This window comes from Achromobacter xylosoxidans A8, from assembly GCF_000165835.1.
In the GTDB taxonomy this organism is placed as follows: domain Bacteria; phylum Pseudomonadota; class Gammaproteobacteria; order Burkholderiales; family Burkholderiaceae_B; genus Achromobacter; species Achromobacter xylosoxidans_B.
On sequence record NC_014640.1, the window covers coordinates 3486013 to 3599171 of the forward strand.

Genomic DNA, 113159 nt, shown 5'->3' on the forward strand with positions numbered 1-113159 from the left:
TGCCCGGCCTGATCTCCAAGCTGGACTACATCTCCAGCCTGGGGGTCAACACGATCTGGCTACTGCCCTTCTATCCCTCGCCCCGCCGCGACGACGGCTATGACATTGCCGACTACCGCGGCGTGCATCCGGACTACGGCACCGTGGCCGACGTCAGGAAGCTGATCCGCGCGGCGCACGCCCGCGGCCTGCGCGTCATCACCGAGCTGGTGGTCAATCACACCTCGGACCAGCACCCCTGGTTCCGCCGCGCCCGCGCGGCCAGGCCGGGGTCGGCCGCGCGCAATTTCTATGTCTGGTCGGACAACGACAAGGCTTACGCCGGCACGCGCGTCATTTTCTGCGATACCGAGAAATCCAACTGGACCTGGGACCCCGAGGCCGGCGCCTACTTCTGGCACCGTTTCTATTCCCACCAGCCCGACCTGAACTACGACAACCCGCAGGTGCTCAAGGAAGTGCTGGCCGTGATGCGCTACTGGCTGGACATGGGCGTGGACGGCCTGCGGCTGGACGCGGTGCCGTATCTGGTGGAGCGCGAAGGCACCAATAACGAGAACCTGCCCGAGACGCACGATGTGCTCAAGCGCATCCGCTTCGTGATCGACGCGGAATATCCCAACCGACTGCTGCTGGCCGAGGCCAACCAATGGCCGGAGGACGCGCAGGAATACTTCGGCGCCGGGGACGAATGCCATATGTCGTTTCATTTCCCGCTGATGCCGCGCATGTACATGGCGATCGCGCAGGAGGACCGCTTCCCCATCATCGACATCATGCGCCAGACGCCGGACATTCCCGCCACCTGCCAATGGGCCATTTTCCTGCGCAACCACGATGAACTGACGCTGGAAATGGTCACCAGCCGCGAACGCGACTATCTCTGGAACGTGTACGCGGCGGATCCTCGCGCCCGCATCAACCTGGGCATCCGGCGCCGCCTGGCGCCGCTGCTGGAGCGCGACCGGCGCCGGGTGGAACTGATGAACAGCCTGCTGCTGTCCATGCCGGGCACGCCGGTACTGTACTACGGCGACGAGCTGGGCATGGGCGACAACGTGCACCTGGGCGACCGCGACGGTGTGCGCACCCCGATGCAGTGGTCGCCGGACCGCAACGGCGGCTTCTCGCGCGCCGATCCCGAGCAACTACCGCTGCCCGTGCTCATGGGACCGTTGTATGGCTATGAAGCGGTCAACGTCGAAGCGCAGCAGCGCGATCCGCACTCATTGCTCAACTGGACCCGGCGCCTGCTGGCGCAGCGCCGGCAGAGCCATGCGTTCGGGCGCGGCGCGCTGCGCTTCATCTTCGCCGGCAACCGGAAGATCCTGGCCTACCTGCGGCAGTGGCAGGACACCACCATCCTGTGCGTCGCCAACCTGTCCAACGCCGCGCAGCCGGTCGAGCTGCAACTGCAGGAGTTCAACGGCCGAGTCCCGGTCGAAATGCTGGGCGGAACGCCGTTCCCGGCGGTGGGCGAACTGCCCTACCTCCTGACCCTGCCGCCCTATGCGTTCTATTGGCTGGATTTGAGCAACCAGGCTGCCCCGCCTGACTGGCACGCCAGCACGCCCGAGCAGATGCCGGAGCTGACCACGCTGGTATTGCGCGCGCACGGCGGCGCGGCCTTGACGGACTCGTCCCGCGCCACGCTGGAGCGCGAAGTACTGCCGCAGTACCTGGCGCGCCAGCGCTGGTATCCGGGCAAGCAGCCGCCCGCCCGCGCGCGCCTGGCCTACGCCACGCCCTTCACCTCGGCCGCTGGCGAATACTACTGGGCCGAGGTCGAGCCCGAGGATGGCGTCACCGGCTTGCGCGCTCAGGCGCCTTTCGTGCTGGTATGGGATGAGACCGCCGCCGTGCAGTATGCGATTGCGCGGGTCCGCCGCGGCGCCGAGGTCGGCGTGCTGGCGGACGCATTCCTGCAAGACGGTTTCGTGCGCGGGGTGGTCCAAGCCTTGCTGGAGGGCCGCGAGCTGGACGGCCGCAGCGGCGGCAAGCCTGGCGACAAGCCCGGGGTGATCCGCTTCATGGCCGAGGACGGTCTGGCCGCCATGGACCTGGCCGAGGACGGCGAACTGCAGTGGCTGACCGGCGAACAATCCAACAGCTCGGTCATCGTTGACGGCAAGCTCATCCTGAAGCTGATCCGCGCGGTCCAGGCCGGCGCATCGCCCGAGGTGGAAATGACCCGCTACCTGACGCGGGCGGGCTATGCGAACATGCCCGCGCTGCTGGGCGAAGTGCAGCGCGAGGATGCCGACGGGGTGGTCCATACGCTGGCCGTTGCGCATCGCTACGTCGCCAACGAGGGCGACGCCTGGAGCTGGACGCTGGATCTCCTGAAACGCACGCTGGACAATGCGCTGCTGGTAAACCAAAACCCCGACGAATTCGCGCAAGACCTGCAAGGCTACGCCGCCATGGCCGCTACCATGGGCGAACGCCTGGCGCAGATGCACAACCTGCTGGCGCAACCCAGTGACGACCCCGCTTTCCAGCCGCGCCAGGCCAGCCAGGCCGACGCCGACGCACGCGCGCGGCATATCCAGGGCCTGCTCGAAAGCGCGGAAAAGGATCTGCGCGCACAATTCGGCAAGCTCGAAGCCCCTTCCCGCGCTTGCGCCGAATGGTATTTCGAACACCGCGCCCGCCTGGCCGCGCGCGTGGCGGCGATGGCACAGGCCGAAGCCGGAACCCTGTGCCTGCGGGTGCACGGCGACTTCCACCTGGGGCAGGTACTGGTGGCGCAGGCGGACGCCTATCTCATTGATTTCGAGGGCGAACCGGTCAGCAGTGTGCAGGCGCGCCGTGCGCTGGCCTCGCCCTACAAGGATGTCGCGGGCATGCTGCGTTCGTTCGACTATGCCGCGGCCTCGATCGCCCGCACCGACATCATCGGCGGCGCGCCGACCGACGCCAATGCCGGCGCGGGCGAGACGCCCGGCACGCCGGTTACCCCTACCGAACTACGCGACGCGTTGCTGTCGCGTTTCCGCCAGACCGCCACCCAGGCGTTCCTGCAAGGCTACCGCGATGCCCGCGCCTCGGCGCTGATCCCGCCTGCGGACGAGGACGCGCTGCTGACCCTGGCCGAACTGGAGAAAGCCGCCTATGAGGTGAGCTACGAAGCGGCGCATCGCCCCGACTGGATCTCGATACCGCTGTGCGCGCTGACCGAGCTGGCGCGCAGCCTGCTGCTATCGGCGGCGGTGGACGATGAGGACACGCCATCATGAACCAGGACATGCGCGCCGGAGCCGTCACCGCCGATCCCGCCGAACTGGCCGCGCTGGCTTGCGGCCTGCACAACGATCCCTATGCCTTCCTGGGGCCGCACGATGGCGAGCTGCGCGTGTATGCCCCGGGCGCGCAGCGGGTCGACGCGCTGGATGCGGGAGGCGCCAGGACCGCCCTGCGAGAACAGGGCCAGGGACTGTTCCTTGGACGCGTGGCGCACGCCCGGACAGGCGACGCGAGTTCGTACCGCCTGGCTATCCAATGGCCCGGCGCCGAGCAGGTCACCGCCGATCCCTATGCGTTCGGCCCCTTGCTGAATGAAGAGACGCTGGAGCAACTGGCGCAAGGTTCATGGCGCGACGCCGGGACTGCGCTCGGCGCGCGACTGATGGCGGTCGATGGCGTGGCCGGCCTGCGCTGCGCGGTGTGGGCGCCGAATGCGCAACGCGTCGCCGTGGTGGGCGATTTCAACGCCTGGGACAGCCGCCGGCACGGCATGCGGCTGCGGCACCGCGCGGGCGTCTGGGAGATCTTCATCCCGGGCGTGCGCGCTGGCGAGCGCTACAAGTTCGCCATCACCGACCGCGCCGGCAATCAGCGTCTCAAGGCCGATCCGCTGGCGCGGCGCAGTGAAGCGCCGCCAGCCACTGCTTCGGTGGTGGAGGATCCAGCAGACTATTCGTGGGAAGACCAGGCCTGGATGGCGGACCGGCAGGCGCGCCAATCTCCGGAAGCGCCGCTGTCCATCTATGAAGTGCACGCCGGTTCCTGGCTGCCCGACGACGCCGGATCCAACGCCTGCATCTGGGACCGCCTGGCCGACAAGCTGCCGGCCTACGCCCGCGCCATGGGTTTCAGCCACGTGGAGCTGCTGCCCGTCATGGAGCACCCCTTCGGCGGATCCTGGGGCTACCAGCCCCTGGGCATGTTCGCACCCGCCGCCCGTTACGGGCCGCCGGAGGCGTTCGCCCGCTTCGTCGACCGCTGCCACCACGCCGGCATCGGCGTCATCCTGGATTGGGTGCCCGCGCACTTTCCCGACGATGCGCACGGCCTGGCCCGCTTCGACGGCAGCGCGTTGTACGAGTACGAGGATCCGCGCGAAGGCTACCACCCAGACTGGCACACCATGGTCTACAACCTGGGACGCACGGAGGTGCAGGCCTTTATGATCGCCAGCGCGCTGCACTGGCTGCAGCGCTTCCACATCGATGGACTGAGGGTCGACGCGGTGGCGTCGATGCTGTACCGCGACTACAGCCGCCAACCGGGACAATGGATCCCCAACCGCTACGGCGGCCGCGAAAACCTGGAGGCGATGCAGTTCCTGCAGGCGCTGAACGGCACCGTGCGGCAGGAAGTCCCGGACGCCATCATGGTGGCCGAGGAATCCACCGCCTGGCCGGGCGTGACCGCGCCGGTCGCCGAGGGCGGCCTGGGCTTTCACTACAAGTGGAACATGGGCTGGATGCACGACACCTTGCGCTATCTGTCCCAGGACCCGGTGCACCGCAAGCATCACCACCACGACATCACCTTCAGCATGGTTTACGCGTACAGCGAGCGTTTCATCCTGCCGCTGTCGCACGACGAAGTGGTGCACGGCAAAGGCTCGCTGCTGGCCAAGATGCCGGGCGATGCGGCCGCCAGGCTCGCCAACCTGCGCGCCTATCTGGGCTTCATGTGGGCCCATCCGGGCAAGAAGCTGCTGTTCATGGGCGGCGAGATGGCCCAGCCGCGGGAGTGGAACCATGACGAGCCGCTTGATTGGGAATTGCTGGACCGTCCCGGCCACCTGGGCATGCAGCGACTGGTCGCCGACCTGAACGGCCTGTACCGCGCGCTGCCAGCGCTGCATGCGCAGGATGCCGACCCAGCCGGCTTCGCCTGGACCATCCTGGACGACCGCGATAACAGCGTGGTCGCGTTCGTCCGCAGCGACGGCACGCACCATGTGCTCGCGGTCGCAAATTTCACGCCCGTGGCGCGCCATGACTACCGCATAGGCGTGCCGCGCGCCGGCCGCTGGACGGAAAGGCTGAACACCGATGCCACGCACTACGGCGGCTCGGGCCAGGGCAACCAGGGCGGCGCCAGCACCGGAGAAGGCGCGTCCCACGGCCAGCCCCAGGCCTTGTCGCTCACCTTGCCGCCTCTGGCCACCCTCTTTTTGCTCTACGAAGGCTGAACGGATATGGACCCTACCCAATTCACGCGGCTCGCCAGCGGACAGCCTCATCCCCTTGGTGCGGTAAGCGATGGCCTGGGCGTGAACTTCGCGGTGTTCTCGGCCAATGCCACGCGCATCGAGCTGTGCCTGTTCGATGCCAAGGGCCGCAAGGAGCTGCGCCGCTTCGACCTGCCGGAATGCACCGACGAGATCTGGCACGGCTACCTGCCGGACGCGCATCCGGGCTTGGTATACGGCTACCGCGCCCACGGCCCGCATGATCCGCGCAATGGACACCGCTTCAATCCCCACAAGCTGCTGCTGGATCCGTACGCCAAGCAACTGACCGGTCCGCTGCACTGGAGCGACGCGCTGTTCGGCTACCGCATGAACCATGCGCGCGCCGACCTCAGCATCGACCGGCGCGACAGCGCGCCCGCCATGCCCAAGGCCATCGTGGCCGAGGAAATGCCATTCACCTGGGGCAACAGCCGACCACCAGCCACGGCGTGGAATGATTCCATCATCTACGAGGTCCACGTGCGCGGCGCCTCCATGCTGCGCGAAGACCTGCGCCAGCCCTTGCGGGGCACCTGCTCCGCCCTGGCCGACCCGCGCTTCATCGAGCATCTGCAGCGGCTGGGCGTCACGGCCGTGGAACTGTTGCCGGTGCAGGCGTTCCTGCAGGACCGCTTCCTGACCGAACGCGGTCTGCGCAACTACTGGGGCTACAGCACGCTGTCGTACTTTGCGCCGGAACCGTTCTATCTTCAGCACAATCCGAACGAACTGCGCCAGGCCATACGCAGGCTGCACGCCGCCGGCATCGAAGTCATCCTGGACGTGGTCTACAACCACACATGCGAAGGCAGCGAACTGGGGCCCACGCTGTCCTGGCGCGGCCTGGACAATGCCAGCTACTACCGGCTGGTACCGGGCGATGAACGCTATTACATCAACGACACCGGCTGCGGCAACACCGTCAACCTGTCGCATCCGCGCGTGCTGCAGATGGTCACGGATTCGCTGCGCTATTGGGCCCAGTCCTATGGCGTCGACGGCTTCCGCTTCGACCTGGGCGTCACGCTGGGCCGCGAAGGCACCGGCTACGACCCCGGCTCGGGTTTTTTCGACGCCGTGCTGCAGGATCCCGTGCTTGCCCGCCTGAAGCTGATTTCCGAGCCCTGGGACGTCGGGCCGGACGGTTATCAGCTGGGCAACCATCCGCCCGGCTTCGCGGAGTGGAACGACAAGTTCCGCGATGCCACCCGGCGCTATTGGCGCGGCGACCCCTCCATGCGCGGCGAGATGGCGGCGCGCCTGTGCGGGTCGCGCGACCTGTTCGACCGCCGCCATCGCCGCCCCTCGAGCAGCATCAACTACGTCGCTTCGCACGACGGCTTCACGCTGGCTGACGTCGTCAGCTACGACGCCAGCCACAACGAGGCCAACGGCGAAGGCGGCAACGACGGCCATGGCGAGAACTACAGCCACAACTGGGGCGCGGAAGGCGCAACCGACGACGCGGCAATCCTGCAGACCCGCAAGCTCGTGCAGCGGGCTCAGCTTGCCTGCGTGTTCCTGTCCGATGGCACGCCCATGCTGCTGGCCGGCGACGAATTCAGCAACAGCCAGGAAGGCAACAACAACGCGTACTGCCAGGACAACGCCCTCTCGTGGCTGGACTGGACGCAGGCGCAGGCCGACGACGGCCGTGAACTCAGCCGCTATGCGGCGCGCCTGATCGCCTTGCGCCGCGCTCACCCCAGCACGCGGGGCGCGCGCTACGGCGATGCCGGGCAGGAGCTCGTGCCGGGCGTCAAGGCAATCTCCTGGTTCGATCCGACGGGCGCGGAGCTGGACGCGGCAGCCTGGGAATCGGAGCAAGACAATGCCATGGCCCTGCGCCGCGCCGCCTGCCGCGAGGACGGCAGTGTCGACGTGACGCTGCTGATGCTGAACCCGGGCGCGGAGGACCTCGTGTTCCAGCTGCCGCCGCCCGCGCTGGCCTGGATCCGCGAGTTGGATTCCGCCACGCAGGCGCCCGCCGCGCCCCTGGCCGACGCCGCCATCACGGTGGCCGCGCGCAGCGTGGTGCTGCTGGCGGCAACCCATGTGCCGGGAGACCCTCCATGACGCATGCCTACGCATCCGGCGCCACGCCGTTGGAGAGCGGCGTTACACGCTTTCGCCTGTGGGCGCCGTCTGCACCCGCAGGCCTGGCGCTCGAGGTCGAGGGCCATCCACCCATCGCCTTGCGCCCCGATCCGGACGGCTACGTGCAAGCGGACGTGGACTGCCCCATAGGCGCCCGCTACCACTACCGCCTGAACGCCGACACCGTCGCGCCCGATCCCGCCTCGCGCCTGCAGCACGGCGACGTGCATGGCGACAGCGTGGTGGTCGCGCCGGATTCCTATCCATGGCGCTACGCGACCTGGCGGGGACGCCCCTGGGAAGAATCCGTCCTGTATGAGACCCATGCCGGCCTGGAAGGCGGCTACGCGGGCCTGCTCGCGCGCCTGCCCGAGCTGGCGGCGCTGGGCGTCACGCTGCTGGAGCTCATGCCCATCGCCGACTTCCCCGGCCCGCGCAACTGGGGTTATGACGGCGTGCTGCCCTATGCGCCCGACACCGCCTACGGCACGCCGGACGAACTCAAGCGCCTGATCGACGAGGCCCACGGCCTGGAGATGGGCGTCATGCTGGACGTGGTCTACAACCATTTCGGCCCCGACGGCAATTACCTGCCGCGTTACGCCGCGCCATTCTTCAGGAAAGACGTGGCCACCCCCTGGGGCGACGCGATCGATTTCCGCCAACCTGCGGTCAGCCAGTTCTTCAAGGACAACGCGCTGTACTGGCTCACGGAATATCGCTTCGACGGACTGCGCCTGGATGCCGTGCACGCGATTGCCGGCCATGAATGGCTGCATGAGCTCGCTCAATACCTGCGCCAACACATTCCTGGCGAGCGCTACGTGCATCTGGTGCTGGAAAACGACGACAACCGGGCCAGCCTGCTGCAGGGAGATTTCGATGCGCAATGGAACGATGACGCCCATCATGCCCTGCATTGCCTGCTGACCGGCGAGAGCCATGGCTACTACTCGGACTACAGCGCGCAGCCGGCCCAAGCCTTGGCGCGCTGCCTGGCCGAGGGCTGGCTGTATCAAGGGCAGCGTTCGCCATACCGTGGCGGGCAGGCGCGCGGCGAGCCCAGCGCGGCGCTTGCGCCCACCGCCTTCGTGCTGTTCCTGCAGAATCACGACCAGATCGGAAACCGGGCAGGCGGCGAACGCCTGGCCAGCCTGGTGGACAACCCTGCCCGGCTGCGGGCCGCAGTCGCCCTGCAGTTGCTGGCGCCGCAGATTCCGCTGATTTTCATGGGCGAGGAACGCGGTTCACGCACGCCGTTCCACTACTTCACCAGCCATGCCGACCCGGCCCTGGCGCAAGCGGTGCGCGAAGGCCGGCGGCGCGAGTTCTCGCGCTTTCCCGAATTCCAGGGCGCGGCCGCGCTGGCCGATCCGAACGACCCCGATACGTATCTCGCTAGCAAACCGCGGGCCAGCGCCGCGGACGCGCACGCCTGGATGCGAGACTACGCGGTGCTGCTGCATCTGCGTGCCCGCCTGATTGCGCCGCGACTGCCCGGCGCAACCAGCCTGGGCGCAGCCGCGATCGGCGAACGCGGCGTGTTCGCGCGCTGGGAGCTGGCCGGCGGCGCGCGGCTGACGGTCTATGCAAACTTCGGCCCCGACCGCCTGGCCTTGCCCGAGCCCTTGCAGGCCGGCCCCGAATCCCATGCCACGCTGCTTTTCGAATCGGTGGCGGGCGCGCGCGACGCGCTGGTCCAGCGCGAAGTGTGTGGCGACAGCACGGTATGGCTGCTTGAGGAGCCGGCATGAGCGCGGCGCCTGCTGGCGATGTCGCCCTGTCCGCGCTGGCCGCCCGGGCCGGTATCGCCGAGCATTGGACCGACGCGCGCCAGCGCCCGCAACGTGTGTCGCCAGACACCCTGCGCCTGCTGCTGGCGGGCATGGGCCTGCCCGCCAGCAGCGCAGAGGACATCCGCGAGAGCGACCATCGTCTCGGCGCAGAAAACGTAGGCCTGCTGCCGCCCCTGCTGGTGACGCGCAGCGGCATGGCCACGCCCTTGCCCCCTGCCGCGCGTGGCCGCTATCGCATCGTGTGCGAATCCGGCGCGACCTGCGAGGGCAACATCACGGAAGACGGCCGCCTGACGGCGCCGGACGAGCCCGGCTATCACGCGCTGTATGCGGGTGCGGACCGGACCGTGCTTGCCGTCGCACCCATGCAGGCGCCAGGCCTGGAGCTGTTGACGGCAGCCGCCCGCCCGCGCGCCTGGGGACTTTGCGCGCAGGTCTACAGCCTGAGACGCGATGGGCCCGAAAACGTGGCCGGTGACGGCGGCTACGGCGACTTTGCCGCCCTGCGCGAACTGGCGGCTGCCGCCGCATCTGAAGGCGCCGACGCGCTTGCCATCAGCCCGGTGCATGCCATGTTCGCCGCCCAGCCGCAGCGCTGCAGCCCCTATGCGCCCTCCAGCCGCCTGTTCCTGAATACCCTGTATGCGGACCCTGCGGCAGTACTGGGCGTCGAAGCCCTGCGCCGCGCATCCGCGGATGTCGGCGCCGCGCCGCCCGCAACGCATCTGATCGATTGGCCGGCAGCAGGCGCGCGGCGGCAGCGCCTGCTGCGCACACTGCATCGGCAGTTCCGCGCCACCGGCCCGGAGGATTGCCGCCTGCGTTACGACGCCTACTGCGCGCTGCGCGGCAAGGCGTTGCGCGACCATGCCGTGTTCGAAGCCCTGCATGCCGCCCAGGTGGCGCGCAACGCCGCCTCCCTGCCCTGGACGCAGTGGGCGGCAGGCCTGCGCGATCCGGACTCGGCCGAGGTCGAGCGCTACGCGCAGCAGCATCCTGAAGAAGTCGACTTCCATCGGTTCGCCCAATGGCTGGCAGCCGAGAGCCTGGCCGGCGCGCAAGACGCGGCGCGCCAGGCCGGCATGCGCGTGGGCTTGATCGCGGACCTGGCCGTCGGCGACAGTCCGGATGGCAGCCACGCCTGGAGCCGGCAGACCGACCTGATGTCGGGACTGTCCATCGGCGCGCCGCCCGACATCCACAACCCTCAAGGGCAGTACTGGAACCTGACCGCGTTCTCGCCCCGCGCGATGCATGCCCAGGGGTTTGCGGCCTTCATCGATATGCTGCGCGCGTCCCTGGCCCATGCCGGCGGGCTGCGCATCGACCACATCCTGGGCATGGCACGGCTGTGGCTGGTGCCCGACGGCCTTGCCGCTGGCGCCGGCGCCTACCTGCGCTATCCGCTGCGCGAACTGCTGGCGCTGACGGCGCTCGAGGCCTGGCGCCATCGGGCCCTGGCCATCGGCGAGAACCTGGGCACCGTGCCGGACGGCTTCAACCGCGACCTGGCGGATCACGGCATTCTGGGCATGAATGTGCTGTGGTTCATGCGGCGGGAGGCGGACGTTGCGGCTGAGCAAACCATGCCGGACGCGCCGGAACCCTTTCTAGCCCCCGAAGCCTGGCCCGCCGAGGCCGTGGCCATGACCAGCACCCACGATCTGCCTACCTTGCGCGGCTGGTGGGCCGAGCGCGACATCGATGTGCGCGCCAAACTGAACTTGCTGGGCGCGGAGGATGACGAAACGTCGCTGCGGCGCTGCCGGCGGATGGACCGCAGCTTGCTGGCGCAGGCCATGGGCTGTCCCGCCGAACCCGCGCAGGCGCCATTGGCGGACATGCTGCGCTTCGTATCTTCCAGCCCCTGCCCGCTGCTGCTGGTTCCCATGGAGGATCTGGCGGGCGAGTTGGAACAGCCAAACCTGCCCGGCACCATCAACGAGCACCCCAATTGGCGTCAGCGCCTGCCGGCGGGCAGCCAGGCTTGTCTTGCCGACGCCGCGGTGCAGTCGCGGTTGCAAGCCATGCGCTGCGGGCGGGGCCGGCCATGAGCCTGCCGCGCGCCACCGCCCGGCTGCAGCTGCATGCCGGCTACACCTTGCACGACGCCCGCGCCTGCGTCGACTATTACGCCGACCTTGGCGTGACCCATCTGTACCTGTCACCGATCACCCGCGCCCGCACCGGCTCCACCCACGGCTACGACGTGGTCGACCACGCCATGGTCAATCCGGAGCTGGGCGGCGAGCCCGCGCTCCGGGACCTCGCCCAGGCCGCGCGTCGGCGCGGATTGGGCCTCATCGCAGACATCGTCCCCAATCACATGGCGGCCCATCCCGACAATGCCTGGTGGCGCGATGTGCTGGAGCATGGCGCGGCAAGCGCGCACGCGCGCTGCTTCGACATCAGTTGGGATGGCCCGGACCCGGCGCTGCGCGGCAAGGTCCTGCTGCCCATCCTGCCCGAGCCCTATGGCGTGGCGTTGGCCCAAGGCGTCATGCGGCTGCGGCACGACGCCGACAGCGGACGGATCGAACTGGAGGTGGCGGGCCTGCGCTATCCGGTGGCGCCGGAGTCGATTCCACGCAGGCTGGAGCCGCAAACCCTGCTGCGCCGATATGATCCCGCCCGCGCAGCTGGCCGCGAACGCCTGCACCGCTTGCTGGAATGCCAGCATTACCGGCTGGCCTGGTGGCGCAGCGCCGCCGACCAGATCAACTGGCGGCGCTTCTTCGAGATCAGCGAACTCGTGGGCGTGCGGATCGAAGACGAAGCCGTATTCGATGCCGTGCATGCGCTGGCGCTGCGTCTGTATGCGCAGGGCGTGCTGGACGGGCTGCGCATCGACCACATCGATGGTCTGGCCGCGCCGGGCGCCTACCTGCGCCGCCTGAACCAGCGCCTGGGCGCAGCGGGCGCCAGCCGTCCGCCTTCCTGCGCGCAAGCGCAAGCCTATCTGGTGGCGGAGAAAATCCTGGCGCCGGACGAATCGCCCGATCCGCGCTGGCCGCTGCACGGCACCACCGGCTATGACTTCATGGACCAGGTCAGCGCGTTGTTGCACGACCCTGACGCCGAGGCGCCGCTGCGCGCGTTCTGGCAACTGCTGACGGGCGACCTGCGCACGCCGCAGCTGCAGCTGGAGGCCGCTCGCACGCGCATGCTGGAGCGGCATTTTCCGGCCGAACGGTTGGCGCTGGTCCGCAGCCTGGAACGGATGGCGCGGCAACGCCGCCAGACCCGCGACTGGAGCGCGGTATCGATAGACCGCGCGCTGTCCGCGTGGCTCACCGCCTTCCCCGTGTACCGGACCTACGCCGAGGACGGCGGGCGCAGCGGCGCGGATCGTCGTTGTTGCGATAGCGCCGGTCAGCGGGCGGCGGCACTGTTGAACGCCCTGCCCGGCTCGGCGGACGCAGCCCTGCTGGCGCAGTTGGACCGCTGGCTGGACGGCGGCGCTGCCAGGCATGCGACACCGGAACACCGGAATGGGTCACCTCGGCACGCCGAAACCGAGGCGGCCGAAGCCTTGCGGCGGTTCCAGCAACTGACGCCGCCGCTGGCCGCCAAGGCGCTCGAAGACACCCTGTTCTACCGCTACGGCCCGCTGCTGTCGCGCAATGAAGTCGGCGCATCGCCCGCGCGATTCGCGTTGCCGCCCGAGGCCTTTCTTGGCCTGGTCCAGGCCCGCGCGGACGACTTCCCCCATGCCATGCTGGCCACCGCGACGCATGACCACAAGCGCGGCGAAGACACGAGGGCCCGGCTGGCCGTGCTGTCGGAAATGCCGGAACAATGGCGCAAGACCGCTTACCGTTGGATCCAGGCCCTGCCGGACGACGGCCGCCTTTCTTTGGCGGATCGCTACATGCTCGTGCAGACGCTGGTGGGCGCATGGCCGGCGGATTGGACCGCAGACGCGATTGAATGCAAGGCCGAGGTCGTGGCCGGCTGGATCGAACGCGTGGCGCAGTGGCAGCTCAAGGCTCTGCGCGAAGCGAAAATCCACACCAGCTGGACCGATCCGGATCCCGCATATGAAAACGCGGCGCGCGCCGCGCTTGCTTTCCTGCGGGATTCGGGACCAGGACGCCGCCTGTTGGCGGAAATGGCTGCCTATGCCTTGCAGTTGGCTCCGGCGGGCATGATCAACAGCCTCGCGCAGACGCTCTTGCGCAACACGCTGCCCGGCGTGCCGGACTTGTACCAGGGAACGGAGCTATGGGACTACAGCCTGGTCGACCCCGACAACCGGCGCGCCGTGGACTATCCGAGGCGAATCGCCATGCTCGCCGAGGCCCAGGCTCTGGCCGCGGAAGGCGGAATTTGCACGCGGGAATCGGATTGGCGCAGCGGCGCGGTCAAGCAGGCGCTGATCCAGCGACTGCTGGCGGCGCGCCAGCGTCATCCCGCATTATCCAGTCATGGAGGATGCGTCGCGCTGACGGTGGCGGGGCCGAACGCGCGGCATCTGCTCGCCTGGCTGCGGCGTCATGAAGATGGGACTGCGCTGATCGTTGCCCCGCGGCTATGCGCGAGCCGGCTGTCCGGCTACGCGAGCGGCGAGCCTGCGGCAGCGCGCGGGTTCTGGGCGGGCACGGTCATCCAGTTGCCTGACGCCATCAGGAACGGAGCCTGGCGCGATGCCGTGAGCGGCGTCCCGGTGCAGCCCGGTCCGGATGGCGCGCTGCATCTGCATGACCTGCTGCGCGAGCTGCCGGTAGCTTTATGCCTGTCCCTCCATCCTTGAGGAGGAAGTCCCGCGTAAATGCCGTCCATGAATAAACGGCCTTGTCCGCCCACAGCGGGACAAGGCCGTCTTGCTACCGCGATACCCGCCCGACTATGGGGCCCGGAACACGCGGTCTACGAGTCAGCGCGGCATCTTGCTTTGCTGCCCGGGGTTCTGGCCAGGCTGTTGCCGGTCTTTATCGGCATGCTGGCCGGATTGGCCGGGCTGCTGCTGCCCAGGCTGATTGCGGTCCTTGGGGTTTTCCTGGGCCTGTTGCTTCTGCTGCTGCTTTTGCTGGTCGGGCTGGTTCTGATTGGGCATTGCAAGTCTCCTGGAAGACGGAAAAAACTCCGCCACCTTCCATACAGCAACCCGCGTGCCCAAACCCCGGTGACCCAGCCCTCGCACCGGGCGAGCATGGGGGGGACGCAAGGCCCGAGGGTAAAGTCCGGTCCAGCAGGTAAAAATTGCGCTTGGTGGCCCGCGCTATTGCGTGGCCACGTGCCGTTTGCCGCGCGCGGACTGCGCCTCCTGGGAGGCATCGTAGGTATCGAGCCAGGACGAGGTATAGGCGGCGGGCGCGGCCAGCGGCTCGCCCTGATCGCGCTGCGTGCGCAGGCGGACCATCAATTCGTCCAGCGGCATGGGACGGCCCAGCGCGAAGCCCTGCCCGTAACGGCAGCCGGCGGCGCGCAAGGCGGGAATGTCCGCCACGTTTTCGACGCCTTCGGCCACTACGCGGCGGCCCAGCCGGTTGGCCAGTTCGGCGGCGGTGCGCAGCACTTCGAACGCGACAGCGCTGCGGCGCATGCGCGTGACGAAATACTGGTCGATCTTGACTTCCGATAGCGGCAGCGCCGACAGCAGCTTCAACGACGCATGGCCGGTGCCGAAATCGTCCAGACTGACTTCACAGCCCGCGTTTTCGAGCTTCAGCAGCGTCGCGCGCAGCACGTCGAGTTCACGGATGGGCTGGTCTTCGGTCAGTTCCACCCGCACCAGCGACGCCGGCAGTTCCGCCGCGTAGATGCGGTCCAGCAGGAAGTCGACGGCGGCCTCGTCCGACAAGGTGGAGGCAGGCGCATTGATGGCCACGGGAATCGCGATGCCGGCGCGCCGCATGGTCAGCAGCATGTCTATCACCCGCAGGCAGACGCGCTCGAACAGCATCTTATCCAGCCCCAGGCGGTTGACCGCAGGGATGAATTCGGACGGCATGATGATGCCCAGCCGCCGATGCCGCCAGCGCGCCAGCGCTTCGGCGGATACGATCCTGCCCGTCAGCAAGTCCACCTGCGGCTGCAACAACATGCGCAGGCCATCCTTGCCGGTGATCATGGCGGCGATCTCGTCGTCGCTCGCCACCGAGTCTGTGGAAGCCTCGTGATTCGACGTCATGTCGACACTCCTTGCGCGCCCCTGGGCGTTAACCTGCGCTGTCCGGGCGCAGAAAGAGGCACATTGGACTGAGTATTCCCAGCTACAGCGCTTTTTGTATGCCATTTCCAGACTTTGTTCCAGGCAATTCTGCGCTCCTGCGGCGGCAAAGTCACATATATGTATCCAGACGTATTAAGCTGCTCGGATTCATGAACAAGGCCGCAATCTCCGGCGCCCCGGCCGCCCCTCGCCGAAATGCCTTGTCGACATGGTAGGGTTGGCGTCCTTCGCCCTGCCGGGCCCACCTCCGCTGCTGTACTCCTAGCGTGAAGAACCTGTTTTCCCGTTGCCGCGCCTCCTTGCGCAACGTCCTGTGGCTGGACGCCCTGCAAGCTGCGGCCATCAGCGCCGCGCCCGTCATCCTGGCTGTGCTGGCGCATGAACCGCGCCTGGGCTGGAGCGCCATCGCGGCGTTCTGGGCCTGCTTCGGCGACCCGGGCGGCCCGCTGCGGCAGCGCGCCGGCGCGATGCTGGCGCTGGGGCTGATCGGCGCGCTGTTTTGCTTCCTGGCCAGCGTCAGCGCCGCCCACCTGTGGCTGCTGCTGCCATTGACCTTTGCGTGCTGTACCTTCGGCGGCCTGTTGCGCGTGTTGGGACCGGCTGCGGCCATCGTCGGCACCCTGCTGTCGGCCGGCTTCGTGGTGGCAGCCGAACTGCCCGCGCCGACCTGGTCGGAGAGTCTGTCGTACACGCTGTTCTTCCTCGCCGGGGCGGCCTGGGCCATCCTGATGACCGCGCTGGTATGGCGCAGGCGGCCCTGGAAGGATGCCACCCATGCCGTCGCGCATTGCTATCGCGGTCTGGCGGATTTCGCCGATGCGCTGGCCCGCATGTATTCCGGACTGACGCCGGCGGCCAGCCCCCAGGCCTGGAGCGCCGTCACGCGTCCGCAGCGCAGCGCCCAGCGCGCCGCCCTCGAAGCCGCCCGGACGCGCATCCGCGAAGTGCAGGACGCGCGGCCCTCGCGCCGCGCCCGCGCGCAGCAGTTGCTGTACCTGCTGGACACCGCCGAGGACAGCTTCATCGCGCTGGTGGCCGCGGCCGACCTGCTGGAATCGAATGCGCCGCAATGGCTGGGCCGCGGCGCCGGCGCCCATCTTTCCCACGCGCTGCATCGTTATGCCAGCCTGTGCAATGCCATCGCCAGCACCTCGGACCTCAACGACGCCAAGCAGGCACAGTGCCTGCGGGATCGGCTGGACCACTACGGTTCCGGTCTGCACGAACTGCGCGGCGGCGCCATGGCCCGTGCGCCCGAACTGGCTACCATGGTGCCGGTGCTGGACCGCTTGCTGCACACCGCGCAGGCCGTGACGCAGTCGCTGTTCGACCAGGGCGATGCGCCCGTGGCGCCAGCGCGCGACCGCCGCGCTACCAGCCGCACGCAAGACGCTTGGCGCGCATTGCGCCAGAATCTGAGTTTCGAATCCGACGCCCTGCGACACGCACTGCGCGTAGGCGTGGGCGCCACCATCGCGGTGGCCCTGTCCAAATCCTTTGCCGTCAACCACGGCTACTGGATGTCGCTGACGCTGGTCTTCATTCTGCAGCCCTACTTTGCCACCACCTGGCAGCGCACGTTGGAACGCGTGGCCGGCAGCGTGGCGGGCGCCATTGGCGCCTCTCTGCTCGGGCTGTTCCTCAGCACCCCCCTGTCCGTGGCCCTGGCGGTGTTGCCCATCGCGCTGGGCACGTTCGCCGCGCGCACCATCCATTACGCGCTGTTCACGTTCTTCCTGACGTCGCAGTTCGTGCTGGTCACCCATATCCAGCAGCCGGATATTCAGGAGCCCATGCTCGCCGCCCTGCGCGCCTTCAACAGCGTGCTGGGCGGGATCCTGGCGCTACTGGTGGGCTTTCTGGTCTGGCCTGAAAAAGAGCCGCGCCAACTGGCGGGCGCGCTCAGCCTGGCGCTGGAACGCCATGCCGCCTACGTGCGTGCCCTGGTCCGTGAAAAAAGCGGCGATGCCCGCGCGGGGCACGACATCGTGGCGCGCCGTCGCATGGCCTGCCTGTCGGCCGACAACGCGCAGGCCTCCTTGCAGCGCCTGCAACAGAACCCGGTCCATCGCGACCGCAACGTAGGCACGGCGGAAAACCTGCTGAACGCAATGCGCCGCGTCACGGCCGCCGGCACCGTGCTGGAGATACAAGCCGCTTTGCCCGCCGCCTCACCCGCGGCCCAGGCGCTAGCCGAGTATGGCGCGGTGCTGGCGCACGCGCTGCATCCGCAGGAGTCCGCGCCGGAGTCGGGGGGCCGGCAATTGGCCGTGCCCGCCGCAGTCGCTGCCGGCTATCCGGAACTCGCGGGGCCACTGGAACGCATCGCGCAGCAAGCGCGCCAGTTGCGCCAGCTGCGCGAACGCGTGGAACGGGCACAGCCCTCGGCCTAGCCGGCCCGTTTGCGCTGGCCCCGGCGAACTGCCGCGGGCTTGACGCGCATCAAGGGCGAAATGGCCGAAAAGCGTAACCATAGACACATGGCACGCTTAAACAAGGAGGCCTCCATGTATCGCCGCATTTCCGTCCACCTCGATCACGGATTCGACTGCAAACGCCGCATTGAAGCTGCCCTGGCCCTGGCCAAGCGCCACAAGGCCGAGCTGGTCGGCATCTACGCCAACGCCGCCCCGCCGCAGTACTACTACGGCGAATCCGTGCTCATGTCGCGTTCGCTGGGCATCATCAAGGAACTGCACGCGCAAAACCGCGATGCGGTAGAAGCTGCCTTTCTCGAGGCTGCCGCCGAGGCGGATGTACCCGCCTTCATGCGCGCTGGCACCTCCTCGCCCAGCGAGACCGTGGCGCTGCTCGGCCGCACCACCGACCTGATCGTGGTCAGCCAGGAAAACCGCGAAGACGTCGAAGCCGCGCACGAAATCGAATTCGTGGAGCAGACGCTATTGACGGCCGGCCGCCCGGTGCTGGCGATTCCGTCCAGCGGCGAATTCCCGGTCATCGGCGACCGCGTGCTGTGCTGCTGGGACGGCAGCCGCGAAGCCGCCCGCGCGCTGGCCGATGCCGCGCCGATCCTGCGCCTGGCTACGCATATGACCGTGCTGACCATGAACGAAGGCGCCGCCAGCCCCAAGCATGAAGCGCCGTTCGAGGACCTGGCGACCTACTGCGTCGCGCAAGGCATGCCGGCGCCCGAGCACGTGCGCCGCGACATCAAGGGCGTCGGCGTGGGCAGCACCATCCTGAATGCCGCTGCCGACCATAGCGCGGACCTGATCGTCATGGGCGCCTACGGCCATAGCAAGCTGCGCCAGTGGGCGCTGGGCGGCGCCACCGCGTCCATCCTGAAGAGCATGACCGTGCCGATCGTGTTCTCCCACTAGCGTCAGGCTGCTAGCCCCCGCGCACGGGGGTCAGTACCGGCCTGCCGGCGAAGTGCGCCGTGGCATTGTCCAGGAACAGCGCCACGGTGGCATGCACCGCCTCCGGTGAGCGGCCCGCACTATGCGGCGTCAACACCACGTTGTCGAGCTCGATGAGCGCCTTGGGCACGTCGGGCTCGCCGTCCACCACGTCCAGGCCCGCGCCCGCAATGCGGCGCCCGGCCAGGGCCGCGATCAGCGCCTGCGTGTCGACCACGCTGCCGCGCGCGATGTTCACCAGATACCCTTCGGGTCCCAGCGCTTCCAACACCTGGGCATCCACCAGATGGCGCGTGCCCGCCCCGCCCGGCGTCGCCACCACCAGGAAGTCCGACGCCGCTGCCAGCGCGCGCGGGCTATCGAAATAGGCATAGCCGGATTCCGGGCGGACGCTGCGGCTGTAATAACCCACGCTCATGCCGAAGCCCAGGGCGCCGCGCCGGGCGATTTCCAGGCCGATGGTGCCCAGACCCAGGATGCCCAGGCGCTTGCCCGAGACCTGCGGCCCCATGAAGCCGCTCCAATGGCCTTGACGCACCGACGCATCGGCCTGCGGCAAGCGCCGCGCCGCGCCCAGCAGCAGCGCCATGGCATGGTCCGCCACCGACACTGCGTTGGCGCCCGGACCGTTGGTCACGACGATGCCGCGCGCGGCCGCCGCGGCCAGATCGATGTTCTCATGGCCCACGCCCAGGGAGCAGGCGATCTCCAGCTTGGGCATCGCCGCCATTTCCGCCGCGTGCAAGCCGGTTGCGCCGCGCGTGAGCACGATGCGGATCTCATGGCCATGGTCGCGGATCGCCTGGGCGCGCGACGCGTCGGTAGGCGCAAAAATCGCGCGAAAGCCGCGCGCTTCGATTTCGGGCAGATAGTCCTGCACGCTTTCAATCAGGACAAGCAAGGGGATGGTCATGTCGGGAATGCCGCGCATCGCGGGGGCTGCATAAAAACCCGGCGATGTTACGCCTGGGCCGTGACGCGCGCCAGCCGCCGTCCGTCAGGCGGCCGCTTGGCGGCAGGACCGGCGCGCGAGCCGCCCGACACGGCTCGCGCTATTGTGGACCGGCCCCGCTACAGCCGTCCGGTCAGCAGCATCACGATCAGGACGATCAGCAATATGCCCAGTATGCCGCTGGGGTAATAGCCCCAGCCACGGCTATGGGGCCAGGCCGGCACGGCGCCGACCAGCAAAAGGATCAGGATAATCAGCAGGATGGTCGACATGGCGACTCCTCGGTTCTTGTTGGGGTCTGTGGAATCCCGTTGCCCGCGTCAGGGGCTGGGCGGCGTGATTTCCTTGCCCGGCGGCGACAAGGGCGGCAGGTCGACGTCCGGCTCGTCGGTATCCGGATCCACCGGCAGGTCCCCGGGAGGCGAACCCGGCGGTATCGGATCTGGTTTGGGCGGAACGTGCAGGTAATACGAGTACGCAATGTGCATGGCTGTCTCCGGGGAAAATCCATTCTTCCCTCAGCAAGCCGCGTGCCCGGGCCGGCCCGCGTGACCGGCACGGGCACGCCGCATGCTGATGCCAGCGCCCATGTCCCCCTTGGCTGGCGCCGACGACATGAACTCAAGCTCCCAAGCGCCCCGCAGGTCCGGCGGCGCGGCACTGGTCTATTACGACGACAGCCGGGCAGGCTATACGCGAGCCCGCATCAACGGCCACGCCTTCCACTACCTGGACGCGCGCGGCAAGCGGATACGCAGTGCGCGGGAGATCAAGCGCATCGATGCCCTGGCGATACCTCCGGCCTATGAGCAGGTATGGATCTGCCCGTCTCCGCTTGGGCACCTGCAGGCCACCGGGCGCGACGCGCGCGGCCGCAAGCAGTACCGCTACCACCCGGACTGGACCGCGGTGCGCGACGCGAGCAAGTACCAAAGCCTTGCAGATTTTGCGCAGACGCTGCCGCGCATCCGGCGCCAGGTCGAACGTGATCTGCGCACCCCCGGCTTATCCCAGAACAAGGTGATAGCCGTACTGGTGCGGCTGCTGGAGGCAACCCTGGTGCGCATCGGCGCGCGCGAATACGCCCGGGCCAACAAGTCCTATGGCCTGACCACCCTCAAGCGCCGCCACGCCAGCGTCAGCGGCGACCGCTTCCGTTTCCGCTTCCAGGGCAAGAGCGGCGTAAGCCACGACGTCAGCGCCGCGGACCGGCGCGTGGCGCGCGTCATCAAGCGCTGCCTGGACATCCCCGGCCAGCAGCTTTTCCAGTACCTGGACGAGGATGGCGGCAGCCATCCGGTGGACTCTGGCGCGGTCAATGCCTATCTGCGCGCGGCGGGCCGGGGCGACTTCACGGCGAAGCACTACCGGACCTGGGCAGGTTCCGTCATGGCCTACGCGGCGTTGCAGAGCTGTCCCGCCGACGACGCCGCCCAGGCGCAGAAGAACGTGGTGGAAGTGGTCAAACAGGTGGCGCGGCGGCTCGCCAATACGCCTGCCGTGTGCCGGGCCTGCTATGTGCACCCAGCCATTCTGGCCGCCTATCTGGAGGGCGCGTTGCCACCAGCCGCGGCCGCGCCACAAGCGCCCCGCGGCCTGCACCCGGACGAACGCCGCCTGCTGGCCTTTTTGCGGGCGCAGGCCGCTGCGGCGGCGCCGGCCGCTCAGGAATCAAAGGATCGATGAGCGCGCATTCTTGGCCTGTGGCTGCGGCGCGGAACCGTCAGCCCAGTTCGACTCGGTGCGCGTATCGGCCACGACTCGCTTGTCGCGCGCGGCCTCGTCCGGGGTCGAGGCGTCTGGTTTATCCGGTCTGCGCGGAACATCGACGGCAGAACGCGGCGGCAGTATCTTAGCGTTGTCTTCCGGCTGCTTGCCGGCACGCGCCGGCTTCGCGGATCCCGGTACGGATGCTGGTTTCATGCGTGGCTCCTGGGGTTGCTCCTCGAGGGGAACTGTCTCCCCATGCTACGGCGGCAGGCCGCAAGGGTCATCGCCGGCAGGCTTCAAATTGCAAGCGGATGTGGCCTTCGGGCCAGGCATGCCGGTTGTGGCGCGTACCGGGCATCACAAGGAGATGCAATGCGAGATCCAAATTTCGAGCAATGTGTGCAAGCCTGCTACGAATGCGCGGTCGCCTGCGATATATGCGCCTCCGCCTGCTTGCAGGAGAGCCCCGCGCAGATGCAGCGTTGCATCGCGCTGTGCACGGATTGCGCTGCGGTGTGCCGGCTATGTGCGGCCATGCTGGCGCGCGATGGCGAGTTCGCCACTGCCCAGTGCACCTTGTGCGCACTGATGTGCGACGCCTGCGCGCGCGAGTGTTCGTCGCACGAGGCCGAGCATTGCCAGGTTTGCGCAGGCGCATGCCTGGGCTGCACGCTGGCCTGCCGCGACATGCTGGAGGCCTGAAGCCTTCCGACCCGCCGCGCGGCCGTCCGGGCCGGCCGCGCCGGCGCACTTTCCGCCCGACTGCCAGGAGCTACCGATGGCCTCTACCCACACCCCCCTGCCCTCCGATTTTCCGGAGAACGGACCGGACAACCGCGGCGCGCACCGACGCTCACGGCACCCTGAAGCCTGGATCGACGATCTGGAAGCGACGCTCAGCGACACCGCCGCAACCGACATGGAAGCACTCAAGGCGCGCCTGTCCGAGCAGTTGCGCGCCACGCGGCGCAGCCTGCGCGACGCTTCCGACAACGCCAGCGACCTGATGCGCGAAACCATAGACTGCACCGAGGAATACATCCACGCCCGGCCCTGGCAGGCGATCGGCCTGGTGGCGGGCGCGGCTTTCCTGTTTGGCGTGGTGGTGGGACGGCAGTAGTCCAGATCGCGGACCGCCCGGGCATGCCATTTGCTTGGACATGGGCAAGGCGCGTGCCGCGCCTGCCCGCCAGGAGAACCCCATGAGCAAGCCTGATCAAGCCGACACCGGCGCCCGTCCGCATCCCACACCACCCATGCCGGCCCAGCATCTGGACAAGCCGGGCCAGGAAGCTGACATGGTGCTCAAGCCCCAGTACCAGGCGCCGCAGTACAAGGGCAGCGGCAAGCTCGATGGCATGGTGGCCCTGGTGACGGGCGGCGATTCCGGCATAGGCCGCGCCGTTTGTCTGCTGTATGCGCGCGAAGGCGCCGACGTGGCGGTGGTCTATCTTAATGAACAGGAAGACGCCGAAGACACCCGGCGCGCCGTGGAGAGCGAAGGCAGGCGCTGCGAGCTGATCCCCGGCGACGTGCAGGATCCGGCGTTCTGCGAGCAGGCGGTGGAACAGACGATACGCGCGTACGGCAAACTCGATGTGCTGGTGAACAACGCCGCCTATCAGCAGCACACGGACACCCTGCCCGAGATCAGCGACGAAAAGTGGGATAAGACGCTGCGCACCAACATCACCGGCTATTTCCAGATGGCCCGCGCGGCGCTGCCGCACCTGCACGCCGGCGCGTCCATCATCAATACGGGATCGGTCACGGGCCTGCGCGGCAGCGCCAAGCTGCTGGACTACTCCACCACCAAGGGCGCGATCCATGCATTCACCCGATCGCTGGCCGCCAATCTTGCCGGCAAAGGGGTGCGCGTGAACGCAGTGGCTCCAGGACCCGTATGGACTCCCTTGAATCCCGCCGACCAAAGTCCTGAAAAGATCAAGGAATTTGGCAAGCACACCGACTTCGGACGCCCGGCGCAACCCGAGGAAATTTCCCCGGCCTACGTCTTCCTGGCCTCGCCCGCATGCGCCAGCTATATCACCGGCATCGTGCTTCCCATTACCGGCAGCGCCGGCGACTGAGGCCAGTCCGGCGCCGCGCGGTCCTTACTTCGGCGGCGCTATCGACGCAGGCGCTTCGCGCGACGCGGGCGAGACCGCCGGTGCCTCTCCCTTGACGGCGGGCTGGATCTTGTCGGGGTCGGCCGGCGCAGTGCCCTGCAGCTTGCGGGCCATGGCCAGATGCTGGGCCAGCATGGGCAGCGAGCGCGCAGCGAACTCTCGCACCTGCGGGTCCTTGGACTCGCGCGCAGCAGTCTCGAACAGACGGTTGGCCATCGTGTGCGCGTCCATGGCCGCCTTTTCGATGTAAAGCGCATCGAAGTCCGCTCCGGTCCTGTTGCTCAGTTGTTCCAACGTGCCGCGATCGGGCTCAGAGGGTTCGGTCGGCAGCTTCACCTGTTTGCTCGCCGCCAGGGTCTTGAGTTCGGCATTCATGGCGCGATGCTGCTCCAGCATCTTCGCAGCGAACGCCTTGACGTCGCCGTCGCCGGCGCGCTTTTTCGCCAGTTCCGCAGCCTCCGCCTCGAACATCCCCGAACCCGCCGCGGCCTGCAGGAAGCGCGCCTCCGGCTCCGCCAATTCCTGCGCCCGCACACCGCCCAGCACGCCTGGCGCGATCAGCAGGCAAATCGCGACGATGCCGCACAGCCAAGTCGTCTTCTTCATGTCCGCCTCCCATATCGATAGTCCGTTCCTACTGCGCCGTCGTCGGCGCTTCCACGTGCCGGGGCGGCGTCAGCGGATCGAAGTCTTCCCACTTCCCGTTCAACCAGCGGCCATGGGCGCGTTCGATATCCCTGCCGCCCGCTTCTTTCAGTACCGTCCTGGCCAACGCGTCACGGTCCGGCAACACATGCAGCGCCAACATCACCCCGGCCTGGCGCACAGCGGGATGGGAGTCAGTAGCGACAGGCGCGGCGGGATGTCTACGGCGGCCCCGCCCGACCACCCACAGCGCGCCGGCCAAAGCGCCCAGGTAGGCGCCCACGCCAGCGCCTGCTATGACCATCAGCACCGACGCGCCAACGCGGGCAGCGATCAGCCCGCCCAGCAGCGCGAACACGAGGCCCAGCGCGGAGGCGCCCGCCACCGCCCCAAGATGGCCGCCCTTGGCATCCGGATCTGCCACGCGGTCACCGCCTATCGGATAGCGCGCATGCTCGCCGGCGGTATTGATGTAGAAAGTATGGATATCGTCTTCGGTGAATCCTGCCGCGCACAGCTTGCGCGCCGCTTCAGCCGCGTGGTCGAAAGTGTCGAATCGGGCTGCAACGATCAAGGACATGGTGCTCTCCAGCGCTGGGGATCATTGCCTCATGGACAGCAACTGCCATGCCCGCGCCGGGCACGGTGCTTGCTGCGGGCGTGGCAAGCGGCCTGGCCCAGCCGGCAAAGGCAGTCCGCCCGCAGTTCCGCCCCACCCGCATCCTGCGCAAAGGACATCCCCATGGACATGCCCGGCAACAATGAAGATTTCTCCGAGCTGGAAGACGAATCGGCGCCACCGCCGATGCCGCCCGAAACCCGCGGCCTGTCCATCCTGGACTGGTCGGCATTGATCGCAGTGGTGGCAGGCGGCCTGAATACCGGCCTGATCGCCGCGGTCGATCTGGACGTGTTCGCCAAGATACTGCCCTCGGCCGCTGCCACCCGCAGTGTCTATGGCTTGATCGGTCTGGCCGCGCTATACAGCGTGGTGCTGCTTTTCAGGCTGGGCGAACAACCGGAATGAGCACACCGGAAGACGGTCACGCCGTGCCGGGACGCTTGCCCGGATACTGCCCGCCTTCCTCGTACTCGGCGCCCTTGTCATTGGGTTTCTTGTCCGATTCGCGCTTGGGCGCGGCGGGCGGCTTGCCGAAACCGGGCTTGTCCGTGCCGAACTGGCCGCTGCGATGGGCGGCTTCGGTTTCCGTGCGCGGCGCATTGGCCTTGGCATGCTCCGGATCCGCTTTCGCGTTGTCTGTCCGCTTGGTTTCCATATTCGTATCCCCGTCTCGTTCAATGGATGCCGCGGGCGCCGCGCATCTGCATCGCCCGCCGTCAGCCCCCCGAGCAAGCGGCGTGCCCGGCCCGCCCGGGCACGCCGCTTGCTTGCGCATGAGGCCAGGCCCGGACGATGCCGGGCCCCATCCAAGGAGTCAGCCATGAATCTGTCCCGAGTCGTTCTCCCCGCCGTCGCCCTGAGTCTCTCGGCCCTGGCCTTTCAGGCCCCGGCGCAAACCATGCAAGGCGGCGCCACTGCGGTTCGCAGCAACGAGCAGATCGACGACCAGTACAAGCTGGACAAGAAGCGCTGCGACGGCATGAAGGGCAATCAGAAGGACGTCTGCCAGCAGCAAGCCGAAGCCACGCGCGACAAGGCCCGGGCCGATGCCAAGGCCGGCAAGGAAAAGGCCGAGGCCTCGCATGACGCGGCCAAGGTGCGCAACGACGCCGACTACAAGGTCGGCAAGGAGAAATGCGACGGCATGTCCGGCAACGCCAAGGACGCCTGCATGGCGGACCTGAAAACGCGGTACGGAAAATGAAGTCAGGACCGGTCCTGTTTCCTGGCAGACGCCGCGGCGGGCGCATCCGCGTCCGCCGCGGCGTACTCTTCCAGCCGGTTGTACAGCGTCTTGGGGCTGATGCCGAGCACGGCGGCAGCCTGCTTTTTCACGCCGTTGCACCGCTCCAGCGTCGCCAGGATCAGGCGCCGGTCCGCTTCCGCCAGCGTTTCTCCCACCGGCACGCTCACCTGGCCAGCCGCGCCGTCGCCGGCCGGCGACACCCGTGGCGTCAGCATGTCCGCCTCCAGTGCGTCGCCTTCCGCCATGATGAACGCGCGCCGCACGTAGTTCTTGAGTTCCCGCACATTGCCGGGCCACCCGTACTGCTGCAGCGCCGCCACCGCCCGCTGCGAGAAATGCTTGTTCTTGCCCGCCTCCTGGTTCAACCCTTGCAGGAAACGATTGGCGAGGAACAGGATGTCGTCGCCGCGTTCGCGCAGCGCGGGCAGCTTGATGGGAAAGACGCTGAGCCGGTAGTAAAGATCTTCACGCAGCTTGCCTTCCTTGACCGCCTGCTCGGGATCGCGGTTGGTGGCGGCGACGATCCGGATATCGCAGGCGATCTCCCGGTTGGTCCCCACCCGCATGAACTGCCCGGTTTCCAGCACGCGCAGCAGCTTCACCTGCAGATCCAGCGGCATCTCGGTCACTTCATCCAGGAACAAGGTGCCGCCGTCGGCACGCTCGAAATAGCCCTTGTGCTGGCGGTCGGCGCCGGTGAAGCTGCCGCGTTCATGCCCGAACATTTCGCTTTCGATCAGGTTGGGCGAGATTGCGCCGCAGTTCACCGCGATCAGCGGACGCTGGCGGCGCGCGCTGAGTTCATGGACGGCATGCGCGGCCAATTCCTTGCCCGTGCCGCTCTCGCCGATCAGCAAGATCGTAACGTTGGTGGGCGCCACGCGGCCGATCTGGCGGTAGACGTCCTGCATGCCGGCGGATGCGCCATACATCCTGCCGTAGCGGCCGGGTTCCTCGAACGGCGCGCCGGCAGGATCGCTGCCCGAGTTCGCGCTCACGCGGGCGAAGATGCCGTTCAGGCGCTCCATGCAGATGGGCTTGACGAGATAGTCGGTAGCCCCCAAACGCAGGGCCTGGACGGCGTTGTCCACGGTGCCGTGGCCGGTCATCACCACCACCTCGGCGCTGGCCGCGGCCTCATTCTTGAAGATGTCCATGCCGCTGCCTTCGGGCAGGCGGATGTCGGTCAGCACCAGGTCGGGCGCGTGTCGTTCCAGCTGGATCAGCGCGTCCTTGACGCTCGCAGCCAGCGCCACGGAAAACCCGTTCTCGCGGCCGATCTCGGCCAGGGTTTCGCGTATCGTGGGGTCGTCGTCAACGATCAGCAGATGGGGCATGCCTACTCCGTATCGCGAATGTTGCGCTCAGTTATCCAGCATAGCGACTACGGCCGAAGGCAGGGTAAATGTTCGATACTTTCCATCAACGTTTTCGTATGCTTGCAAATCGTCGCATCCCGGACCGCTGCGTCCCTCTAGCATGATCGGATGCGCATGGCCCCAAGGCCGGGCCAAGGAATCAGCATGGCGAATCGCACCCCCAACGCCGCGCGCGAGACGGCGTCCGCGTCTACGGGCGTACTCACGGATGTATCCGGCCTGTCCCCCGTGATGCAGAAGCTGGGCGCGCAACTACAGCTGGCGGCGGCCACCGACGCCAGCGTTTTCATCGTGGGCGAAAGCGGAACCGGCAAGGAAATCGTCGCGCGCGCCATCCACGACGCGAGCGAGCGCCGCGCGCAGCCCTTTGTCGCCGTGAACTGCGGGGCCATCAGCGGCAGCCTGGCGCACGCTGAGCTATTCGGCCATGAAAAAGGCAGCTTCACCGGCGCCGTGGCCCAGAACGCGGGCTACTTCGAATACGCCAGCGGCGGGACGCTGTTCCTGGACGAAGTGACCGAAATGCCGCCTGACCTGCAGGTCAATTTCCTGCGCGTGCTCGAGGCGGGCACCTACCAGCGCGTGGGCGGCTCCGATCTGCTGCGCGCCAATGTCCGCATCATCTGCGCCAGTAACCGCGATCCCCACGCGTCGGTCGCCGAAGGCCGCCTGCGTCAGGACTTCCTGCACCGTCTGCTGGTGATCCCGCTGCGCGTGCCGCCCCTGCGCGAGCGCGGCGACGACGCGATGGTGCTGGCGCACTGGTTCCTCAATACCCTGAACACGGCGCACGGCACGCGGAAAGCCTTCAGCCCACGCATGCTGGAAGCGATCTCCACGCACGATTGGCCCGGCAACGTGCGTGAATTGCGCAATGCGGTGCAACGCGCGTACATCCTGGCGGACGACGAGCTCGCCGCCGACCTGCTGCCCCGCGCCCGCGACGAGCAGCGCGCCACCGTGCGGGATGGCGCACTGACCCTTCCCGTGGGCATGCCGCTGGATGAGGCGCAGCGCGCCTTCATTCTCGCTACCCTCGCGCATCATTCAGGCGACAAGCGCATTACCGCCGAGACGCTGGGACTCAGCCTGAAGACGCTCTACAACCGTCTGGACGGGTACGAGAAGGACGGCACCGGCCTCTGATTTCCACGTGCCGGCGGCATTTCTTACCGGCGCCTTGTAATACTGAGGCAGCAAGCGGACACGATTTCCGCACCCTGCCCGCTGCGGGACCTGGCACGGACCTTGCTTAAGTTTCTGGATGGGCTGCCCGTCGGCAGCCGCTGTCCAGGAGACTCGATTGGTCTACCCCACGCAAGAATTGCGCCTGCGCCAGCAGATGACGCTGGCGCCCCGGCTGCAGCAATCCGTCAAGCTGCTGCAGATGACCGCGCTGGAATTCACCACTGCGGTGGAACAGGCGCTGGCCAGCAATCCGTTCCTGGAAGAAGCCGATGAGCAGGAGGCTGAACCGGGCGCCGTCGCGGGGGTCTTTCCTCCCGCCGCCGACACCACCGCACCGGACCCAGCGCCGCAGGTCGAGCCGCCCATGCCGGACGCGCCCGCCTACTCCGGCGACTATCCGACGCGCGGCCAGGGCGAAGGCCAGGAACGCGATCAAGGGCTTTGGGCCGCCTCGACGCTTTCGATGAGCCAGCACCTGTCGCTGGAACTGGGCAACTATCAGCTGGCGCCGCGCGACCGCCTATTGACGGAGTTCATCATCGATGCGCTTGATGACGACGGCTACCTGCGCGTGCCGCTGGCCAGCCTGTGGGGCGACGCGCACCGCGGCGCCGACGCCGTCCCCGACGAGGACGAATGGATGACGGCGCTGCGCCTGGTCCAGCAGCTGGACGCCCCAGGGCTGGCCGCGCGCGATCTGGCCGAATGCCTGTCGCTGCAGTTGGCGGCAGCCAGCGGCATCGGCGACGAACTGCGGGCCCTGGCCTTGCGCATCGTGCGCGAACAGCTCGATCGGCTGGCCCGCAACGATTGCGCGGGCCTGCGCCAGCAGCTGGGCTGCTCCGAGGAAGCGCTGCGCGAGGCCTGCGCGCTGATCCGCAGCCTGGACCCCAAGCCGGGCGGCCGCTATAGCGCCGAAGCGCCTGTCTATGTCGTGCCCGACGTGTTCGTGGACAAATGGCAATCGCGCTGGCGCGTGCTGCCCAACCGCAACGCCATGCCCCAGGCGCGGCTGCACCAAACCTATGCCGAACTGTTCCGGCGCGCCCGCCTGGACGATCGCAGCCCCATGGCGCAGGAACTCCAGGAAGCTCGCTGGCTGGTGCGCAACGTCGAACAGCGCTACGTCACCATCCAGCGCGTGGCCGAAGCCATCGTCAAGCGCCAGCAGACCTTCTTCGAGTATGGCGACGTAGCCTTGCGGCCGCTGATGCTGCGCGAAGTGGCCGACGACCTGGACATGCATGAGTCCACGGTGTCTCGCGCGACCGTCGGCAAGTACATGGTGACGCCGCGCGGGGTTTTTGAATTCCGCCATTTCTTTTCGCGCGAACTGGCCACCGACACCGGCGGTTCCTGCTCCGCCACGGCGGTGCGCGCCCTCATCAAGGAAATGGTAGAGGCCGAGGACCCGGCCATGCCGCTGTCCGACGTGGCGCTGACCCAGCAATTGGCCGCGAACGGCATCCTGCTGGCGCGGCGCACGGTATCGAAGTATCGCGGCCAATTGCGCATGCCGCCCGCGGAATTGCGCCGTCGCCACTAGCCCGCGCGCAAGGCCCGCCGTCGAGCGACCGCAAGCGCTAGGCGTCCTGGCGGGTTCCATCCGGCGCGCTGTCCAGCATGCCCTGTACGCGCTCCGACAGCTTGTCCAACCGAAAGGGTTTCACGATCAGCTCCAGTCCCTGTTCCAGAAAGCCCTGGCCGCGCGCGGCGCTCTCGGCGTAGCCCGTCATCAGCAACACGCGCAGGCCGGGACGCGCCACGCGGGCGGCGTCGGCCAACTGCCGGCCGTTGAGTCCCGGCAATCCGACGTCGGTCACAAGCAGGTCAATGCCGCGCGCGGATTGCAAGAACTCCAGTCCAGCCTCGCCGTCTGCCGCGGCCAGCACCTCCAAGCCCAGTTCGGCCAGGCATTCGCACACCATCTCGCGCACGTTCGCATCGTCTTCCACCACCAGCACGACTTCCTTGCGCGCCGCGCCTGGGGCGGCCTGCGCCGGGCGCTCGCCATTCTGCACGCTTTCGGGCGCGCCATCATGGCGCGGCAGGAACAGCCTGACCGTGGTGCCTATGTCTACGGTGCTCTCCAGGCCGGCGGCGCCGCCCGCCTGCTTGGCGAAGCCGTAAATCATGGACAGGCCCAGGCCCGTGCCCTGGCCCATCGGCTTGGTGGTGAAGAACGGGTCGAAAGCATGCGCCAGCACGTCAGGCGCCATGCCGCAGCCTTCGTCCGTCACCGAGACTTCGACGAAGCGTCCCGAATGCGCGCCGACCGACTGCAGCAGCAGGGGATCGTCCGGCTCCACGTTGCGCGCAGCAACCGTCAGCGTGCCGCCGTTGGGCATGGCATCGCAGGCGTTGATCACCAGGTTCAGCATGGCGTTCTCGAACTGGTTCTTGTCGCAGCAGACCGTCCACAGTTCCTGCCGCAGGTCCAAGCGCAACGCCACCCGTTCGCCGGTATAGCGGTGAAACAAGGCGACCATGGACTGCAGCGCGGAGGCCGCGCAGAACGGTTTGGGGTCGATCGGTTGCCGCCGCGAAAAGGTCAGCAGCCGTTGCGTCAGATGGGCCGCCCGGTTGGCCGAATCCATGGCGACGTCCACAAAGCGCAAAGCCTGTTCCGGCGCGCCCGCGGTGATCTTGCGCTGCACCAGGTACAGCGCCCCAGAGATCCCTTGCAGCATGTTGTTGAAGTCGTGGGCGATGCCGCCGGTCAAGCGCCCCACCGCTTCCATCTTCTGGGACTGGCGCAAGGCATTCTCGGTATCGCGCAGGGCCTGGGATTGCAGCTTCAGGTCGGTGTCGTCCCGCCCCGCCACATAAAGGCTGTCCTGCGCCCAGGACATGCTCCAGGTTATCCAGCAATGGCTGCCGTCACGCTTGAGCATGCGGTTTTCCAGGTGCCTGGCGGCGGGCCGCGGGCCCATGTCCTCCGAGGCCCAGCTCCATGCCCCCAGGGTCGCCGCCAGATCCTCGGGATGGACCAGTTCGGACAGTTCCATCGTCAAGAACTGTTCGGGCGTCCAGCCCAGGATGACGCGCACGGCCGGATTGACGCTGACGAAGCGCCCTTGCCGGTCGATCACCGCCAGCAATTCCGGAGACAGGCGCCATATCCGGTCCCGCTCGGCGATCGCATCCTCGACGCGCTGCTCCAGGGTGCGCGCGTACTGCGAACGTTCGACCGCGCCGCACATGCGTTCCGCCACTTCCTCGATGAACGCGATGTCGCTGTTCTTGAGACGGCTGCCCGACGCGGGGCATGCCAGCAAGGCGCCTTTATGCCTGCCCCAGCGCCGCAGCGGCGCCACAATCGCCCAAGGACGGATCTCGCCGCCGGCTTCTCCCAGCAGGGGCGCCAGATAGGTCGTGCGCCCCTGGCGTAGCGCCGCGTTGTAGTCGTCGCCCAGGGCATCGAGCGGGTGCGGCGGCTGTCCCAGCAGCTCGACGCCCGGCGGCCAACATGAGGAGATGGCAGGCCCCTGGCCCTCGCCTTCCGCATCCAGCACCGCAACCTGGGCCAGCGCCAGATGCTGGCACAAGCCTTCGCAAGCCGCCCGCTCGATGTCCTCCTGCCGATGCAGTTCGCGCATGCGGTCACCGAGGGCGGCCAGGTAGTTCTTGCGGTGCTGCCCTTCCCACAGCTCGGCTTCCGCCGTCTTGCGCGCCGTCACGTCCAGGAACAGTGCCATCATCCGGCCGGGGCCGTCCTTGCGCGCGCGGGCTTCGTACCAGGCTTCCTTGGGCGCGGGCACCATGAACTCGAACTGCGTCGGCTCGCCGCTATCCACCACCTGGGCGAAGGTGTCCATGATCTGCCCGGGCACGCCGGGAATCATCTCTCGCAAGGTATGGCCCAGGGTGTCGCCCTCCTTCATGCCGGTCTGGCGCTCGAATGCGGGATTGACCTCCAGGAAGCGGAAATCGACGATGCGCCCGGCGTCGTCGCGCAACGCCTCGCTGAGAAAAAACGCCTCCTGCATGCCCGCGAACATGGCGCGCCAGCGCTCGCCGCTCTGGCGCAAGGCCAGTTCTGTCAGATGACGTTCTATCGCCAGGGCAGCGCTGCGCGTGACCAGGGCAATCGCATCGATATCATGGGCCGACGGTGTACGCGCGACGCCGTAGTAGTTGGAAAAAATACCCAGCAGGCGTCCGTCGGGCGCCTTGATCGGGGTGGACCAGCAGGCTCGCAAGCCGTGCGACAAGGCCAGGTCCCGCCAGCGTTCCCAGCCCGGACTCAAGGCGATATCGTCCACGTAGACCGGACTGCCGGTGTAGGCCGCCTCGCCCCATGACGCCGTGCCGGGACCGATGGCGGCCCTGTGCACCGCCGCGTTATAGGCCGCCGGCAGGCTGGGCGCGGCGCCGTGCAGCAGGAAGCCGCCGGTATCGTCCACCAGCGCGATGGCGGTGCGCAGATCTATGCTGGATTGCGCCTCGATGGCATGCAGCACATGTTCCAGCACCTCGGCCAACGGCACGCCGGCGGCGATCCGCTGCAACATGATGCGCTCGTCCTCCAGGCGGGCAAGCGTGTCCGTCCAGGGTAGCGCCACTTGGTCTCGCTTGGTCAGCATCTCGGCCCCTTTGCCCCCGACTGTATTGCGGGAGTGGCCGCGCAGCCGAAACGCTAGGTAACCCGACGCTACGGATCGCCCGCGGATAGCGGCCGGTTCAGCAATCCGTCTTCAGCGGTTCGCGTTCCAGCCGCAACGCCTGGAGGGCCTCGGGCTTGTCGACCAGCACGCATTGCTTGCCGGTGCGGGTGCAATGGTCTTTGACGCGCCAGTACGCACCGTGGCTGACGCAACCGGTCTGGCAGATCACCAGGTCCGCGGCGACCAGGCTGGCTTCCAGCGTATTGCCGTCGGTATCGGCGCCGCCGTCATGGCCGAGATAACGTCCGCCGGCCAGTTCGACCATCTTGCGGGTCAGCGCCAGCGCGACGGCATCCTCGCCCACGCAGAGCACCGCTTTTTCACGCAGCACCACCGCGGAAGGCGCGGGCCGCCAGGCCGGCGGCTCCGTAAGCGTCTCCAGTTCGCGCGCGGCGGCGCCAGCGCGTCCCTGCCAGGCCAAGCGTTCGCGCATCAGGGTCTGCACCCGTTCCATCAGTTGGGTGACGCTGCGGGCCAGCGCCACGCGCCGGGGCAAGCCGGGAATGGAGGTCTCCAGCGCCTTGCGGTCTTCGCGCGCCCAGGCCAGCGCGGTGTCGCGCAGGATGACCGCCGCACGCAGACGCATGGCCTCGCTCTCCAGATACAGGATGCGCGCCGCCTGCGCCGCCAGCAGCCGGCTGCAATGCGCTTGCGCCTGTCCGTAGGCGGCCAGCAGCGCGGCATGCTCGCGCCGCAGGTTCTGGCTGTCGGGGGAGATAGGATTCATCGCGGCCCTCGGATCTGGTTGGGGATGCTGCTCTATGGGCGGGCCGCTAATTATAAATGAGAATTACTAGCTTTTAGCGCGAATTCTAGGAGGCGCTGCCCCCCACCGCGGCGGACGCCGGTGCGCGGCCCGTGCGCCGGTACAGGCCGGCGCTGATCGCCAGCGCCAAGACCAGCAGCGCGCCCGCCATCGCCGCAACGCCGGGCCACTGGCCGGTGGTCCAGAAGTGGCCGCCCCAGGCGCCGAGCACGCTGGCGCCGACGTAGTACACCAGCAGATAAAGCGATGCCGCCAGCGCCTTGTAGCCGCGCGCCATCTGCCCGACCCAGCCGCTGGCGACCGCGTGGGCGGCGAAAAAGCCGAAGGTGAACACCACGATCCCGGCTATCAGCAGCGGCAGCCAGTTGGACAGGGTCAACAGCAGGCCGGCCAACGCCATTCCGGTGGCGGCCGAAAGCATTGCGCCGCGGCCATGACGGTCGGCCAGACGGCCGAACCAGGTCGACGCGAAAATCCCGACCAGATACACCACGAAGATGAAGCCGATAAAGGTCTGGCTCAGCGAAAACGGCGGCAGCAGCAGGCGGAAACCCACGTAGTTGTAGACCGTGACGAAGGCGCCCATCAGCAGGCCGCCCAGCGCAAACAACCCGCACAGGGGGCCGTTCTTCAGATGCGAGGCGGCGCCCGCGCGCACATCGCCCCACACGCCGGTCCACCCCCTGCCCCGCTGCGGCGCAAACCTGCGCGACGCGGGCAGCAGCCAGACGAACAGCACCGCCGCTACGATACCCACAAGGCCCAGCGTCGCCAGCGCGGCGCGCCAGCCGAAATGATCGGACACCAGGCCAGTGATGACGCGGCCGGACAAGCCGCCGAAGGCGCTGCCGCCGATGTACAGGCCCATGGCGAAACCCAGGGTGCCCGGTTCGACCTCTTCGGCCAGATAGGCCATAGCCAGCGCCGGCACTCCGCCCATGGCCAGGCCTTGCAGGGCGCGCAGCGCCAGCAGGCTGTGCCAGTCTGGCGCCGCGGCGGCGATGGTGCCCAGCACCGCGGACGCAAACAGCGATAGCGCCATGGCGCGCTTGCGCGGCACGGCTTGCGAAAACAGGCCCACGAAAAAAATGGCCACCGCCAGGAAACCGGTGCATAGCGACAGCACCAGGCTGCTTTGGGCAGCCGATACGCCGAAAGCGTGGGTGAACAGAGGCATCAGCGGCTGCACGCAATACAGCAGCGAAAACGTGGAAAAGCCGGCCGCGAACAAGGCCCATTGGGCGCGCCGCAACCCCGCAGTGCCGCGGGCAAGATGATCGGAAGGCGTGAGAACAGGCGCCGCCGGGGCGGACTCGGAGGTTGAAGAGGAAGAACAGGCGGAGGGGGAAGACATCGGAATTCTCGAAAGCAGCGGGCATGCAGCCCACGCGATCAAGGTAGACTTTTCCCCTTCATATGTCCAATATATGAAACTCACTCCCGCCATATTTAATAACGATGGAACTGCGCCACCTGCGCTATTTCACCGCCGTCGCCGAAGAACTGCACTTCACGCGCGCCGCCGCCAGGCTGGGCATAGGCCAGCCACCGCTGAGCCAGCAGATCCAGCAGCTGGAGCGCGAGATCGGCACCCCGCTCTTTCTGCGCCTGCCGCGAGGCATCGCGCTGACCGAAGCCGGCGCGCAGTTCCTGGACGACGCGCGTGCCATCCTCGCCAGCGCCGACCGCGCCATCGACACGGCTCGTCGCCTGGGGCGCGGGGAACGCGGTGCGATCACGGTGGGATTCACGGCATCCGCCGTGTTCCACCCCTATTTGCCGCAGGCCATCCGCGCCTACCGGGACCGCTATCCCGACGTGCGCGTGACGCTCACGGAAAGCAACACGGTCTCGCTGCTGCGCGGCCTGCGCGCAGGCGAAGTCGACGTGGCATTCGTGCGTCCGCCTTACGTGCTGGACCCGGAATTCGAATCCGAACGCGTGCTCGATGAACCCATGCTGGTGGCCTTGCCGCCCGACCACCCGCTCAGCCGCAAGCGCAGCGTGCCGATCGCGGCGCTGGCGGATGAGGACTTCGTGCTGTATCCGCGTCCCATCGGCGCCGGCCTGTACGACGCGATCATGTCGGCCTGTCTGCGCGCCGGTTTCGCGCCGCGGGTCATCCAGGAAGCGCCGCAAATGGCATCCATCGTCAGCCTGGTGGCGGCCGGCGTCGGCATTTCCATCGTGCCCGCGGCGATGCGGCACATGGGCGCGCAAGGCATCGAGTACCGGCCGATCAAGGGCGACGCGCCGCACGCGCTGCTGGACATGGCCTACCGCCGCCACGACCGTTCGACCGCGGCCGCCAATGCCGTCGACATGTTGCGCGAACTGGCCCACCCCTAGGAGGCGCCACGGTTTCGCACTGTCGCGTTTGTCATCTTCTGTAAGACCCGCGTCCGGACCGCAATGTAAATTTGGCGCGCGCGGCGGTCCGTCCCTGTCGAGGGGCACGGCGCCGCGCGATTCCAACCTGTCTAAAGGTGAAATAGTGCGACGTACCCTTCTGGCCTTGGCCATCGCGACGATCCCCGGCCTGGCCGCTGCCGCCGGGCTGGCCTCTTCCATCGGTTCCGTGACCGTCTACCAGGACCGCGCCGTCGTGACGCGCGCCGCCAGCAGCGAGCTGGCCGCCGGCGAGCATGAATTGGTGCTGGAGAAGCTGCCCGCCAGCCTGCAGGAAAATTCCTTGCAGGTCTCAGCCAAGAGCACCGGCCAGGCCACGCTGCTGGACGTGAAAGTGCGCGACGCCTATCAGGCCGACACCGCCAACGAGCGCGTCAAGCAGCTGGAAGAACAAGTGCGCAAGCTGCAGGGCCAGCAGGCGCTGCTGGACGATGAGGCCGCGGTGCTGGACAACCAGCGCGAGCTGGTGCTGATGATGCAGCGCGGCGCCACCGAACCCGCCAAGGACGGCGCGCGCCTGACCTTGGACGAACTGAAGGCGATCCAGTCGCTGAGTGCGGATTCACTGGCCCGCGCGCTGGCCGGACTACGCCGCGTCGCGGAGCAGAAAGAGGCGCTGGAGCGCGAACTCACCGCCTTGCAGAACCAGCTGGGCCAATTGCAGAACTCGCTCAATCGCCGCACCAAGACCGTCACCTTGCGCGTCAACCTGGCGCGCGCGGGCAAGCTGGACCTGAACGTTTCCTACGCCGTGGCCGGCGCGCGCTGGACGCCCGCCTATGACGCGCGCCTGCGTCCGGCGGACCGCAGCGTGGACCTGGGCTACTTCGGCGTCATCCGCCAGAACACCGGCGAAGACTGGAACAACGTCAAGCTCACGCTGTCGACCGCGCGCCCCTCGCTGGGCGGCGGCGCGCCCGCGCTGCAGCCGTGGATCGTGGATGTGGCCGCCCCGCCGCCTCCGCCCCGCCCGCGTCCCAGCCCCGCTCCGGTGGCGGCCATGCAGCAGGCCGAAGCCCAGGCCAAGATGTCGCGCCAGCGGGTCCAGTCTTTCGAGGACGCCGGGGCGCCCGCCGTCGAGATTGTGCCGGAACCGCTGGAGCAGGCCACCGCCCAGGTGCAGGCCGAAGCGACGAGCGCATCGTTCCAGATCAAGAATCCGGCCACGCTGCTGTCCGACAACTCCTCGCAGCGCGTGGCCATCGCCACGGCCAAGCTGCCTGCCACGCTGCAGTACCAGTCCACGCCGGCGCTGCGCGAAGCCATGTTCCTGACGGCGCATGCCAGCAACAACACCGACTTCCCGTTCCTGGCCGGCTCGCTCAACACCTTCCTGGACGACGCCTTCGTGGCGGCCAGCGCCATGAAGGCGGTGATGCCCGGCGAGAAGCTCGAACTGGCGCTGGGCGCCGATGAAGGCATTTCGATCAAGCGCCAGCTGGTCAACCGCTATACCGAAAGCACCGGTTTTTCCGGCAGCGGCAAGCGCGTGACCTACGAGTACAAGATCACGGTCAAGAACAACAAGGCCACCAAGGAGCAAGTGTCGTTCAAGGACCGCCTGCCCATCTCGCGCAACGAGAAGATCGTGGTCAAGCTGCTGTCGCCGGCCGACCGCGAGATCAAGCGCGAGGAAGACGGCAAGCTGGTCTGGGACTGGGAAATGGAGCCCGGCAAGTCGCGCGAAACGGTGTTGAAATTCTCGGTGGACTATCCGGGCGATATCGACGTCTCCGGCATCTGACGCGCTCAGCGCATCTGGAACGCCTCCTGGTGGAACAGTTCGCTCACCGGCATGCCGCGCCGGTGCAGCCCATCCTTCAAGGCATCGGCGAATCCCGCCGGGCCGCAAAACCACACGCTGGGCCAGGGCGCGCCCGGTGTGTGGTGCTCGGCCAGCTCGGCGGCCGTCAGCGGCCGCTGGGTTTCGCTGTAGCGCACCTGCAGCGTCACATTCGGGACGCGCGCGCATAGCGCTTTCAGGTGATCCGCGAACGGCGCGTCATCGGCGTTGCGGCCGCAGTAGTACAGGGTCGCGACCGGTGCAGTGTCCGGGTCCGTCTGCAGCGATTCCATCCATGATATGAACGGCGTGACGCCGATGCCGGCCGCCACCCAGATCTGCGGCCTCCCATCGTCGCGTTGGAAGTCGAAACAGCCATAGGGACCTTCGATAATGACGTCCTGCCCCACCTGCAGGCTGCGCTGCAGGCGCCGCGTGTAGTCCCCCAAGGCCTTGATGGAGAACTGCACCCGGCCGGTGCCATCGTCCGCGCCGGACACCGTGTAGGGGTGCGCGCCCTCACGCCGGTTCGTGGTCAGGAAGGCGAACTGCCCGGCGCGATGGTGCCAATTGCCCTCCACCCTACAGGTCAGCGCCAGTATGTCGTCGGAAAGATGATCTATGGCCAGCACCTGCCCCCTATAGCGGCGGCCGCGCCCGATATTGCCGGTCAGCGCCATCAGGGCGCACACCGTCCCCACCGCCGTGCATATCGCCACCATCCAGCCGGCCGGCTGCCACCACCAGGCGGCAGGCGTCAACACCACGCCATGGAAGGCGACCACCAGGAAGATCACCGCAGCGATGCGATGGACCTGGCGCCAGATGTGGTACGGAAAGCGCCGCCACAAGGTGAGTAGCACCATCGCCGCCAGGATCCACACGGCCCATTCGCCGATGTCCTTGGCCGAGCCGCGGAACATGTCCAGCAAGGCTGCGGCCCGCGGCGTCTTCGGCACTGGGTCGAACAGCGCCAGCAGCAGCGGCTTGCCCAGCTTGATCAGGTAATGCGCCGCCGCCAGCGCGGCCGCCAGGATGCCGCTCCATTTGTGCAGCCGGTACATCTTGTCCAGTCCGCCCATCCGCGTTTCCAGCCACCTCGGACGCACCGCCAGCAGCATGATCAGGGTCATGATCGCATAGGCGCCCAGGCCGGTCAGCAGGATGAGTTGGTCGCGCGCGGTCCAGACATTGAGTTCGGCCGGAGGTTGAGCCCACCAGGCCCCGGCCCAGGCCAGCAGGGAGATCAACAGGACGGCGGCCAGTGTGCGTCGCATCGGTTCATCGCTCCATCTAGGGAACCGCGCCACCGAGCGCGGTCCGCATGGAGCCATGGTAAATCCGCCTGTGGGGTGGATTCTCTCTGCGCGGCCGCAGTCTTGATCGGGGTCAAGTCCGCCGAAAATCGGGATGGTCCGGACGGGGCCGGCCAGCGCCAGGATACTCCATGGCAGCGGAACGATGGCTCAATGGCTGCGGCAGAACTCGATGAAGGCGTCGGCTTCCAGCGGCACGGAAATCCCGTAGCCTTGCGCCATGTCGCAGCCCAGCTCGCGCAGTAGTTCCACGTCGCGCTCGTGCTCTACGCCTTCGGCCACCACGCGCCGACCCAGCACGCGGCCCATCTCGATGGCGGCCGCGACCACCGCGCGCGACGCGGGCTCGCGGTGCATGTGCACGATGAAGTCGCGGTCTATCTTCAGTTCCGTGAACGGCATGGCCGAGAACAGCCGCATGGAGGCGATGCCGGCGCCGAAATCGTCCATCGCCAATTCAAAGCCGCGCACCCGCAGCAGGTTCAGCGCCGAGGACAGGGCCAGCCAATCGGTCACCGGCTCGTCTTCGGTCAGCTCGACCTTGACCAGCCGCGCCGGCAGGCCGGCCTGCGCCACGCGCTGCTCCAGCAGACCCGGCAGGTCGCGCGAGCATAGCGTGGAGGCCGAGGCATTGATCGCGATGGGCACGGCGATGTCCTCGGCATGCATGCGCTGCAGGACTTCCAGCACCCGGTCGGTGACCCGGCAGAACAAGGTGCGGTCCAGGCCCAGCCGATGCGCGGCGGGCACAAAGTCCGACGCGGGGATCGCGCCCAGCTCGGGATGGTCCCAGCGCGACAGCGCCTCGGCGGCCAGCACCCGTCCCGTGGACAGGCTCATCTGCGGTTGCAGCACCACGCTCATCCCCTGCCCCGTGATCAAGGCATGGCCCAGCGCGGCCTCGATGACGTCGCGCCGCAGGGAACGCGGCCGCGGCGACTCGGCGTCGTCCTCGTCCAGGCTGCGCAGCGCCGTCTTGATCGCCTGCTGCATGGCCGTGCGCGATACCGGCTTGGACAGCGCCTGCGCGGACGGACAGCCGGCCTGCAAGGCCAGCCGCACATGCGACTGCAACAGTTCATCGCTGAGGCTGCTGATCCAGATGATGGGCGGCATGCTCTTCAGGCGGCCGGCGTCCACCAGGCGGCGCAGCTCATTGGGCAGGCGCGTGCCGTCGCCCTCGCCCGTGACGATGTCGCTGATGACCACGTCGTAGAACTGGCGCGCCAGCGCGGTGACGGCTTCGATGCTGCTGCCCAGGCCGGCCACCCGGCGGAAACCCAGCGCCAGCAGCACATTCTGCAGATAAGCGCGTTCGACCGGATGGTCTTCGACGAGTAGTATCCGTCGGGTCCCGCCGGGTTCCGTTTTAGGCATGGTCTACCGTCCTACTCATATAGGGCGGGCCCCCGCAGGCGGCCGCTGGAAACTGTGTACACCATGCTAAGGCATTCGCGCCCGGACTGTCGTTATTGCTAACGGGTTAATGCAAGCCCATCGCCGATAGTCGTAGTATCGGGAACATCAGCCAGACGGAGGCAGCCTTCCGTCGCCCCGCGGCGCGGCCGGTGCCATAATAGATGTCTTTATTTCCGCATCTACGGCACGGAGCTACCCTTGACCCGCATTGACGACCCCCTGCACGACCGCGAGGTCGGCGCGGCCGACTCCACCCAGGACAACACGCGCACGGACGATACCCGCATCAGCGCGGTCCGCCCCTTGATTTCGCCCGCACTGCTGCAAGACGAGCTGCCGGTTTCGACCGAGATCCAGACGCTGGTCGAGCAAAGCCGTGTCCAGATCGCCGACGTGCTGCACGGCCGCGACGACCGCCTGGTGCTGGTGGTCGGTCCCTGTTCCATCCATGACCATGGCCAGGCCATGGAGTACGCCCGCCTGCTGCGCACCGCCGCCGAACAGCACCAGAAGGACCTGCTCATCGTCATGCGGGTGTACTTCGAGAAGCCGCGCACCACCGTGGGCTGGAAGGGCTACATCAATGACCCGCGCCTGGACGGCAGCTTCCGCATCAACGAAGGCCTGCGCCGCGCGCGCGAGCTGCTGCAGGACATCAGCGGCCTGGGCCTGCCGATCGCGACCGAATTCCTGGACCTGCTCAGCCCGCAGTACATCGCCGACCTGATCGCCTGGGGCGCCATCGGCGCGCGCACCACCGAAAGCCCCAGCCACCGCCAACTGAGCTCGGGCCTGAGCTGCCCGCTGGGCTTCAAGAACGGCACCGACGGCGGCGTGCAGATCGCGGCCGACGCCATGGTCGCCGCCAGCGCCAAGCATGCCTTCATGGGCATGACCAAAATGGGCATGGCCGCCATCTTCGAAACCCGCGGCAACCAGGACACCCACGTCATCCTGCGCGGCGGCAAGCAAGGCCCGAACTACGATGCCGCCAGCGTCGACGCTTGCTGCGCCGCCCTGCGCGCGGCCGGCCAGCGCGAACAGGTCATGATCGACTGCTCGCACGCCAATTCCAACAAGTCGCACCTGCGCCAGGTCGACGTGGCCAACGACATTGCCGCGCAGATCGCCCAGGGCGACGGCCGCATCACCGGCGTGATGATCGAAAGCCATCTCGAAGAGGGCCGCCAGGACCTGAAGCCCGGCCTGCCGCTGCGTCGCGGCGTGTCCATCACGGACGCCTGCCTGGGCTGGTCGCAGACCGCGCCCGTGTTGGAAACGCTGGCCCTGGCCGTGCGCCAGCGCCGCGAAAAGGCCTCGAAGCAGGCCTGACGCTACGGCCTGAATCTGCGGCCTGCGTGTCGGGTCCGGGATTCAGGCCCGAAAGCCCTTTCGCTCCTGCCTTGCCGCGTCCGCCCTCAGCGGCCGACGCGGTAAGGCGCCGGATCCATGTCCGGCGCCTGGCCCGTGATCATGCAGGCCAGCAGCTTGCCCGTCACCGGTCCCAGCGTGAAACCATGATGTGCGTGGCCAAAGGCCAGCCATAGTCCTGGATGGCGCGGCGCCGGTCCGATGACCGGCCGCATGTCCGGCATGCAGGGCCGGCATCCCATCCAAGGCTCGCGCTCCACGGCCTCGCCCAGCGGCAGCAGCTGGCGGGCCAGCGCGCGCGTGCGCTGGATCTGGATCGGTGAAGGCGGCGCATCGCGCGCCGCGAATTCCGCGCCGGTCGTCAAGCGCACGCCCAGGGTCATGGGCGTCACCAGGAAACCGCTTTCGATGTCGGCCACCGGATGCGACAAGGCCGCGCCGTCCTCCAGCGCGAAGTGCTGGTGATAACCGCGCTTGACCGCCATGGGAAGGCGATAGCCCAGCGGGCGCAGGATGTCCGGCGACCACGGACCCAGCGCCACGACCACGTCGCGGGCCTCGATCAGGCCCTGTTCACCCTGCACCTGCCAACCCTTGCCCGATGGCTTGAGGCTGCGCGCGTCGCCGCGCGCCAGCACGCCGCCGCGCCGCTCGAACAAGGCCGCATAACCCTGCGTCACGGCGCCGGGGTCCGACACGTTGACCGGATCCAGCCAATGCACCGCGCCCGCCATGCGCGATAGCGAGGGCTCCAGCGCCGCCAGCGCCTGGCGGTCCAGCACGCGGTAGTTCAGGCCATAGGGCGCCAGCGCCTGCGCCTCGGCGACGGCCTGGGTCAGGCCCGCCTCGCTGCGCATGCCATCGATCCAGCCGTTGCGCCGGAATAGATGGGAGATACCTGCTTCGTCCTTGAGCGCATCGTGCTCGGCCACGCTGCGCTCGATCAGCGGCAGCATGGCCTCGGCCGCGCGCGCCAGGCGCGACGGCGCCGAATGCCACCAGTAGCGCAGCAGCCACGGCGCGATGCGCGGCAGGAAGCGGGGGTGGTAGCTCACGTCCGGCGTATTGTTCCTGGCGTAGCGCCACAGGCTGCGCCAGTCGCGCGGAAAGGCATAGGGAATCACGCTGGCGCGTTCGATCAGGCCGGCGTTGCCGTAACTGGTTTCCTCGCCGGGGCCGCGCCGGTCCAGCAGCACCACGGAACGGCCGCGCGCCGCCAGATGCAGGGCGGTGCTGACCCCGACGATGCCCGCACCCAAGACCAAGGCGTCTGTTTTCATGCGGCGGATTCTGCTCTCGCAGGCGGTGTTCGGCAAGAGCGCTCGCGCGTAGAATCCCTTCCTGCGCGGCACGCCTCCACCGTCTTCGTTGCTCCCAAGGAATACGCCATGACACCCCCTCGCCTCCCACCCGTCACGCTCGCTGGCGAGGTCGTGCGCCTTGAACCCCTGGCCGCCAGCCATGCAGCCGCGCTCGCGCAGGTTGGCCTGCATCCCGAGCTGTGGCGCCTGCAGCCCGAACCTGTACAGACGCCGGACGACATGCAGCGCTATGTGGATCGCGCGCTGACCGGCCAACGCGAAGGCCATTGCCTGCCGTTCGTCATCGTGCGCCAGGACAATGGCGAGATCATCGGCGCGACGCGCTACATGGACATTGCGCTGGCCCACAAGCGCCTGGAAATCGGCGGCACCTGGCTCACACCCGCAAGCCAGCGCAGCGGCGCCAACACCGAGGCCAAGTTTCTGTTGTTGCAGCACGCCTTTGAAACAATTGGTATCATGCGCGTTGTATTCAAGACTGAACTGAGCAACATGCAATCGCGCCAGGCCATCCTGCGCATCGGCGGCGTGGAGGAAGGCGTGTTCCGCAAGCACTTGATTGCGCAATCGGGACGCGCGCGCGACATGATCTACTTCGCGATCCTCGACGAGGACTGGCCCGCGGTCAAAGCCCGCCTGCTGATGCGCATGCGTCGGGCCGCGTAGGCCGGGCCGCCACGCTCTTTTCGCAGCTTGTCCGGGCCGCAAGGCCCGCCCCGCACTATTGAAGCCAGGTATGCAACAGACTTTCGCCGCGCCCGCGCGCTACACGATATACATCTACACCGAGGAACAGCGCGGCAACCAGTTGGTCGAGTCGCCGGTGATCGGCATGCTGTCCGACATATCGGGGTCCGACAAACTCGTGGTGGCGCTGGACCCGCACAGCGGCTTGAAGTTCGTCTACCGCATCGACCACGACAGCAACAACCTCGACGCCGCAGCGATCACCGAACAGGACGTGTCCCTCTTCAACGGCAAGACCTCGGTCCAGATCAACTCCATGACCTATCGCCTGGGCACGGCCGAGAGCGCGATGAAATTGCTGCGCGGCAAAACCCAATGGATACAGGACAAGGGCGCGGTGCTGTCCGTGCTGCTGCAGAATGCGGCCGCGCGCAAGACCCGTTTTGCCTCGCCGCGCATCGAGCGCGACCGTATGCGCAAGGTGCCGCCCGGCGTCCCGGTCGAGCACCTGCCTACATAAAAAGCACAGTATCCACAGCGCTGGCCTTATCCACAATTTCTGTGGATAAAACAGGCTCGAACCCATGGCTGATGGCCGTTCGGCCGACGCGCAACGGGCTGCTCATTTTTTGACCAACCCAAAGTTCTCCATCGCGCGGCTGCCATCCTTGATTCTTGACGCGGCGCCGCAGCGACGATGATGATATTCTCCGCAAGCGCGCGATACGAAAAATATCGCGCTCGCGGACTCCCCCTATACAAGAAGACCCAGATACAAGGAGCGGATGGCGTGTTTGCACTCGAACCTCCTTGCGCGCAACCGCTGACGCCGGACTCGCCGTGACCATCATCATTGTCGACGACCACGGAGACTGGCGCGACACCATCGCCGAGTACATAGAAGACCTCGGTCTGGACCGCAGCATCCTCACTGCCGGCTCCCTGGCCGAGCTGGACCAGCTGTTGCTCACCGTCACGCCGGGCATCCTGGTGCTGGACGCCATGCTGCCGGACGGCGACGCGCTGACCCGCGTGTCCCACTTGCGGACCTCCTTCCCGTCCATGGGCATCATCATGCTGACCGGACGCCTGTTGAGTGAAGACAAGGTCTCGGGCCTGAGCCTGGGCGCCGACCACTACCTCACCAAACCCGTCAACCTGGCCGAGCTGGGGGCCACTCTGGTATCGCTATCGCGCCGCCTGCGCGTGGTGCCGGCGGGCGATGCCGATGCGCCCGAATCCGACGCCTGGCGCTTCGATCCGGCGCGGCGCACCTTGATGTCGCCGCAGCAAGTCTGCGTGGACATCACCGACACCGAAAGCCGGCTGATCGGCGCACTGATCCAGGCCGCGCCGCTGCCCCTGTCGCGCGACCGCCTGATCGAAGCGCTGGGCGCCAGCGTGGAGGCCTACGACACGCACCGGCTGGATGCCCATATGCACCGACTGCGCCGCAAGCTGCGCGCGCATGCAGGCGGCGATATGGGCATACGCACGGTGTACGGCGTGGGCTATGTGTGCACCACGCCCGTGCGTATCGTCGGCAACGCCAAGAACTGAAACCGCCTCATGCATCCTCCGATCCGACCCCGCCGTTCCGTCCTCTATATGCCTGGCGCCAATGCGCGCGCGCTGGACAAGGCGCGCAACCTCGACGCCGACGTCCTGATCCTCGACCTGGAAGACGCCGTCGCGCCCGACGCCAAGGCGCAGGCTCGCGACCAAGTCGCCGCGGCCCTGCGCGCTGGCGGCTACGGCCGCCGCGAATGCGTGGTGCGCGTCAATGCCTTGGACACGCCCTGGGGCCTGGACGACGTCCGGGCCATAGCCCAGGCGGGCGCCGACGCGGTGCTGTTGCCCAAGGTACAGTCCGCCGCCGAACTCGACGCGCTCGCGCGGGCGCTGGACGCGGCGGGCGCGCCTGCCGGCCTGCCCTTGTGGGCCATGGCGGAAACGCCTTTGGGCTTTCTGCGGCTGGACGCCATCGCCTGCGGTCATCAGAGACTGGCGGCCATCGTCGTCGGCACCTCGGACCTGGTGAAGGACCTGCACGCGCGCCACACCCCATCGCGCGAAGAAACCCTGTGGGCGCGATCGATGGCGGTGATGGCGGCGCGGGCCCACGGCCTGGCGGCGCTGGACGGCGTGCACCTGGACCTGCACGACGACGCCGGCCTGGAGGCGGCCTGCAGGCAGGGGCGAGACCAGGGATTCGATGGCAAGACGCTCATCCATCCAAAACAGATCGCGGCGGCCAACGCCGCCTTCGCGCCTACGGAAGAAGAACTTGCCACCGCGCGCAAGCGCCTGGACGCCTGGCAAGCCGCGCAGGCCGCCGGCCTGGGCGTGGCCGTGGTCGACGGCGCCTTGGTGGAGAACCTGCACGCGCACGAGGCGGAACGGCTGCTGGCGCTGGCCGAGGCCATCCCGCGCGCCTAGCGCCCTGTCCCGCAGATACGGCCGTGCGGATGCAAGGCCACGCGCGTAGCCTGCGCCGCCATGCGCGGACAAACACGGCCGCGAAAAAAGCGCCCATCGCAGTAATATCAGCTTTCAAATGCATATTTCGGTAACGCGCCATCGGGCGCGGGCCCGGCAAATCGGGGAGAGATCGTGGCGCTGATCTTGCGGCAAGTATCGATGTCATTCTGCGCGGCGGCGCTGTGGGCCGCCACCGCTGCGGGCTTGCCGGCGCCGGCGCGGGCTCAAGCTGCCAATTTCCACCCGTGCAATTCCCAGCCCTCCCTGCCGATGTGCCAGCATGGCTACGGCAAGCGCATCGCGGTCCAGCGCTGGGGCGCGCAGCCCGATCCGCAGGACCCGGACGCAGCCGTCAACGCCTCGCTGGTCACCCGCGATCCGGCCAAGGAAATCGGCAAGCTCAAGTCCAGCACCATCCTGGTCCAGGACCTGGACACCTCCGAAGTCCTGTTCGCGCGCAACGAGGGCGCTGTGCGGCCCATCGCCTCCATCACCAAGCTGATGACGGCGTTGACGCTGGTGAAGGCCGGCCTGCCCATGGATGAAATCATCACCATCGACGCCAGCGACACCCGCTCCGCCAGTGAGTTGCCCTCGCGCCTGACGGCCGGCACCAAACTGAGCCGTGCCGATTTGCTGCGCCTGGCGCTGGTCCCATCCGAAAACAGCGCCGCGCAGGCCCTGGGGCGCACCTATACCGGCGGCTCGGCAGCCTTCGTCGCGGCGATGAACGCCGAAGCCCGCGCCCTGGGCATGACCGACTCCAGTTTCGCCGAACCGAGCGGCCTGTCCAACGAAAACCAGTCCTCGGCCAGGGACCTCGTCAAATTGCTTGCTGCGATTTCCGCGCAGCCGCTGATCTCGCAATACACCGGCGAAACCAGCTACCAGGCCGCCGGCCAGACCTTCCGCAACACCAACATCCTGGTGGGCCGTCCGCAATGGGACATCCTGGTGTCCAAGACGGGCACCACGCGCGAAGCCGGCGACTGCCTGGTCATGGCGGTGAAGGTCGGCAAACGCAACCTGGCCATGGTGCTGCTCAACGCGCAGGGCACCAGCGGCTCGCGCTTCGGCGACGCGGTTCGCCTGCGGCGAGTGCTGGACAGCCGGTTCGCCTCGCGCTAGCCGACGCCATCGCGCCTGCCTGGCGCGCCGCGCCCTGTACAATACCGCCCTTTGACGTGGAACGAACGCCCGTTCCGTCCGCCTGTCGCGCCGCCCGTGCGCCCCCCTTTCCCCGATTATTTTTCAGCGCGCCCGGCCGGCGGGAATTCTGCCGCGTCCCTGTTGCACCATCCATGATCCGCTTCCAACAAGTTTCACTCATGCGGGGCGTCAAGCCCTTGCTCGACAAGGTCGACCTGCTGCTCAACCCCGGCGACAAGATCGGCCTGATCGGCGCCAACGGCGCCGGCAAGTCCAGCCTGTTCGGCCTCTTGCGCGGGACGCTGCACGCCGACCAGGGCGACCTCGACTACCCCTCCAGCTGGCGCATGGCCTATGTGGCGCAGGAAACGCCCGCGCTGGACCGGCCGGCCATTGAGTACGCGATCGACGGCGATGTGACCTTGCGCAAGCTGGAAGCGGAACTGGCGCAGCTCGAAGCCGAACCCGAAAGCACCGAGAACGGCCTGCGCATGGCCGACATCTACGCCGCGCTGGCCGATGCCGACGCCTACACCGTGCATTCGCGCGCCGAGCAATTGCTGACCGGCCTGGGCTTCACGCAGGCCCAAATGCACCTGCCGCTGACGAGTTTTTCCGGCGGCTGGCGCATGCGCCTGAACCTGGCGCAGGCGCTGATGTGCCCGTCCGACCTGCTGCTGCTGGACGAGCCCACCAACCACCTGGACCTGGACGCCATCATCTGGCTGGAAGACTGGCTCAAGCGCTATCCGGGCACGCTCATCGTCATTTCGCACGACCGCGATTTCCTGGATGGCGTGGTCAACGTCATCGTCCATATCGATGAGCGCAAGCTCAAGCGCTATTCGGGCAACTATTCGTCCTTCGAGCGCCAACGCGCCGCGCAGCTGGAACTGGCGCAAGGCATGATGGAAAAGCAGATGCGCCAGCGCTCGCACCTGCAGTCCTTCATCGACCGCTTCAAGGCCCAGGCCAGCAAGGCGCGCCAGGCGCAGAGCCGCATCAAGGCGCTGGCCCGCATGGAAGAAGTGGCGCCGCTGCGCGCGGCCGCCGAGTTCTCGTTCGAGTTCCGCGAGCCCTTGCGCGCGCCGAATCCGCTCTTGACCATGGACGCGGTCAGCGCCGGCTATCGCATCGCGGATGAGGAAACGGAAGTCGAGTCCGACAAGATCATCGTGTCGGGCATCAATTTTTCGCTGCAGGCTGGCCAGCGCATTGGCCTCTTGGGCATCAACGGCGCGGGCAAGTCCACCTTCATCAAGACCATCGCGGGCGAACTGGCAACACTGGCCGGCGAGGCGCAGTTCAACAAGGGACTGTCGATCGGCTACTTCGCCCAGCACCAGGTGGAGATGCTGCGCCATGACGAATCGCCGCTGTGGCATATGACGAAGATCGCGCCCACCGTGCGCGAGCAGGAATTGCGCAACTTCCTGGGCAGCTTCAACTTCAACGGCAACATGGCCACCAGTTCCATCGCGCCGTTCTCCGGCGGCGAAAAGGCGCGGCTGGCGCTGGCCCTGATCGTCTGGCAGCGCCCCAACCTGCTGCTGCTGGACGAGCCCACCAACCACCTGGACCTGGAAACCCGCGAAGCCCTGACCACCGCGTTGGCCCAGTTCGAAGGCACGCTGATGCTGGTATCGCACGACCGCCACCTGCTGCGTGCCACCACCGATGAATTCATCATCGTGGCCGACGGCGAGGTCAGCCCCTTCGATGGCGACCTGGACGACTACAAGGACTGGCTGTACAAGACCAAGCTGGCTGCCAAGGCCGCTTGACGCAAGGCGCGCCGGCCGCGCCTGAGCCGGTCGCACCGCATCACGCCAGCGCGCTGGGATAGGGGCTGGTGTCGATGTGTTCCAGCATGCCGTAGGCCAGCCGTTCCAGCAGCCTCGCGCGATCACCGGCATGCGCCGGCTCGTCCCACAGGTTGCGCAGCTCGTGCGGATCCTGCTTCAGGTCGTACAGCTCGCCCCAGCGCGCGCCATCGTAGACCGTGACGCGAAAGCCGTCCGCCAGCAAGGTGCGGCAGCGGATGCGGCTGTTGAAGCCCAGGATCACGCGCTGACCTTCTTCCTCGATCATGAGCGCGTCGCGCACGGCCGCCTCGCGCCCGTTGATGAGTCCGGCCATGTCGCGCCCCTGGATACCGTTGTAAGGCTGCACGCCGGCGCGCGCCAGCACGGTGGGCGCGACGTCGATGGTGCTGAGCAAGGCGTCGCTGGCGGCGCCCGCCGTCGGCGTGGCGGCGGGATCGTGCCAGATGAATGGCACGCGCGTCAGGCCGCGGTAATGGATCGGCCCCTTCAGCATCAGCTGATGGTCGCCCAGGTAATCGCCATGGTCGCTGGTGAAGATCACCACCGTGTTGTCGGCCAGCCCCAGCGCGTCGAGCTCGGCCAGCACCCGGCCGATCTGGTTGTCGATGTTGGCGATCGAGCCGTAGTTCAGCGCCAGCGCTTCGCGCGCCTCGCGCTCGTTGCAGGAGAAGATCGCGGGCGTGTGCTTGACCGCAGTGCCTGCGTCACGCTGGGCGCGCAGCCAGGCCACGTGCGGCGGCGGGGTTCCAGCGCCGTGGAAGGACGCAGGCAGCTCCATGTCCTCGGGCCTGTGCAGGTCCCAGAAGCGTCCCGGCGGCGTGAAGGGATGGTGCGGGTCGGGAAACGAGCATTGCAGGAAGAACGGCTGGTCCGACGCCGCATAGCCGCGCAGGGCATCGATGCTGCGGTCAGCGATGTAGGCCGTGGGATACAGCTCTTCAGGCACGCGCGTGCGCCAAGCCTGGCGGATGCGCGTCAGTTCATACTCCGGCGCGGGAATGGCATGCGCCGGGCCGATCAGCGCCTCGATCTCAGGATGCACGCTTCGCAACCAGCGCCGGTAATGCCCGTGCACGTCGTCGCTGTGGTCGTCGACCAGATCCACCTGGTCGAACCCGTAGTAGGGATAGCTCAACTCGTGGTCGGCATGTTCCAACCACAGCTTGCGCTGCTCCTGGTCATAGCGGCCGGCGTCGGGTTCAACCGCCTCGCGCGACAGTCTGTCCTCCGCACGCACCGGCCAGGACGGCGGGATGTCGGTCATGTTCTGCAAGTGCACCTTGCCGACCAGCGCGGTGCCGTAGCCGGCCTCGCGCATGGCTTCGACAAAGGTGCGGCTGCGCAGCGACAGCGCGATGCCGTTGTGGCGCGCGCCGTGGGCGGACGGATAGCGCCCAGTCATCAGGCTGGCGCGGTTGGGCATGCAGATGGGCGTAGCCACGTGCATATTGTCAGCCCGCCAACCTGACGCGGCGAGACGGTCCAGGTTGGGCGTGCGGACCACCTGGTTGCCATAGGCGCCCAGATGGTCGGCGCGGTGCTGGTCGGTGATGAACAACAGGAAATTGACGGGCTTCGCGGCACGGCTCATTGCTTGGCTCCGGACATCTCCACCGCCGCGCGCCACGCCGGCATGTCGCGCTTGACCATGTCGCCGAACGCCTCGGGCGTCATGTAGATCGGCACCATGCCCAGGGGCTGCAGCGCCTGTTCGAACGCGCCGTCGGTAAGCACGGCCTGCAGGTCCGCGCTCAGCTTCTTCACCACCGCGGGCGGCGTGCCGGCGGGCGCGAACAAGCCGATCCACGAACGCACCGCGACGCCTGCGGCCACGTCGGAGAACAGCGGCACGTCGGGCAGCGCGGCGTACTTTTCCGTATTGGCCACGCCCAGCACCTTGACCTTGCCGGACGCCAGGAACGGAATCGCCGGCGCGATGCCGCCTATCATCAGCGGCACGTGGCCAGCGACCAGATCGGCCATCGCCGGCGCGGCGCCCTTGTACGGTGCATGCACCACATCCAGGCCGGCGGCGTGCTTCAACTGCTCCATCGCCAACTGGTGCACCGTACCCAGGCCGGGCGAGCCATAGGTGTACTTGCCGGGATTGGCCTTGATCAGCTTGACGGCTTCCGCCAGCGTCGAAGCCGGAAACTCGGCGTTGGCCAGCAGCACCACCACGTTGTCCGCCACCAGGCCGACCGGAGCGAAGTCGCGCACCGGGTCATAAGGCAGGCTGGCGTACAGCGCGCTATTGATGCCGTGCGTATTGGTGGTGCCCATCAGCAGCGTGTAGCCGTCGGGCGCGGCGCGCGCCACCATGGATGCGGCGATATTGCCGCCCGCGCCCGGCTTGTTCTCCACCACCAAGGTGTAGCCGCGGGGTTCCAGGCGCTGCGCCAGTTGGCGCGCCAGCACGTCCACCGCGCCGCCCGGCGAGAACGGCACCACGATCTGCACCGGCCGCGCAGGGTACGCATCCGCGGCAGCCGCCGTGCCCGTCATGCCACAGGCCCAGCTTGCGGCCAGGGCCATCCAGAATTTCTTCATTGCTTCGTCTCCATCGCGGCGCCCTTCCCTGGCCTGGCCGGGGCGCGCCTGTCTTTCGTAGAGCGGCAAGTATGCCCAGGGCCCGGCGTCCGCGTGAAATGAAATAAACTGAACGATTCATAACCATATGAATATGAATCGCCATGCCAGAGCGCGCCAGCACTCATCTCAAGCGGCGTCATGCCGAACTGCTGGTCGCGCTGGACGACGAGCGTCACCTGGGCCGCGCCGCCGAGCGCCTGCATATGTCCCAGCCCGCCGCGTCCAAGGCGCTGGCGCAGTTGGAGGAACAGGTGGGCTATGCGCTATTCGAGCGCGGGACCCATGGCACCCTACCGACCAATGCCGGAATGGTTATGATCCGCCACGCCCGGCACAGCCTGGGCGCGGCCCAGCGGGTGGCCGCGGAATTGCTGGCCGCCGAAGAGCGCGGCGCCAGCCTGCTGCGCCTGGGCACCTTGCCCTCGGCCGCGCCCAAACTCGCGCCGCAACTGATCACGCATCTGTTGCGCCAGTCGCCCCGCCTGGAGGTGAAATTGGTGGAAGGCGCGCTCGGAGAACTCATGGACAAGCTTGCGCGCGACGAGCTGGACATCGTGCTGGGCCGCCTGGGCAGCCGCCTGCTGCCGGCGGACTGCGAGGTGATCCGCCTGCACGAAGAACCGATCCTGGTGGTGGCGCGCCCCGGCCACCCGCTGGTCGGAAGCGACGCGCTGGAGGCCGCCGAACTTGCGCGCTGGCCCTGGGTGCTGCCGCTGGAAGCCACCATGATGCGCGAGCGACTGGACGAGGCTTTCGTGCATGCCGGGGCGCGCCCGCCCGATTCCAGCATCCAGTCCAACTCGCTGCTGGCCACCCTGGCGCTGCTGGACCAGGACGACCGCCTGGCGGCCCTGCCCCAGGCGATTGCGCGCTACTGCGAGCGGCAAGGCGGCGTGGCGGTGCTGCCGCTGCGGCTGGAAGCCAACTTCGGTGCCATCGGCGCCGTGGTGAATCGCAATACGGCGGGCATGCCGGTGGTGCAGGCGGCGATGGAATGGCTGCGCAGCTTGTCCGGAGGCGCCGGTCAGGCCCAGTCGGACTAAGGCGCCTGATAACCCAGCAGCACGCTGGCGGCCTCGGCTTCGCGCCGCACCGCCTGCGCGATCGGACCGTCCGTCGCGGCGTCGAAGCCGCCCGTCGCGCCCAGCGCGGTCAGCGCGGCGCAGGGCCGGCCGTTGTGGTCCAGCAGCGGCGCCGATACGGCGCTGATGCCCTTCAAATTGGTATCGCGCACCGAGGCGCAGCCCGCGGCCAGCACCTCGCGGCGCAGGCGGCCGATCGGGTCGGCGGCATCCAGCTGCGCGCGCATGTCGGCCGGCGCGCGCGCCAGTTCAGCCTCGGCAAGCGCCCGCACCCGCGCATCGTCCTGCAAAGCCAGGAACACCCGCCCGGTCGCCGACCAGAGCATGGACAGCACCGAGCCCATGCGCACGTTCACTGTCACCGGCAGGCCCGGCTCCTCGAAGCGCACGATGGTAGGTCCCTTGTTGCCCATGACCGCGATGAAGCAGGTCACTTCCAGGTCTTCGCGCAGGCGCACCAGGCTGGGTTCGGCCAGGCGGATGGGATCGGCCTGGCGCAGCGCGGCCAGGCCCAGCAGCATCGCCTCCAGGCCCAGGTAGTACTGTTGAGTGGCGGCATCCTGCGCCACCAGGCCCTCTTCCATCAGGCTGACCAGATAGCGGTGCACCTTGGCGGGACTTTCATCCACCTGCGCGGCCAGCAGCGTAAGGCTGGCGCGCCCGCCCAGCCGGCCCAGCCCCTTGAGCACGGCCATGCCGGTTTCGGCAGCTTGTACACGCTGGCGCCTTTCCCGCGGACGCGGCGTCTCGGCGGTCGTGGCGGGGACGGAGGAAGGATCGGGAGTCTGTTTCATGGGTGCGATGAAGGAGCCGCCGGGCGGCTGGGGACGCAGCCCGGAGATTACCCCAATTGAATAATTACGCAATGCGTATATGATTTACGCAATTGTAATTCGGAGCGACACCATGGGCCACCCTTCCACCCCCGCACCCACCCCGCCCGCCAACACCGGCGGCTGTCCCATCGACCACGCCGCGCTGGCCCGGGCCCAAGCCTGTCCGGTCAGCCCGCGCGCGGCGGAATTCGATCCATTCGGCGACGGCTACCAGCAGGATCCGCCCGAATACGTGCGCTGGGCGCGCGAACAGGAACCCGTGTTCTATAGCCCCAAGCTGGGCTACTGGGTGGTGACGCGCTACGACGACATCAAGGCGGTGTTCCGCGACAACCACACCTACAGCCCCTCGATCGCGCTGGAAAAGATCACCCCGACCGGCCCAGAGGCCAACGCCGTGCTGGCCACCTATGGCTACGCCATGAACCGCACGCTGGTCAACGAGGACGAGCCGGCCCACATGCCGCGCCGCCGCGTGCTGATGGATCCCTTCACCCCGGACGAGCTCAAGCACCACGAACCCATGGTGCGGCGCCTGACGCGCGAATACGTGGACCGCTTCATCGACGACGGCCGCGCCGACCTGGTGGACCAGATGCTGTGGGAAGTGCCGCTCACGGTGGCCCTGCACTTCCTGGGCGTGCCCGAGGAAGACATGGACCTGCTGCGCAAATACTCCATTGCGCACACCGTCAACACCTGGGGCCGGCCCAAGCCCGAGGAACAAGTTGAGGTCGCGCACGCGGTGGGCAATTTCTGGCAATTGGCAGGCAAGATCCTGGACAAGATGCGCCAGGATCCCGATGCGCCGGGCTGGATGCAGTACGGCATCCGCAAGCAGAAGGACCATCCCGAGGTCGTGACCGACTCGTACCTGCATTCCATGATGATGGCCGGCATCGTCGCGGCCCACGAGACCACCGCCAACGCCTCGGCCAACGCCATCAAGCTGCTGCTGCAGCATCCCGACGCCTGGCGCGAACTGTGCGAAGACCCCGGGCTGCTGCCCAACGCGGTCGAGGAATGCCTGCGCCACAATGGCTCGGTCGCGGCCTGGCGCCGCCTGGCCACGCGCGACACCGAGATCGCCGGCGTGGCGATCCCGGCGGGCGCCAAGCTGCTGATCGTGTCCTCGTCGGCCAATCATGACGAGCGCCATTTCGCCGACGCCGACTTCTTCGACATCCGCCGCGACAACGCCAGCGACCAGCTGACTTTCGGCTATGGCGCGCACCAGTGCATGGGCAAGAACCTGGCGCGCATGGAGATGCAGATCTTCCTGGAAGAACTGACCCGCCGCCTGCCGCACATGCGCCTGGCGCAGCAGCAGTTCACCTACGTGCCCAACACATCATTCCGCGGCCCCGAGCATCTGTGGGTGGAATGGAACCCGGCCGACAACCCCGAGCGCCGCGATCCCGCCCTGCTAGTCCAAGCGCAGCCGGTGCGCATCGGCGAACCCTCCACCCATGCCATCAGCCGCAAGCTGGTGGTGACCCAGGTCACGGCCGCGGCCGACGGCATCGCACGCATCCGGCTGGAATCGCCCGACGGCAAGCCGCTGCCGCGCTGGACGCCGGGCTCGCACATCGATGTCGAATGCGGCGATACGGGCCTGTCGCGCCAATACTCGCTTTGCGGCGATCCGGCGGCCGCGAATGCGCTGGAGATCGCCGTGCTCAAGGAAACGGCGGGTCGCGGCGGCTCGGCCTGGATCCACCAGCACCTGCGCGCCGGCAGCATCGTGCGCGCGCGCGGTCCGCGCAACCATTTCCGCATGGACGAAAGCGCCAAGCGTTTGATCCTCATCGCTGGCGGCATAGGCATCACGCCCATCAGCGCCATGGCGCGCCGCGCGCGTGAACTGGGCATGGCCTACGAGCTGCATTACAGCGGGCGCTCGCGCGCCTGCATGGCCATGCTGGAAGAGCTGCAGCAGTTGCATGGCGAGCGCCTGCGCCTGCACATCAGCGGCGAAGGCAGCCGCAACGACTTCGCCGCCCTGCTGTCCCTTCCCGAAGCCGGCACGCAGATCTACGCCTGCGGCCCCGAACGCATGCTGGACGCCTTGCAGGCCGCATGCAGCGCCTGGTCCGAGGACAGCCTGCGCGTGGAGCACTTCCATTCCACGCTTGCCACGCTGGACCCGTCCAAGGAGCATGCCTTCGAGGCCGAGTTGAAGGACTCCGGCATCGTCGTGCAGGTGCCCGCCGGCCAGACCCTGCTGACCGCCTTGCGCAGCGCCAACATCGACGTGCAGAGCGATTGCGAGGAAGGACTCTGCGGCTCCTGCGAAGTGCGCGTGCTGGGCGGCGCGGTCGACCACCGCGACGTGGTGCTGACCCGCGCCGAGCGCGAGGCCGGCACCCGCATGATGGCCTGCTGCTCGCGCGCCCAGGGCGGGCGCATCGTGCTGGAGCTGTAGCGGCCTGCATGCATGCGGCGCCGGGTCCTTGCGCCCGACGCCGCATGCGCGCATCCATATGCCTGAAGTGCGCCTGAAAGCGGTAGAATTCACCCTCTGCTCATCACCACGCCGTCCCGCTGCAACGCGGGACGACGTTTTTTGACGCGGCCAGTCCCGGGCCTGCAGGCGGGCCCCCAGCGGGGCTTGCCCATGCCGCGGCCAGCCGCGGGGTCATTTCTCAGCGCTCCTAGATGTCGATCAAAGACCAACTTTTCCTCGCCAGCCAGTATCTCGCCCCCCACCACCTGGTGTCGCGGCTCTTCGGGTACGCCTCCGACTGCCGGGAACCGGCGGTCAAGAACTGGATGATCTCGCGCTTTGTCCGCCGCTATGGCGTGGACATGCGCGAAGCGCTGCAGGAAGAGCCGCTGGCCTACGATTGCTTCAACGACTTCTTCACGCGAGCGCTCAAGGAAGACGCCCGGCCGCTGGACGACGAACCGGGTTCGGTGGTCTGTCCCGCCGACGGCGCCATCAGCCAGATGGGCGCGATCGAACACGGCCGCATCTTCCAGGCCAAGGGCCACAACTACGGCGTGGCCGACCTGCTGGGCGGCGACGCCGAGCGCGCGGCGCCGTTCCAGGGCGGCCAATTCGCCACCATCTATCTGTCGCCCAAGGACTATCACCGCGTGCACATGCCGGTTGCCGGCACCCTGCGCGAAATGATCCACGTGCCGGGCCGCCTGTTTTCGGTCAATCCGCTGACCGCCCGCAACGTGCCGCGCCTGTTCGCGCGCAACGAACGCGTGGTCTGCATCTTCGACACCGAGCACGGCCCGATGGCCCTGGTGCTGGTGGGCGCGATGATCGTCGCCTCCATCGAGACCGTATGGGCCGGCCTGGTCACGCCGCACAAGCGCCGCGTCAAATCCACCCGCTACGACGACGCGGCGCGCGCCCCGATCCACCTTGCCAAGGGCGCGGAAATGGGCCGCTTCAAGCTGGGCTCCACCGCCATCGTGCTGTTCGGCCCCAACCAGATCCGCTGGGCCGACACGCCTTCGGTGCTGGGTCCGGTGCGCATGGGCGAGCTGATGGCGCTGCCCGCCTGATATTTCGATTTATTCGAAGCTGGATGTCTGGTTTTATTCGCTTTATACGATGAATCGGCGTTGCTAGATTACGGGCTTTTGCCGGCCCGCCATGACATCCATCATCTCGACCACTGCCAGTCCCCGCGCCGCCTCGGCCGACCGCCCCTTGCCGCGCGCGCTGGCGCGCATGCTGTCGCTGGACGATTTCGAGGCCGCCGCCAAACGGCGCCTGCCGCGCCCGATATTCGGCTACGTCGCGGGCGCGGCCGAAGACAACCAGTCCCTGCGCGGCAACCGCAGCGCCTTTGCGCAATATTCGTTTTCGCCGCGCGTGCTGGTGGACGTATCGCGCCGCACCCAGCAGACCGAGATCTTCGGCCGCCGCTATGCCTCGCCCTTCGGCATCGCCCCCATGGGCATCAGCGCGCTGTCGGCCTACCGCGGCGACATCGTGCTGGCGCGCGCCGCCCGCGAACAGGGCATACCCGCCATCCTCAGCGGCACCTCGCTGATTCCGATGGAAGAAGTTATCCGCGCAGCGCCCGGCACCTGGTTCCAGGCCTATCTGCCCGGCGATCCGCAGCGTATCGACGCCCTGGTCGAACGCGCCCGCCGCGCGGGCTACGAAACCCTGGTGTTGACGGTGGACATCCCCGTGTCGGCCAACCGGGAGAACAATGTGCGCACCGGTTTTTCCACCCCGCTCAAGCCCAGCCTGCGCCTGGCCTGGGACGGCCTGACGCGGCCGCGCTGGCTGGCCGGCACCTTCATGCGCACGCTGCTCGCTCACGGCATGCCGCATTTCGAGAACTCCTTCGCCACGCGCGGCGCGCCGATAGTGTCGGCGTCGGTGCTGCGCGACTTCAGCGCGCGCGACCACCTCAGCTGGGAGCACGTGGCGCGCATCCGCAGCCAATGGCCGGGCACGCTCATCATCAAGGGCATCCTGCATCCGCAGGACGCGGCGCTGGCGCGGCAGCACGGGGCCGACGGCATCATCGTGTCCAACCATGGCGGCCGCCAGCTGGACGGTGCGGTCTCGCCGCTGCGCGCCCTGCCCGGCGTAGTCGCGGCGGCGGGCGGCATGACCGTGATGATGGACAGCGGGGTGCGCCGCGGCAGCGACGTGCTCAAGGCCCTGGCGCTGGGCGCAAGCTTCGTCTTCGTCGGCCGGCCCTTCAACTATGCGGCCGCCGTCGGCGGCGAAGCCGGTGTGTCGCACGCCATCGGCCTGCTGCGCGCCGAGATCGACCGCAATATGGCGATGCTGGGCATCAACAACCTGCGGGAAATGCAGGCGGACCTGCTCATGCGCGCGGCTGCCTAAGCGGACAGGCGCATAATGCGCCATCCGACCATCGAAACATGTGAACGAGCATGGCTGCAAACGATCTGAAGGTGCGCGCAGCGCTACCGGGCGACCACGAATGGATTGTTGCCGCGCACGGCGACGTCTATGCGGCCGAGTTCGGCTTCGAGCGCGGGTTCGAGGATGACATAGGCGGCAAGATGCAGGCCTTTCGCCGGCTGCCAAGCACGTTCAATCGCATCTGGATCGGCATCATCGGCGATGAACGGGTGGCGTCGATCGCCGTCTCCGAACGGCCTGCCGGCGTGGCCTTTCTCAATTTCGTCCTGGTCCTGCCGCAACATCGCGGCAAAGGCGCTGGCCTCCGGATGATGGACACCGTGCTGGAGCACGCGCGCGCCCATGGCATGAAGGAAGTCCAGCTGGAAACCTACAGCTGCCTGACCGCGGCCAGGGCGCTGTACCGGCGCCTGGGGTTCGAGCCGGTGAAGGTGGTGCCGGACCAGGCTGCCTATGGCCAGGCCTTCGACCAGGAATTCTGGGCACTGCGCATCTAGCCTTGCTGCAAGCGCGGCGCCCGCACTTCAAGAGACGTTACGGGCCCCCGGGCCCGGCATAGAATGGCGATTCCCTTGCCACGCGCGCCGCTGCTCCCGGCCCGGCGCGCCCCAGAGCCGCCGTGTCCCTACGCCAATCTTCTTTCTTCCTGCGCTTCCTGACCTTGGGGGCCCTGGCTCACGTCTACGTGGGCGCCCGCCTGATCCCGGATGCTCAGTTGGGCGGCGCAGGTTCCGCCGCCGCCATCCTGGCCTTGCTGCTGTCCTGCATCCTGATTCCGCTGGGAATGCTGGGCCGTTCTTCCGTGCACCCGCCCTGGGGCGACCGCATCGCCTGGGTCGGGCTGTTCGCCATGGGCCTGTTCTCGTCGCTATTCGTGCTGACCGTGCTGCGCGATGCGCTGCTGCTGGTGACCTGGCTGGCGAACCTGATCATCGGAGCCGAGTTGCCCTGGACCTCGCTGCGTTGGGTCAGCGCCTGGGCCGTGCCCGTACTGGCCCTCGCCGGCACCTTGATCGGCCTGTACAACGCCCGCAAACGCGCGCGTATCGTCGACGTGGACGTCCCTATCGCCGGGCTGGCGCCCGACCTGGACGGCTTCACCATCGTGCAGATCAGCGATATCCACGTCGGCCCGACCATCAAGAAACGCTACGTGCAGGCCATCGTCGACGCCGTCAATGAGCAGTTGCCGGACATGGTCGCCATCACCGGCGACGTGGTCGACGGCAGCGTCGAACAGCTTGCAGCCCAGGCCAGTCCGCTGGGCCAGCTGCGGGCGACCCACGGCGTGTACCTGGTCACCGGCAATCATGAATATTATTCGGGCGCCACGCCCTGGATCGCCGAATTCCGCCGCATGGGACTGCGCGTGCTGATGAATGAACACGTAGTCATCCACCCTGCCGGCCTGCCCGTGGTGGTGGCGGGCATTACCGACTACAGCGCCGGTTCCTTCGACCCGCAGCAGCGCAGCAACCCCAAGGCCGCGCTGGCCGGCGCGCCCGCCGACGCGCTGCCCAGGATCCTGCTGGCGCATCAGCCGCGCAGCGCGGCGGCGGCCGAGCCGCTGGGCTATACCCTGCAATTGTCCGGCCATACCCATGGCGGGCAGTTCTTTCCGTGGGGATTCTTCGTGCGGTTCCAGCAGCCCTACACGGCGGGCCTGCATCGCCTGGGAAAAATGTGGATCTACATCAGCCGCGGCACCGGCTACTGGGGACCGCCCAAGCGCCTGGGCGCCCCATCCGAGATCACGCGGCTGCGCCTGCGCGCGGCTCGCGCCGGCTGAACGGCGCGCTTCAGCCGTTGTCCGGCAAGGGTCCGCGCTCCAGATAGCTGGTCAGCGCGATGTCGCTGGTGGTGTTGGTGATGCCGTCGATCTGATGGATGCGCGCCAGCAGCGATTCCAGCGCCTGCGTGTCGCGCACGCGCACTTTCAACAGCATCGCGCTCTTGCCGGTGATGGTGTGGATCTCTTCCACCTCGGTCAGTTCGGCCAGCCCCAGCACCTGCTGCGTGATGGTCCAGTTGTTGGTGTCCACGTGCACGAAGGCCAGCAGCGGCCGCCCTATCCGGGCGCCGTCCAGCTTGGCGGCGATGCCCTTGATCAGGCCGTCGCGCTTGAGGCGCTTGACCCGTTCATGCACAGCCGGGGCGGAAAGGTTCAGCAATTTGCCCAGTTCGGCGTAGCTGGGGGAGGCGTCGTCGGCCAGCAGCGTTAACAGCTTTCGGTCGCGGTCATCAAGATCAGGCATTGGAATCGGGTTCTGCCGAACGGCATTCGAACTTTTATGGAATAAGGAAATATACGCGTTAACCCTTATTTTATTCCAATAAAATTTGGCGATGCAGAACCGTAGCACCCGCCAGTCTTCTTCCGTCCCCGCCCTGATGTTCGCCGTCAGCGTCGTAGGCTCCAACGGCCTGGCGCTCAGCCCCATCCTGAGCGACGTGGCGCGCTCCTTTGCCACCTCGCCGCTGACCATCAGCACCGCTATTTCCGCCTACGGCGCGGCCACCGCCGCCAGCGCCTTCTTCCTGGCCGCCCGCATCGACCGCATCGGCATCCGCCGCTCGCTCCTGGGCGCGATGGCCGTGCTGATCGCCGCCTTGATCCTGTCCGCCTGCGCGCCGCACTGGATCGTGCTGACGCTGGCGCAAGCCCTGGCAGGCGCCGCGGCGGGCGTCATCCTGCCTGCGGCCTATGGATCCGCCTCGCTGATCGCTCAGCCTGGCCAGGAAGCCCGCACGCTGGGCCGCGTCATCGCGGGCTGGTCCGTGTCGCTGGTGGCGGGCGTGCCACTGTCAGCGCTGATCTCCGATGCCGTGGGCTGGCGCGCTACCTACGGCACGCTGGCGCTATGCGCGGCGGTCGCCGCGCTGGGGTTGCGCAAGCTGCCGCAACGCCGCGCGGACAATCCAGCCCCGCTGCGGTTATCGCGCCTGCTGGCGCCCCTGTCCTACCGCGACGTGCCCGCCTTGCTGCTGGGCTGCCTGGCGTTCTCGTCGGCGTTCTATGGCGTGTACGCGTTCCTGGCCGACCACGTGCGCGGCCTGCTGGGGCTGAGCGCCGGGCAAGTGGGCTTCATCGCCTTTGCCTACGGCGCCGGGTTCCTGCTGGCCGGCGTGGCCGGCGCCCCGCTGATCGAGCGGCTGGGTCCGCGCCGCGCCCTGCCGCTGGCGCTGGGCGTCATCGCGCTGGTGTACCTGGGGCTGCTGCCGGCCGCCCATGCGCTGGCCGCGGTGCTCGCCATCGCCACGCTATGGGGCGCGGCCTCGCAGCTGAGCCTCAACCTGCTGGTGTTGCTGCTGTCGCGCGCCCGGCCCGAAGAGCGCGGCGCGGTACTCGGTCTGAACACCTGCACCACCTACCTGGGCGCAAGCGTGGGCACTGCCATCGCCGGCACCCTGTATACCCATGCCGGCTTCGAAGCGCTGGGATTGGCCGCGGCCAGCGCCCTGGCCGCCGCGGCGCTAGGCCTGCATTGGCGTCTGAACGGCCGGCGCGCGGCGCGCGGTCAGGCTGCCGCCTGAACCGCCAAGGCTATCGCCGGATCGCCGCTCAGCTCCGGTATTCCACCGCGCAGTCCCGGCCCGACCGTTTGGCCTGATAGAGCGCGAAGTCGGCGCGACGCAGCACGTCCGACGCCGTGGCATCGCCGGGTAGAAAGCCGGCGATGCCGCCGCTGACCGATAGCGTCACCACCGACCCGTCTATGTCCGCCGGATGCTGCCGCAGGCTGGCGCGCAAGCGTTCGCAGATCGCGCGCGCCACCGCCGCGTCCGCATCGGCCAGCAGCACCAGGAACTCCTCGCCGCCCAGCCGCCCTATCGAATCGCCTTCGCGCAGACAGGTGCGCAGCTGATCGCAGAAGTGCCGCAGCGCGACGTCTCCGCCCAGATGGCCATAGCGGTCGTTGACCTGCTTGAAGTAATCCAGGTCCAGCATCAGCGCCGTGGTCGGTCCGCCCTCCCCGTGCCGGCCGTCTGCCAGACGGTCTTCCATGCGCTTGAGGATTTCGGCGCGGTTCCAGCAGCCGGTCAAGCTATCCACCCTGGCCATCCGCGCCAGCGCCGCTTCGGCGCGCCGGCTTTCGGTGACGTCCATGCCCAGGTTGACCACTTTGCCGTCGGGCAACCTGACGTTGGACCACAGCACCGACAACAGCTCGCCGTCGCGCGTGCGCGGCTGCCATTCGCGGAAAGAGCGGTCGGGCCGCGCGACCACGCTATCCATCGCGCGGTTCCGGACCGTCGGGTCGGGATAGAACAGCGCGAACGGGTCCGGGCTCTGCTTGATCTCGGCTTCTGACCAGCCGAAGCGGCGCGCGCAGGCGTCGTTCCACAAGGTACAGCGGCCGTCCGCATCGAAGGCGTTGATCAGCACCGGCGCCGTCCGGAACAGCGCGCCGAACTGCACAATGACTTCGTTGAGCCGCGCCAGTTCGCGATCGCGGACAGCCACGCCCAGCACGGCGTGTTGCGCATACGCGGCCAGGATATCTTGCGCGTTGGCATAGGCGGACACGTCTGTCAGCGCCCGCCTGAACGCAAAAACGATGTGGCCGCAGGCCACCGCATTGGCGTCGTAAAGGGTGCGCGCCACACAGGCCAGCACACCGGCCTCGCTCAACCAAGGCTCGTCTTGCGGCATGCCATCCAGGCAGGCGTAGGCCGCGCGGTCCGCCAACAAGGCATGCACCGCCTCGTCTGCGCCCGCGAGGTCCGCGGCAATGCCGTCGCGGCAACTGGCGCTGGCGATCAGCCCTGCGGCGTCATCGGCTTGATCCAGCCGGACCCAGGCGTAATCCGCGCCCATGTCCTGCACGGCGCGCCCGGCCAGCGTCTGGAAAAAACGGTCTTGGCCCGCCGCCAGAATTGCGCTGGCGGCCGCCAGGATGCGGCCATCTTGCACGGCCAGAACCTGGGCATGGGCAACATCATCAGACGATGGAATACGCATGGCTCTGCTATCGAGGGGAGGACGGCGCGGCCCTCCGCATAGCGGCCATCGTGGCGACTACAGGCCGAGGGGTTAAAAATCGGGGCCAGTATACGAGTAATCCCTGAGCCCAACTGGCAAGAATCGTCAACGTCCCCTTGGCCAGGCCCCTGCGCGCTACCAGGGAAAGTCGATCAGATCGCCGTACAAGCTGCGCAGCTTGGCCTTCACTTCGGCCGAATTCTGATAGATCGAAATGAACTTCAGCAGCCGCGGGTCCTGCGCGCCGGCCGGCGTGGCCACCCAGCGGATGGCATAGCGCCGCACATTGGCCGGATCGGTGTTGTCGAAGGCCAGGCCGTCCTTTTCGTTCAAGCCGGCCTGTTTGGCAAAGGTGGTGTAGGTGACGGACGCGGTCACGTCGTCGAAAGTGCGCGCGGACTGCGAACCTTCAATCGGCACGAACTTCAGCTTCTTTGGGTTCGACACCACGTCTTCCAGCGCGGCCTGATGCGCCACGCCGGGCTTGAGCTTGATCAGGCCGATGGATTCCAGCAGCAACAGCGCGCGACCGGTATTGACCGGGTCGTTCGGCACCGCGATGGTCGCGCCCTCGGGCATCGCGTCGCCCTTCTTCAGCTTCTTCGAAAACAGGCCAATGGTGGTGGAATAACCGTATGCGATGGGCTTCAGGTTGGCGCCGCGGCGCTGGTTGAACAGTTCCAGGAAAGGTTCGTGCTGGAAGAAGTTCGCGTCCACCGAACCATCGGCCACCGCGATGTTCGGCAGCACCCAGTCGTTGAATTCCACCAGCTTGACGTCCAACCCCTCCTTTTTGGCCTGGGCGATGGCAAGTTCGGTGGCGGCGTTCGCGACGCTCGGAATCACGCCGATGCGCAGCGGCTTGTCCTGCGCCATGGCGTTGCTTGCGCAAGCCAGGACCAGCCCGGCGGCCGCGACGCGGCGGGTAAGTTTCAGAAGCAGTTGATGCAGAAACATAAGGACCATCCAGATATCAAAAACAGGGCATTGCCCGGCACAAGCGCTTATTGTGCAGCAGCCTGCTGCGGCCGCCCGCAATGCCCTTTTGTCACGCAATGGCAATGCCGCGGAGCCGCTGGCGGCGCTAAGATGACTGCAATACCTCCGCGGGAGACCCTCATGAGCGCGGTATTGAACACCCAACCGGGCGCGCAGTCCGCCGCCAGCCACCGCGACCGCGTGGAAGACCAGCTCGGCGCGCACAACTACCATCCCCTCGACGTGGTCATCGCGCGCGGCAGCGGCGTCTGGCTCTACGACGTGGACGGCCGCAAGTACCTGGATTGCCTGTCGGCCTATTCGGCCGTGAACCAGGGGCATTGCCACCCCGCCATTCTCGCCGCCATGAACGAGCAGGCGCAGAAGCTCACGCTGACCTCGCGCGCCTTCCGCCACGACCAGATGGCGCCGTTCTACGAAGACCTGGCCCGCCTGACCGGGGCACACAAGATCTTGCCGATGAACAGCGGCGCGGAAGCCGTGGAAACCGCCATCAAGGCGGTGCGCAAATGGGGCTACGAAGTGCGCGGCGTGCCGCAGGACCAGGCCGAGATCATCGTCTGCGCCAACAACTTCCATGGCCGCACGCTGGGCATCGTGGGCTTCTCGACCGACCCCGACGCCTACGGCCATTACGGGCCGTTCGCGCCGGGCTTCAAGGTCGTACCCTTCGGCGACTACGATGCCTTCGACGCCGCGATCACGCCCAATACGGTGGCCTTCCTGGTCGAACCCATACAGGGCGAAGCCGGCGTGGTCCTGCCGCCCGCGGACTATTTCGCGCGGGTCCGCCAACGCTGCACCGAAAGCGGCATCACGCTGATCCTGGACGAGATCCAGACCGGCCTGGGCCGCACCGGCAAGCTGCTGGCCGAAGAACATGAAGGCATCGAGGCCGACGTGACGCTGATCGGCAAGGCGCTGTCGGGCGGCTTCTATCCGGTGTCCGCGGTGCTGTCCAACGCCGACGTGCTGGGCGTATTCCAGCCGGGCCAGCACGGCAGCACCTTCGGCGGCAACCCGCTGGCCTGCGCCATCGCGCGCGCCGCGCTGCGCGTGCTGACCGAGGAAGGCATGATAGAAAACGCCGCCGCCATGGGCGCGTACTTCCTGGACCGCCTGCGCACCCTGCCCGGCCCGGTGCGCGAAGTGCGCGGACGCGGCCTGATGCTGGCCGTGGAACTGGAGCCCGACGCCGGCGGCGCGCGCCTGTGGTGCGAACGCCTGCAGGCACGCGGCATGCTGGTCAAGGACACCCACGGCCACACGCTGCGCCTGTCGCCGCCCCTGATCGTGACACGCGAGCAGATCGACTGGGCTTGCGATCAGTTGAGCGCGGTACTATCCGCCACTTGATGCACCCCACCGGAGCCCGCGACTTGCAGAACACCGCCAACCTGCCCCAACACATCACCCTGATCGGCGCGCCCACAGACATCGGCGCCGGCGCGCGCGGCGCCTCCATGGGTCCGGAGGCCCTGCGCGTGGCGGACCTGGGTCCGGTCATCGAGGCCCAGGGCTTTCAGGTCACCGACCGCGGCAACCTCTACGGGCCCGCCAATCCCTGGCTGCCACCCGTGGACGGCTACCGCCATCTGGACGAAGTGGCCGCGTGGAACCGAGCTGTGCACGACGCCGTCTACGAGGAACTCAGCCAGGGCCGCCTGCCCATCCTGCTGGGCGGCGACCACTGCCTGGGCATAGGCTCGATCAGCGCGGTGGCGCGCCACTGCCGCGCAGTTGGCAAGAAGCTGCGGGTGCTGTGGCTGGACGCCCATGCCGATTTCAATACCAACGCCTTGACGCCCACCGGCAACATCCATGGCATGCCCGTGGCCTGCCTGTGCGGCTATGGTCCGGCGCAGATCACCGGACTGTCCGGCCAGACTCCCGACATCGAACCGGGCTGGGTGCGGCAGATCGGCATACGCAGCGTGGACCAGGGCGAAAAGCGCCTGGTCCACGAAGCCGGCCTGGAAGTCTTCGACATGCGCTACCTGGACGAAATGGGCATGCGCGCCACCATGGAAGCGGCCTTGGCGGGGCTGGACGAGGACACCCATCTGCACGTGAGCTTCGACGTGGATTTCCTGGATCCGGAAATCGCCCCCGGCGTGGGCACCACCGTGGCGGGCGGCCCGACCTATCGCGAAGCCCAGCTCTGCATGGAAATGATCGCCGATACCGGCCTGATGCGCTCGCTGGACGTGGTGGAGCTGAACCCGGCCTTCGACGTGCGCAACAAGACCGCCGAACTGGCGGTGGACCTGATCGAAAGCCTGTTCGGCAAGTCCACCCTGATGCGCCGCGGCTCCTGAGCCGGCCTGCCCCTGCGCCATGCGGTGACAGCCATGCGCCGGCTCGGGCCGCGCATGGCGCGTGACCCGCGCGCGCTCTGCCTGACTCCCCTATTTCGGCGCCCCCCCTCGCCCGCCCCGACGAGTCCGGCGGATCGCCCCCGGGCCTGGGAAATCCCCTCTGTTGACTTTTCACATGTGCGAATCTAAGTTCTTGCACAGGAATTTTCTTTCACCATTGTGAATTAATTTTCAGCCAGATGGAGAACTGGCGCCCCGCAAGCGGATACACAGCATCAAACGAAAAACCGATAAATCGGCCCGTTCGGGCCGGGAGGCAAGCAGATGCGTATCAAACCCCTGTTGGCGGCGCTGGCCGCCTCGCTGGCCGCCTGCGCGGCCCAAGCCCAATCCGACGTGGTGCGCCTGGGCGTGTCCAACGACCGTTCCGGCATCTATTCGGACCTGGGCGGCCTGGGCTCGGAAATGGCGGTCCGCATGGCGGTCGAGGACTTCGGCGGCAAGGTCGCCGGCAAGACCGTCGAGGTCATAGGCGCGGACAACCAGAACAAGGCGGACGTGGCCTCGGCCCTGGTGCGCCGCTGGTTCGACACGCAGGGCCTGGTGGCCGTGGTGGACGGCGGCGCCAGCTCCGCGGGCCTCGCCGCGCAAGGCGTGGCGCGGGAAAAAGGCGGCACCGCCCTCATCAGCGGCGGCTTCGCCGGCGACTTCAGCGGCAAGCAGTGCAGCAACCTCAGCACGCAGTGGGCGCCCGATACGTATGCCCTGGCCAACGCGGTGGTCAAGAGCGTGGTCGAAAGCGGCGGCAAGTCCTGGTACTTCATCACCACCGACTACGTGTTCGGCAAGTCGCTGGAAGCGAACGCCTCGCGCTTCGTCGACGCGGCGGGCGGCAAGGTGCTGGGCAGCACGCGCCATCCCCTGGGCGCCATGGACTTCGCGTCCTTCCTGGTGCAGGCGCAATCGTCCAAGGCCAACGTGGTGGGCCTGGCCAGCGCCGGCGGCGATCTGGTCAACCTGATCAAACAGGCCCAGGAGTTCGGCCTGACCGGTGGCAAGCAGCGCATGCTGACTTTCCTGACCTTCATCAACGACGTGCAGGCGATGGGCCTGCCGGTGGCGCAAGGGCTGACCTTCCCCACCGGCTTCTACTGGGACGCCGATGCAGACACCCGCGCCTGGACCCAGCGCTGGCAGAAGAAGATGGGCGTGACGCGCGCGCCGTCCATCGTGCAGGCGCTGAGCTACGTCGCCACCACGCACTACCTGCAGGCCGCCCAGGCCGCCGGTTCCTTCGACGGCGCCACCGTCAACCAGAAGATGCGCGAGTTGCCCATCACCACCAAACTGATCAAGAATGCCCGGGTGCGCCCCGAAGACGGCCGCGTCATCATGGATCTGTATCTGGTCGAAGTGAAGAAACCCGCCGAATCCAAATATCCCGGCGACTTCTATCGCATCCTGTCCACGGTGCCGGGCGAAAAGGTCTTCGTGTCCCTGGCGGACAGTGAATGCCCGAGCGTGAAGAAATAGCGTTGCCGCGCCGCGCCCGCCCTGCGGGCCGGCCGTTAAAAACACCCAGGAGGAGACATCCCATGAAGTGCTATTGCGTCGTGAACTTCCGCGAACCCCTGCAGGAAATGAACCCGCCCACCCCGACGCCGCAGGGGTCGCAGGTGCTGCTGAAGGTACGCGCAGCGGGCGTTTGCCACAGCGATATCCACTTGTGGGAAGGCGGCTACGACCTGGGCCAGGGCCGCACGCTGTCGCTGAAGGACCGCGGCGTCTCGCTGCCCCTGACCATGGGCCACGAAACCGTGGGCGCCGTGGTCGCCGCTGGCCCCGACGCCCAGGGGCTGCCGGTCGACCGCAACTACCTGGTCTATCCCTGGATCGGCTGCGGCAACTGCCCGCCTTGCCAGGCCGGCATCGAAAACCATTGCTCCGCGCCCGCCTGCCTGGGCGTGCACCGCGCCGGCGGCTACGCCGACCACATCCTGGTGCCGCACCCGCGCTACCTGATCGACATCGGCGACCTCGATCCCGCGCAGATCGCCCCCTATGCCTGCTCCGGGCTCACCACCTATTCCGCGCTGAAGAAGATCGGCGCCGACGTGTACCGCTCGCACCCCGTGGTCATCTTCGGCGCCGGCGGCCTGGGCCTGATGAGCCTCACGCTGATCAAGGCCCTGGGCGGTGCGGGCGCCATCGTGGTCGACATCGACCCGGCCAAGCGCCAGGCCGCTTTGGAAGCCGGCGCCCTGGCCGCCATCGACGGTGCGGCACCCGACGCCGCGCAGCAGATCATCAAGGCAGCCGGCGGCAAGCCCGTGCAGGCCGCCATCGATCTGGTCGGCGCGCCCGCGACCACCTCGCTGGCCTTCGACTTTCTGACCAAGGGCGGCAAGCTGATCATCGTGGGCCTGTTCGGCGGCGCCTCGTCCTGGCCGATCGCGCTAATCCCCATGAAGGCCCTGTCCATCGTCGGCAGCTACGTCGGCAACCTGGCCGAACTGCAGGAACTGATGGAACTGGTGCGGGCCGGCAAGGTGCCGCCCATGCCGGTGCACCGCCATGCGCTGGCCGAAGCCGACAGCGTGCTGGCGTCGCTGCGGGCCGGCAAGGTGGTGGGCCGCGCGGTGCTGACGAACTGAACTAGACGGGCCGCAGGCGCGGATCGTAGATGAAGCGGTCGCGCCGCACCACCACGATATGCTCGGCATCGGGGTGCGCCGGATTGATCAGGAAATTGCAATCCGGCACGCCCCGATAGGGCACGATGGCGCTGGGCAGTTCCAGCAGCGCCGACACGCCGGACTGCACCCAGTTGTCGCCCACGGCCTGCGAGGCCTCGGCGAAAGGCACCGCGTCCCAGAACGGATAATCCTCTTGCAGCTGCGTCAGGCTGAGCGTCTGGCGGGCTTCATGCACGGCGCACGGCACGGCCAGTTCGATCAGATAGCGGTTGGCCTGCTCGGACGCGCGGGCCGCAAAGTGCACCACGGTTTCCAGCACCGCCAGCGCCACGCTGGCCGAGGCATAGACCACTGGCGTGCCGGGGCTGTTGTAGCGCCCGCCCACGGCCGCGGCCCCCGCCCCGCTCACATCGTCGGCGCGGTACTTGCCTGCGGTCGTGCCGATGCGCCAGATCGAAACGCTGTCATCGGTCATGCGTAGACGCCCGCCGCGGCGCGCGCCAGCGTGTCTTCGACGATGCGGCTGCTGGCGTCGGAGGTCAGCAGCGACAGCGGTTTGACGTTGCCAAGCGCGGGCACCGGCGTGTTCAACCAGGCCACCGCCTCTTCGTCGCTGCCCAGCACCTGGCGCGCCACCCGCGCCACCCGTGCCACGCGCGCCAGGCGATCGGATTCGCCCAGGGGCAACATCAGGCCTTCGCGGCTCCAGCGCGACAGCGAAGCCGCCTTGACCTCGGTGATGGCCATGATTTCAGACTTGGGCACCTGCAGGTAGTCGGCGGCGTCGTCCACCATCTGCGCGGGCAGGCCGCGGCGCACGTCGCGCGCCATGTCGACCAGGGGGCTGTCGACCAGGCTGCGGAACAACTGCTTGGCGCGCGCCGCGGCATGGCGCGACGGACGCTTGGCGGGGGTTTTTTCGAGGGCGGCTACGCTCATGGCCTGGCTCCTGCAAGTCTGGGCGTCCACGGCGGCGGACACACCATGAATTCCAAATAGAATTCATGATATCCCATTTGGAAACACCATCACAAGATCCGTCCCTAACAATGCCATGCCTCCAGATAGGCGCCGGATTTGGGCATATCATAGGCGGCTGTAACACGATTAATCAGACACTAATAAGGACTGGCGATGACGGACCGGCAGCTGACGATACTCGCGGCGTTGAATCTCATGGTGGCGGTGGGCGCCGGGGCGTTTGGCGCCCATGGCCTCAAGCGCATGCTCACGCCGGAACTGCTGTCCGTCTGGCAGACCGGCGTGCTGTATCACCTGATCCATGCGCTGGGCCTGTTCGTGGTCGCGCTGCTGGGCGCCCGCTACGGCTCGCCCCTGCTGTCCGCGGCGGGCGTGGTGATGTTCGTCGGCATTGTGCTGTTCAGCGGCAGCCTGTACGTGCTGTCCCTGACGGGCACGCACTGGCTGGGCGCGGTCACGCCTTTCGGCGGCGTCGCCTTCCTGGCGTCCTGGGCCATGGTCGCGCTGGCGGCCTATCGCGCCCAAGGCTGAATTCCCTCCTCTTTTCCTTTTCAGGCGGCCGGAACCGCCCACCCTCCCAGGCTGTAGATGTCCACTTCTTCCGTACTGCCCGCCCCCCAGACCCAATCCGCCGCAGCAGGCATTGCCTGTGTGGTGGGCGGCATTTTCTTTCTGACCCTGAGTGACGCCAATGCAAAATGGCTGGGCGCCCACTACAACCCGCTGCAGATCCTGTTCCTGCGGGCGCTCATCGCCCTGCCTTTCGTCATGGCGCTGGCGCTGTGGCTGGGTGGGCGCCGGGTCTTGCGCACCGCCCATGCCGGGCTGCACCTGACGCGCGGCGCCATCAACGTGGTGTCCGCCTATTGCTTCTATCTGGGGCTGCGCACGCTGCCGCTGGCCGAGGCCACCGCCATCGCCTTCGCCGCGCCGCTGTTCGTGACGGCCCTATCGGTGCTGATCCTGAAGGAGCGCGTGGACGGCAAGCGCTGGCTGGCCGTGCTGGCCGGTTTTGCCGGCGTGCTGATCGTGGTGCGGCCTGGCGCCGCCACCTTCCAGGCCGCAACCCTGCTGCCGCTGATCACTGCCATGCTCTACGGGGTAATGATGATCACGGCCCGCGGCATCAACCGCAACGAAGGCATGCTGACGACCACGCTCTACATCGTGCTGGGCCAGCTGGTCTGTAGCGCGGTCGCGCTGCCCCTGGTCTGGGAGCAGCCCGCGATGGCGGACCTGCCGTACTTCGGCGCGGTCGCGCTGTTCAGCACCCTGGGCCTGGCGCTGATCACGCAGGGATTCCGCATCGGGCCCGCCTCGGTGGTCGCACCCTTCGATTACACCGGACTGATCTGGGCCACCGTCCTGGGCTGGGTCTTCTGGCACGAGACCCCGGACGCCTATGCCTATCTGGGTGCGCTCTTCATCGCCGGCAGCGGCGTCTACATCGCCGTGCGCGAAGCGCGGGCCAAGTCCAAGTCCCGCACCCGCAAGCCGGCCAAAGGCTGACGACGCGTTATTCCGTGGGCGGCGGAAAATGTCGCCGCAGCACCCGCGCCACGTTGGGTTCCAGCGCCGCCTCGCGCGCCACGGCCGTCAAGGCAGGACATTCGGATGCGAACCACGCCTGCCCCGGACGCCAGCGCGTCATCACGGTCACATACAGGTCCAGCGCCGAAAAACGCCGGCCCAGCATGTGCGGCGCGCCGGCCTGGCGCTCCAGCTCCAGCCAGATGTCCGCCCGCCGCGAGTGCACTCGCTCGCGCAGCAGTTCGGCGGCCGGGCCCGCGCTGGTCCACTGCGGGGGATCGTCGCCGTAGGTGAACGTGGGATAGACCGCCGCCACCAGGCGGATCAGCAAATTGAGAAAGAGCGCCCGTTCCGGCTTGTCGGCCGCAGGCGCCAGCCCGGCTTGGGGCGCCACGTCGTTCAGGTGCAGGATCATGGCGGCGCTCTCGGTCATGACCCCGCCGTCCGGCAGCACCAGCGTGGGCACCTGCCCCAGGGGATTCAATTGCAGCAGCCTGTCACGCTCGGCGCAGGGCTTGAGGTACGGCAGGTCTGTCAGCGTATGCGGCACATTGGCCAGCACCAGCGCCATCTCGACGATGGCGGATCCGCAACCGGCGGACCCGATCAGCTCATACGGTTTCATGGCGTTCATCCTCCCTGTTCTGCCGGCGCCAGGCGCAGCAATTCGCCCGGCGAGGCGTCGGTCAACACGTACACATAGCCGTCCGGCCCTTGCCGCACGTCGCGTATCCGCTGCTTGCGGTCCGTCAGCAGCCACTCCTGGGCCACCACGCGGTCGCCGTCCAAGGTCAGGCGGATGAGATTCTGGTTGGCGAGCGCGCCGATGAATACGGAGTTGCGCCAGGCCGGAAACCGGTCCGCGTTGTAGAAAGCCATGCCGCTGATGGCCGGCGACTTGGGCCACCAGTACAGCGGCGCCTCCATGCCGGGCAGTTCCGCGCCCTTGGCTTCGGGGATGGGCTGGCCGGAATAGTTGATGCCGTGGGTGACCAGCGGCCAGCCGTAGTTCTTGCCGCGCTGGACCAGATTGATCTCGTCCCCGCCGCGGGGTCCGTGTTCGTTTTCCCAGAGCTGGCCGGTCCAGGGGTTGAGCGCCATGCCCTGGGGATTGCGATGGCCGTAGGACCAGATCTCGGGCCGCGCGCCGGCCTGGCCGACGAAAGGATTGTCGGTCGGCACCGAACCGTCGACCTTCAGCCGCACCACCTTGCCTTGCAGCTTGTCCAGGTCCTGCGCGGTAGGCCGCTGGTTGTTTTCGCCCAGCGAGATGTAGAGATAGCCCTTACCGTCGAACACCAGCCGCGAGCCGTAATGCAGGCCCGACGACAGCTTGGGTTGCTGGCGGAACAGCACACGGAAATCCTCCAGCGCCGAGCCGTCGGCGGACAGCCGGCCGCGGCCTACCGCGGTGCCGCTCTTCGAGCCCTCGGCTTCGGCATAAGACAGGTAGACGTATCTGTCCTTGGCAAAATCCGGCGACAGCGCCACGTCCAGCAGGCCGCCCTGGCCCTGCGCCGCGACCTTGGGCACGCCGGCCAATGGCTTGGACAATCCGCCCGGAATGCGCAGCAGCCTGAGGCTACCGGGACGCTCCGTAATGAGCACGCCGCCCTCGGGCAGAAAGGCCATGGCCCAGGGATGGTTGAGGCCGCCCACCACGGCCGTGACGCGGGCCGGGACGGAAGCGGGTTCGGGACCGGGCTGCGCGGACACGGCCAACGCGGCGCTCAGCGTGAACGACAGGAACAGCGCGCGCGTGATCGCGGCGGGGCGTGACGGCATGGGCATCTCCGGCAACGGGTGGCGTACCATATCGGCCAGGAACGGAGATCCCCGTCCTTGCTCTCAGGAGACCCCATCTGATGAAACTGTACTACATGCCCGGCGCGTGCTCGCTCGCATCCCATATCGTTCTGGAATGGATCGGCAAACCCTATGAAACGCACAAGCTGAGCCGCGACGAGCTCAAGGGCCCGGAGTTCCTGAAGGTCAACCCGCTGGGCGCCGTGCCGGCCCTGGCACACGATGGCTGGACCGTGACGCAGAACGCCGCCATCCTCGAATACCTGGCTGAACATGCCCCGGAACTGAACCTGCTGGGCGACGGCACGCCGCGCTCGCGCGCCGAAGTGCGCCGCTGGCTGGGCTTTATCAACTCCGATATCCACAAGACCTTCTCGATGATCTTCGGCGCCCCGCGTTTCCTGGGCGACGAAGCCGCGCAGAAGGAACTGGCGGCATCCGCTTCCGCGCTGCTGAGCAAGCTGTTCGCGCAGCTGGACGGCCAGCTCGCCGGCAAGTCCTACCTGACCGGCGACAAGCCCTCCATCGCCGACGCCTACCTGTACGTGGTGCTGCGCTGGGCGCACGGCAAGGAAGTGAACCTGGCGGGCCTGGACAACCTGGCCGCCTTCTTCAAGCGCATGGAAGCCGACAAGGGCGTGCAGGCCGCGCTCAAGGCCGAAGGCCTGTAAGGCTTTCCGAGGCTTGCGCCGACTGGCGCAAGCCCTCAGCGGGAAGCGTCCGACGCTTCTGCCAGATCGGGCGGCGCACCCTCTTCCAGCGTCTTCTTCACCGCCGCCAGAAAGCGCCGCGCCAGCAGGGGCGGCGCGCTCAGATTCGAATGCGTGGCCCAGATGTCCACGCTGGCCTGCGGCGATATCGGCCGCAACACCATATGCGCGGCCTGGTCCGGCGTCACGCACCAGGCGTCGACCAGCGCCGGCCCCAAGCCCTGCTGCACGAACGAACAGGCAGTCACGGGCGAATGCACCTCCACCGCCGCCGCGCAAGCCGGCCCCTCGCCGAAGAAAGGCTTGAGCGCCCGCGCCAGCGGCGTGTCGCGCGGATAGCCGATCCAGGCCGCCGTGGAGAAATCCTCCGGCTGTACGACTTCGCGCGCCGCCAGCGGATGGCCGGCAGGCAGCGCGCACAGGATCGGCACCTGCGCCAGGCGCACGGATCGCAGATTGGGATGATCGGGCGGCTGCATGGAAACGCCGATGTCCGCCTGGCCCGACAGGAAATACGCCGCCAGTTCATCGAAGGTCACGCTGCGGTAATCGACCCGCGCGTCGGCGTTGCGGCCGCGGAAACGGTCCAGCGCCATCGGTATCAGGCGCTGGCCGAAACTGGCGCTGGCGACGATTTTCAGCATACCCGCGCCCGATTGGCCAAGGCTGGCCGCCAGGTCGTTCACGCGTTGGATGCCGCCATAGACCTGCTCGACTTCCGCGTACAGCCGGCGCGCCTCGGCCGTGGGCGACAGCCGGCTCTTCACGCGCTCGAACAGCTTGTAGCCCAGCCGGCTCTCGGTCAGCGCCAGCACGCGGCTGACCGCGGGCTGCGACACATGCAGCATGCGCCCCGCGCCGCTGATCGATCCGGCCATCATGATGGCCCGGAACACCTCGATCTGGCGCAGGTTCAAAGGCCGACCGGCAGTGGGTCCGACCTCGTCCGCGTAGGCATGCTCATCCATTTTTTCCCCTGGCAAATCAGCCCCAAACCGATAACGCCCGATTATAGGTTTTCGACATTTTTCGATGAGGGCGAGCGCCGTCCCGGGGTGTAACCTGCCCGCCTCAACACTAGAAAACCAGGGGAAATCCACCATGCACAGCAAAGTCATCCGCGGCCTTTCCGCGCTGGCGCTCGGCGCCGTCCTGACCGCCACTGCCACCGCCGGCGCCTATCCCGACAAGCCCATCACCTTCGTGGTGCCGTCCGCCGCGGGCGGCTCGCCCGACGTGCTGTCGCGCCTGATCACGACCCAGCTGGCGCGCGACACCGGCGCCACCGTGGTGGTCGAAAACCGCCCCGGCGCCGCCGGCAACATCGGCATCGCCCTGGTCAAGCGCGCCGCGCCCGACGGCTACACGGTCGGCTACGGCAACATCAACACGCTGGCCGTGAACCGCTCGCTGTTCAAGCGCCTGCCGTATGACGTGGACGCGGACCTGACTCCCGTGGCGCATCTGTTCGATCTGTACAACGCGCTGATCGTACCGGCCGACTCCCCGGTCAAGAGCGTGCAGGACTTGATCGACCGCGCCCGCAAGGAACCCGGCCGCCTGTCCTACGGCGCCTCGGGCGTGGGCACCACCGGCCACATGGGCGGAGAACTGTTCAAGAGCATGGCCAAGATCAACGTCATGTTCATCCCCTACAACGGCGGCCCCGCCGCCATCCAGGACCTGTTGGGCGGCCGCCTCGACTACCTGTTCGTCAACACCTCGGAAGCGACCCCGCTGGTCAAGAGCGGCAAGGTCCGCGCCATCGGCGTAAGCAGCCTGAAGCGCCTGGCGCTGATGCCCGACGTACCCACCCTGGACGAAGCCGGCCTGAAGGGCTATGAGACCGTCGCCTGGGGCGGCGTGGTCGCGCCCAAGGGCACGCCGCCGGAAGTGGTCGCCACCCTGAACGCCGCCATCCAGAAGGCGCTGCAGGCGCCTGACGTACGCACCGGCCTGGCCACGCTGGGCGCCGAACCGGCCAGCGGCTCGCCCGCCGACTTCAAGCAGCTGATCGACCGCGAAACCGCCAAGTGGCAACAGATCATCGACGGCGCCGGCATCGAGAAACTCGATTGAACATGAGCACGCGCATGCTGCAAGCAGACTTCATCGTGGCAGGCGCCACGCTCATCGACGGCAGCGGCGGACCCGCCCGCCAGGGCGACCTGGCGGTGCTGGACGGACGCATCGCGGCGCTGGGCGAGTTCGCCCATCCCGCCGGCGTCCCCGTCATCGACGCCAGCGGCATGACGCTGGCGCCCGGCTTCATCGATTCCCACACCCACGACGACGGCTACCTGCTGGCGCACCCGGACATGCTGCCCAAGGTCTCGCAGGGCATCACCACCGTGGTCACCGGCAATTGCGGCATCAGCCTGGCGCCGCTGACCGGCGCCGCGATCCCGCAACCGCTGGATCTGCTGGGTCCGGCCGAGCTGTTCCGTTTCGGCACCTTCCGCGCCTGGCTGGACGCACTGCGCGCCACGCCCGCCGCCGTCAACGTCGCGCCCCTGGTCGGCCACACCACGCTGCGCGTGGCCGTCATGGCAGACACCTCGCGCGCCGCCGACCCGGACGAGCGCGCCGCCATGCGCGAATTGCTGCAAGAAGCGCTGGACGCGGGCGCCTTCGGCGTTTCCACCGGCACCTTCTACCCGCCGGCCAGCGCCGCGCCCACCGACGAAATCATCGACGTCTGCGCGCCGCTGCGCGGCCGTCCCGGCGTGTACGCCACCCATCTGCGCGACGAGGCGGACCACATCGTCCCGGCCATGGAAGAAGCGCTGCTGATCGGCCGCGAACTCGATTGCCGCGTGGTGTTCTCGCACCACAAGCTGGCCGGCGAACGCAACCACGGCCGCAGCCGCGAAACCCTGGACCTGATCAGCCGCGCCGCCGCCAGCCAGGCTGTGTGCCTGGACTGCCATCCCTACCCTGCCACCTCCACGATGCTGCGGCTGGACCGGGCGCGGCTGGCCAGCCGCACCATGATCACCTGGTCCAAGGGCTACCCCGAGGCCACCGGCCGCGACTTCGGCGAGGTCATGGCCGAACTGGGCCTGGACGACGAGGCCGCCATCGCCCGCCTGGCGCCGGCCGGCGCCATCTACTTCCTGATGGATCCGGCCGACGTCGGCCGCATCTTCTCGCATCCGCTGACCATGGTGGGTTCCGACGGCCTGCCGTTCGACCCGCATCCGCATCCACGCCAATGGGGCACTTTCACCCACGTGCTGCGCGCCATGGTGCGCGAACAAGGCCTGCTGACACTGGAAGCCGCCATCCACAAAATGACCGGCCTCGCCGCGGACCAATACGGCATCGCGCAGCGCGGACTGCTGCGCGAGGGGTATCATGCTGATATGGTGCTGTTCGATCCCGCCACGGTGACAGATGTGGCCACTTTTTCAGCTCCCATTCAGGCAAGCCAAGGCATCCAGGCAGTTTGGGTCAACGGCAAGCAGGTCTGGGACGGGGAACGAACCGGCGCCGAACGCCCGGGCCAGGTTCTGACGCCCGGGACGGCATTAGCTCGGAGTGAATAACGTGAACAACTATTCCCAGGGTTGTTACCTGGGTGTATTGGGCGGCATGGGCCCCATGGCCGGCGCGGCCTTTGCCCTGCGCCTGGCGGCACTTACGCCCGCCGCGATCGACCAGCAGCACATTCCCACACTGCTGCGCAACGACCCCCGCATCCCCGACCGCTCCAGCGCCTACATGGCCGGCGGCGAGAATCCCCTGCCCTACATGCAGGAAGGCGTGCGCTTCCTGCAGGACGCCGGCGCGCGGCTCATCGCAATTCCCTGCAACACGGCCCACCTCTGGTACGACCAGATCGCCGCGTCCACCGGCGTGCCGGTGCTGCACATCATCCAGGCCGTCATCGACGACCTGCGCCGCCTGGGCCTGTCCGCCGGCCGCATCGGCCTGATGGGCACCGCCGCCACCTTGAAGCTGGGCCTCTACCAGCAGCATCTGGAAGCGCAAGGCTACCAATGCATCGTGCCGGACGACGATGAAGTCGAGCGCTACTGCATGGGTTCGATCCGCGCGGTCAAGGCCAATCGCCTGGAAGACGCCTACGCCCCGGCCGCCGAATGCATCGCCCGCCTCAAGGCGCGCGGCGCGGATGCCGTGGTGCTGGGCTGCACCGAACTGCCGCTGGCGGTGCCGCACGCGCTGCGCCCCAGCCTCGGCGTAACGCTGACGGATTCGATCGACGCGCTGGCTCGGGCGGCGATCGCGCACTACCAGGCCGAGGAACTGGCGGCCGCTTGAGCCGCCGCAGCCCGTCCGCGGGGAAACGAAAAAAAAGCGCATCTTGCGATGCGCCCGAATTTCCCTTCGCGGGGAATTGCCATCAACCGCCCAGATACGCCTTGCGCACCTGGTCGTTGACCAGCAGGTTGGCGCCGGTGTCCTGCAGCACCACGCGCCCGTTTTCCAGCACGTAGCCGCGGTCGGCCACGCCCAACGCCTTGTTGGCGTTCTGTTCGACCAGGAACACCGTCACGCCCTGTTCGCGGATCTCGCGGATGATGTCGAAGATCTGGGCGATCACCAGCGGGGCCAGGCCCAGCGTCGGTTCGTCCAGCAGCAACAGGCGCGGCCGCGTCATCAGCGCGCGGCCGATGGCCAGCATCTGCTGCTCGCCGCCCGACATCAGGCCGGCGCGCTGGCTGGCGCGCTCTTTAAGGCGCGGGAACAGCCCATAGACGTGGTCGATGCCTGCCTGGATCTCCTCGCGCTTGGCGAAGAAGCCGCCCATCATCAGGTTCTCGGCCACGGTCAGGTCCTTGAAGACCCGCCGCCCCTCCGGCGAAATGGCGATGCCATTGCGCATGATGTGGTGCGTGTCCTTGTGGGTGATGTCCTCGCCCTCGAACGTGATCGTGCCTTCCTTGGCGCGGGGGTTGCCGCAGACCGTCATCAACAGCGTGGTCTTGCCCGCGCCGTTGGCGCCGATCAGCGTGACGATCTCGCCCTTGTTGACTTCTACCGACACCCCGTTCAGCGCCTGGATGGCGCCGTAGTAGGTATGAATGTTGTCCAGCTTAAGCATTATTCCTCCCCCAGGTACGCTTTGATGACGCGCTCGTCGTTGCGCACCTGCTCGGGGGTGCCGGTAGTGATGGGCTTGCCGTGCTCCATGACCAGGATGCGGTCCGAGATGCCCATGATCAGGCTCATGTCGTGCTCGATCAGCAGCACCGCGACGCCGAACTCGCGCCGCAGCTGGTCGATCAGCGACTGCAGATCACGTTTTTCCTGAGGATTCAGGCCCGCCGCCGGTTCGTCCAGCATCAGGAGGCGCGGCTTGGTGATCATGCAGCGCGCGATCTCCAGGCGGCGTTGGTGGCCGTAGGCCAGGTTGCCCGCCTCGCGGTTGGCGAACTCGCGCAAGCCCATGAAATCCAGCCATTGCGCCGCGCGCGCCAGCGCATCGGTCTCCGACTGGCGATAGGACTTGAGCTTGAGCAGGCCCGGCAAGAGCCGAGATTCCACCTGGGTATGCTGCGCCACCAGCAGGTTTTCCAGCACGGTCAGTTGCTTGAACAGGCGCACGTTCTGGAAGGTGCGCACCAGCCCGTGGCGCGCGACCTTATGGCTGGGCAGGCCGGTGATGGCCTTGCCGTCCATGGTGATGTCGCCCGCCGTCGGCGCATAGAAGCCGCCCACGCAGTTGAACACGGTGGTCTTGCCGGCCCCGTTGGGGCCGATGATGGCGAACACCTCGTCGGATTTGACTTCGAACGCCACGCTGTCGACGGCCAGCAGGCCGCCGAACCGCATGGTGAGTCCGGAAACTTTCAGCAATGCCTCGCTCATTTAGCCAACTCCACATGGGGACGCTTCATGGGCAACAACCCCTGCGGACGCCACATCATCATCAATACCATCACCAGGCCGAACATCAGCATGCGGTACTCGGCGAATTCGCGCGCGACTTCCGGCAACACCGTCAGCAGCACGGCCGCCAGGATCACGCCCACCTGCGAGCCCATGCCGCCCAGCACCACGATGGCCAGGATCAACGCAGATTCGATGAAGGTGAAGGACTCCGGGTTCACCATGCCCTGGCGCGCTGCGAAGAACGCGCCGCCAAAACCGGCGAACATGGCGCCCAGCGTGAACGCGGACAGCTTGATGCGCGTGGGGTTCAAGCCCAGCGAACGGCAAGCGATCTCGTCTTCGCGCAGCGCTTCCCATGCGCGCCCGACCGGCATGCGGATCAGCCGGGTCGACACGAACAGCGTGGCCAGCGCCAGCAGCAGCGCCATCAGGTACAGATAGACCACCATGTGCTGGTTCTGGAAGGTCCAGCCCATGAATTCATGGAACGTGGTGCCGCCTTCGGTGCTGGCGCGGCGCGTCATTTCCATGCCGAACACCGTCGGCTTGGGAATGCCCGAAATGCCATCCGGGCCGCCCGTCAACGTATTCAGGTTGATCAGCAACAGGCGGATCATTTCACCGAAGCCCAGCGTCACGATCGCCAGGTAGTCGCCGCGCAGCCGCAATACCGGAAAGCCCAGGATGAAGCCGAACAGCGCCGACATGGCGCCCGCAAACGGCAGCGCTTCCCAGAAGCTCCAGCCGCCCCAGTGGTACAGCAAGGCGTAGGTATAGGCGCCGACCGCGTAGAAGCCCACGAAGCCCAGGTCCAGCAGGCCAGCGAAACCCACCACGATGTTCAGGCCCAGGCCCAGCATCACGTAGATCAGCACCAGCGTGGCGATGTCCACCGAGCTGCGCCCGGCGAAGAACGGCCAGATCACCGCGATCGCCAACAGCAGCAGCGCAAGCGGCTTGTGGGTACTGGCCGGCGCGGCCGGCAGTGTGGGCATGCTGGTCTTCAGCTTCTGGAACGGCTTGGCGATCCAGGGGCGCAGCAGCTGGAAGAAGAACACCACCGCGGCGGCAATCGCCACCAGCGACCAGTTCGACTCCATCGTGGTGCGCGCGCCCTGGCGGATCAGCTGCAGGCCGAAGACGGGGGTGACGATGACGGCCGTCAATACGGCCGCCATCGTGGCGTTTTTCAGATTGTTGTTCGACATCAGACTTTTTCCACCTCAGGTTTGCCCAACAGCCCGGTGGGACGGAACAGCAGGATCAGGATCAGCAGCGAGAACGCCACGATGTCCTTGTACTGCGAGGAGATGTAGGCGGCCGCGAAGGTCTCGGCCAGCCCCAGCAGCACGCCGCCCAGCATGGCGCCGGGGATGCTGCCGATGCCGCCCAGCACTGCCGCGGTAAAGGCCTTGATGCCGGCCAGGAAGCCGATGAAGGGGTTGAGCTTGCCGATGGTGATGGCGATCAGCACGCCGCCCACCGCCGCCAGGATCGCGCCCATCACGAAGGTGAACGAGATCACGCGGTTGGTGTCGATGCCCAGCAGGTTCGCCATATGCATGTCCTGCGAGCAGGCGCGCGAGGCGCGGCCCATGCGGGAATACTTGATGAACAGCGTCAGCCCGATCATCAGCAGCACCGTGACCACGATGATCATGATGCGCGAATACGGCACCGTCACGTCGAAGTCGGATCCCATGTGGAACTGCACGGCGCCCGACACCAGCGATGGCACCGCCATGTCGCGCGCGCCCTGGCCCAGGGCCACCCAGTTCTGCAGGAAGATCGACATGCCGATGGCGGAAATCAGCGCCACCAGACGGGGGCTGCCGCGCACGGGCCGGTAAGCGACGCGTTCGACGCTGAATCCGTAGATGCCGGTAACGACGATGGCCACAACCAGCATGGCCGCGATGATGAACGGTATCGGCAAACCGCTATTGGTGCCGATGGCCGTCAAGGTGACCAGGCCGACATAGGCGCCGATCATATAGATTTCGCCGTGAGCGAAGTTGATCATACCGATGATGCCGTAGACCATTGTGTAGCCGATGGCAATCAACGCATAGATCGCGCCCAGAGACAATCCGTTGAAGAATTGCTGGGTAAGTTGGGGTATGAGGTCAGACATTATTTCTCTTGCTCCAAATGGTTCCGGCCCCGGTGGTAAGACCCGGAGCCGGAAACCTGGGCGTATTTTATAAGGGCCTGACATCTGCGCCTGCCGGCCGCACAGCGCTTTTGGCGCATCGCTACGCGGATTACGGCAGAACGAGGACGACAGGCCCTACACGCCGGCGACGTGCCGGCGGATCGCGAGTTTACAGCTGGGTCTTCTTGCCGTCCTTATCCCATTTATAGACGGCGAATTCGAAGTTCTTCAGATCGCCCTTGGCGTCGTACTCGACCTTGCCGATGCCGGTGTTGAACGTCGTCTTGTGCATGTAGTCGGCCACCTTGGCGGGGTCTTCGCCCACCGCGTTGATGCTGTCGGCCAGGATCTGCACGGCGGCGTACGCCGGCATCTGGAAGGCGCCGTCCGGATCGCGCTTGGCGTCCTTGAAGGCCTTCACGATGCTCTCGTTGCCGGGCAGCTTGGTGAAGTCGGCGGGCAGCGTGACCAGCAGGCCGTCGATGGCCGGGCCGGCGATCGCCACCAGATCCTGGTTGGCGGTGCCTTCCGGACCCATGAACTGGACCTTCAGGCCCTGTTCACGCGACTGGCGCAGCAACAGGCCCAGTTCCGGGTGGTAGCCGCCGAAGTAGACCAGGTCCACGCCAGCCGACTTGAGCTTGGTGATGATGGCCGAGTAATCGCTGTCGCCGACGTTGATGCCTTCGAACATGGCGACGTTCACGCCTTCCTTGGCCAGGGAATCCTTGACCTGGGTGGCCACGCCCGAACCGTAGGTCTGCTTGTCATGCAGCACGGCGACCTTCTTGGGCTTCAAGGTCTTGGCGATGTAGCTGGCGGCGTACGGGCCTTGCTGGTCGTCGCGGCCGATGGTGCGGAAGAAGAAGTGCGGCTTGATCGTGTCGGTGACCAGCGGCGAAGTCGCGCCCGGGGTGATGCCGACAATGCCCTCTTCCTCGTAGACCTTCACGGCGGCCACGGTCACGCCCGAGCAGGCGTGGGCCACGGCGAACTTGGCGCCGGAATTGACCACGCGGTTGGCGGCCGGCACGGCCTGCTTGGGTTCGCAGCCGTCGTCGATGAGGATGGGTTCGAGCTTCTTGCCCTTGACGCCGCCCTTGGCGTTGATGGTCTCGATCGCGGTCAATGCGCCGGCCTGGATCTGGTCGCCGTATTGCGTATTGGGGCCGGTCATGGGCTGGGGAATGCCGATCTTGATCGTGTCGGCGGCGTGCGCGGCGCCAGCCAAGGCAAGTGCCCCAAGCGCCATGGCTACCGGGGTAAGGCGATTCAGAAACTTCATGCGGAGTTCTCCAGCGAGGTTTTGAGCGGCTCTGTCCGACGCGGTTTATCGGTTGGGTAATCCGTTAATCCTCGTCGCCCGTCGCCGGCTTCTTGGGCAAAAACACGGTGTGGGCGGTATTCTGGAAGCAAGCCGCCATACTGTCACTGCGTGTAATCCCCAATATTTTGGTCGGCGCCTTTAATCGTGACGGATAGCGGCGGCAAGCCCATGAAATCGCTGGAGAATCGGCGACCGAGCCTTATTTAATATCTGGCGCGGGGCAAGAATTTGTGCTTGAGGATATATATTCGCGCAGATTAATACGCCGTTTAAAGACGCATTTAAATACAGTGCTTACGCGAGCCTTACGAATAATAATTAACGCGCGTAGTAATTCACTGCATTGAAGCGCGTAAGCGGGCCAAAATGCCTGCCCGCCCCAGCCTCTTACTTAAGCATTGGCCGGCTTGGCCAGATTCCACATCAGCGCGCGGAACGGCGCCAGCATGCTGATATTGACCGCCAGCTTGATGGCCAGGTCGCCCATCATCCAGGTCATCCACGGCGCGCCGGTGGCGGCAAAGGCGACACTGAAGAACACGGCGGTATCCAGGATGGCGCCCAGCACGCCCGATACCAGCGGCGCGCGCCACCAGCGCTGGTCGCGCAAGCGGTCGAACACCTGGATGTCGACCAACTGGGCGCAGATATAGGCCAGCCCCGAGGCCAGCGCGATGCGCGGCGACGCCACCCATACCGACACCACCAAGGCGGCGGCGAAGCCGAACCAGACCACCCGGCGCGCGGCCGCCGGACCGAAGCGGCGGTTCAGCACGTCGGTCACCAGGAAAGCCACCGGATAGGACAGCCCGCCCCAGGTCAGCCAATCATTCAGCGGCACCTGGACCAGGATGTTCGAGCCGACCACCACCACCAGCATGCACAGCACGGCGATGGCGAACTGCGGCCGGCTCATGAGAGCGTAGCGCCGCGCAGCAGCGCTGCCGTCCGTGGCCGTCATTTCCCGAATTCCTCCGCCAGCTCGCGCGAGCGTTGCGCGGCAGCGGCCATGGCCTCTTCGACGATGCCGGCAAAGCCCGCCGCGCCGAAGGCATTGAGCGCCGCAGCCGTAGTGCCGCCCTTGGAAGTGACGCGTTCGCGCAGCGTGGCAAGCGGCTCGGAGGATTCGGCCGCCAGGCGCGTGGCGCCGGCCAGCGTGCCCAGCGCCAGCTGCTTGGCCTGCTCGGCCGTCAGGCCGACCTTCTGGCCGCCCGCGACCAGCGCTTCCAGGAACAGGAAGACATAGGCCGGGCCGCTGCCGGACAGGGCCGTCACGCCGTCGAGCGCGGCGTCATCCGCGACCCAGACGACTTCGCCCACGCTGGACAACAGCTGCGCCGCCAGATCGCGGTCGGCCGCGTCCACTCCGTCCAGCGCCGCCAGGCCGGTGATGCCCGCGCCCACCAGGGCCGGCGTATTCGGCATGCAGCGCACCAGGCGCTTGAACGGCGCTTCGGGCGTGCCCAGCCAGCCGGCCAGCGTGTCGGCGCGGATGCCGGCCGCCACGCTTACCACCAAAGTGTCTTCGCGCAGCCATTGACGCGTGGAAGCCACAACGTCTTTCATGTTCTGTGGCTTGACTGCGAACACCCACACACGGCACCCCGCCAGGGCCTCGCTCGGCGCGGTTGCGGTAGTCATGCCGCGGGCCTGCCAGGCGGCGTGCGCATCCTGGTTTATGTCAATGACATGGATGTTGCCAGCGGCGCATACTTTGCCGGCCAGGCCGGAGGCCAGGGCGGCAGCCATATTGCCGCCACCGATGAACGCAATCGAAAGTTCGTTTTTCATAGGAGACGATTGTAAACGGGAGTTCTCGTTGGGAAAAAAAAGAAAAATGTTCGTTCGCGCCTGAAACGCGCAATTTGACAGGCGTTTAGAGTGATGTGAAAGTCACGGTTTTGTCACAAACAATTCATAAGGTGTCGTGTTTTCCGCGTCCGGACAACCCGGCCGCGTCACGCCCAACTGGAGGAACCTCTCTATGCGATCCCACCGTATTGCACTAACCTTTGCCGCCATCATGACGGCTTTCGCAGGCGCCTCCGCGCATGCCGCCACCGAGATCCAATTCTGGCACTCGATGGAAGGCGCCCTGGGCGACCGCGTGAACGGCCTGGTCGACGAATTCAACAAAAAGAACCCCGACTACCAAGTCAAGGCAGTCTACAAGGGCAACTACGGTGAATCCATGAACGCAGGCATCGCCGCGTTCCGCGCCGGCAACGCTCCCGACATCCTCCAGGTGTTCGAAGTCGGCACCGCCACCATGATGTACGCCAAGGGCGCCATCAAGCCGGTGCAGCAGATGTCGGAAGAAGTCGGTAACCCGATCGACCCCAAGGAATTCATTGGCGCCGTGGCCGGCTACTACTCGTCGGCCGACGGCAAGCTGGTGTCGATGCCCTTCAACAGCTCGACCGTGGTGTTCTACTACAACAAGGACGCCTTCAAGAAGGCCGGCCTGGACGCCGACAAGCCGCCCAAGACCTGGGAAGAACTGGCCGCCGCCGGCCAGAAGCTGAAGGCAGCCGGCCAGGAATGCGGCTACACCACCTCCTGGCCGTCGTGGGTCCAGCTGGAAACGTTCTCGGCCTGGCATAACGTGCCCTACGCCACCAAGGACAACGGTTTCGGCGGCCTGGATGCGCGCATCGCCATCAACACCCCGCTGCACGTGCGCCACCTGGACAACCTGGCCAAGCTGGGCAAGGAAGGCATCTTCATGTACGGCGGCCGCGGCGACGAGCCGAACTCGCTGTTCATCAGCGGCAAGTGCGCCATGATCACCGGTTCGTCCGGCCTGCGCGCCAACATCGCCAAGAACGCCAAGTTCGAATTCGGCACCTCGACCCTGCCCTACTACGCCGACGTGCAAGGCGCGCCGCAGAACACCATCATCGGTGGCGCTTCGCTGTGGGTCTTCGCCAACAAGAAGCCGGAAACCTACAAGGGCGTGACCGCGTTCTTCAAGTTCCTGGCCAGCCCGGAAATCGCCGCCCGCTGGCACCAGCAGACCGGCTATGTGCCTGTCACCAAGGCCGCCTACGAGCTGACCAAGAAGGACGGCTTCTACGACAAGAACCCGGGCACCGAAGTCGGCGTCAAGCAGCTGAACGTCGAAACCACCGCGCAATCGCGCGGCCTGCGCCTGGGCTTCCTGCCGCAGATCCGTGAAATCGAAGACGCTGAAATCGAGCGCATCGTTTCCGGCAAGGTCAGCGCCAAGGACGGCGCCGAAAGCATCGTCAAGCGCGGCAACGAACTGCTGGAAAAGTTCGAGAAGAGTGTAAAGTAACGCCCTTCTGAAATGCCGGCTAAGTCCTGTCAATCGGTATTTTCCATGCCGTAACAAGGACTTGGGCGCTTCGGCAGCACGCAGTACAAGGCTTAAGGCCCGGCATTTTCAGGGCTTTAAGCCTCTCGTATTTTACGAAGGCGGTTTCAGGCGGCGGTTACTCCAACCGCCGCTTTTCTGTACCTTGGGTTCCCCCTATGGAAAAACGCGTTGTATTCGGGCACAAGACCTTGCCCTATCTGCTGCTCCTGCCGCAGATCATCATTACCGTGGTCTTCTTCTTCCTGCCTGCCGGCCAGGCCATGTGGCAATCGCTGCGGCTGGAAGATGCTTTCGGACTGTCCTCCGAGTTCGTCGGACTGGACAACTTCATGGAACTGTTCTCGCAACAGGCCTACCTGGATTCCTTCCGCGTCACCGCCGTGTTCTCGATCCTGGTGGCGGTGGTCGGGCTGAGCGTGTCCTTGCTGCTGGCCGTCATGGCAGATCGCGTCATCCGCGGCGCCGGCCTCTACAAGACCCTGCTGATCTGGCCATACGCCGTGGCGCCCGCCGTCGTCGGCGTGCTGTGGCTGTTCCTGTTTTCGCCTTCGGTCGGCATCCTGGCGGTGGCGCTGAACCACTCCGGCGTCGACTGGAACCCGCGTCTGAACGGCAACCAGGCCATGACCCTGGTGCTGATCGCCGCCGTGTGGAAGCAGGTTTCGTATAACTTCCTGTTCTTCCTGGCCGGCCTGCAATCGATTCCGCGCTCGCTCATCGAAGCCGCCGCGATCGACGGCGCCAGCCCGTCGCGCCGCTTCTGGAGCATTGTGTTCCCGCTGCTCTCGCCCACCACGTTCTTCCTGCTGGTGGTCAACATCATCTATGCCTTCTTCGACACCTTCGCCGTGGTGGACACGACCACGCAGGGCGGTCCGGGCACGTCGACCTCGATCCTGGTCTACAAGGTGTACAGCGACGGCTTCCGCGGCCTGGACCTCGGTTCGTCCGCGGCCCAGTCGGTGGTGCTGATGTTCATTGTGATTGCCTTGACGGTCGTGCAGTTCCGCTACGTCGACCGCAAAGTGCAGTATTGATTTTGTCCGAGGCTATAAACAATGGTTGAACGCCGTCCCTGGCTGGATATTCTGGCCCACGTCATTCTGCTCTGCGGCGTGGCGATGGTGGCATTTCCGCTCTACGTCACTTTCGTCGCGTCCACCCAGACCGCGCAAGAAGTGGCTTCCGCGCCGATGTCCCTCATCCCCGGCAAGCATTTCGTCGACAACTACATGCAGGCGCTGTTCGGCGGCTCGTCCGGCGGTTCCTCGGGCGCGCCCGTGGGCCGCATGATGTACGTCAGCCTGATCATGGCGCTGGCGATTTCCATCGGCAAGATCGCCATCTCGCTGCTGTCGGCCTTCGCGGTGGTGTACTTCCGCTTCCCCGGCCGCATGTTCTTCTTCTGGATGATCTTCGTCACGCTGATGCTGCCGGTCGAAGTCCGCATCGCGCCCACCTACAAGGTCGTGGCCGATCTTGGCCTGCTCAACAGCTATGCCGGCCTGACCTTGCCGCTGATTGCCTCGGCCACCGCCACCTTTCTGTTCCGCCAGTTCTTCCTGACGGTGCCGGACGAGCTGATCGAGGCCGCGCGCATCGACGGCGCCGGTCCGGTGCGCTTCTTCCGCGACGTGCTGCTGCCCTTGTCCAAGACCAGCATCGCCGCGCTGTTCGTGATCCAGTTCATCTACGGCTGGAACCAGTACCTGTGGCCGCTACTGGTCACCACGCAGGAAGACATGTATCCCGTCGTCATCGGCATCAAGCGGATGATCAGCGGCGGCGACAGCGTGACCGAATGGAACATCACCATGGCCACCGCCATGCTGGCGATGATCCCGCCGGCGCTGGTCGTCATCCTGATGCAGAAATGGTTCGTCAAGGGTCTGGTCGACACTGAAAAGTGACGCTTACCCACGCTCGCCCACCCGAACACGACTCCGAACACGAATAACTCATGGCTACTCTCAGCTTTCGCAACGTCAAGAAAACCTACGCCGGCAACGTGCCGGTCATCCATGGCATCGACATGGACGTCAAGGACGGTGAATTCATCGTCATCGTCGGCCCGTCGGGCTGCGGCAAGTCCACGCTGATGCGCATGGTCGCCGGCCTGGAAACCGTCACCAGCGGCGACATCGTCATCGACGACAAGGTCGTCAACAACCTGGAACCCGCCGAGCGCGACATCGCGATGGTGTTCCAGAACTACGCGCTCTACCCGCACATGACCGTGTTCGAGAACATGGCCTACGGCTTGAAGATCCGCAAGTTCTCCAAGGACGAGATCAAGAAGCGCGTGGACGTGGCCGCGCAGATCCTGGAACTGAGCCACCTGCTGGACCGCCGCCCGCGCGCGCTGTCCGGCGGCCAGCGCCAGCGCGTGGCCATGGGCCGCGCCATCGTGCGCGAACCCAAGGTGTTCCTGTTCGACGAACCGCTGTCGAACCTGGACGCCAAGCTGCGCGTGGCGATGCGCCTGGAAATCATGAAGCTGCACCGCCGCCTGGGCACCACCAGCCTGTACGTGACCCACGACCAGGTCGAGGCCATGACCTTGGCCCACCGCATGATCGTCATGTACCAGGGCGTGCCCGAGCAGATCGGCACGCCGATGGAAGTGTTCGAAAAGCCCGCATCCACCTTCGTCGCCGGCTTCATCGGCTCGCCGCCGATGAACCTGATGGAAGTGAACGTGGCCGGCGACGGCACGGTGCAGACGCTGGACGGCACCGCGCTGGAAATCTCTCCGCTGCAAGTGCCCTCGCAGGTGCGCGGCCGCAAGGTCATCATGGGCATGCGCCCCGAGCACATGCTGCTGAACACCCAGGGCGTGCCGGCCGAAGTCGAGATGGTCGAAACGCTGGGCTCCGAGCAACTGGTCCACAGCCGCTGCGGCAAGTCCATGCTGGTCGTGCGCTGCACTACGCGCCAGTTGTCCGAGTCGTCGGCCAAGGTCGGCGACCGCGTCAACCTGGGCCCGGACGGCCGCCATCCGCTGCACTGGTTCGAGGCCGACACCGGCCGCCGCGTGCAAGGCCTGTAAATGCATCCCGGGCGGAACCGGCGGCGCTGCCCGTCCGGATCCGCCCCGCCCGTTTCCAGTCGGAAACGGGTTCTCCCCCGATCAGTACGAGTACGTCATCATGGTGCCTATGGTGTACTGCGCGCGGTCCTTCACGATGGGGCTGTCCGCGGCGTCGCCAAACAGGCGCCGCGCTTCCGCCGCCGTGGTCCAAGACCAGGACTTGCTCAGCGGCACCGTCCAGGTCGCGCCCAGGCCCACGCTCTCTAGGCCGCCCTTGGGCGTGTACTTGCGATAGCCGGACTTCGCCGACTGGTTGCCGCTCACGCCGTACCAGGTGCGCATGTAATTGCCGTCGCCGAAGGTGCCGGACAGCGCCAGCGAAATCGCTCCCGCGTTGCCCTCGTACACCATGGTGCTGGCCCCCAGATTGAACATGGTGTAGGCGCTGCCCACATCGCGGTTGTCGCCCTTCTTGAACGCGTGCGCCACCGTCGCCGACAGGGTCACCGGGCCCAGCGTCGTTTCAGCGTCCATGCCGATCTGCGCGCGGCTTTCGATGTCGCCCATGCCGCGCAGCTTGTCCGACCCCTGGAACCCTTTCTTGTGGTCCTTGCGCGAGGCGCTGGGCGCAAGATAGAAGCGGAAGGTGCTGTCCAGCGCCTGCGTTTCCCAGCCCAGGCCATGGTCGGTGCCGAGGAAGAAGCCGCCCGGGCTGCGCACGCCCAGGCCGATGATGGGCACGGCGGAATATTCGTCGCTGCCGCTATAGCGCGGCGCGTAACCGGCGCCCAGCGTGCCGTAGAACAGCCATTCTTCGGCCGGCCCCTCTCCGGTCGCTACCGTCAACCCGCGCGAACTGGCCCCGCGCTGGCCGTAGACGGAACTGGTCGCAGCGTCATCGGCCAGGGATAGTCCCGGAACTAATGCCAGCAGGCACGCGGCGCCGGCGCCGCGCGTAAACAGGGAAGAACGGATTTTTCGCTTCATAACAGCTTCCAAGAAACGAGGTTGAGGGGGTAAAACCGTAGAGCCGAGGACGGCCCGATCTATTGAGTGACAGCGCCCTGCTTGGCCTGGCGCATCAGCGCCATTGCCATCGTCGACACCGCGGCGACCAGCGGTTCGCTGGTGTCGGAATTGCTCATGACGAGCACGGCAAGCTTGTCGCGCGGCGCCAGCACAAAGCGCGAATGAAAGGCTTCGGTGGCGCCGCTGTGCTGGCGCAAAGGCGCGCCGGCGATGTCCTCGCCACAGGGCGCCGCCAGCCACGACAGCGCCAGGCGGCATTCCAGCGCCAGGCCGCCCTCCACCGTTTCCATGTCGAGCACGGCGCGGGCCGACTCGGCATTCAGCACGCGGCGGCCCTGGTAGAGGCCGTCGGCGAAAAGCATGCTGGAGAAGCGCGCCATCTCGGAGGTGCTGAGCCACAGGCCGTCGGCGGCCTCATTCGGCTGCGGCGCCTCGGTCCAGGGCGCGCCGCGGCGGTAGCCCGAGGCGCGCAGATCGAGCATGCGGGAGCTGGGATGAAAGCCGGCTCGCGGCATGTTCAAGGGCTGCATGATCGTGCGGCGCACATAGGCGTCGAAGGGCTCGCTGGCCACGTGCGCAACCATGTCCCCCAGCAAGGCGTAAGCCATGTCGGCACGCGCGCGTCCCATGGTGTCTTCCAGCGATCCCGGGTGCACGGCCAGCAGGTTGCGCGCGGTGAAGGGATGCGTGCCCAGCCATTGCATGGCGCCGCGGCGCGGCTGGATGTCCCAATCGGGCAGCGCCTGCGAGGCCGGCTGGTCCAGCGCCAGGCGTCCGTCATCGGCGGCGCGCAGCACGCCCGCCGCGGTGACGATCTTGGTGATGCTTCCTACGCGGTACAGCGTGTCGCTGGTGGCGCTGCGGTGGCGCAGCGGATCCGCGTAGCCGAAGCCGGTGCTCCACACCACGCGCTGGTCGTCGACGATGGCGATCGACAGGCCCGGCACGCCGGACGCATCCAGGTCATAGGGGATGCGCTGGGCCAGATAGCCGACGACCGCCTGGTAGTCGCCCTGCGCGATCGGCGGCGGCGTGTCGGGAGGCACGCCCTGGCAACCGCCCGCGGCGACCAGCAACATACCTACGGCAACCAGGCGGCTGAGGGAAAACATGGCTAGCGGCAAGACCTCTGTAGAGAACTGCCGTCATGCTAGCCACGCGCGTATTCGCGATCTTTCCCGCTTTGTATGGAGTTTGTGAAGATTGCGGCGGCGGTTTGTGAAGTTTGTTTACGTTGTGCCGCGCCGCGCCGTCAGGCGGTCTTCCAGCTGATCACGAAACGCGCGCCGCCCAGGGGGCTGTCGCTGGCCTGCACCGTGCCGTTGTGCCAGCGTGCCACCCGACTGACGATGGCCAGGCCCAGCCCCACCCCGCCCGTGCCGCGATCGCGGCTTTCGTCCAGGCGGATGAAAGGCTCGAAAACGCGCTCGCGGTCCGCCGGCGGGATGCCTGGGCCGTCGTCGTCCACGATCAGCACGTACTCGCGCGAGCCCGGGCTGATCAGGCTGACCTGGACCTGCCGGCCGGCATGCCGGATGGCGTTCTGCAGCAGGTTGAGCAAGGCGCGCGTCATGTAGCGCTGGTGCAGGTGTACCTCGGGCACCTGGCACAGCGCCACCTCGCAACGCACGCCCGAGACCCCGGCCTCGAATGCGGCATGCTGCACCACCGAATCCAGCCAGCCGCGCGCATCCTGCGCCTGCAGCGCCACGCCGTCGCCCTTGTGCTCCAGACGGGCGTACATCAGCAACTCGGAAGCCATGGCATCCAGTTCGGCCACGTCGCTCTTCATTTCCTCGACCAGCCGCTTGCGGGCGGCCGGGTCCTCCTCCCGGTCCATCATGTCCAGCTCGAACGACAGGCGCGCAATCGGCGTGCGCAGTTCGTGCGACACGGCGTTGGTCAGGTCGCGCTGGTTGCCTACCAGGGCGCTGATGCGGTCGGACATCTGGTTGAAGGTATCGCCCAGGTTGCGGATGCTGGAATGGCGCGAGAGGCGCGCGCGCGCCTGCAGATCGCCCTGCCCCATGCGCAGGGCTGCGGTCTTCAGGGCCTCCAGGTCGCGCCAGATGGGCAAGGCCCACACCAGCATGAAGGCGCACAGCAGCAGGCCCAGGGCGGAATACACCGCCGCCATCAGCCAGGGGCCGATGGACGGTTCGGGCGGCAGTTTGACCTCGAGCCATTGCTTGCCCGGGCCCGGAATCGCCGCCACGAAGGTCTGCTGCTTGTCGCGCACGAAGAAGCTGCCGGACTCCACCATGGCGCGCTCGTCTTCGGTAGCCCCGTAGCTGTCGGCGTCGACCACCTTTAGCGCCAGGCCGTAATGCGGCGCCAGCGCGTCGCGCACGTGCGCCTCGCGCTCGGCGGGCGGCACGCCGCCCAGTTCCTGCACCAGGCTGTGGATCTGGCCCCGCACCGCTTCGCGCGTGTAAGCATCGCTGACGGGTTCGAAGAAGTAATTGGCCGACCGGTCCACCACTTCGTTGGAAATGACGAAGCCTATCGCCAACACCACGAACAGCCGCAGGACAAACTTAAGCATCACCGCCCTCGTGTGCCTTGGGCGAGAACAGATAGCCCTTGCCCCACACGGTCTTGATGCGCGCGGGGTCGCGCGGATCGTCGTCCAGCTTGCGCCGCAGCTTGCTGACGCAGACATCGACGCTGCGGTCCAGCCCGTTGAACTCGATGCCGCGCACCGCATTGAGCAGGTCGTCGCGGGTCAGCACCTGGCCGGCCTGGCTGGCCAGCGCCCACAGCATTTCGAACTCCATCGTGGTCAGGTCCACTTCAGAGCCGGCATGGACCACGGCGCGCGTGCGCCGGTCTATGACCAGGGGACCGAACTCCAGGCGCTCCGGCGGTTCGTCCAACTGGCTGTGCCGCCGCAGCAGCGCCCGGATCCGCGCCAGCAGCACGCGGGGTTCCACGGGCTTGATGACGTAGTCGTCCGCGCCCGATTCCAGGCCCAGGATCTGGTCCAGGTCGTCTTCACGGGCCGTCAGCATCAGGATGGGCGCCGACGAGAACGCGCGCAGGTCGCGGCAGACCTGCAGGCCGTCACGGCCGGGCAGCATCAGGTCCAGGATGGTGATGGCCGGGTCATGCCTGCGGAAAGCCTCCACCGCGTGATCGCCGCGGTAGGCCTGGGCCACATTGAACCCGTGCTGCTCCAGGAACTGCGCGATCAGGCGCGACAGTTTCGGATCGTCTTCGACTAACAAGGCCTTGGTCATGGTGTCCAGACAGAAAAAAGTGAGGTCGATGGCGCCGCATTCTACGCAATCGCGGCGGACGGGCGTTCGACCGGGAAGCCTCCCGCCGGTTCCGCGGCCCGACGGAAGAACAAAAAAGCCGGGCCGGAAGACTGTCGCTTCCGGCCCGGCATGTCGTGGAACGCAGAGTGGTTCCGCCCGTGTCGCGGGCCGCAGGCCCGCTCGCGGACTTACTTGTAGACGGTCTTGGAACCGTCCTTGTGCCAGGTGAACACGTCGAACTGGAAGTTCGTCAGGTCGCCTTGCTTGTTCCAGGACACCTTGCCGATAGGCGTGTCGAAGGAGTTGGCGTGCAGGTACTTGGCGACCTTGGTCGGGTCGTCGCTGCCCGCGCCCTTGATGCCGTCGGCGATGACCTGGGTAGCCGTGTAGGCGGTCATCTGGAAGGCGCCGCTGGCGTTGCGCTTCTTGGCCTCGAAGGCCTTGACGATGTCGGCGTTGGCGGCGTTCTGGGTGAAGTCGGCCGGCAGCGTCAGCAGCATGCCTTCGACGGCGTCGCCGGCAATGGCGTTGATGTCGGGGTTGCCCGTGCCTTCCGGACCCATCCACTTGGCCTTCACGCCCTGTTCGGCCGCCTGGCGCAGCAGCAGGCCCATTTCGGGGTGGTAGCCGCCGTAGTAGACGAAGTCCACGCCCTGGCTCTTCAGCTTGGTGATGACGGCCGAGTAGTCGCTGTCGCCGGCATTGATGCCTTCGAACACGGCGACGGCCACGCCACCCTTCTCCAGGTCGTTCTTGACCGCGGTGGCGATGCCCTGGCCGTAGGACTGCTTGTCATGCAGTACGGCGACCTTCTTGGGCTTGATCTTGTCCAGGATGAACTTGGCGGCGGCGGGGCCTTGCTGGTCGTCGCGGCCGATGGTGCGGAAGATGAACTCGTAGTTCTTGCCGTCGGTCAGCGCCGGCGACGTGGCCGAGGGCGTGACCATGACCACGCCTTCGTTGTTGTAGATATCGGCGGCGGCGATGGTGGCGCCCGAGCACACGTGGCCCACGACGAAACCGATCTTGCTGTTGACGACGCGGTTGGCGGCGACCGGGCCTTGCTTCGGTTCGCAGCCGTCGTCGATCACGACGGTTTCCAGCTTCTTGCCGTTGATGCCGCCGGCGGCGTTGATGCGTTCGACCGCGGTATCGACCCCTTCACGGACCATATCGCCATACTGAGTGACCGCGCCGGTGGTGGGGCCGACGACGCCGATCTTGATGGTTTGCGCTTGCGCTCCCGAGGCAAACGCCAGACCGGCCGCGACGCCCAGCGCTGCGATGACCGGGGTCAGACGAAAAACTGGCTTCATGTGTGGACTCCTCTAATGATTTGTAATCGTTAGTTTTTTGCACCGTGGCGGACGCCGGATCATCTCCAGGCCAAGCATGCCTGCTGGACTGCCCTTTGCAGGGGTTTCGGCCCCGGTCACGCCCGGTTGCATTGCGATTGCACGGCAAGCATACACTGAAAAATAGCCCTTCCCAGGCCAGTTTCGGACCACTTTGATACCCGTCCGATTATTGCGCTGCGGCATTCTTCGCCGCCCGCCCTTATGCCCGCCAGCGTATATGCAAAAGACGATTTATTCGTTTGCGTTACTAAGGCCGCGCGGCATCATGGCCGCCATGAGACTCCAACCGATCATCGTTCCCGGATGGAAAAACTCCGGACCCCAACACTGGCAATCGCGCTGGATGGCCCTGCTGCCGCATGCGCGCCGGGTCGAACAACGCGACTGGGAACATCCGGCTCCCAGCGAATGGATCGCGGCGCTTGCCACCGAAGTGAATGAGGCCCGCAGTCCCGTCCTTCTGATTGCGCACAGCCTGGGTTGCCTGATCAGCGCCGCCTTGCCGGTGCCGCTGCGCGCCAAGATCGCGGGCGCCCTGCTGGTGGCGCCCGCCGACGTTGAACGGGAAAGCGCGCCCGCCTGCCTGCGGGACTTCGCGCCTGTGCCGCGCCAGTCGCTGCCCTACCAGAGCGTGTTGGTCGCCAGCGACAACGATCCGTATTGCCAGCTGGAACGCGCCCGCGCCTTCGCGCGCGATTGGGGCAGCCGGCTTGTGATCGTGCCGGGCGCGGGCCACCTCAATGCCCACAGCGGCCTGGACGACTGGCCGCAAGGTTTGAAGCTGCTAGGCGCGCTGCGCCGCCGGGCGGTATGGCGGGTATCGCCGCCGCCCGAACGCATCGCGCCGATTCCCGCCCGGCCGCTGTCGCACCAGACCTGAGCGCGGTCTGGCCACAGACGAAAAAAAACCGGAGCCGCGAGGCTCCGGTTTGCTCATGCGGCGGCTGCCGCTGCGGTCACTGCAGCAGGCTGCGCAGCATCCAGGCATTCTTTTCGTGCACGTCCAGACGTTGCGTCAGCAGGTCGGCCGTGGGCTGGTCGTTGGCGGCATCGGCCTTCTCGAACGCGGCGCGCGCGGTCTTGGCGACGGACTCGTTGGCGGTCACCAGCAGACGCACCATTTCCAGGGCCTCGGGCACCGAGTCCGGCTCGGAGATCGAAGACAGTTTGCCGAATTCGCGATAAGTGCCCGGCGCGTAATGGCCCAGCGCGCGAATACGTTCGGCGATGCTGTCCAGCGCATTCCACTCTTCCGTGTACTGGGTCATGAACATCAGGTGCAGCGTGTTGAACATGGGCCCCGTAACGTTCCAGTGGAAGTTGTGCGTCATCAGGTACAGCGTGTACGAGTCGGCCAGCAGCTTGGACAGTTCGCCGGCGACGGCGGCGCGGTCCTTGTCCGAGATACCGATGTTGATGCGCGGAACGCTGGAGGTCTTCTTGGGGGACTTGGCCATTGCTAGCTCCTAGGGATGAATGTGCGAAACAAGGATAACACTGCAAATACGGCGAAATGCCGCAATATCCGCTGCTACGGTCAATAAGTCCTGCGACCTTTTGACGCGGCGCAAGCCGCGCGCGCCGGGCCGCCGGACAACGGTCTGGAAATCAATCCTGCACCGCCGCGACCTCGTCGGTCAGCATCTTCACGCCAGGCAGATCGCAGGCATACACCGCCTGCGCCAGCGCCTCGATGGCGGCCAGGCGCGGGAAGCTGCGGCGCCAGGCCAGCACCACGCGGCGCTCCGGCACATGGCCCTCAAACGGCAGATAGCGCAACAGGCTGTTGGAAGGCGGCTGCTCCGGCACCGCGGTCACGGGCAGGACGGTCACGCCTATGCCGGCAGCGACCATGTGGCGGATGGTCTCCAGCGAGGACCCTTCGAAGGTGCGCTGGATGCCGTCGCTAGCGGCCGAAAAACGCGACAGTTCGGGGCAGACTTCCAGCACTTGATCGCGGAAGCAATGGCCGCTGCCCAACAGCAACATGGTCTGCTGCTTCAGGTCCTGCGCGTCGATGGATTTGCGCCGCGCCAGCTCGTGGTCATTGGGCACGGCCACGATGAAAGGCTCATCGTAGAGGGGCTGCATGACCAGGCCGGCCTCGGGCAGCGGCAAGGCCATGATGGCGCAGTCGATTTCGCCCTGACGCAGCAGCTCGACCAGGCGCACCGTGAAGTTCTCTTGCAGCAGCAGCGGCATCTGCGGAGTGCGGCCGATCTGCACCGGCACCAGCCGGGGCAGCAGGTACGGGCCTATGGTGTGAATGACACCGACGCGCAAGGGGCCGGCCAAGGGGTCGTGCCCCTGGCGCGCAATTTCCTTGATGCTGGCGCTTTCTTCCAGCACCTTCTGCGCCTGCGCCACGATGCGCTGGCCAATCGGAGTGACGCCAACCTCGGCGCCGCCGCGCTCGAACAGCGTCACGCCCAATTCGTCCTCCAGCTTGCGTATCGCTACCGAGAGCGTGGGCTGGCTGACGAAACAGGCCTCGGCCGCCCGGCCGAAATGCCGTTCGCGCGCCACGGCGACGATGTACTTGAGTTCGGTGAGAGTCATGGTGGACTACGCCCCCGGGGTTATGCCCCAGCCTCGTGGCTGGCGCTTGCTAGATTAAGGTTCGCGGCTGGCTGCATGGTCAGGTGCGCAGGAAGTCCTCGCGCCCGCGCATCCAGCGCGCCAGATGCGCTTCGACCGCGGCCGGGTGTTCGGCGCGCAGCCAGACCGCGGCGTCGCGCGCGTCCTCGGCGATGGCCGCGTCGGTTTCCAAGTCGGCGAAGCGCAATAGCGCCATGCCCGACTGGCGCGTGCCCAGGAATTCGCCCGGGCCGCGCTGTTCCAGGTCGCGCCGGGCGATTTCAAAGCCGTCGGAGGTTTCGAACATGGCCCGCAGCCGTTCGCGCGCCACCTGCGACAGCGGCGTCTGATAGAGCAGCACGCATACCGATTCGGCGGTGCCGCGCCCTACCCGGCCGCGCAGCTGGTGCAGCTGGGCCAGGCCGAAGCGTTCGGCGTGTTCGATCACCATGAGCGAGGCGTTCGGCACGTCCACGCCGACCTCGATGACGGTAGTGGCGACCAGCAGATCCACCTCGCCATCGCGGAAGGCCTGCATCACGGCGGCCTTCTCGGCTTGCGGCAGCCGGCCGTGCACCAGGCCGATGCGCAGGTCCGGCAGATCGACCCGCATGCCTTCGTAGGTATCCACGGCGGTCTGAAGTTCCAGGGCCTCGCTTTCCTCGACCAGCGGACAGACCCAGTAGGCCTGCTGCCCGCCGCGCGCGGCCTGCGCGATGTGGGCGATGACTTCCTCGCGCCGCGCGTCCGACACCAGCTTGGTCAGGACGGGGCTGCGCCCGGGCGGCAGCTCGTCGATGACCGAAACGTCCAGATCGGCGAAGAAGGTCATGGCCAGTGTGCGCGGAATCGGCGTCGCGCTCATGTTGAGCTGGTGCGGCACGTTGCGGCCGCGCACGGTTTCGCCCTTGCGCGTCAGCGCCAGGCGCTGCCCGACGCCGAAGCGGTGCTGTTCATCGACGATGGACAGGCCCAGCCGGTGGAATTCGACGTGGTCCTGGATCAGGGCCTGCGTGCCCACGATCAATTGCACGCTGCCGTCCGCCGCCGCTGCGGCCGCCTCGCGCCGCGCCTTGGCCGACAGGCTGCCGCTCAGCCAGGCCACGTTTACGCCCAGCGGCTGCAGCCAGGACACCAGCTTGCGGAAGTGCTGTTCCGCCAGGATTTCGGTGGGCGCCATCAGCGCGACCTGGGCGCCGCTGGCAATGGCCTGGGCGGCGGCGATGGCCGCCACCACGGTCTTGCCGCTGCCCACGTCGCCCTGCAGCAGTCGATGCATGGGATACGGCTTGGCCAGGTCGGCGGAGATTTCCTGGACCACGCGCTCCTGCGCGCCGGTCAGCTTGAACGGCAGCGCTTCATATAACTTGGCGACCAGGCCGCCGGCCTCGTTGCGCGCCGGCAGCGATTCGGCTTCCTTGACGCGGCGCGCGGCGCGCGCAGCCGCCAGCGACAGCTGCTGCGCCAGCAGTTCGTCGAACTTGATGCGGCGCCAGGCGGGATGCACGCGATCCAGCAGAGCCTGCTCGGACTCGCCCTGGGCCGGCGTGTGCAAGGCGCGGATGGCCGGCTCGAACGGCGGCAGGTCGTAGCGCGCACGCGCCTCGTCGGGCAAGGTGTCGGACAGGTCGGCGCGGTCCAGCGCCTGCGCGATGGCGCGGCGCAAGGTCAGTTGGGGCAGGCCTTCGGTGCTGGGATAGACGGGCGTCAGCGCGGTGGGCAACGGCGCGTCGGCATTGGTCATGCGCGGGTGCACCATCTGGCGCCCGAACAGGCCGCCGCGGACCTCGCCGCGCGCGCGCAGGCGCTTGCCCACGCTGACTTGCTTCTGCTGGCTGGGATAGAAATTCAGCCAGCGCAATTGCAGTTCGCCGCTGTCGTCGGCCAGGGTGGCGGTCAGCTGGCGCCGGGGCCGGTAGGAGACCTCGGATTTCGTGATCTCGCCTTCCACCTGGCCGGCAAAACCAGGCCGCAGATCGCTGATCGGGACGATGCGGGTTTCGTCTTCGTAGCGCAGCGGCAGGTGCAGCACGAAGTCCTCGGGCAGCACCAAGCCCAGGTTACGGAGCTTGCGCTCCGTATCCGTCATTGCTTTGCCGGCGCCTTTGTTATCGGCGCCGGACCGCTTGGAAGCCGCGGTTGCGGCCGGCATGGAGAAACGAACCTCTGGATCGAAAAGTCCGGGCGGGCTTTACAGGACCAGGATGGCTTCGACTTCGAACTGCGCGCCCTTGGGCAGGCTGGCCACGCCGATGGTGGAGCGCGCCGGGAACGGCTGGGGAATGATCTCGGCCATGATGGCGTTGGCGGCCGTGAACTTGCCCAGGTCGGTCAGGAACAGCGTCAGCTTGACCACGTTGTCCAGCGTGCCGCCGGCGGCCTTGATGACTTCCTGCATGTTGGCGAAAGCCTGACGCACCTGAGCGTCGAAGTTCTCGGAAACCAGATCGCCAGTGCCCGGCTCCAGGCCGATCTGGCCCGAGAGATAGACAGTCTTGGTGCCGCTTACGGCAACCGCTTGCGAGTAAGGGCCTACCGCGGCGGGCGCGGTGTCGGTATGGATGATTTGCTTGCTCATGGGCGGAATCCTTCGAAAGACGGATAGAAGCTACAACTATCGAAGTGTATCGAGCAATAGACTTTTGCGAAAGTGGCTGAACGCCTTAGGGTGGCTGCACGACGGAATATGATCGGCCCGACAAGGCTGAGCCAGCCTGGCGTGATTGCGGCTTCGGTATAATTGGTGGGCTATCCCACGGCTTTTCAAGTGAGGCGTTTGCCATGAAAAATACCAGCCTGCAAGCCAAGGTGGACTATTGGGCAAAGGTGCGCCGTTCCAACTATGCGGCCAGCATGCGCCTGGAAGGCTATCCGGCCACGCCCGCCGACGCGAAGCGCGAACTACCTTCACGCGAAACCGTGTTGCGCGCTCATCGCAAGCCCGCCTGACCTTGGACAAATACGGCACCGGACAGGATCCGTACTGCTACTCCGGCAGCTTCACGTTGCGTAACCGGCTGGACATCCGGGACGATGCGCGGCTCGCGCAGGCTGAGCAGGATCTTTCCGAGATCGCCGTCAGCCAGCTCGAATTTTCCCTGCCTCCCTACGACCTTGCTTACCTGAAGCAGCTCCATCGCGTGCTGTTTCAGGATCTCTACGACTGGGCGGGTGAGCTGCGCACCATCGATATTTCAAAGGGCGGCACGCGCTTCTGCAATACCGCCAGAATCGAGCCCGAGGCCAACAAAATCTTCGCGGCCCTGGCACAGGCCCACTGGCTCATCGATCTGCCGCGTGACGCCCTGATAGCCGCTGTCGCTGTCGCCTATGGCGACCTCAACATGATTCACCCCTTCCGAGAAGGAAACGGCCGCGCCCAGCGCCTCCTGTTCGAGCACCTTATCCTCAATGCGGGCTACGAGATCGGTTGGTGGTCAGTGACGCAAGTGGAATGGGTCGACGCCAACATCGCGGCCGTGATCTGCGACTATGCACCGCTGAAGGCGGTGTTCCAACGCTGCGTTGGCCAGCGGATAGACGGCTAGCGCGGCCCAGGCAAGCCCGGGCTATCTATATCCCCCCGATGCTCCCGCAGCAGGTCATACAAGGCCTGCGCCGCGACCGACAGCGTGCGGCCCTTGCGCCGCACCAGGTAGAGCGGCCGGGTCAGGGCTTTGCCAGCCAGCGGCACGATGCGCAGGTCGGCGCCGCCGAAATGGAACAGCGTCATCGCCGGCACCACCGAGATGCCCAGGCCGGCGCGTACCAGTCCAGTGGCGGTCGCCAGGTGCTCCACCTCGAAGACCGGGGCCGGCGCATCGGCGCCGAGGGCGGCATCAAGATGTTTGCGCACGCTGCTGCCCCGCGCGAGCTGGATCATGGGATAGCGCAGGATGTCGCGCAGCCGGGCCTTGCCCGCGCCCGCCAGCGGATGGTCGGCGCGGCAGACCAGGAAATAGCGGTCCGCATGCAGGAACTCGCTGTCCAGCTCGTTCATGTCCGGCCGCCGCGAAGCCACGGCGAAGTCGACCTGCCCTGCTTGCACCAGGTCCAGGCAGGGATCCAGCAAGGCATCGCGCAAGTCCACCATGATGCCGGGATAGGCCTCGCGAAAACGCGCCAACAGCCCCGGCAGCCAACCTGCGGCGAGCGAGGGCAAGGCCGCTAGCGCTACCCGGCCGCGGCGCCTTGCCGCGTGGTCGCGCAGGTCTTCCATGACCAGATCCATATCGGCCAGCAGCCTGCGCGCGGTCGCGTCCAGCACCTGGCCTTCAACCGTCAGCTCCACATGACGCGTGTTGCGGTCGAACAGGCGCAAGCCCGCACTGTCCTCCAGCTGGCGGATCAGGGCGCTGAAGGCCGGCTGCGTCAGGTGGCAGCGCTGGGCCGCCCGGGTGAAGTGCTTTTCTTCGGCCAACGCCACAAAGGCGCGCAATTGGCGGGCAGACAGATTCATGGCTTTCCTCTATGAATTGATCTGATCTTTCTATTTTACTGATTAGCGGCGGATGCCTATAGTGGGCTCAGACACCTTGATCCTGCACCGCTTCCGTATGCCACTCTCCCCCCTCTACATAGGCTGCGCCTCCGGCTTTTCCGGCGACCGCAGCGACGGCGCCGCCGCCGTGGTGCGCACCCTGATCGCCCGAGGCGGCGGCGTGCTCATCTACGAAACGCTGGCCGAACGCACGCTGGCGTTGGCCCAGCTGGCGCGCAACGCAGACCCGGAGCGCGGCTACGAGCCCTTGCTGGACGAACTGGTCGGACCCGTGCTGGGCGACTGCCTGCGCCACGACATCAGCATCGTCGGCAACTTCGGCGCGGCCAACCCCGCCGCCGCGGCCCGACGCCTTGCCGCGCTCGCCCGGCAGCAAGGCTTGCCGGCGCCACGCATCGCCGTGGTGCACGGCGATGCGCTCACCAGCGATGCGCAGCGGGAATTGCTGCGTCAACGCCTGGGCGGCGCGCTGGACGGTTTGGACGTGGTCAGCGCCACGGCCTACCTGGGCGCCGCCGAGATTGCGGAAGCGCTGGCAGCAGGCGCGCAGGTCGTGGTGGCGGGCCGCGTGTCCGACCCCTCCCTGACATTGGGACCGGCGCTGGCCCACTTCGGCTGGGCCATGGACGATTGGCCGCGCCTGGGCCGCGCCACCATGGCCGGCCATATGCTGGAATGCGGCTTGCAGGTCACCGGCGGCTACTTCTGCGTGCCGGGCCTCAAGGACGTGCCGGACGTGCATGCCGCAGGCTTTCCCATCGCCGAGATCCATGCCGACGGCCAGTTCGTGATCGGCAAGGCAGACGGCACCGGCGGCATGGTCGACGCGCGCACGGTCAAGGAACAACTGCTGTACGAAGTACACGATCCCGCTCGCTACCTGACGCCGGACGTCGTCGCCGACCTGAGCCGCGCCGAAGTGGCGGAGCTGGGCGGCGACCGGGTGGCGCTGCGCGGCATCACCGGCCATGCGCGTCCCGATGAACTCAAGGTCAATGTTTGCTACCACGGTGGCTGGCTGGCCGAGGCCGAGATCTCCTATGCCGGCGTGCAGGCCGAGGCGCGCGCCCGCCTGGCGGCCGACATCGTCCGCAAGCGCCTGGACCCGGCCCTGCGCCTGCGCGCCGACCTGATCGGCGCCATCAGCATCCTGGGCGACGATGCCGGCGAAATGCTGTCCAGCCTGCCCGACGGCCATGGGCGCGACGTGCGCCTGCGCATCGCCGCCGAACATGGCGACCGCAAGCTGGCCGAGAGCGTGCTGCGCGAAGTGAACGCGCTCTATACCTGCGGCCCAGCTGGCGGCGGCGGCGTGCGCACTGCGCTGCGCCCGCGCCTGAACATGATGTCCTGCACCCTGCCGCGCGACGCCGTGCCCAGCGGCTGGACCTTCCTGGAGGAAGCCTCGCAATGAATCCGCCGCTGATCGCGATCCCCTTGTACCGCCTGGCGCACAGCCGCTCCGGCGACAAGGGCGACATCTCCAACCTGAGCCTGATCGCCTGGGACCCGGAATGCTATGAGGCGCTGGCCGCGCAGGTCACCGAAGCCCGCGTCGCTGCCTGGTTCGCTTACCGCAATCCCCGGCGCGTCACGCGCTACACGCTGCCCACGCTGCATGCCATGAACTTCGTGCTGGAAGGCGTACTGGACGGCGGCGTCAACGATGCCCTCAACCTGGACACGCACGGCAAGAGCCTGTCCTTCAGATTGCTGGACATGACGGTCGAGGTCAGCCCGGCGCTGGCCGGCCGGCTGCCAGACATACCCGGCGACCGCCCCGCGGCCGCCTGATTTCAATTCCTATAAAAATCCCACAGGAGACACATATGCGCATCGCTACCAAAGGCCGGCTGGCCTTGCTGCTGGCCGCCGCCCTGCCCTTGAGCGCCATGGCCCAGTTCCCCGCCAAGCCCATTACCTTCATCGTGCCGTTCGCGGCGGGCAGTGCCACCGACCAGATCGGCCGTGCCATCGGCCAGGGCGTCACCGAACAGACCGGCCAGGCCGTCGTGATCGAGAACAAGCCCGGCGCCAGCGCGATGATAGGCGCCGCCGCCGGCGCCCGCGCGGCGCCCGACGGCTACACGGTGCTGATCACCACCAACACCACGCACGCCGCCAACGAACACCTCTACAAGACGCTGACCTACGACCCGGTCAAGGACTACGCACCGCTGACCTTGTTGGGCAAAGGCGGCCAGATCATGGTGGTCAATCCCAGTTCGCAGGCCAAGACCGTCGGCGACTTCCTGGCCCAGGCCAAGCAGTCGCCCGGCAAGCTGAGCTTCGGCAGCGGCAGCTCCAGCAGTCGCATCGCCGGCGAACTGCTGCAGCAGATGGCGGGCGTGCAACTGCTGCACGTGCCGTACAAGAGCAACCCGCTGGCAGTCACCGACCTGTTGGGCGGCCAGATCGACATGATGATCACCGACACGGCTACCGGCCTGCCCCAGGTCAAGTCGGGCAAGCTGCGCGCGCTCGGCGTCACCGGCCAGGCGCGTTCGCCGCTGGCGCCGGACGTCCCCACCATCGCCGAAGCCGGCGTGCCGGGCTATGAAATGGGTTACTGGTTCGCCGCCTATGCGCCGGCCGGCACGCCGCCGGATGTCGTCAAGCGCCTGAACGAGCTGCTGGTCAAGGCCACCGCAAGCGCGCCGGCCAAACAGTTCTATGCGCAAACGGGTACGGACGTGGCCAGCTCCACCCCGGACGAACTCGCGAAGTTCCAGCAGGCCGAGTCGAAGAAATGGGGCGAAATCATCAAGAAGGCAGGCATCCAGCCCGAATAGGCCGGAGGCTCCGAGGTGATGATGTACCGGCGCGCCGCAGCCAGAAACGTCGCCACGGTGTTGCGCAGCGCCAGAAAACACAAAACCCATCGCATCGCTGCGATGGGTTTTGTATTTGGAGCCAGCGCCCGGACTTATTTGTCCACGAATGCGCGCTCGACCACGTAGTCACCCGGCTGTCCCACGCCCGGCGAAACGGTGAAGCCGCGCTTGTCCAGCATGGCGCTGATGTCGGCCAGCATATGGGGGCTGCCGCAGATCATGGCGCGGTCGGTTTCCGGATTGATCTGGGGAATGCCGATGTCTTCGCACAGCTTGCCGTTTTCCATCAGTTCCGTGATTCGGCCCTGGTTGCGGAACGGCTCGCGCGTGACCGTCGGGTAGTACACGAGCTTGTCGCGCACCACGTCGCCGAAGAATTCGTTGTTCGGCAATTCTTTTTCGATGAAGTCGGCATAGGCCAGCTCGCTGACCCAGCGCACGCCATGCACCAGGATGACCTTGTCGAAGCGTTCGTAGATGTCCGGGTCCTTGATGATGCTCATGAAAGGCGCCAGGCCGGTGCCGGTGCCGAACAGGAACAGGTGCTTGCCCGGCTTCAGGTCGTCGACGACCAGCGTGCCCACGGGCTTGCGGCTGACCAGGATGGTGTCGCCTTCCTTCAGATGCTGCAGGCGCGACGTGAGCGGGCCGTTCTGCACCTTGATGCTGAGGAACTCGAGGTTCTCTTCATAGTTGGCGCTGGCGATGCTGTAGGCCCGCAGCAGGGGCTTGCCTTCAACTTCCAGTCCGATCATCACGAAGTGGCCATTGTGGAACCGCAAGGCCGAGTCACGCGTCGTGGTAAAGGAAAACAGGGTGTCGTTCCAGTGGTGCACGCTTAGTACGCGCTCAGTGTTGAAAGCAGCCATGTCGTATCAAATTAGGGCGACCGCCCCGGGCTATGCGCCCGGCTTGTGCCGCTGGGTCATTCCGTGCCGCAAAAAAGACGCGGCCCGGCATTAGGGTTGACCCTATTCTACAGGGTCTCGATGATAACTGCTCTCATTATTCCGTAATACGCTTATGCCGTATTGATGGGGATCAAGGCTGCAGCCTGCCCGACTTACGAATAGTTGAACGCCGCTTTGCTTCCTGTTATCGTCGCGTTCTCATTTGATAATCATTTTCGTTAGCAGACTGTTTTGAGCGGTGGGAAGCCTGGACGCCCGGGAAACCCGCTGCAGCCCTAGCCGGAGCACCTCCTCATGAACAAGCGTCCCCAATTGAATTCGCTGCTGCGCGCCCTGGCGCTGGCCGGCGCCGCCGCCTTCACCGTGTCGGCCAACGCCGCCGAGGAAGTCAGCCTCTACACCACCCGGGAACCCAAGCTGATCCAGCCGCTGCTGGACGCCTTCACCAAGGAAAGCGGCATCAAGGTCAACACGGTCTTCGTCAAGGACGGCCTGCTGGAACGCGTCAAGGCCGAAGGCGCCAAGTCGCCCGCCGACGTGCTGATGACCGTGGACATCGGCAACCTGCTGGACCTGGTCGACGGCGGCGTGACCCAGTCGATCAAATCGCAAACGCTGGAATCCGTCATCCCCCCCAACCTGCGCGGCGCCGATGGCAAGTGGTACGCCCTGTCGCTGCGCGACCGCGTGCTGTACGTGGAAAAGGACCTGAAGCTGGAAGCCTTCCGCTACGAAGACCTGGCCGATCCCAAGTGGAAGGGCAAGGTCTGCATCCGCTCGGGCCAGCATCCCTACAATACCGCGCTGGTCGCCTCCATGATCGCGCATGACGGCGCCGAAGCCACCGAAAAATGGCTGCGCGGCGTCAAGGCCAACCTGGCCCGCAAGGCCGCCGGCGGCGACCGCGACGTGGCCCGCGACATCCTGGGCGGGATCTGCGACATCGGCCTGGCCAATGCCTACTACGTCGGCCACATGAAGAATGCCGAAGCCGGCACCGACGCGCGCAAGTGGGGCGACGCCATCAAGGTCATCCGCCCGACCTTCGCCAACGCCAAGAGCGGCGGCACGCACGTGAACGTCAGCGGCGCGGCCGTTGCCGCCCACGCGCCCAACAAGGCCAACGCGGTCAAGCTGCTGGACTTCCTGGTGTCCGAGCCGGCCCAGGCCCTGTACGCCCAAGCCAACTACGAATACCCCGTCCGCAAGGGCGTGAAGCTGGACCCCGTGATCGCCAGCTTTGGCGAACTGAAGGTGGATCCGCTGCCGCTGACTGAAATCGCCAAGCATCGCAAGCAAGCCAGCGAACTGGTGGACAAGGTCGGTTTCGACAACTGATAAGCCCGTGGAACGCCCCGCTTTGCGGCGCGGCGCAGCCATGTGGCAGTGACACCCGCGCGGGCCGCGCCCAGGCCAGCGCGTAGGGCCTGCTCCCTTTTTTGGAGGGAGCAGGCCTTGCCATTGATGCAATCGACTTTGAAGCATGCACACTGATTCTTTGCCCCGGCCGCTGCGTCTGCGCTGGACTGAACGCGGGGCCGGCTGGCTGGCCGGTGCCGCCCTGATCGCGCTGGCCGTATTGGCGCCCGTCCTGACGCTGGGTTGGTGGGCGCTGGGCGGCGAACTCTCGCACTGGCAGCATCTGGCCAACTATGTGCTGCCGCAGGCGCTGGCCAATACCGCCGTGCTGCTGGCCGGCGTGGGCGTGCTGGTCACCCTGCTGGGTACGGGCGCGGCCTGGCTGGTCACCGCCTACGACTTCCCTACCCGCCGCGTGCTGACCTGGGCGCTCTTGCTGCCGCTGGCGGTGCCGACCTACATCATCGCCTTCGCCTATCTGGACCTGCTGCACCCGATAGGCCCGATACAGAGCGGCATCCGCGCAGTGCTGGGCTACGACAGCCCGCGCCAGTTCCGCCTGCCGGACCTGCGTTCGATCTACGGCGCGATCTTCGTGCTGGGTTTCGTGCTGTATCCCTATGTGTACCTGAGCACCCGCGTCATGTTCATGACGCAGGCCGCGAGCCTGCTGGAAGCGGCCCGCACGCTGGGCGCCGGACGCGTCGCCGTGTTCTTCCGCGTGGCCCTGCCCCTGGCCCGGCCCGCCATCGTGGTGGGCGTGAGCCTGGCGCTGCTGGAAACGCTGAACGATATCGGCGCCTCCGAATTCCTGGGCGTGCAGACGCTGACCGTGTCGGTCTACACCACCTGGGTCACGCGTTCCGACCTGGCGGGCGCGGCCCAGATCGCGCTGACCATGCTGGCGATCGTGATCGGGCTGATCCTGCTGGAACGCCATGGCCGCAAGCGCCAACGCTACGCCAACACGCAGCGCATGCGGCCCATGCAGCCGCGCCGCCTGCGCGGCGCCGCCGGGGCCATTGCGGCAATGCTGGGGTGGATCCCGGTGCTGGTGGGCTTCGTCGCGCCTGCCCTCTACCTGATCGTGGAAACCTACAAACGCCTGCACCTGGTGGGCGGCGTGTCGCACCAATTGATCAACGGACTTTCCAACACGCTGATCGTGGCCTTCAGCGCCACCATCGTCACCCTGCTATGCGGCCTGATCGTGGCCTGGGCCGGGCGCACCCTGCGCGAAAGCTCGGGCTTCAATCCCGGCCGCGCCTGCGCGCGCATTGCCAGCCTGGGCTATGCGGTGCCCGGCACGGTGCTGGCCATCGGCCTGCTCACGCCCTTCGTCTGGATCGATACCGCGGTCGCCAAGGTGTTCGGCGGCACCGGCCTGTTCCTGATGGGGTCCATGGGCGCGCTGGTCTGCGCCTACGCGATCCGCTTCCTGGCGATTTCGACCGGGGCGCTGGAAGCCGGCCTGGCCCGCATCCCGCCGTCGCTGGAACAGGCTTCGCGCCTGCTGGGCGAAAGTTCGGCCGGCACGCTGCGCCGCGTCCATCTGCCGCTCTTGCGCCCGGCGCTGGCGGCCAGCGCCCTGCTGGTGTTCGTGGACGCCATGAAGGAACTACCCGCGACGCTGCTGCTGCGACCCATGAATTTCGACACGCTGGCCACCTGGCTATACGCGGAAGCTGCCCGCGGCACCTATGAAGAAGGCGCCGTCGCGGCCCTGGCCATCGTGCTGGCCGGCCTGTTCCCCGTCATCCTGCTGGCGCGCACCAATCTGAAAATGGGACATTGATCATCGTGCCCGATCTCTTAGAACTCGATCACCTTTCTCTCGCCTACGACACCCCGGCGGGCCTCAAGCCCGTGGTGCAGGACCTGACGCTGGGCCTGCCCGTCGGACATATCGGCTGCCTGCTGGGTGAATCCGGCTGCGGCAAGACCACCGTGCTGCGCGCCATTGCCGGCTTCGAGCCGGTGCGGGCCGGACGCATCCTGCTGGACGGCACGGTCATTTCTTCGCCCACCGTGCAGGTGGCGCCCGAGCATCGCCGCGTGGGCATGATGTTCCAGGACTATGCGCTGTTTCCGCACTTGTCGGTAGCGCTGAACGTGGCCTTCGGCCTGCGCAAGCTGGCGCGCCCGGAGCGCGCGCGCCGCGTCGAAGAGATGCTGGAACTGGTGGGTCTGGCGCATGCCGCCAACAGCTATCCCCACGAGATTTCCGGCGGCCAGCAACAGCGCGTGGCGCTGGCGCGCGCGCTGGCGCCCTCGCCCGACCTGCTGCTGCTGGACGAGCCGTTCTCGAACCTGGACGTGGACACGCGCGAACGCCTGGCCTTCGAAGTGCGCGACATCCTCAAGACCACCGGCCACACGGCCATCCTGGTGACGCACAACCAGGCCGAAGCCTTCGCCATCGCGGACCGCATCGGCGTCATGTCCCAGGGCAGCATCGCGCAGTGGGATACGCCCTATAACCTGCACCATCATCCCGCCAGCGACTTCGTGCGCGATTTCATCCGCCGCGAAGCGCTGGAAGAGCGGCGCGAGCAGGCCTACGCCCGCGGCCGCTGATTCTGCGCCGGCCGCTCAGTCGGCCGACAGCTTCACCTTCTGCGACAAGGCCTTGAAGGCCTCGTGCTGGCTTTGGGTCAGGCGTTCCACTTCCTGCGGCGTGGAACCGTAGGGCATGAAGCCGGCCTGCTCCAGCTTGGTCTTCACTTCCGGCAAGGCCAGCGCCCATTGGAAGGCTTCGCTCAGGGTCCGGGTCACTTCCGGCGACATCTTCGCCGGGCCATAGACCGCGAACCAGGGATCGACCACGGCGGCTTCATAGCCCAGCTCGGCCAGCGTCGGCACATCCGGCAAGGCCGGCGCGCGCTTGCTGCCGGTCACCGCCAACGCATGCACCTTGCCCGCCTTGATATGCGGCAGCGACGCCGGCAGATTGTCGAACATCACCGGCAGATGGCCGCCCAGCAAGTCGTTCAGGCCCTGCGCGCTGCCCTTGTAAGGGATGTGCTGCATGCCGGCGCCGGTCAGCTGGTCGAACATCACGCCCGCCAGGTGCATGGAGGTGCCGGTGCCGGGCGTGCCGAACGAGGTGCCCGGATGCTGCTTGGCGTAGGCCACCAGATCCTTGACGCTATCCACCTTCAAGGCCGGACCGACTTCCAGCACCACGGTGGACGCGCCCAGCATGCTGACGCCCGTGAAATCCTTGGTGGGATCGAACGGCATGGACGGGTAGACGAAGGGATTCAGGGCGTTCGTGGAAATCGCGCCGAAGCCGATGGTGTAGCCGTCGGGCGCAGCCTTGGCCACCGCGTCCATGCCAATATTGCCGCCTGCTCCGGGACGGTTCTCAACGATGACCGGCTGGCCCAGCTTTTCAGCCACTTTCTGGCCGGCCGTGCGCGCCACCAGGTCGGTGGTGCCGCCTGCCGTGTAGGGCACGATGAAGGTGATGGGCTTGGCCGGATAGCCGGCGGCAAGCGCGGCCGATGCGCCCTGGATCAGCGCCAGCGCGGCCAGGCCGCGCAGCGCGTTGAATGTATAGCGATGCATGATGTCTCCATCCCGGTTTGTTGTTGGGTCGGGAGGCGCATCATACCGCCGGCCGCGCCACGCTTGCGCGGCCGGTGTGCGTGCAACTTCAGGCGCGCGGCTCGGGCAGCGGGATGTACTCGGTCTCGTCGCCCGGCACGATCTGGTCGAAGCGGTTGCGCTGCCAGTCCTGCTTGGCCTGCTCAATGCGGTCCTTGTTGCTGGAAACGAAGTTCCACCACACGAAGCGCGGGCCGTCCAGGGGTTCGCCGCCGATCACGGCAAAGCGCGCCGCGGTCTTGGCGCGGATCTGCACGGGCCGACCGGGCGCGAACACGACCAGGCGGCCGCTTTCGAACTCCTGGCCGTCGATCTCGACCGTGCCTTGGGCCAGATAGGCGGCGCGCTCTTCGTGCTCGGCCGGCAGCACCGTGGTCGCGCCGGCCTGCAATTGCAGGTCGCCGTAAAACAGCGGCGACAGCGTCTTCACCGAGGACGTCTTGCCGAACAGCGAACCCGCCACCACCTGGGCGCGCACGCCTTCGCCTTCGACGACCGGCTGTGCATCCAGCCCGTAGTGGGTGAAGCCCGGATCGGTCTCTTCATGCTCCTTGGGCAACCCGACCCAGATCTGCAGGCCACAGAGGCGCTGCGCGCCCTGGCGGCTTTCGGGCGAG

102 protein-coding genes (2 of these 102 only partly in view) are annotated in these 113159 nt (G+C 67.0%); 55 read left to right on the plus strand and 47 right to left on the minus strand.

Annotation, left to right across the window (positions count from 1 at the left end; translation table 11 throughout):
• The 6 genes in view from treS to treY are tightly spaced (at most 6 nt apart) and all read left to right on the plus strand, a layout consistent with a single transcriptional unit that may run on beyond the window.
• Positions 1-3239: the 3' portion of a maltose alpha-D-glucosyltransferase gene (treS, locus tag AXYL_RS16100; protein ID WP_013393876.1), read on the plus strand. 115 nt of this gene lie to the left of the window's left edge; only the last 3239 of its 3354 coding nucleotides appear in the window; its start codon lies beyond the left edge, outside the window; it ends in the stop codon at positions 3237-3239.
• Complete coding sequence (glgB, locus tag AXYL_RS16105) at positions 3236-5428, plus strand: 1,4-alpha-glucan branching protein GlgB (protein ID WP_013393877.1); 2193 nt, start codon at positions 3236-3238, stop codon at positions 5426-5428. The genes treS and glgB overlap by 4 nt, the downstream gene beginning before the upstream one ends.
• A gap of 6 nt (positions 5429-5434) precedes the next feature.
• A complete protein-coding gene (gene glgX, locus AXYL_RS16110) occupies positions 5435-7546 on the plus strand; it encodes a glycogen debranching protein GlgX (protein WP_013393878.1) in 2112 nt (703 codons plus the stop codon).
• Positions 7543-9321, plus strand: a complete 1779-nt coding sequence (gene treZ / locus AXYL_RS16115) for a malto-oligosyltrehalose trehalohydrolase (RefSeq protein ID WP_013393879.1) — start codon at positions 7543-7545, stop codon at positions 9319-9321. The genes glgX and treZ overlap by 4 nt, the downstream gene beginning before the upstream one ends.
• Entirely contained in the window at positions 9318-11417 is a 2100-nt protein-coding gene (gene malQ / locus AXYL_RS16120) for a 4-alpha-glucanotransferase (protein ID WP_013393880.1), read from the plus strand. Before treZ ends, malQ begins: the two co-directional genes overlap by 4 nt.
• Complete coding sequence (gene treY / locus AXYL_RS16125) at positions 11414-14116, plus strand: malto-oligosyltrehalose synthase (RefSeq protein WP_013393881.1); 2703 nt, start codon at positions 11414-11416, stop codon at positions 14114-14116. Before malQ ends, treY begins: the two co-directional genes overlap by 4 nt.
• A 123-nt stretch (positions 14117-14239) precedes the next feature.
• Here treY and AXYL_RS16130 read toward each other — a convergent pair whose 3' ends face one another.
• Positions 14240-14419 (minus strand): hypothetical protein, encoded by a 180-nt coding sequence (locus tag AXYL_RS16130; RefSeq protein ID WP_013393882.1) that lies wholly within the window; start codon positions 14417-14419, stop codon positions 14240-14242.
• Between the two features lie 165 nt (positions 14420-14584).
• On the minus strand, positions 14585-15496 hold the full coding sequence (locus AXYL_RS16135; RefSeq protein WP_013393883.1) for an EAL domain-containing protein: 912 nt from the start codon (positions 15494-15496) through the stop codon (positions 14585-14587).
• A gap of 308 nt (positions 15497-15804) precedes the next feature.
• Between AXYL_RS16135 and AXYL_RS16140 the strand changes: the two genes are divergently transcribed.
• Positions 15805-17931 carry an FUSC family protein gene (locus tag AXYL_RS16140; RefSeq protein ID WP_013393884.1) on the plus strand — a complete coding sequence of 709 codons (2127 nt, stop codon included), beginning with the start codon at positions 15805-15807 and terminating at the stop codon, positions 17929-17931.
• 114 nt (positions 17932-18045) lie between these two features.
• Entirely contained in the window at positions 18046-18879 is an 834-nt protein-coding gene (locus AXYL_RS16145; RefSeq protein WP_013393885.1) for a universal stress protein, read from the plus strand.
• A gap of 10 nt (positions 18880-18889) precedes the next feature.
• Here the strand turns inward: AXYL_RS16145 and AXYL_RS16150 are convergent, their stop codons facing one another.
• From AXYL_RS16150 to AXYL_RS35185, 3 genes are all read right to left on the minus strand, one after another.
• A complete protein-coding gene (locus AXYL_RS16150) occupies positions 18890-19831 on the minus strand; it encodes a 2-hydroxyacid dehydrogenase (RefSeq protein ID WP_041655639.1) in 942 nt (313 codons plus the stop codon).
• A 158-nt stretch (positions 19832-19989) separates the two neighbouring features.
• The gene (locus AXYL_RS34340; RefSeq protein ID WP_013393887.1) at positions 19990-20142 is read right to left on the minus strand and encodes a DUF3309 family protein; all 153 of its coding nucleotides are present in this window, start codon (positions 20140-20142) and stop codon (positions 19990-19992) included.
• A 48-nt stretch (positions 20143-20190) separates the two neighbouring features.
• Positions 20191-20358, minus strand: coding sequence for a hypothetical protein (locus tag AXYL_RS35185; protein ID WP_013393888.1), 168 nt, complete (start codon positions 20356-20358; stop codon positions 20191-20193).
• Positions 20359-20485: 127 nt separating this feature from the next.
• Between AXYL_RS35185 and AXYL_RS16160 the strand changes: the two genes are divergently transcribed.
• Positions 20486-21556 (plus strand): DNA topoisomerase IB, encoded by a 1071-nt coding sequence (locus AXYL_RS16160; protein WP_013393889.1) that lies wholly within the window; start codon positions 20486-20488, stop codon positions 21554-21556.
• Here AXYL_RS16160 and AXYL_RS34345 read toward each other — a convergent pair.
• Positions 21542-21793 (minus strand): hypothetical protein, encoded by a 252-nt coding sequence (locus AXYL_RS34345; RefSeq protein ID WP_013393890.1) that lies wholly within the window; start codon positions 21791-21793, stop codon positions 21542-21544. The genes AXYL_RS16160 and AXYL_RS34345 overlap by 15 nt on opposite strands.
• Before the next feature lie 159 nt (positions 21794-21952).
• Here AXYL_RS34345 and AXYL_RS16165 point away from each other — a divergent pair, with 159 nt between their 5' ends.
• From AXYL_RS16165 to AXYL_RS16175, 3 genes are all read left to right on the plus strand, one after another.
• Positions 21953-22282 carry a four-helix bundle copper-binding protein gene (locus AXYL_RS16165; protein WP_013393891.1) on the plus strand — a complete coding sequence of 110 codons (330 nt, stop codon included), beginning with the start codon at positions 21953-21955 and terminating at the stop codon, positions 22280-22282.
• A gap of 76 nt (positions 22283-22358) precedes the next feature.
• Positions 22359-22700 (plus strand): DUF883 family protein, encoded by a 342-nt coding sequence (locus AXYL_RS16170; RefSeq protein ID WP_013393892.1) that lies wholly within the window; start codon positions 22359-22361, stop codon positions 22698-22700.
• Positions 22701-22782: 82 nt separating this feature from the next.
• On the plus strand, positions 22783-23670 hold the full coding sequence (locus tag AXYL_RS16175; RefSeq protein ID WP_013393893.1) for an SDR family oxidoreductase: 888 nt from the start codon (positions 22783-22785) through the stop codon (positions 23668-23670).
• A gap of 24 nt (positions 23671-23694) precedes the next feature.
• Here AXYL_RS16175 and AXYL_RS16180 read toward each other — a convergent pair whose 3' ends face one another.
• Positions 23695-24315 carry a DUF4142 domain-containing protein gene (locus AXYL_RS16180; protein ID WP_013393894.1) on the minus strand — a complete coding sequence of 207 codons (621 nt, stop codon included), beginning with the start codon at positions 24313-24315 and terminating at the stop codon, positions 23695-23697.
• 28 nt (positions 24316-24343) lie between these two features.
• Entirely contained in the window at positions 24344-24934 is a 591-nt protein-coding gene (locus AXYL_RS16185) for a hypothetical protein (RefSeq protein WP_013393895.1), read from the minus strand.
• A 162-nt stretch (positions 24935-25096) separates the two neighbouring features.
• Between AXYL_RS16185 and AXYL_RS16190 the strand changes: the two genes are divergently transcribed.
• Positions 25097-25381: a DUF378 domain-containing protein gene (locus AXYL_RS16190; protein ID WP_013393896.1), complete on the plus strand. Its 285-nt coding sequence runs from the start codon at positions 25097-25099 to the stop codon at positions 25379-25381.
• A 16-nt stretch (positions 25382-25397) separates the two neighbouring features.
• Here AXYL_RS16190 and AXYL_RS16195 read toward each other — a convergent pair whose 3' ends face one another.
• Positions 25398-25631, minus strand: coding sequence for a hypothetical protein (locus AXYL_RS16195; RefSeq protein WP_013393897.1), 234 nt, complete (start codon positions 25629-25631; stop codon positions 25398-25400).
• A gap of 165 nt (positions 25632-25796) precedes the next feature.
• Here AXYL_RS16195 and AXYL_RS16200 point away from each other — a divergent pair, with 165 nt between their 5' ends.
• Entirely contained in the window at positions 25797-26180 is a 384-nt protein-coding gene (locus AXYL_RS16200) for a hypothetical protein (protein ID WP_013393898.1), read from the plus strand.
• A 2-nt stretch (positions 26181-26182) separates the two neighbouring features.
• Here AXYL_RS16200 and AXYL_RS16205 read toward each other — a convergent pair whose 3' ends face one another.
• Positions 26183-27559: a sigma-54-dependent transcriptional regulator gene (locus tag AXYL_RS16205; RefSeq protein ID WP_013393899.1), complete on the minus strand. Its 1377-nt coding sequence runs from the start codon at positions 27557-27559 to the stop codon at positions 26183-26185.
• Positions 27560-27832: 273 nt separating this feature from the next.
• Here AXYL_RS16205 and AXYL_RS16210 point away from each other — a divergent pair, with 273 nt between their 5' ends.
• A complete protein-coding gene (locus AXYL_RS16210) occupies positions 27833-28747 on the plus strand; it encodes a sigma-54 interaction domain-containing protein (protein WP_041655643.1) in 915 nt (304 codons plus the stop codon).
• A 118-nt stretch (positions 28748-28865) separates the two neighbouring features.
• Positions 28866-30335, plus strand: coding sequence for an RNA polymerase factor sigma-54 (locus tag AXYL_RS16215; RefSeq protein ID WP_041653686.1), 1470 nt, complete (start codon positions 28866-28868; stop codon positions 30333-30335).
• A 37-nt stretch (positions 30336-30372) separates the two neighbouring features.
• Here the strand turns inward: AXYL_RS16215 and AXYL_RS16220 are convergent, their stop codons facing one another.
• From AXYL_RS16220 to AXYL_RS16230, 3 genes are all read right to left on the minus strand, one after another.
• Entirely contained in the window at positions 30373-33375 is a 3003-nt protein-coding gene (locus AXYL_RS16220; RefSeq protein ID WP_013393902.1) for a GAF domain-containing protein, read from the minus strand.
• Positions 33376-33472: 97 nt separating this feature from the next.
• Positions 33473-34183, minus strand: a complete 711-nt coding sequence (locus tag AXYL_RS16225) for a DUF2325 domain-containing protein (RefSeq protein WP_013393903.1) — start codon at positions 34181-34183, stop codon at positions 33473-33475.
• Positions 34184-34268: 85 nt separating this feature from the next.
• Positions 34269-35576, minus strand: coding sequence for an MFS transporter (locus AXYL_RS16230; protein WP_013393904.1), 1308 nt, complete (start codon positions 35574-35576; stop codon positions 34269-34271).
• Positions 35577-35680: 104 nt separating this feature from the next.
• Here AXYL_RS16230 and AXYL_RS16235 point away from each other — a divergent pair, with 104 nt between their 5' ends.
• The gene (locus AXYL_RS16235) at positions 35681-36571 is read left to right on the plus strand and encodes a LysR family transcriptional regulator (RefSeq protein WP_013393905.1); all 891 of its coding nucleotides are present in this window, start codon (positions 35681-35683) and stop codon (positions 36569-36571) included.
• Between the two features lie 145 nt (positions 36572-36716).
• On the plus strand, positions 36717-38375 hold the full coding sequence (locus tag AXYL_RS16240) for a mucoidy inhibitor MuiA family protein (RefSeq protein WP_013393906.1): 1659 nt from the start codon (positions 36717-36719) through the stop codon (positions 38373-38375).
• Positions 38376-38380: 5 nt separating this feature from the next.
• On the opposite strand, the gene AXYL_RS16245 is transcribed toward AXYL_RS16240, so the two are convergent.
• Both AXYL_RS16245 and AXYL_RS16250 read right to left on the minus strand, forming a co-directional pair.
• Positions 38381-39691, minus strand: a complete 1311-nt coding sequence (locus AXYL_RS16245; RefSeq protein ID WP_013393907.1) for a ferric reductase-like transmembrane domain-containing protein — start codon at positions 39689-39691, stop codon at positions 38381-38383.
• A gap of 189 nt (positions 39692-39880) precedes the next feature.
• Entirely contained in the window at positions 39881-41107 is a 1227-nt protein-coding gene (locus AXYL_RS16250; RefSeq protein WP_013393908.1) for an EAL domain-containing protein, read from the minus strand.
• A 240-nt stretch (positions 41108-41347) separates the two neighbouring features.
• Here AXYL_RS16250 and AXYL_RS16255 point away from each other — a divergent pair, with 240 nt between their 5' ends.
• Positions 41348-42481 carry a 3-deoxy-7-phosphoheptulonate synthase gene (locus AXYL_RS16255; RefSeq protein WP_013393909.1) on the plus strand — a complete coding sequence of 378 codons (1134 nt, stop codon included), beginning with the start codon at positions 41348-41350 and terminating at the stop codon, positions 42479-42481.
• Positions 42482-42567: 86 nt separating this feature from the next.
• On the opposite strand, the gene AXYL_RS16260 is transcribed toward AXYL_RS16255, so the two are convergent.
• On the minus strand, positions 42568-43800 hold the full coding sequence (locus AXYL_RS16260) for an NAD(P)/FAD-dependent oxidoreductase (protein WP_041653699.1): 1233 nt from the start codon (positions 43798-43800) through the stop codon (positions 42568-42570).
• 108 nt (positions 43801-43908) lie between these two features.
• Here AXYL_RS16260 and AXYL_RS16265 point away from each other — a divergent pair, with 108 nt between their 5' ends.
• The 6 genes from AXYL_RS16265 to AXYL_RS16290 all read left to right on the plus strand — a co-directional run bounded on the left by AXYL_RS16265 (position 43909) and on the right by AXYL_RS16290 (position 49943).
• A complete protein-coding gene (locus AXYL_RS16265; RefSeq protein ID WP_013393911.1) occupies positions 43909-44508 on the plus strand; it encodes a GNAT family N-acetyltransferase in 600 nt (199 codons plus the stop codon).
• A 70-nt stretch (positions 44509-44578) separates the two neighbouring features.
• Positions 44579-45049 (plus strand): hypothetical protein, encoded by a 471-nt coding sequence (locus AXYL_RS16270; protein WP_013393912.1) that lies wholly within the window; start codon positions 44579-44581, stop codon positions 45047-45049.
• A 320-nt stretch (positions 45050-45369) separates the two neighbouring features.
• Positions 45370-46089, plus strand: a complete 720-nt coding sequence (locus AXYL_RS16275) for a response regulator transcription factor (protein WP_013393913.1) — start codon at positions 45370-45372, stop codon at positions 46087-46089.
• 9 nt (positions 46090-46098) lie between these two features.
• A complete protein-coding gene (locus AXYL_RS16280; protein WP_041653701.1) occupies positions 46099-46968 on the plus strand; it encodes an HpcH/HpaI aldolase/citrate lyase family protein in 870 nt (289 codons plus the stop codon).
• A 174-nt stretch (positions 46969-47142) separates the two neighbouring features.
• Positions 47143-48138 carry a serine hydrolase gene (locus tag AXYL_RS16285; protein ID WP_013393915.1) on the plus strand — a complete coding sequence of 332 codons (996 nt, stop codon included), beginning with the start codon at positions 47143-47145 and terminating at the stop codon, positions 48136-48138.
• Positions 48139-48311: 173 nt separating this feature from the next.
• Positions 48312-49943: an ATP-binding cassette domain-containing protein gene (locus tag AXYL_RS16290; protein ID WP_013393916.1), complete on the plus strand. Its 1632-nt coding sequence runs from the start codon at positions 48312-48314 to the stop codon at positions 49941-49943.
• Between the two features lie 40 nt (positions 49944-49983).
• Here the strand turns inward: AXYL_RS16290 and AXYL_RS16295 are convergent, their stop codons facing one another.
• Positions 49984-51576 carry a sulfatase gene (locus tag AXYL_RS16295; RefSeq protein ID WP_013393917.1) on the minus strand — a complete coding sequence of 531 codons (1593 nt, stop codon included), beginning with the start codon at positions 51574-51576 and terminating at the stop codon, positions 49984-49986.
• Entirely contained in the window at positions 51573-52535 is a 963-nt protein-coding gene (locus tag AXYL_RS16300; protein ID WP_013393918.1) for a Bug family tripartite tricarboxylate transporter substrate binding protein, read from the minus strand. The genes AXYL_RS16295 and AXYL_RS16300 overlap by 4 nt, the downstream gene beginning before the upstream one ends.
• 143 nt (positions 52536-52678) lie before the next feature.
• Here AXYL_RS16300 and AXYL_RS16305 point away from each other — a divergent pair, with 143 nt between their 5' ends.
• Positions 52679-53620 (plus strand): LysR substrate-binding domain-containing protein, encoded by a 942-nt coding sequence (locus AXYL_RS16305; RefSeq protein WP_013393919.1) that lies wholly within the window; start codon positions 52679-52681, stop codon positions 53618-53620.
• On the opposite strand, the gene AXYL_RS16310 is transcribed toward AXYL_RS16305, so the two are convergent.
• On the minus strand, positions 53617-54453 hold the full coding sequence (locus AXYL_RS16310; RefSeq protein ID WP_041653707.1) for an IclR family transcriptional regulator: 837 nt from the start codon (positions 54451-54453) through the stop codon (positions 53617-53619). The genes AXYL_RS16305 and AXYL_RS16310 overlap by 4 nt on opposite strands.
• A 112-nt stretch (positions 54454-54565) precedes the next feature.
• Here AXYL_RS16310 and AXYL_RS16315 point away from each other — a divergent pair, with 112 nt between their 5' ends.
• The 5 genes from AXYL_RS16315 (at position 54566) to AXYL_RS16335 (ending at position 61157) form a co-directional block, all read left to right on the plus strand.
• Positions 54566-56920 carry a cytochrome P450/oxidoreductase gene (locus AXYL_RS16315; RefSeq protein WP_013393921.1) on the plus strand — a complete coding sequence of 785 codons (2355 nt, stop codon included), beginning with the start codon at positions 54566-54568 and terminating at the stop codon, positions 56918-56920.
• 233 nt (positions 56921-57153) lie between these two features.
• Positions 57154-58017, plus strand: a complete 864-nt coding sequence (gene asd / locus AXYL_RS16320; RefSeq protein ID WP_013393922.1) for an archaetidylserine decarboxylase — start codon at positions 57154-57156, stop codon at positions 58015-58017.
• Between the two features lie 91 nt (positions 58018-58108).
• Positions 58109-59326 carry an alpha-hydroxy acid oxidase gene (locus AXYL_RS16325; RefSeq protein WP_013393923.1) on the plus strand — a complete coding sequence of 406 codons (1218 nt, stop codon included), beginning with the start codon at positions 58109-58111 and terminating at the stop codon, positions 59324-59326.
• Between the two features lie 50 nt (positions 59327-59376).
• Positions 59377-59865, plus strand: coding sequence for a GNAT family N-acetyltransferase (locus tag AXYL_RS16330; protein ID WP_013393924.1), 489 nt, complete (start codon positions 59377-59379; stop codon positions 59863-59865).
• A 122-nt stretch (positions 59866-59987) separates the two neighbouring features.
• Complete coding sequence (locus AXYL_RS16335) at positions 59988-61157, plus strand: metallophosphoesterase (RefSeq protein WP_013393925.1); 1170 nt, start codon at positions 59988-59990, stop codon at positions 61155-61157.
• Positions 61158-61167: 10 nt separating this feature from the next.
• On the opposite strand, the gene AXYL_RS16340 is transcribed toward AXYL_RS16335, so the two are convergent.
• Complete coding sequence (locus AXYL_RS16340) at positions 61168-61623, minus strand: Lrp/AsnC family transcriptional regulator (RefSeq protein ID WP_013393926.1); 456 nt, start codon at positions 61621-61623, stop codon at positions 61168-61170.
• Between the two features lie 91 nt (positions 61624-61714).
• On the opposite strand from AXYL_RS16340, the gene AXYL_RS16345 reads away from it, so the two are divergent.
• Entirely contained in the window at positions 61715-62902 is a 1188-nt protein-coding gene (locus tag AXYL_RS16345) for an MFS transporter (protein WP_041653710.1), read from the plus strand.
• Positions 62903-62930: 28 nt separating this feature from the next.
• Here the strand turns inward: AXYL_RS16345 and AXYL_RS35310 are convergent, their stop codons facing one another.
• A complete protein-coding gene (locus AXYL_RS35310) occupies positions 62931-64331 on the minus strand; it encodes a diguanylate cyclase (RefSeq protein ID WP_013393928.1) in 1401 nt (466 codons plus the stop codon).
• A 156-nt stretch (positions 64332-64487) separates the two neighbouring features.
• Positions 64488-65309 carry a MetQ/NlpA family ABC transporter substrate-binding protein gene (locus AXYL_RS16355; protein WP_013393929.1) on the minus strand — a complete coding sequence of 274 codons (822 nt, stop codon included), beginning with the start codon at positions 65307-65309 and terminating at the stop codon, positions 64488-64490.
• A 162-nt stretch (positions 65310-65471) separates the two neighbouring features.
• Between AXYL_RS16355 and rocD the strand changes: the two genes are divergently transcribed.
• The 4 genes from rocD (at position 65472) to AXYL_RS16375 (ending at position 70323) form a co-directional block, all read left to right on the plus strand.
• Positions 65472-66707: an ornithine--oxo-acid transaminase gene (gene rocD / locus AXYL_RS16360; RefSeq protein ID WP_013393930.1), complete on the plus strand. Its 1236-nt coding sequence runs from the start codon at positions 65472-65474 to the stop codon at positions 66705-66707.
• Entirely contained in the window at positions 66707-67669 is a 963-nt protein-coding gene (rocF, locus tag AXYL_RS16365; protein WP_013393931.1) for an arginase, read from the plus strand. The genes rocD and rocF overlap by 1 nt, the downstream gene beginning before the upstream one ends.
• A 324-nt stretch (positions 67670-67993) precedes the next feature.
• Positions 67994-69202, plus strand: a complete 1209-nt coding sequence (locus tag AXYL_RS16370; RefSeq protein WP_013393932.1) for an ABC transporter substrate-binding protein — start codon at positions 67994-67996, stop codon at positions 69200-69202.
• Positions 69203-69264: 62 nt separating this feature from the next.
• On the plus strand, positions 69265-70323 hold the full coding sequence (locus tag AXYL_RS16375) for an alcohol dehydrogenase (protein ID WP_013393933.1): 1059 nt from the start codon (positions 69265-69267) through the stop codon (positions 70321-70323).
• Position 70324: 1 nt separating this feature from the next.
• Here the strand turns inward: AXYL_RS16375 and AXYL_RS16380 are convergent, their stop codons facing one another.
• Together AXYL_RS16380 and AXYL_RS16385 are read right to left on the minus strand one after the other, a co-directional pair.
• Positions 70325-70840 carry an RES family NAD+ phosphorylase gene (locus AXYL_RS16380; RefSeq protein WP_013393934.1) on the minus strand — a complete coding sequence of 172 codons (516 nt, stop codon included), beginning with the start codon at positions 70838-70840 and terminating at the stop codon, positions 70325-70327.
• Positions 70837-71304: an antitoxin Xre/MbcA/ParS toxin-binding domain-containing protein gene (locus tag AXYL_RS16385; RefSeq protein ID WP_013393935.1), complete on the minus strand. Its 468-nt coding sequence runs from the start codon at positions 71302-71304 to the stop codon at positions 70837-70839. The genes AXYL_RS16380 and AXYL_RS16385 overlap by 4 nt, the downstream gene beginning before the upstream one ends.
• 195 nt (positions 71305-71499) lie before the next feature.
• Here AXYL_RS16385 and AXYL_RS16390 point away from each other — a divergent pair, with 195 nt between their 5' ends.
• Together AXYL_RS16390 and AXYL_RS16395 are read left to right on the plus strand one after the other, a co-directional pair.
• Positions 71500-71877 (plus strand): DUF423 domain-containing protein, encoded by a 378-nt coding sequence (locus AXYL_RS16390; RefSeq protein ID WP_013393936.1) that lies wholly within the window; start codon positions 71500-71502, stop codon positions 71875-71877.
• A gap of 57 nt (positions 71878-71934) precedes the next feature.
• A complete protein-coding gene (locus tag AXYL_RS16395) occupies positions 71935-72855 on the plus strand; it encodes a DMT family transporter (protein WP_013393937.1) in 921 nt (306 codons plus the stop codon).
• 7 nt (positions 72856-72862) lie between these two features.
• Here AXYL_RS16395 and AXYL_RS16400 read toward each other — a convergent pair whose 3' ends face one another.
• Both AXYL_RS16400 and AXYL_RS16405 read right to left on the minus strand, forming a co-directional pair.
• Positions 72863-73501: a glutathione S-transferase family protein gene (locus tag AXYL_RS16400; protein WP_013393938.1), complete on the minus strand. Its 639-nt coding sequence runs from the start codon at positions 73499-73501 to the stop codon at positions 72863-72865.
• Positions 73502-73506: 5 nt separating this feature from the next.
• Positions 73507-74661, minus strand: coding sequence for a PQQ-dependent sugar dehydrogenase (locus AXYL_RS16405; RefSeq protein WP_013393939.1), 1155 nt, complete (start codon positions 74659-74661; stop codon positions 73507-73509).
• A gap of 80 nt (positions 74662-74741) precedes the next feature.
• On the opposite strand from AXYL_RS16405, the gene AXYL_RS16410 reads away from it, so the two are divergent.
• The gene (locus tag AXYL_RS16410; protein ID WP_013393940.1) at positions 74742-75353 is read left to right on the plus strand and encodes a glutathione S-transferase family protein; all 612 of its coding nucleotides are present in this window, start codon (positions 74742-74744) and stop codon (positions 75351-75353) included.
• A gap of 35 nt (positions 75354-75388) precedes the next feature.
• Here AXYL_RS16410 and AXYL_RS16415 read toward each other — a convergent pair whose 3' ends face one another.
• On the minus strand, positions 75389-76360 hold the full coding sequence (locus AXYL_RS16415) for a LysR family transcriptional regulator (RefSeq protein WP_013393941.1): 972 nt from the start codon (positions 76358-76360) through the stop codon (positions 75389-75391).
• 133 nt (positions 76361-76493) lie between these two features.
• Here AXYL_RS16415 and AXYL_RS16420 point away from each other — a divergent pair, with 133 nt between their 5' ends.
• From AXYL_RS16420 to AXYL_RS16430, 3 genes are read left to right on the plus strand one after another with little or no spacing between them, the layout of a single operon-like run.
• The gene (locus tag AXYL_RS16420) at positions 76494-77471 is read left to right on the plus strand and encodes a Bug family tripartite tricarboxylate transporter substrate binding protein (RefSeq protein ID WP_013393942.1); all 978 of its coding nucleotides are present in this window, start codon (positions 76494-76496) and stop codon (positions 77469-77471) included.
• A gap of 2 nt (positions 77472-77473) precedes the next feature.
• The gene (locus AXYL_RS16425; RefSeq protein WP_013393943.1) at positions 77474-78940 is read left to right on the plus strand and encodes an N-acyl-D-amino-acid deacylase family protein; all 1467 of its coding nucleotides are present in this window, start codon (positions 77474-77476) and stop codon (positions 78938-78940) included.
• A 55-nt stretch (positions 78941-78995) separates the two neighbouring features.
• Positions 78996-79676, plus strand: a complete 681-nt coding sequence (locus tag AXYL_RS16430) for an aspartate/glutamate racemase family protein (protein ID WP_413772873.1) — start codon at positions 78996-78998, stop codon at positions 79674-79676.
• 82 nt (positions 79677-79758) lie between these two features.
• On the opposite strand, the gene AXYL_RS16435 is transcribed toward AXYL_RS16430, so the two are convergent.
• The 7 genes from AXYL_RS16435 to proC all read right to left on the minus strand — a co-directional run bounded on the left by AXYL_RS16435 (position 79759) and on the right by proC (position 86524).
• Positions 79759-80460: an ABC transporter ATP-binding protein gene (locus AXYL_RS16435; protein ID WP_013393945.1), complete on the minus strand. Its 702-nt coding sequence runs from the start codon at positions 80458-80460 to the stop codon at positions 79759-79761.
• Positions 80460-81227 (minus strand): high-affinity branched-chain amino acid ABC transporter ATP-binding protein LivG, encoded by a 768-nt coding sequence (gene livG / locus AXYL_RS16440; protein WP_013393946.1) that lies wholly within the window; start codon positions 81225-81227, stop codon positions 80460-80462. The genes AXYL_RS16435 and livG overlap by 1 nt, the downstream gene beginning before the upstream one ends.
• The gene (locus AXYL_RS16445) at positions 81224-82459 is read right to left on the minus strand and encodes a high-affinity branched-chain amino acid ABC transporter permease LivM (RefSeq protein WP_013393947.1); all 1236 of its coding nucleotides are present in this window, start codon (positions 82457-82459) and stop codon (positions 81224-81226) included. Before AXYL_RS16445 ends, livG begins: the two co-directional genes overlap by 4 nt.
• The gene (livH, locus tag AXYL_RS16450) at positions 82459-83385 is read right to left on the minus strand and encodes a high-affinity branched-chain amino acid ABC transporter permease LivH (RefSeq protein ID WP_013393948.1); all 927 of its coding nucleotides are present in this window, start codon (positions 83383-83385) and stop codon (positions 82459-82461) included. Before livH ends, AXYL_RS16445 begins: the two co-directional genes overlap by 1 nt.
• Positions 83386-83575: 190 nt before the next feature.
• Positions 83576-84691, minus strand: coding sequence for a high-affinity branched-chain amino acid ABC transporter substrate-binding protein (locus tag AXYL_RS16455; RefSeq protein WP_013393949.1), 1116 nt, complete (start codon positions 84689-84691; stop codon positions 83576-83578).
• Positions 84692-85124: 433 nt separating this feature from the next.
• A complete protein-coding gene (locus AXYL_RS16460) occupies positions 85125-85694 on the minus strand; it encodes a queuosine precursor transporter (protein WP_013393950.1) in 570 nt (189 codons plus the stop codon).
• Positions 85691-86524, minus strand: a complete 834-nt coding sequence (proC, locus tag AXYL_RS16465) for a pyrroline-5-carboxylate reductase (protein WP_013393951.1) — start codon at positions 86522-86524, stop codon at positions 85691-85693. The genes AXYL_RS16460 and proC overlap by 4 nt, the downstream gene beginning before the upstream one ends.
• A gap of 193 nt (positions 86525-86717) precedes the next feature.
• Here proC and ugpB point away from each other — a divergent pair, with 193 nt between their 5' ends.
• The 4 genes from ugpB (at position 86718) to AXYL_RS16485 (ending at position 91122) form a co-directional block, all read left to right on the plus strand.
• Positions 86718-88031: a sn-glycerol-3-phosphate ABC transporter substrate-binding protein UgpB gene (gene ugpB, locus AXYL_RS16470; protein WP_013393952.1), complete on the plus strand. Its 1314-nt coding sequence runs from the start codon at positions 86718-86720 to the stop codon at positions 88029-88031.
• Between the two features lie 197 nt (positions 88032-88228).
• On the plus strand, positions 88229-89110 hold the full coding sequence (gene ugpA / locus AXYL_RS16475) for a sn-glycerol-3-phosphate ABC transporter permease UgpA (RefSeq protein WP_013393953.1): 882 nt from the start codon (positions 88229-88231) through the stop codon (positions 89108-89110).
• Between the two features lie 21 nt (positions 89111-89131).
• Complete coding sequence (gene ugpE / locus AXYL_RS16480) at positions 89132-89983, plus strand: sn-glycerol-3-phosphate ABC transporter permease UgpE (RefSeq protein ID WP_013393954.1); 852 nt, start codon at positions 89132-89134, stop codon at positions 89981-89983.
• Positions 89984-90033: 50 nt separating this feature from the next.
• Positions 90034-91122, plus strand: coding sequence for a sn-glycerol-3-phosphate import ATP-binding protein UgpC (locus AXYL_RS16485; protein ID WP_013393955.1), 1089 nt, complete (start codon positions 90034-90036; stop codon positions 91120-91122).
• Positions 91123-91203: 81 nt separating this feature from the next.
• Here AXYL_RS16485 and AXYL_RS16490 read toward each other — a convergent pair whose 3' ends face one another.
• From AXYL_RS16490 to AXYL_RS16510, 5 genes are all read right to left on the minus strand, one after another.
• A complete protein-coding gene (locus AXYL_RS16490; protein ID WP_013393956.1) occupies positions 91204-92091 on the minus strand; it encodes a MipA/OmpV family protein in 888 nt (295 codons plus the stop codon).
• Between the two features lie 59 nt (positions 92092-92150).
• Positions 92151-93245 carry a serine hydrolase domain-containing protein gene (locus AXYL_RS16495; protein ID WP_041653736.1) on the minus strand — a complete coding sequence of 365 codons (1095 nt, stop codon included), beginning with the start codon at positions 93243-93245 and terminating at the stop codon, positions 92151-92153.
• A 140-nt stretch (positions 93246-93385) separates the two neighbouring features.
• Complete coding sequence (locus tag AXYL_RS16500) at positions 93386-94678, minus strand: ATP-binding protein (protein ID WP_013393958.1); 1293 nt, start codon at positions 94676-94678, stop codon at positions 93386-93388.
• Positions 94671-95372: a response regulator gene (locus tag AXYL_RS16505; RefSeq protein WP_013393959.1), complete on the minus strand. Its 702-nt coding sequence runs from the start codon at positions 95370-95372 to the stop codon at positions 94671-94673. Before AXYL_RS16505 ends, AXYL_RS16500 begins: the two co-directional genes overlap by 8 nt.
• A gap of 209 nt (positions 95373-95581) precedes the next feature.
• Entirely contained in the window at positions 95582-96709 is a 1128-nt protein-coding gene (locus tag AXYL_RS16510; protein WP_013393960.1) for a branched-chain amino acid ABC transporter substrate-binding protein, read from the minus strand.
• Positions 96710-97025: 316 nt separating this feature from the next.
• On the opposite strand from AXYL_RS16510, the gene AXYL_RS16515 reads away from it, so the two are divergent.
• A complete protein-coding gene (locus AXYL_RS16515; protein WP_041655663.1) occupies positions 97026-97631 on the plus strand; it encodes an RBBP9/YdeN family alpha/beta hydrolase in 606 nt (201 codons plus the stop codon).
• A gap of 76 nt (positions 97632-97707) precedes the next feature.
• Here the strand turns inward: AXYL_RS16515 and AXYL_RS16520 are convergent, their stop codons facing one another.
• From AXYL_RS16520 to AXYL_RS16535, 4 genes are all read right to left on the minus strand, one after another.
• Positions 97708-98208 carry a Dps family protein gene (locus AXYL_RS16520; protein ID WP_013393962.1) on the minus strand — a complete coding sequence of 167 codons (501 nt, stop codon included), beginning with the start codon at positions 98206-98208 and terminating at the stop codon, positions 97708-97710.
• 151 nt (positions 98209-98359) lie between these two features.
• Complete coding sequence (locus AXYL_RS16525; protein WP_013393963.1) at positions 98360-99310, minus strand: LysR substrate-binding domain-containing protein; 951 nt, start codon at positions 99308-99310, stop codon at positions 98360-98362.
• 79 nt (positions 99311-99389) lie between these two features.
• A complete protein-coding gene (gene recG / locus AXYL_RS16530; protein ID WP_013393964.1) occupies positions 99390-101480 on the minus strand; it encodes an ATP-dependent DNA helicase RecG in 2091 nt (696 codons plus the stop codon).
• A gap of 39 nt (positions 101481-101519) precedes the next feature.
• Positions 101520-101906: a Rid family detoxifying hydrolase gene (locus AXYL_RS16535; RefSeq protein WP_013393965.1), complete on the minus strand. Its 387-nt coding sequence runs from the start codon at positions 101904-101906 to the stop codon at positions 101520-101522.
• Between the two features lie 203 nt (positions 101907-102109).
• On the opposite strand from AXYL_RS16535, the gene AXYL_RS34350 reads away from it, so the two are divergent.
• Together AXYL_RS34350 and AXYL_RS16540 are read left to right on the plus strand one after the other, a co-directional pair.
• Complete coding sequence (locus tag AXYL_RS34350; protein ID WP_013393966.1) at positions 102110-102277, plus strand: YhfG family protein; 168 nt, start codon at positions 102110-102112, stop codon at positions 102275-102277.
• Between the two features lie 2 nt (positions 102278-102279).
• Positions 102280-102876: a putative adenosine monophosphate-protein transferase Fic gene (locus AXYL_RS16540; RefSeq protein ID WP_013393967.1), complete on the plus strand. Its 597-nt coding sequence runs from the start codon at positions 102280-102282 to the stop codon at positions 102874-102876.
• On the opposite strand, the gene AXYL_RS16545 is transcribed toward AXYL_RS16540, so the two are convergent.
• Positions 102873-103787 carry a LysR family transcriptional regulator gene (locus AXYL_RS16545; protein ID WP_013393968.1) on the minus strand — a complete coding sequence of 305 codons (915 nt, stop codon included), beginning with the start codon at positions 103785-103787 and terminating at the stop codon, positions 102873-102875. The two genes, AXYL_RS16540 and AXYL_RS16545, sit on opposite strands and share 4 nt — an antisense overlap.
• A gap of 97 nt (positions 103788-103884) precedes the next feature.
• On the opposite strand from AXYL_RS16545, the gene AXYL_RS16550 reads away from it, so the two are divergent.
• The 3 genes from AXYL_RS16550 to AXYL_RS16560 are packed head-to-tail and all read left to right on the plus strand — an operon-like array spanning position 103885 to position 106621.
• Positions 103885-105243 carry an acyclic terpene utilization AtuA family protein gene (locus AXYL_RS16550; RefSeq protein ID WP_041655665.1) on the plus strand — a complete coding sequence of 453 codons (1359 nt, stop codon included), beginning with the start codon at positions 103885-103887 and terminating at the stop codon, positions 105241-105243.
• Positions 105240-105623, plus strand: a complete 384-nt coding sequence (locus AXYL_RS16555; protein WP_013393970.1) for a hypothetical protein — start codon at positions 105240-105242, stop codon at positions 105621-105623. The genes AXYL_RS16550 and AXYL_RS16555 overlap by 4 nt, the downstream gene beginning before the upstream one ends.
• 35 nt (positions 105624-105658) lie before the next feature.
• Complete coding sequence (locus tag AXYL_RS16560) at positions 105659-106621, plus strand: Bug family tripartite tricarboxylate transporter substrate binding protein (protein WP_013393971.1); 963 nt, start codon at positions 105659-105661, stop codon at positions 106619-106621.
• A gap of 134 nt (positions 106622-106755) precedes the next feature.
• Here AXYL_RS16560 and AXYL_RS16565 read toward each other — a convergent pair whose 3' ends face one another.
• A complete protein-coding gene (locus AXYL_RS16565; RefSeq protein WP_013393972.1) occupies positions 106756-107532 on the minus strand; it encodes a ferredoxin--NADP reductase in 777 nt (258 codons plus the stop codon).
• A 336-nt stretch (positions 107533-107868) separates the two neighbouring features.
• On the opposite strand from AXYL_RS16565, the gene AXYL_RS16570 reads away from it, so the two are divergent.
• The 3 genes from AXYL_RS16570 to AXYL_RS16580 all read left to right on the plus strand — a co-directional run bounded on the left by AXYL_RS16570 (position 107869) and on the right by AXYL_RS16580 (position 111510).
• Positions 107869-108912: a Fe(3+) ABC transporter substrate-binding protein gene (locus tag AXYL_RS16570; protein WP_013393973.1), complete on the plus strand. Its 1044-nt coding sequence runs from the start codon at positions 107869-107871 to the stop codon at positions 108910-108912.
• 145 nt (positions 108913-109057) lie between these two features.
• On the plus strand, positions 109058-110728 hold the full coding sequence (locus AXYL_RS16575) for an ABC transporter permease (protein WP_013393974.1): 1671 nt from the start codon (positions 109058-109060) through the stop codon (positions 110726-110728).
• Positions 110729-110733: 5 nt separating this feature from the next.
• Positions 110734-111510: an ABC transporter ATP-binding protein gene (locus tag AXYL_RS16580; RefSeq protein ID WP_041655668.1), complete on the plus strand. Its 777-nt coding sequence runs from the start codon at positions 110734-110736 to the stop codon at positions 111508-111510.
• A 15-nt stretch (positions 111511-111525) separates the two neighbouring features.
• On the opposite strand, the gene AXYL_RS16585 is transcribed toward AXYL_RS16580, so the two are convergent.
• Positions 111526-112503: a Bug family tripartite tricarboxylate transporter substrate binding protein gene (locus AXYL_RS16585; RefSeq protein ID WP_013393976.1), complete on the minus strand. Its 978-nt coding sequence runs from the start codon at positions 112501-112503 to the stop codon at positions 111526-111528.
• Positions 112504-112591: 88 nt separating this feature from the next.
• Positions 112592-113159 carry the 3' portion of a pirin family protein gene (locus AXYL_RS16590; RefSeq protein ID WP_013393977.1) on the minus strand. 338 nt of this gene lie beyond the right edge of the window, so the window shows 568 of its 906 coding nt (coding positions 339-906); the start codon falls outside the window, past its right edge; its stop codon occupies positions 112592-112594.

Excerpts from the sequence above, each read along its gene's own strand:
- glgB (WP_013393877.1), top strand. The coding sequence starts at position 3,236 with ATGAACCAGGACATGCGCGCCGGAGCCGTCACCGCCGATCCCGCCGAA.
- glgX (WP_013393878.1), top strand. The coding sequence starts at position 5,435 with ATGGACCCTACCCAATTCACGCGGCTCGCCAGCGGACAGCCTCATCCC.
- treZ (WP_013393879.1), top strand. The coding sequence starts at position 7,543 with ATGACGCATGCCTACGCATCCGGCGCCACGCCGTTGGAGAGCGGCGTT.
- malQ (WP_013393880.1), top strand. The coding sequence starts at position 9,318 with ATGAGCGCGGCGCCTGCTGGCGATGTCGCCCTGTCCGCGCTGGCCGCC.
- treY (WP_013393881.1), top strand. The coding sequence starts at position 11,414 with ATGAGCCTGCCGCGCGCCACCGCCCGGCTGCAGCTGCATGCCGGCTAC.
- AXYL_RS16130 (WP_013393882.1), bottom strand. The coding sequence starts at position 14,419 with ATGCCCAATCAGAACCAGCCCGACCAGCAAAAGCAGCAGCAGAAGCAA.
- AXYL_RS16135 (WP_013393883.1), bottom strand. The coding sequence starts at position 15,496 with ATGACGTCGAATCACGAGGCTTCCACAGACTCGGTGGCGAGCGACGAC.
- AXYL_RS16145 (WP_013393885.1), top strand. The coding sequence starts at position 18,046 with ATGTATCGCCGCATTTCCGTCCACCTCGATCACGGATTCGACTGCAAA.
- AXYL_RS16150 (WP_041655639.1), bottom strand. The coding sequence starts at position 19,831 with ATGACCATCCCCTTGCTTGTCCTGATTGAAAGCGTGCAGGACTATCTG.
- AXYL_RS34340 (WP_013393887.1), bottom strand. The coding sequence starts at position 20,142 with ATGTCGACCATCCTGCTGATTATCCTGATCCTTTTGCTGGTCGGCGCC.
- AXYL_RS35185 (WP_013393888.1), bottom strand. The coding sequence starts at position 20,358 with ATGCACATTGCGTACTCGTATTACCTGCACGTTCCGCCCAAACCAGAT.
- AXYL_RS16160 (WP_013393889.1), top strand. The coding sequence starts at position 20,486 with ATGAACTCAAGCTCCCAAGCGCCCCGCAGGTCCGGCGGCGCGGCACTG.
- AXYL_RS34345 (WP_013393890.1), bottom strand. The coding sequence starts at position 21,793 with ATGAAACCAGCATCCGTACCGGGATCCGCGAAGCCGGCGCGTGCCGGC.
- AXYL_RS16165 (WP_013393891.1), top strand. The coding sequence starts at position 21,953 with ATGCGAGATCCAAATTTCGAGCAATGTGTGCAAGCCTGCTACGAATGC.
- AXYL_RS16170 (WP_013393892.1), top strand. The coding sequence starts at position 22,359 with ATGGCCTCTACCCACACCCCCCTGCCCTCCGATTTTCCGGAGAACGGA.
- AXYL_RS16175 (WP_013393893.1), top strand. The coding sequence starts at position 22,783 with ATGAGCAAGCCTGATCAAGCCGACACCGGCGCCCGTCCGCATCCCACA.
- AXYL_RS16180 (WP_013393894.1), bottom strand. The coding sequence starts at position 24,315 with ATGAAGAAGACGACTTGGCTGTGCGGCATCGTCGCGATTTGCCTGCTG.
- AXYL_RS16185 (WP_013393895.1), bottom strand. The coding sequence starts at position 24,934 with ATGTCCTTGATCGTTGCAGCCCGATTCGACACTTTCGACCACGCGGCT.
- AXYL_RS16190 (WP_013393896.1), top strand. The coding sequence starts at position 25,097 with ATGGACATGCCCGGCAACAATGAAGATTTCTCCGAGCTGGAAGACGAA.
- AXYL_RS16195 (WP_013393897.1), bottom strand. The coding sequence starts at position 25,631 with ATGGAAACCAAGCGGACAGACAACGCGAAAGCGGATCCGGAGCATGCC.
- AXYL_RS16200 (WP_013393898.1), top strand. The coding sequence starts at position 25,797 with ATGAATCTGTCCCGAGTCGTTCTCCCCGCCGTCGCCCTGAGTCTCTCG.
- AXYL_RS16205 (WP_013393899.1), bottom strand. The coding sequence starts at position 27,559 with ATGCCCCATCTGCTGATCGTTGACGACGACCCCACGATACGCGAAACC.
- AXYL_RS16210 (WP_041655643.1), top strand. The coding sequence starts at position 27,833 with ATGCAGAAGCTGGGCGCGCAACTACAGCTGGCGGCGGCCACCGACGCC.
- AXYL_RS16215 (WP_041653686.1), top strand. The coding sequence starts at position 28,866 with ATGGGCTGCCCGTCGGCAGCCGCTGTCCAGGAGACTCGATTGGTCTAC.
- AXYL_RS16220 (WP_013393902.1), bottom strand. The coding sequence starts at position 33,375 with ATGCTGACCAAGCGAGACCAAGTGGCGCTACCCTGGACGGACACGCTT.
- AXYL_RS16225 (WP_013393903.1), bottom strand. The coding sequence starts at position 34,183 with ATGAATCCTATCTCCCCCGACAGCCAGAACCTGCGGCGCGAGCATGCC.
- AXYL_RS16230 (WP_013393904.1), bottom strand. The coding sequence starts at position 35,576 with ATGTCTTCCCCCTCCGCCTGTTCTTCCTCTTCAACCTCCGAGTCCGCC.
- AXYL_RS16235 (WP_013393905.1), top strand. The coding sequence starts at position 35,681 with ATGGAACTGCGCCACCTGCGCTATTTCACCGCCGTCGCCGAAGAACTG.
- AXYL_RS16245 (WP_013393907.1), bottom strand. The coding sequence starts at position 39,691 with ATGCGACGCACACTGGCCGCCGTCCTGTTGATCTCCCTGCTGGCCTGG.
- AXYL_RS16250 (WP_013393908.1), bottom strand. The coding sequence starts at position 41,107 with ATGCCTAAAACGGAACCCGGCGGGACCCGACGGATACTACTCGTCGAA.
- AXYL_RS16260 (WP_041653699.1), bottom strand. The coding sequence starts at position 43,800 with ATGAAAACAGACGCCTTGGTCTTGGGTGCGGGCATCGTCGGGGTCAGC.
- AXYL_RS16265 (WP_013393911.1), top strand. The coding sequence starts at position 43,909 with ATGACACCCCCTCGCCTCCCACCCGTCACGCTCGCTGGCGAGGTCGTG.
- AXYL_RS16270 (WP_013393912.1), top strand. The coding sequence starts at position 44,579 with ATGCAACAGACTTTCGCCGCGCCCGCGCGCTACACGATATACATCTAC.
- AXYL_RS16280 (WP_041653701.1), top strand. The coding sequence starts at position 46,099 with ATGCATCCTCCGATCCGACCCCGCCGTTCCGTCCTCTATATGCCTGGC.
- AXYL_RS16290 (WP_013393916.1), top strand. The coding sequence starts at position 48,312 with ATGATCCGCTTCCAACAAGTTTCACTCATGCGGGGCGTCAAGCCCTTG.
- AXYL_RS16295 (WP_013393917.1), bottom strand. The coding sequence starts at position 51,576 with ATGAGCCGTGCCGCGAAGCCCGTCAATTTCCTGTTGTTCATCACCGAC.
- AXYL_RS16300 (WP_013393918.1), bottom strand. The coding sequence starts at position 52,535 with ATGAAGAAATTCTGGATGGCCCTGGCCGCAAGCTGGGCCTGTGGCATG.
- AXYL_RS16305 (WP_013393919.1), top strand. The coding sequence starts at position 52,679 with ATGCCAGAGCGCGCCAGCACTCATCTCAAGCGGCGTCATGCCGAACTG.
- AXYL_RS16310 (WP_041653707.1), bottom strand. The coding sequence starts at position 54,453 with ATGAAACAGACTCCCGATCCTTCCTCCGTCCCCGCCACGACCGCCGAG.
- AXYL_RS16315 (WP_013393921.1), top strand. The coding sequence starts at position 54,566 with ATGGGCCACCCTTCCACCCCCGCACCCACCCCGCCCGCCAACACCGGC.
- asd (WP_013393922.1), top strand. The coding sequence starts at position 57,154 with ATGTCGATCAAAGACCAACTTTTCCTCGCCAGCCAGTATCTCGCCCCC.
- AXYL_RS16325 (WP_013393923.1), top strand. The coding sequence starts at position 58,109 with ATGACATCCATCATCTCGACCACTGCCAGTCCCCGCGCCGCCTCGGCC.
- AXYL_RS16330 (WP_013393924.1), top strand. The coding sequence starts at position 59,377 with ATGGCTGCAAACGATCTGAAGGTGCGCGCAGCGCTACCGGGCGACCAC.
- AXYL_RS16340 (WP_013393926.1), bottom strand. The coding sequence starts at position 61,623 with ATGCCTGATCTTGATGACCGCGACCGAAAGCTGTTAACGCTGCTGGCC.
- AXYL_RS16345 (WP_041653710.1), top strand. The coding sequence starts at position 61,715 with ATGCAGAACCGTAGCACCCGCCAGTCTTCTTCCGTCCCCGCCCTGATG.
- AXYL_RS35310 (WP_013393928.1), bottom strand. The coding sequence starts at position 64,331 with ATGCGTATTCCATCGTCTGATGATGTTGCCCATGCCCAGGTTCTGGCC.
- AXYL_RS16355 (WP_013393929.1), bottom strand. The coding sequence starts at position 65,309 with ATGTTTCTGCATCAACTGCTTCTGAAACTTACCCGCCGCGTCGCGGCC.
- rocD (WP_013393930.1), top strand. The coding sequence starts at position 65,472 with ATGAGCGCGGTATTGAACACCCAACCGGGCGCGCAGTCCGCCGCCAGC.
- rocF (WP_013393931.1), top strand. The coding sequence starts at position 66,707 with ATGCACCCCACCGGAGCCCGCGACTTGCAGAACACCGCCAACCTGCCC.
- AXYL_RS16370 (WP_013393932.1), top strand. The coding sequence starts at position 67,994 with ATGCGTATCAAACCCCTGTTGGCGGCGCTGGCCGCCTCGCTGGCCGCC.
- AXYL_RS16375 (WP_013393933.1), top strand. The coding sequence starts at position 69,265 with ATGAAGTGCTATTGCGTCGTGAACTTCCGCGAACCCCTGCAGGAAATG.
- AXYL_RS16380 (WP_013393934.1), bottom strand. The coding sequence starts at position 70,840 with ATGACCGATGACAGCGTTTCGATCTGGCGCATCGGCACGACCGCAGGC.
- AXYL_RS16385 (WP_013393935.1), bottom strand. The coding sequence starts at position 71,304 with ATGAGCGTAGCCGCCCTCGAAAAAACCCCCGCCAAGCGTCCGTCGCGC.
- AXYL_RS16390 (WP_013393936.1), top strand. The coding sequence starts at position 71,500 with ATGACGGACCGGCAGCTGACGATACTCGCGGCGTTGAATCTCATGGTG.
- AXYL_RS16395 (WP_013393937.1), top strand. The coding sequence starts at position 71,935 with ATGTCCACTTCTTCCGTACTGCCCGCCCCCCAGACCCAATCCGCCGCA.
- AXYL_RS16400 (WP_013393938.1), bottom strand. The coding sequence starts at position 73,501 with ATGAAACCGTATGAGCTGATCGGGTCCGCCGGTTGCGGATCCGCCATC.
- AXYL_RS16405 (WP_013393939.1), bottom strand. The coding sequence starts at position 74,661 with ATGCCGTCACGCCCCGCCGCGATCACGCGCGCGCTGTTCCTGTCGTTC.
- AXYL_RS16410 (WP_013393940.1), top strand. The coding sequence starts at position 74,742 with ATGAAACTGTACTACATGCCCGGCGCGTGCTCGCTCGCATCCCATATC.
- AXYL_RS16415 (WP_013393941.1), bottom strand. The coding sequence starts at position 76,360 with ATGGATGAGCATGCCTACGCGGACGAGGTCGGACCCACTGCCGGTCGG.
- AXYL_RS16420 (WP_013393942.1), top strand. The coding sequence starts at position 76,494 with ATGCACAGCAAAGTCATCCGCGGCCTTTCCGCGCTGGCGCTCGGCGCC.
- AXYL_RS16425 (WP_013393943.1), top strand. The coding sequence starts at position 77,474 with ATGAGCACGCGCATGCTGCAAGCAGACTTCATCGTGGCAGGCGCCACG.
- AXYL_RS16430 (WP_413772873.1), top strand. The coding sequence starts at position 78,996 with ATGGCCGGCGCGGCCTTTGCCCTGCGCCTGGCGGCACTTACGCCCGCC.
- AXYL_RS16435 (WP_013393945.1), bottom strand. The coding sequence starts at position 80,460 with ATGCTTAAGCTGGACAACATTCATACCTACTACGGCGCCATCCAGGCG.
- livG (WP_013393946.1), bottom strand. The coding sequence starts at position 81,227 with ATGAGCGAGGCATTGCTGAAAGTTTCCGGACTCACCATGCGGTTCGGC.
- AXYL_RS16445 (WP_013393947.1), bottom strand. The coding sequence starts at position 82,459 with ATGTCGAACAACAATCTGAAAAACGCCACGATGGCGGCCGTATTGACG.
- livH (WP_013393948.1), bottom strand. The coding sequence starts at position 83,385 with ATGTCTGACCTCATACCCCAACTTACCCAGCAATTCTTCAACGGATTG.
- AXYL_RS16455 (WP_013393949.1), bottom strand. The coding sequence starts at position 84,691 with ATGAAGTTTCTGAATCGCCTTACCCCGGTAGCCATGGCGCTTGGGGCA.
- AXYL_RS16460 (WP_013393950.1), bottom strand. The coding sequence starts at position 85,694 with ATGACGGCCACGGACGGCAGCGCTGCTGCGCGGCGCTACGCTCTCATG.
- proC (WP_013393951.1), bottom strand. The coding sequence starts at position 86,524 with ATGAAAAACGAACTTTCGATTGCGTTCATCGGTGGCGGCAATATGGCT.
- ugpB (WP_013393952.1), top strand. The coding sequence starts at position 86,718 with ATGCGATCCCACCGTATTGCACTAACCTTTGCCGCCATCATGACGGCT.
- ugpA (WP_013393953.1), top strand. The coding sequence starts at position 88,229 with ATGGAAAAACGCGTTGTATTCGGGCACAAGACCTTGCCCTATCTGCTG.
- ugpE (WP_013393954.1), top strand. The coding sequence starts at position 89,132 with ATGGTTGAACGCCGTCCCTGGCTGGATATTCTGGCCCACGTCATTCTG.
- AXYL_RS16485 (WP_013393955.1), top strand. The coding sequence starts at position 90,034 with ATGGCTACTCTCAGCTTTCGCAACGTCAAGAAAACCTACGCCGGCAAC.
- AXYL_RS16490 (WP_013393956.1), bottom strand. The coding sequence starts at position 92,091 with ATGAAGCGAAAAATCCGTTCTTCCCTGTTTACGCGCGGCGCCGGCGCC.
- AXYL_RS16495 (WP_041653736.1), bottom strand. The coding sequence starts at position 93,245 with ATGTTTTCCCTCAGCCGCCTGGTTGCCGTAGGTATGTTGCTGGTCGCC.
- AXYL_RS16500 (WP_013393958.1), bottom strand. The coding sequence starts at position 94,678 with ATGCTTAAGTTTGTCCTGCGGCTGTTCGTGGTGTTGGCGATAGGCTTC.
- AXYL_RS16505 (WP_013393959.1), bottom strand. The coding sequence starts at position 95,372 with ATGACCAAGGCCTTGTTAGTCGAAGACGATCCGAAACTGTCGCGCCTG.
- AXYL_RS16510 (WP_013393960.1), bottom strand. The coding sequence starts at position 96,709 with ATGAAGCCAGTTTTTCGTCTGACCCCGGTCATCGCAGCGCTGGGCGTC.
- AXYL_RS16515 (WP_041655663.1), top strand. The coding sequence starts at position 97,026 with ATGAGACTCCAACCGATCATCGTTCCCGGATGGAAAAACTCCGGACCC.
- AXYL_RS16520 (WP_013393962.1), bottom strand. The coding sequence starts at position 98,208 with ATGGCCAAGTCCCCCAAGAAGACCTCCAGCGTTCCGCGCATCAACATC.
- AXYL_RS16525 (WP_013393963.1), bottom strand. The coding sequence starts at position 99,310 with ATGACTCTCACCGAACTCAAGTACATCGTCGCCGTGGCGCGCGAACGG.
- recG (WP_013393964.1), bottom strand. The coding sequence starts at position 101,480 with ATGCCGGCCGCAACCGCGGCTTCCAAGCGGTCCGGCGCCGATAACAAA.
- AXYL_RS16535 (WP_013393965.1), bottom strand. The coding sequence starts at position 101,906 with ATGAGCAAGCAAATCATCCATACCGACACCGCGCCCGCCGCGGTAGGC.
- AXYL_RS34350 (WP_013393966.1), top strand. The coding sequence starts at position 102,110 with ATGAAAAATACCAGCCTGCAAGCCAAGGTGGACTATTGGGCAAAGGTG.
- AXYL_RS16545 (WP_013393968.1), bottom strand. The coding sequence starts at position 103,787 with ATGAATCTGTCTGCCCGCCAATTGCGCGCCTTTGTGGCGTTGGCCGAA.
- AXYL_RS16550 (WP_041655665.1), top strand. The coding sequence starts at position 103,885 with ATGCCACTCTCCCCCCTCTACATAGGCTGCGCCTCCGGCTTTTCCGGC.
- AXYL_RS16555 (WP_013393970.1), top strand. The coding sequence starts at position 105,240 with ATGAATCCGCCGCTGATCGCGATCCCCTTGTACCGCCTGGCGCACAGC.
- AXYL_RS16560 (WP_013393971.1), top strand. The coding sequence starts at position 105,659 with ATGCGCATCGCTACCAAAGGCCGGCTGGCCTTGCTGCTGGCCGCCGCC.
- AXYL_RS16565 (WP_013393972.1), bottom strand. The coding sequence starts at position 107,532 with ATGGCTGCTTTCAACACTGAGCGCGTACTAAGCGTGCACCACTGGAAC.
- AXYL_RS16570 (WP_013393973.1), top strand. The coding sequence starts at position 107,869 with ATGAACAAGCGTCCCCAATTGAATTCGCTGCTGCGCGCCCTGGCGCTG.
- AXYL_RS16575 (WP_013393974.1), top strand. The coding sequence starts at position 109,058 with ATGCACACTGATTCTTTGCCCCGGCCGCTGCGTCTGCGCTGGACTGAA.
- AXYL_RS16585 (WP_013393976.1), bottom strand. The coding sequence starts at position 112,503 with ATGCATCGCTATACATTCAACGCGCTGCGCGGCCTGGCCGCGCTGGCG.